The sequence below is a fragment of the Psychroflexus aurantiacus genome, assembly GCF_010820555.1.
GTDB lineage: Bacteria > Bacteroidota > Bacteroidia > Flavobacteriales > Flavobacteriaceae > Psychroflexus > Psychroflexus aurantiacus.
Genome location: NZ_JAAIKD010000004.1, coordinates 173,015 through 288,357 on the forward strand (window position 1 = coordinate 173,015; position 115,343 = coordinate 288,357).

Here is a 115,343-nt window from a genome sequence, read left to right on the forward strand (position 1 = left end):
AATATTACAGTGAAGGTTTATTTCTGGTCTTATCTCAACTTCAGCATTATCTGACGTCCTGGATACCTTTTTCGCTTGGGGATTTGTTTTATTCAGCGCTTGTCATACTTATGCTGGTATGGTTGTTCGGCTTAATTAAGAGCAGGTTTAGAAAATTAGGCACACGGTTTTTAGAAGCTTTGGCGTTTGTGTCTTTAATTTACTTTCTGTTTCATCTGTTCTGGGGCTTCAATTATTACCGCCTGCCTTTGCATCAGTCTTTAGGCATCTCCACAGAATATACCCATGAGGAGTTACTTGATTTCACCTGCGATTTGATTCAGAAAACCAATGTTTTACATGCTGAACTGGCCAAGAGTGACAGTGTGAAAGTTGACTATGAATTTAAGCAGGGTCAACTTCAGCAATGGGTTTTTGAAGCCTATACCAACTCAACCAACGAAGATCTGAAAATCCCGTTTCGAGTAGAAAATCTAAAAAAATCTATGTTTTCCCTGCCGCTTTCCTATGGAGGCTTTAGTGGCTATGTTAATCCGTTTACCAACGAAGGACAATATAACTATAAAATTCCCACGTATAAACTACCTACAACCATGGCACACGAAATTGGTCATCAGCTGGGATACTCCAAGGAAAATGAAGCTAATTTTATAGCCTCTGTCATCACTATGCAGGACGATAACAGATTTTTGCGATACTCGGGTTTAACTTTTGCTTTGAAGTATAGTCTCAATGATATGTATAAAAAAGATCCTCTTTTATCGGAAGCTCTTATCGCAGAACTCCGTCCTGGAGTTATGAAAAATTATAAAGAAGTTCAGGAATTTTGGCAAGCCTACACCGGTCCTGTAGAATTAGTTATGGAAACCGTCTACGGGAATTACCTCAAAGTCAATAACCAGCCACTGGGTATGAAAAGTTACGACTATGTCGTGGCTTTACTTGTCAATTATTATCAACAATAAAAGTATTAATCTCTAAATCAAATTTCAATGAAACAAAACATCTTTCTTTTATTTTGCTTATTGAGTGCTGGTCTTTTTGCTCAGGATTATTTTCCCGAGAACAAAGGAGTCAAGACTCGGACCAGCAATTACACCGCAGTTAAGTCTGCCATCATTCATGTCTCCCCCTCACAAACCATTGAAAACGCTACCTTGCTTTTCAGGGATGGGGAAATCGTTGAAGTTGGTAAAAATGTAAGTCTTCCCGAAAACACAGTAGTAGTAGATGCGAAAGGCAAACATGTCTATCCTTCTTTTGTGGAAGTCTATTCAGATTTTGGAATTAAGGAGATTGCCACTGCGCCAAGAGCATCTCAGCCACAGTATGACCCAAACAGAAAGGGCTATTACTGGAATGATCACATGAGGCCGGAGCAGTCTGCAAAGTCTCATTTTAAATTTGATGAGAAAAAAGCAGAGAGCATGCGTAAAGCAGGTTTTGGTGCGGTTAATACGCATATAGCCGACGGATTTATGAGAGGAAACGGCGCTTTATTTGCTCTGGCTGAAAGCGAAAATTTCAACCAAAATCTGTTGAAAGATAAGTCAGGATTTTACTACGAGTTTAGTAAAAGCAAGCAGTCTCGTCAGGCCTATCCCAGCTCGATTATGGGATATACAGCCTTGCTGAGACAGTTTTACCATGATGCTAAAGCTTATGAAAACGGCCTCATAGAAGAAAAAGATCTGGCTATTGAAGCTTATCTGGCCAAAAAGAACATGCCTCAATTATTTTCGGTAGACAATTATTTAGATGCCTTCAGAGCTGATAAAATTGGAGATCAGTTTGGTGTTCAGTATACCATCATCGGGTCTGGAGATGAGTATAAACGCATAGAAGACCTGAAGGAAATTAATGCCCATTTCATTTTACCGCTTAAGTTTCCTGAGGCTTACGATGTGGAAGATCCCTTCTTGAGAGAATATCTTACGCTTGGAGATATGAAACACTGGCAATATGCACCTTCCAATGCAAAAATTCTTGCAGAGAACGGCGTTGATATTTCGTTTACGTCTAAAGGACTAAAATCCCCGGATGAATTACTTAAGAATCTGAAGAAAGCGGTTGAACGCGGCCTGGATAAGCAGACTGCTCTTGCTGGTTTAACGACTCAGCCTGCCAAAGCCATAGGTGCTTCCGAACTTTTAGGAACCTTAGAAAAAGGTAAGATCGCCAACTTTATCATTACTTCAGAAGAACTTTTTGAAGAGGATTTCAAAATTTATGAAAACTGGGTTCAGGGACAACGTCACCGTCTGCAGCCTATGGATGTGATTGACATATCAGGGACATACGATTTGGTTTTGAATGATAAAACCTATGAATTAACCATCAAGAATAAATCGGGTAAATTTTCTGCTGAAGTCAAGCAGGATACCTTGAAGCTTGGAAGTAAACTCACGTATGAAGACGAATGGATGACCTTAGTCTTGAGTGATGCCGACAAATCCAAAGAAGAATATGCGCTTCTTACCTCAAAAATTCAGCCTTTCCAGGCAAATTTTGACGGTAAAGCCATCTTAGGGGATGGTAATACGACAAGATTTAGAGCCATTCAAAAACAAACTGAATCCACTTCAAAACAAGAAGAGGAGGACAATAAAGAAGAAGAAAAAGCTATGGAAATGCTTTCCATGACTTATCCCAATTCGTCGTATGGAAGAGCTTCTGCCCAGTCGCAACCAGAGCGTATATTGATTAAAAACGCAACGGTTATTACCGGGGAAGCGGAAGGGACTCTGGAAAATACCGATGTATTATTGAAAGACGGAAAGATAGCTAAGATTGGTAAAGACTTAAGTGATGGAAGAGCTGAGGTTATCGACGGAACCGGTAAGTTTTTAACCGCCGGTATCATAGACGAGCATTCTCACATAGCCGGAACATCGATCAACGAAGGCGGACACAATTCTTCTGCTGAAGTGACTATGGAAGATGCCGTAGATCCCGATGATATCAGTATTTACAGATCTTTGGCTGGTGGTGTAACCAGTATTCAGTTGCTTCATGGTTCTGCCAACCCTATTGGCGGACGCTCTGCAGTTTTAAAACTCAAGTGGGGAGAAAATGCTGAGGATTTAATTTATGACAACACCCCAAAGCACATCAAATTTGCTTTAGGAGAAAACGTTAAACAATCCAACTGGGGTGGAAACTCAAGATTTCCACAAACCCGAATGGGAGTGGAGCAGGTCTTTAGAGATTATTTTACACAGGCTAAAGCTTACGGTGAGAAAAAAGCTTCAGGAGAAGCCTATCGTCACGATGATGAAATGGAAACATTACTGGAAATATTAAATGGTGAGCGTTACATCAGCTGTCATTCCTATGTTCAAAGTGAAATCAACATGCTGATGAAAGTCGCCGAAGAATTTGATTTTACAGTCAATACCTTCACGCACATACTGGAAGGCTATAAGGTAGCAGATATTATGGCAGAACATGGCGCTGGTGGTTCAACCTTCAGTGACTGGTGGGCTTATAAGTACGAAGTTAATGACGCTATTCCTTTTAATGCAGCCATCATGCACAACCAGGGGGTAACCGTAGCCATTAACAGTGATGATGGTGAAATGATTAGACGTCTAAACCAGGAAGCAGCCAAATCCATGAAATATGGCGGAGTTCCAGCGGAAGACGCCTGGAAATTTGTAACCCTGAACCCTGCAAAACTGCTTCATATTGATGACAGAGTAGGAAGTATCAAAGAAGGGAAAGACGCCGATGTGGTGCTTTGGAACGGAGATCCGCTATCGATTTATGCTACACCCGAGAAAACCATTATTGAAGGGGTTGTTTACTTCGATATCGAGAAGGATTTAGCCATGAGAGAGCGAGTTCAGGAGGAAAGACAATTCTTAATCAATAAAATGATGAAAGTCAAAAACAAAGGCCTGAAAACCCAACCGATTAAGAAACAAGAAAAAGTTTTTCTTCACTGTGACAGTTTAGATGACATTAACCATATACACGAATAAGATGAATTATAAACACATACTGACAAGTTGCTTTATTGCGTTAGCCCTGGTATTTTCAAGTCAGGCGCAACAAACACCAGCACCTAAACAAACCCAGGCTATCTCAATAGTAGGGGGTACAGCGCATATTGGAAATACAGACGTGGTTGAGAACTCCGTTGTTGTTTTTGAGAATGGAAAGATTACCTACGTAGGGACCGATGTGTCTGAAGCCAAAGGCAAGCTTATAGATGCCAAGGGGAAACACGTATATCCAGGATTTATAGCACCAAATGCTACCTTAGGCCTGGTTGAAATCGATGCGGTTGCGGCCACAAATGATGAAGATGAACTGGGGAAGATGCTTCCGCACGTGAGAAGTTTGATAGCCTATAATGCCGAAAGTAAAATTGTAGAAAGCATGCGTCCAAACGGCGTTTTGATGGGACAGATCACTCCAAAAGGCGGACGTATTTCAGGAACCTCTTCTGTGGTTCAGTTTGATGCCTGGAACTGGGAAGATGCTGTAATCAAGGAAAATGATGCGATTCATATGAACTGGCCAAGGGGTTTCAGCCGAAGCGGAAACTGGTATGATGCCGACAGGGTATGGGAAAAGAATAAAGACTATACCGGAGAGATAGACGAAGTGGTGGCCTATTTTAATAACGCCAGGGCTTATGTTCCCGGATCTGCCGATAAAGATCTAGAATATGAAGCTATGGCCGGGTTATTTGATGCTTCCAAGGCTCTGTTTATTCATGTAGAAGGTGAAAAAGAAATCAGAGATGTCATCAGTTTTAAACAAAAAATGAAACTGGACAGAGTCACTATTGTAGGCGGATATCATGCCCACAAGGTAGCTCAAGATCTGGCAGCAAACGATATTTCAGTCCTTGTTCAGCGTACGCATCTGAATCCGAATTTTGAAGATGATGATTATGATTTGCCTTATAAACTGCCTAAATTATTGCATGATGCAGGCGTTTTGGTAGCCCTTGAGGGTAGCGGACGTATGGAGCGTATGAATTCCAGAAACCTGCCGTTTTATGCGGGAACTGCTGCAGCTTTTGGCGTTGACAAGGAAATGGCAGTGCAAATGATAACCCTCAATACTGCCAAAATTCTGGGTATGGAAGATCGGATTGGATCTTTGGAAGTTGGCAAAGACGCTACGCTTTTTGTAAGTGAAGGAGATGCGCTGGATATGAGAGGCAATATTCTGACGGATGTTTACATTCAGGGAAGAGATGTGAGCCTGGAAACTCACCAGACTGAATTGTATGAACGCTATTCAAATAAATACCAGGATTAATTGTATTTAAATGTTATGTTGAGCGCAGTCCAGACATTTGTTAAAGACCTTTCGACTGGGCTCAAGGTAGCGTAATTTATAGTTTTAACTTAAAGTCATAAAAAAAGCTGTTCTAAATGAGCAGCTTTTTTTATGCTTTAAATTCTCCTTCTCATCAAATATAGTATTTTCGTTTTATGGATACGAAAACCCTACAAACTCCTATAGAATATCTTAAAGGCGTCGGTCCGGGCCGGGCCGATTTGCTCAAAACGGAGTTGGGTATTCACAGGTTTCAGGATCTGCTTCAGTTCTTTCCTTTTCGCTATATCGACAAGTCTCGATTTTATAAAATTTCTGAGCTGCAGGATACGTCTGCTGAAGTTCAAATCATCGGTAAAATCACCAATGTGCGAACCCTGCCCATGAAACGCGGTAAACGCCTGGTAGCCGATTTTGAAGATGAAACAGGGTCTATGGAACTGGTTTGGTTTCGCGGCCATAAGTGGATTCTTGAAAACTTGAAAATCGACACGCCTTATGTGATTTTTGGTAAACTAAATCACTTTAAAGGGAGTTTTTCGATGCCACATCCTGAGATTGATGAGCTTGACAATTCTAAAATCAAATCTCAAATCCGGCTTCAGCCGGTCTATCCTTCCACCGAGAAGCTGAGTAAGCGGGGAATATCCAATCGAGTCATCAGCACCTTGATTTTTGGCTTGCTCGAACAGGCTAAAACCTTTCAGGAAACTTTACCCCATAATGTCTTATCCGATCTGAAAATGCTTTCCAAAACGGAAGCCATGCGCCATGTGCATTTCCCTCAGTCTGCAGAATTGCTATCCAAAGCACAATTTCGGCTGAAATTTGAAGAGTTCTATTACATCCAGCTGCAGTTGCTGAGAAAAAATGCGGTGCATAAAGCCAAAATCAAGGGATTTCCCTTTGAACAGGTTGGTGAGTATTTTAATACCTTTTATAAGTCGGTGCTGCCTTTTGAACTGACCAATGCTCAAAAGCGCGTGTTAAAAGAAATTCGAAAAGACCTGGGCAGCAACGCCCAAATGAACAGACTGCTGCAAGGCGATGTGGGGTCTGGAAAGACTATAGTGGCCCTGATGACCATGCTCATGGCCATTGATAACGGCTTCCAGGCTTGTCTGATGGCACCAACAGAAATTCTGGCAACTCAGCATTATGAAGGCTTATCAGAACTTTGTGAACCTATTGGGGTTGAAGTTGCATTGCTTACGGGTTCCACCAAAAAGAAAGACAGAACCATCCTGCACGAACGTCTTCGTAACGGGGACTTACACATTTTGATAGGCACGCATGCCCTGATTGAAGACACGGTTCAGTTTAAAAATCTGGGTCTGGCAGTGATCGATGAGCAGCATAGATTTGGAGTGGCTCAGCGGGCTAAACTCTGGAAGAAAAATTCATTGCCGCCACACGTCTTGGTGATGACCGCGACACCCATCCCCAGAACACTTGCCATGAGCCTGTACGGAGATCTGGATGTGTCTGTCATAGATGAATTACCTCCTGGTCGGAAAGCCATCAAAACCGTGCATCGCTATGACAGCAACCGATTGAAAGTGTTTAAATTCATCAAAGATGAAATCGATAAAGGGCGGCAGGTGTATATTGTGTATCCCTTGATTGAAGAATCGGCTAATTTTGATTATAAAGACTTGATGGATGGTTATGCCAGCATCGAACGGGAATTCCCAAAGCCGAAGTACCAGGTGTCTATTGTTCACGGCAAGATGAAGCCCGAAGATAAAGCTTACGAGATGGAGCGTTTCGTGAAAGGTAAAACCCAGATCATGGTGGCGACCACGGTGATTGAAGTGGGTGTGAATGTGCCCAATGCGAGTTTGATGATTATCGAAAGTGCCGAACGCTTTGGTTTGTCACAGCTTCACCAGTTACGTGGCCGGGTAGGACGAGGGGCGGAGCAAAGCTATTGTGTGCTCATCACCGGTAAGAAGTTAAGTTCTGATGGGAAAACCCGAATGGAAACCATGACGGCTACCAATGACGGCTTTCAGATTGCTGAGGTGGATTTGAAATTGCGTGGTCCCGGAAACCTGATGGGCACCCAGCAAAGCGGAATTCTGAACTTAAAAATAGCTGATTTGGTCAAGGATAATCAGATCTTAAAAACCGCCAGGAGTTATGCCCACCATGTCATCAAAGTTGACCTCAACTTCCAGATGGACGAGCACAAGATGATCAACCTGACTTACCGAGCGATGTTTAAAGACCAGACAATCTGGAATTATATTAGTTGATTTGATTTTCATTTAAAATCGAATAACGTACTTATAGAACCAAATTTTGGAAAATAATTATCATGCTGATCAAAATAGTTTAAAAATGCAGCGGCTCATAACTTAGTGGTAAATCAGCTGAATTCGTTTTATAATATTCTTGGTAAATTTTAATTTGTTCATGCCCGCCCCAGATAACAGGAACCAAGTGAATATTCCCGTCATTCTTCAAATTAGATTTTTTATCTGCTACTTTCCTTTCTAATCTGCCGTTAATGAATTTTTTATACTATTTACTTCATTTTCGATTTTTTTTGGATTTATTTGAATGTTTAGAACCTCAATTAGAACTCTCTTTTTTGGGTTTTGAATCATCATATCAAAGTCAACCGATTTACCATTTGGCAGAATTTTTTCAACTTCTGACAAAGAAAAATTGTTCGTTTTTTTAGTGTCTATAACACTGAAAGTTCTCCTAAATAATTTAAATATTTAGAATCGAAGGAAATGAGTAAATTTTCAATCGTTCTTAAGATTAACTTCTTTTCGTTTTTGTCTCATAGCAATTTTAATTGAAGAAATCATCCCTTCAAGCAGTAGGCTTAAGCTATTGAGTCGCTTTAAGAAATGTATTTCATAGCTTTAAATTATAATGTTTAAATTCAGCATAAAAAAGTCAACTCCAGAATATACCTGAAGTTTTAAACTAAATCTGTATTTTTAAGTCCTAGAATAAATAATGAACTCTATGAAACATTTAAAGTTTGGTTTGCTCTTATTTTTGCTGTGCGCGGTTTCCAGCGTGATGGCTCAATACGATGTGAAAGCCAATTACGACAAGCAGGAAGTAGCTATCGAAATGCGTGATGGCGTAAAATTGCATACGACCATTTATACGCCAAAGGATAAAACGAAAGCCTATCCGATATTGATGCAGCGAACGCCCTACAGTTCCAGACCTTACGGGGAAGATCAGTACAGACGCCAAATCGGTCCAAATAAATTCCTGATGGAACAGGGAAACATCATTGTGTATCAGGATGTGCGCGGACGCTGGATGAGTGGAGGAACTTACGATAATATGCGTGCCTATATTCCCAACAAAACAGGAAAGCAGAGCGATGAAGCCTCCGATACTTACGATACCATAGACTGGCTGGTGAACAACGTGGAAAACAACAACGGAAACGTAGGAACCTGGGGTATTTCGTATCCGGGTCATTATGCGGCCATGTCGGTGTTATCCGATCATCCCGCTTTGAAAGCAGCTTCGCCTCAGGCGCCGATTGGTGACTTTTATTTTGACGATTTTCACCATAACGGAGCTTACTTGCTGAGCTACTGGATTGCCACTTCTGTATTTGGTTACGACAAAGAAGGACCAGTCACCGAAGCCTGGTACTCGGTGCCGGATATTGGCACAAGAGATGCCTATCAATTCTTTTTGGATATAGGTCCGTTGAAAAACCTCGATAAATATTATGGTGAAGACAATGTGTTCTGGCAGCAACTGAAAGATCATCCGGACTATGATGAATTCTGGCAAAAGCGCGGACTGGTTCAGCACATGAAAAATGTAAAACCAGCGGTACTGACTGTCGGTGGTTTATTTGACGCGGAAGATCTTTACGGACCTTTTGAAATTTATAAGAGTCTGGAAAAGAACAGCGATAACTATAATGCTTTGGTGTTTGGACCGTGGAGTCATGGAGACTGGGCCAGACTGAAAAAGAGACAGGCGGTGGGAAATATTTTTTTTGGAGATAACTTATCCGAAAACTTCCAGCTGGATTATGAAACCGAATTCTTTAATCACTTTTTGAAGGGTGAAAAAGAATTTGATATTCCTGAAGCTTCGGTTTATGATACCGGCGCCATGGAATGGAACGCTTACGATATGTGGCCGCCGGAAAATGCGACCGCTACGGATTTCTACCTCGTGGATAATCAGAATCTGAGCATGGAACCAAAACCGGATTTTGAAAATAAATTTGTAAGTGACATTACCAAACCCGTGCCGTTTACGGAGGACATCAAGGTAACCTTTACCCCAAGAAAATTCATGACCGACGATCAGCGTTTTGCAGCCCGTCGTCCGGATGTGATGGTATATGAAACCGAAGTCCTTCAAGAAGACATGAAATTGTCTGGCGAGATTATGGCCGCTTTGGAAGTGGCGACCACGGGTACGGCAGCCGACTGGATTGTAAAAGTCATTGACGTATATCCAGCAGATGCCGAAGATTCTGAAGAAATGCAGGATCACCTGAGGATGAGTAATTACCATATGATGGTAAGAAGCGAAGTCTTCAGAGGTCGTTACAGAGAGAGTTTTTCTGATCCGAAGCCATTTGTGCCAGGTAAGAAAACCAGCGTTGACTTTGCTTTGCAGGACATCAATCATACCTTCAAAAAAGGCCATAAGTTACAGATACAGGTACAGAGTACCTTTTTTCCTTACATCGATAGAAATCCACAGAAGTATGTCGACAATATCTTTGAAGCGGATGAAGAGGACTTCGAAACGCATACGCATACCATTTATGGAGATTCCAAAATCGTGCTTCCTGTGGTGAAGTAAAATGCATTATTTAATTAACGGAAAACCCCAGAGCTAGCGCTTGGGGTTTTTTGGTTGAAGTCTGGTCTGATCTTCTAGTTTCTAATTTGAGTGGGATGAAAGCACCCCTAAAATCCCTTTAAGGGAATAATTTCGAGAATCTCCTCCCTTGCCTGTATTGAGTTTATAGAAGTAAGGAAGGTTAGGTGGGGGATCTATCAGTGATTTAATATCGGAGTTGTATAGGGCTAAAAGTTCTCTTTTTGGGGCTTACGCTTTCCGCTCTGAGGAGCGCAAAGCGTCGGGCTTTTCGTTGCAATGCTTCATCCCAAAATCTATAAAACTAAAAGTCACAACTGTCTTCAAAGGTCGCCAGCTGGACTTTAGTTTTATTAACTTTTGGTCTTGCAGGATTTTCACTTCAATCCCTAAGCCGTGAGCTATAGCTGAAAAACAAAAGACCTCGAGTTTGTGCTCGAGGTCTTTTTGGGTATTGAACTAAATACTGCTAATGGATTAGTAATTTTTGTGTTTGAGACTGTGCTTCATGAGTGTATCTAACAAAATACAGTCCAGTGTTGAGGTTATTGGTTTCAAAACGATAATTAGCATCAAAACCACCTTTATAGTCTTTAAGCAGTCTACCATTCATGTCAAATAACTGAACTTCATCTACTTTATTTGAAATAGAGAAGTAGTCCTTTGCAGGGTTTGGGTACACACTGTAATTAAGTGCTGATACCTCATTTGTGCTTAAGGTAGACACGGCATTGCCAAAGATTTTAAACTCACCTGCAGGTATATTAATCCCATCGGCTGTATTGGTTACAGTTATGGAAGCAGAGCCAGTTTCATCCATCAAATCATACCAGGTTCCTGTATAGGGGAAATCTGGAGTCACCGTTTGATCTACAACATCAAAATTGGCTAAAACAACTACGTCTCGAAGTTCATTTGTTGGTAAATTAGGATCAAAGACATAAATTTTAGGTGTTAAGGTACCCCCGGAATTGATGGTATAATCTCCTTCAAACACAGCCTCTTCGATTTTTAGCTGGTGCAGTCTTGCCCAGTCCTCGTAAACTTTTCTTCTTACGGGTTCATTTAACCAGTTATTCACCCACTGTGGTTGAGGCTTAGTGTCTAGTTTACAATCCCCGTCGGTTCCGCCAGGCAGATTGACACTGCCGTCACTACATGTAAAAATTGAATTTTCCATACCTAAATCGCCAAAATGCCATATCATTTTTGGACCAGGGATGGGTATGGTCACCGCTCCAAGTGCAGACATTCTTGAGATGGCAGTACTTAACTCTCTCACATTGTGGTTTGGGTTAGAGGCTTTCCCGTACTGCACATTTTTAAACATCAGGCGTTCTTCGTCATGGCTTTCTGCATAGCCCAGAAGTCTCGGGGCATCGAAGCCTCTGGATTTATGACCCATGCCTGAGATGTTGTTGTCAGAATTATAACCCATCGTGAGTTGATTGTATGGATTGGTCATTTTCCCCCATAGCATGATTCCTTTTCCTTCATCCAGTCTGTAATTTGCCCATTGCTGCTCCTCAGTACTCCCGCCAAGATGCTCAAAAATCACATAGTGGGTATCATCCAAAGACCAGGAATAATCGGCATAAGATTTCAGGACGTCAATTCGGTCCTGTTGATAGGCATTTGTACATGACTCATCGGATGCAGTACAGTTTTGCGTAAAGCCTTTGGTTAAATCCCATCGAAAGCCATCAATTTTAAATTCCTCCACCCAATGTTTTATAACTCTTTTGCTATATTCCTGAGTTAAAGCACTTTGATGATTAAAGTCGTTTCCAACATTATAACTATGTCTCGGGCTAGTATTAAAGTAAGGGTTTTCAGCAGTAGGTCCACCCCAGCCATCACCATCGGGATCATCCATCCACATTCTTACCAGTGGGTTTCTCCCAAAAGCGTGGTTTAAGACTAAATCGAGAATCACAGCGATATCATTTTGATGACATAAGTCTATAAATTCCTTCAACTTATCCTCAGTACCGTAAAATTTGTCCAAAGCCATATGGAAAGCTGTATTGTATCCCCAGCTTTCATTTCCTTCATATTCCATCACCGGCATTAGGTGAATGGCATTGATATTTAAATCTTTGAAATAATCGATTTTGTCTATCAAATCCTGATAATTTCTATCGGCATCAAAATCTCTAATCAAGACCTCATAAACGATCAAATCTTCTATTTTGGGTTTCTGAAAATCGGTGACCTGCCAGTTATACTCTGCCTGTCCGGTTTGCAGAACCGTAACTTCACGTTCCTGTCCGTTGGGATAAGCGGGTAAGTCTGGATAAGATAAAGCCGGTATACCCGGATCGTCAAATGGAGATAGAACCAGGGTCGAAAATGGGTCGGCAGTTTTGACTACTTCTGGAGAGCCTTGTACCGGAGTTTCATCAACCACCCAGTATTGGTAGGTCTCAATTTGTCCTGGAGTTAAACCTGTCAGGCTTATCCAAAACTTATTATCTCGGGTAGCGTCCACATTCATCAAATAATTGGAATCCGGGCTGTAATCGTTGAAACTACCAGCCACATAAACATAATCTTTATTTGGAGCATTGAGTACCAATATGGCTTCTGTATCGCTTATGTAATTAATACCTTCACTGTAATCTGCAGGCATGGGAGTAGACGTCACCCCTGGGTTCGTAAGTACAGAAAATTCTCTTATAAAGCTTACCCCATTTTTAGTTGCTTCCAGGGTATAGTTTTTATTTTCTGAAATATTCGTATCTGTAAAAGAATAGCTGCTTGTGGTTTGCTGGTTAATAATACTGCTATTTGCACTTAAAGTATAAGAAGCATCACCACCAGAATTAGAAGCACTTATTGAAAAATCACCTCCAGTGCTTATAACACTCAAATTTTCGGTAGGTGCATTTAATGTGAATTGAAAACTACCCACATTGGTTAAGTAATCCTGTGTTTTTTTATCTCCTGTTCCATTTTTTGCCTTAACAAGCATTCCTATTTCTACAATGTCGTTTGCATTGTAGAAGGTGGTAGGCGTCATCGTATACGAATAGGTGCCATCGCCATTGTCTGTCATTTTCTGGGATTCACTGGAGTTCGTCCAATCTCCGTTTGTCGGAGAATCAGATTGTGTTCCACTGGAATTTTTATACCATGCCCATAAATAGACATCGGTGACTCCCCATATACCGGGATCTACATCTGAAACGCTAATGGTGATCTCTTCATTTTGTTCAAACGTTGATGGCGTGATTGTAAAGTTTGCATTTTGAACTTGTGCAAAACTTATTATTGTAAAAAATAATGTCGCTAAAAGTAAAGTTCTTTTCATGTTTTTTGGATATAAAAAAGGCTATCCCAAAGAGATAGCCTTAAATTTAATGTTGTCATTTATTCTACTATTGCAATCAACATATAATTTCCAGTCAGGTCATTAAACCAAACTTCGTAAGTTCCAGCCGTAGTAGGGATATTAGGTCCATTTATACTTCCGTAACCTGAAAACTCAGTATTTCCACCCCAGTTTACTCCCCAGTCATCTTCTGCTCTAAATTTCACCTCTCCGTCGAAAAGTGCAATCTCAGAGATGTACCAAATGTGTGGATCGAAGGTAGATTGTGTCATATCTATATCCTGATTCCAGCCTTCGTCAGTTCCGGTAGTTCCAAAGCCTATAAGACCAACGGTGTTATAAGTTGCCGATCCTGCAGCATCAAAAGGAGCTATACTGTGCGTTTTGTTTTCGGTATCCACTTCCAGCGTGTAATAACCGTCACCATCAGCAATGGCGAATGCTCCAGGATCACCTCCTAAGTCTTCGCTGGTTTCAAGACTTCCGTCTTGCAGCCCCCATTGTGGTTGCCATGCACCTCTCTCTTCGAGTAATTTAAACTCTCCGTTTATAAATCTACCGGTATAAGTAAATACATTTTCATTATCCGGGTTCCTAACCATTGGGAAATTGTTGTTGTTATTGTCCCAGCCTGAGGCGACAGAACTACCCACTAGATATAAGTTAGGAAGAACTGGCAGTGGCTCTGGTCCGCCTGTAGAAATAATAGTCACCATAAGCGTGGTTACTTCTGAAGTAGTCTCAGGAGAGTTCTCTGCATTTTCAGTACCGATCTGAGCTCTTACGCGAAAGAAAAGCTCGCCGGTATCTGGATTTTCTGTCCCTGGATCATTATCAATTCCAGCGGCATCAGCTAAGCTTAATAGCTGTCCAACAGTTATGGCAGCCTGCTGATTTGTTGTTTCTGCCAAAACCACAGGTGTTGTAAATTCAAAATCAATTGAACCCTGTAGTTCATAAGTTACTGGGGTTGGCACTCCAAAATCAGGAGCTTCCCAGGTGAAACGTTCAGCATTGTTTTGAGCGATTAACGGACTCAATAAGTATTCACTTGAAAAATCGTTGGTAAACGAAATCTGTTCTGGTGGGGCTTGGGTAGTGAATTCGATTGTATCATCATCACTACAAGCATTAAATGCAACTATTGCAAAAAACACCATCATCAATTTTAAAATTTTATTTTTCATCATTTTTAGTATTTAATATTAATAACCAGGGTTTTGTGTTAAATTTTGATTTGTAGCCAAACTCGCAGAAGGAATAGGATACAAGGCTCTGAATTCATCTAATGATGTTCCTGTACTTGGACCACCTTTGAAAGACCAGATGTATTGGTTTCCAGTATACAATCCGAAACGAATAAGATCCTGTCTTCTATGGCTTTCCCAGTATAATTCCCGAGAACGTTCATCAATTATAAAGTCTAGGCTAAGCTGAGCAGAGCTTATATTCGCAGAGGTATTTCCAAAAGCTCTTTCTCTTAAAGCGTTTACGTAATCAACCGCCGTATTGAGATCGCCGCCGCCACCTCTCAAGTGAGCCTCCGCATACATCAGATAAGCATCTGCCAATCTGAACATTGGAAAATCCGTATCGGTAAAAAGCCTGTCAGACCCAAAACCTCCCGTTGAAGTTCTATTGGAGTACTTTGTTATGATGTAACCCGTATTGGGATCACTGATTTCAAGATTTATTGGACGATCTTCTGTGATCAGAGTATTTCTGGAATCGTTATCATACAATGGATTTAGAATGAATTGTTCTGCAAATTCTGGTCTAACTCTAAAAAGACCGCCAAATCCGCCAGGATTCACTCCCAAGCTTTCTCCGTTTTGCTCCTGAGCGCCTACCTGACCTTGAATTAGGATGGTTGTACCTCCAAAGTTTTGGGTAGTCTGACCATCATTTACAATTGGAAAAATGATTTCGTTTTGTGCTCCATTGGTATTGTTATCGGCCATGAAATTATAAAGGTAATTATCAACTAACTGATAGCTTGCATTGATAACATCCTGAGATCTGGACAAAGCCTCTGAGTATCTGGGAGTTCCTGTATACACTTCAGCATTCAGATAGATTTTTGCTAAAATCATATTGACAACGCCTTGATCAATTCTTGCGTATTCACCAGTATTTGCGGCGGGCAGATCATCAAAAGCTTCAAGGAGCAGGCCTTCAACCAAATCGAATAATTCAGTTCTGGACAATTCTTCACCCTGGATAAATCCAACCTCCATGGTTTCATCATAGTAAGGCGCCTTACCAAACATATCCATTAAATGATAATAGGACAGGGCTTTTAAAGCTTTGGCTTCAGCTCTGTAGGTTTGAATTTCCTCTGCAGAACCAATTCCTCTGGCCTGGAGTAGTTCATCTGTGGATTGTCTCAAAAATTCATTGGACAAGGCCACCGAAAACATGGCTCTGGAGTAAACTCCTCTTAGCAAAACATTCTCTGGCGAAGCTGAGTTTCTTTGAACGCCTCTAAGGCCTGGGTCATTTTCAAAAGTCCAAATAACTTCATCCGTAGATAAGTTTTGTAAGTTAAATAAACCTCTCATATATTGTCCGGTTCCCGCATCTAGACCACCAATATTTGATCCGCCCGGATCGGTAAGAGAGGACAGGGATAAGTTGGCATAAACACCAGCCAAAGCTTGTTTATAGGCTTCTGCTGAGGTATACACTTCGTCTGCCAAAATTATGTTTGGATCGTTTACACCAACATCCAGGTCAGATTCACATGAAGAAAACAGCAGTGTTCCTATAAATGTGAGTAGTATGTATTGTTTAAGTTTCATAATTTAATTTTTTAAAAATTATAATTCACACCAAGTAAGTAAGTTCTACCTCTAGGATATATTGTATTATCAATACCACCACTTCCTAGTTCCGGATCTATACCAGAATAGTCTGTGATAATAAATGCATTTTGTAATCCCATCCAGAACCTCAGGCTTGTACTGTCTTTATTGAAATTTTCTAGAGTATAACCCAGCGTAATGTTATCCATTCTTAAGAAAGAGGCATCCTCTAAATAGAAATCGGATAAAATAACATCCGGTGTTCTTGCAAATCTGGTTTCTAGAACTTGTACTGGTAAATTGTTCGGCGCAGCTAAATCTAAATTTCCAAGTTGAGCTCTGGAAGAATTCACATTATTGTAAATTTCTCCACCAATGCTTGCTCTCAAGTTAAAATTGAAGTCAAAATTTTTATAAGTCAGGTTAGACTGAAAGCCCATCAGCACATCTGCCTGTCCGTTTCCAGACACATAACGGTCTCTGTCGTCTATAGTACCATCTCCATTTATATCTGCATAGGCACCTTCAATAGGTTGTCCAGACTGATCGTACAATTGTGCATAGGTAAAAAACGAATTTGGCCATTCACCTTCTCTTTGCACCTGAATAGTATTCCCTGTTCCACCTGAAATGCCACCAACAAAAATATCCTGACCGAAGGCTAAACGCGTTATTTCTCTATCGAAAGCTGTGAAATTATAATTCACATTCCAATTTAAATCATCCTGTCTGATGACATTATAATCCAGGTTAACTTCAACACCCTTTGAAACGAATTCGCCTATGTTTTGAAATCCCTGGTTAGAAAAGTTAGCTCCATCCGGAACCGGTACAAAGGATAACAAGTCATCAGCAGTCCTCTCAAACACATCTACCGAACCGGAAATTCTATCATCAAAAAAGGCAAAATCCAGTCCTAAATTGATTTCTGTTAATATCTCCCAGCTAATATTTGGATTGGTATATAAAGGCTGTAGAGGGACAATAGGATTATTTCCAAACCTGTATTGCTGGTTAGATAAACCTCGTTGATATCGGCTTAAATAATCAGTTGTAGAGGAAATATCCTGTTGACCAAGCTGTCCCCAGCCTGCTCTTACTTTTAAGTTACTAATAACCTGACTGTCTTTTAAAAAATCTTCTTCACTTATTTGCCAGGCTCCAGAAACAGATGGAAAATATTCGATTCGGTTCTCTGGATTAAACTTTGATACACCATCGCGTCTGATAGACCCATTTATATAGTATTTCTCTTTAAAGCTTAAGTTGGCTCTACCGAAATATCCTATAAAGACAACATCATCCGCCACCGTTGTTCTGGGACCCTGGGCATTCGGATCTAAAATTTCACCAGTTGTGAAACTTTCAGATTCAAATTTTTGATAGGAATACCCAGCGGTTAATTTCACGCCAAAGTCTCCGTAATTATCGTCAAAAATGAAATAAGCATCTGCAGAGGTATTGGTTCTTTTTTGTGAATATCTGGATTCATTTCCGATAAACTCACCCTGCTCCGCATTTACACCCAAAGCACTTGTTCGAGGTCTGGAAAATGACCCCCCACTTTCAGTTCTGTCAATACCTAAATTGGTTACGAAACTTAAGGCTGGTAAAAAATGAAATTTATAATCTAAATTCAGGTTTCCAAAGAATCGATCGGCATTACTCACATTTTGGGTTTGCAATAATTCCGCTACAGGGTTTCTTGGCACGTTCGAGGATGCAGAGCCATCGTTATCTCTAAATTCAAAAAAACCACCATAAGGAGAACTAGGATCTCTAACAGGTTGTGTAGGATCAAATGCAATTGCACTTCCTTCTACTCCTGATGCGAATCTGTTGTCCACGTTACTGTAATTGGCATTTAAACCCACTTTCAAATGATCGTCAAAAAGTCTTGGATTTATGGACAATGAAGCCGTAGTTCTGTCAAACTTAGACGTTCTTCTTAAACCCTGCTGATCCGATCGGTTTAAGGATAAACGCGTTGGGATTTCTCCAAATAATGCACCACGTGCGCTAAAGTTGATGTCAGATGACTTTGCCTGTCTATAGATCTCATCCTGCCAGTTGGTATTAGCTTCTCCAAGTTCGTCCTGGCGATCTGGAAAGTTATCCTCTACCAGGCTTCTAAACTGTGAAGCATTTAGGACATCTATAGTGTTATCAATAGTCGTTAGGTTCTGCTGCACATCCAAAGTTACATTGAGTTCGCCTCTACCTTTTTTGGTATTGATGATAATAACTCCTCCGGCTGCTCTAATACCATAGATGGCAGATGCAGAAGCATCTTTTAATACCGAAAACGATTCAATATCATTCGGATTGATAGAAGATAAGACAGATCGTGTTCCAGCTGCAGTCTCATTGTTTAATGGTAAACCATCAAGTACAATTAAAGGAGCATTACTGGCATTGAAGGAAGAACCGCCACGAATTGTAATTTCAGAACCAGAACCAGGACCACCGCCTTTGGTTACTGACAGACCAGGTACACGACCTTGTATAAGACTTTCTGAAGTTACAATATTTCCCTTATTAAAATCTTTTTCGGTCACAGAGGCTACAGAACCAGAGATGGATTTTACGCTCTGATCACCATAACCAACAACCACAACTTCCTTAAGTGCTTCCGCATCTTCAACCATCGATACATCAATCCTTGTGTTATTTCCATTAAATACAATGTCCTGGGTTCTATAACCTATGTAAGAAAAAGATAAAGTTTCACCTTTTTCTAAATCGATTGAGTAGTTCCCGTCAAAATCGGTTGTTGTCCCTTTTGTAGTATTTTTAACTAAAATGTTAACACCGGGTATTGGCATACCGTTGTTATTCACAACAGTCCCGCTTACTGTGGACTGGGCAAAAATACTTATAGGTAAAAGCATTAGCAACAAACCTAAAAGTTTAATTGTTCGCATAGAGATTTTTTTTGTGTTAGTAATGAGTTATATTTTTACTTCCAGAGTTAAAATTATGTAAACTTATCTCAATAACCTTAGCTACACGTCAGCTACAACGTTTTCGTGTTGATAACTTTTTATTTTTTTCACTTTTTTAGGTCAATATTGAAGAATTGTTTATTTTGAAGCAATAATTTATCCTTATAATTGAAGATGAAACAAAAACCGACACTAAAAGTTATTGCCAAGGAGCTTGATGTCTCTGTATCTACTGTGTCCAAAGCCTTAAGGGATAGCAAGGAAATAGGAGAGGAAACCAAAAACAAAGTCAAGGCTTTCGCTAAGCTCTATAATTACAGACCCAATAATATTGCCTTAAGCCTTAAAAATAAGAAAACAAAAACTTTGGGAGTTATTATTCCGGAAATTGTTCATCACTTTTTCACCACCGTTATTTCGGGGATCGAGCATTATGCCAATGACAAAGGTTACAATGTTATTGTAGGACTTTCCAATGAATCCTTTAAAAAAGAAGTCATCAACCTTGAAATGCTGGCCAACGGGAGTATTGATGGATTCATCATTTCAGTAGCCAAGGAAACCCTTTCGGTCAAAGATTATCATCACCTGTCCGAAACCATAGATCAGGGGATACCTATAGTCATGTTCGACAGGGTCATCGATGAAATTGATTGCGATAAAGTCATTGTTGACGATGTAAAAACCTCAGAAAAAGCGGTTAGGAAATTGATAAGCAGTGGCTGTAAACAAATAGGTATTATCAGTACCAAAGATTACGTTAGCGTGGGCAGACTTAGGACTGAAGGCTATAAAAACGCCTTAGAATCTAAAGGCATTGAAGTTGACACAAATTTGATTTTAAAAATCGATGATAAATTTAATTCAGATGACAACCTGGAGTTTCTTGAACAGCAGATTCATGATTATTTTGAAAAGAATACGGTGGATGGTCTCTTTGCCGTGAACGAACTTTATGCCATTACGGCCATGAAAGTCGCCAGGCAGAAAGGCCTGAGCATTCCGAATGATCTTCAAATTATCGGATTTACAGACGGAGTGCTTTCAAAGCATGCCTATCCGCCACTCACTACGATAAGTCAGCATGGCTTTGAAATGGGCGAAGAAGCCGCCAAACTTCTTATTGAACGTTTGGAAAATACCAATGATGATGAAGAACCTTTTAAAACCACAATCGTGAAAACGGATATAATCGACAGGGAAACTACAAAATTGTAGAACTTAAAAATTTAAATATATTTGCAGAAAACAAGGCTATATTTTTACTTCCATTAGATAGGCTTTGTTTATTATAAGCTTATCGTTTTAATTTATAAATTAAACGATATGCAAAAAAGAAAATTAGGAATATTAGAAATTTGGAACCTCAGTTTCGGATTTCTAGGTATCCAAATGGGCTTTGCTTTACAAAATGCTAATGCAAGCCGAATTCTGCAAAATTTTGGAGCTGATGTACATCAACTTTCATGGTTTTGGATTATAGCACCACTTATGGGGCTTATAGTGCAGCCTATAGTTGGACATTACAGTGATAAGACCTGGACAAAGCTGGGCCGTAGACGTCCCTATTTTTTGATAGGCGCTCTTTTGGCTTCTGTGGGTTTGATTTTAATGCCTCAAGCCGATATATTTATTGCTTTTTTGCCTGCCCTATGGGTGGGAGCAGGAATGCTGATGATAATGGATGCCTCCTTCAATATTGCGATGGAGCCTTTCAGGGCCTTAGTAGCTGATAATCTCCCCTCAGAACAAAGAACATTAGGCTTCAGTATTCAAACTGTTATTATTGGCATTGGTGCTGTTATTGGTTCCTTTTTACCCTATATCTTAAGCAATTTTTTTGGAATTTCAAATAAAGCTCCAGAAGGGACTGTTCCAGATCATCTGGTCTACTCTTTTATTGTAGGGGCGATCATTCTTATAGGTTCCATACTGATAACGGTTTTTACGACAGAGGAGTATTCTCCAGAAGAGATGAGAGCTATAGAAGCTGAAAAATCAAAGAAAATAGACCAAATAGATATCGTAGAAAAGGAATCAAGACTAAAAGATATTTTTTCGGATTTTGCAAAAATGCCAGAAACCATGAAGCAGTTAAGCTGGGTTCAGTTTTTCTCATGGTTTGGCTTGTTTGGCATGTGGGTATTTACTACACCAGCCATAGCTCAACATTTTTACAATTTACCTCCGTCAGACTCTAGCAGCATTGCTTATAACGAAGCTGGAGACTGGGTAGGTGTACTCTTTGGTATTTACAACTTCGTGTCGGTTTTTGTTGCATTGTCCCTGCCTAAAATTGCGAAATACATCGGCAGAAAACGAACCCATGCTGCTGCATTAGGTATTGGAGGATTTGGCTTAGTTTCTATCTATTTCATGCCAAATCAAGATTGGCTAATCCTGTCCATGATTGGAATAGGAGTTGCATGGGCGAGCATATTGGCTATGCCGTATGCTATTTTGGCTGGAGCAATAAACCCGAAAAAAATGGGTGTTTATATGGGGATTTTTAATTTCTTCATCGTCATCCCTCAAATTATTAATGCCCTGATAGGAGGACCTCTGGTTAAATATGTGTATGGTGACCAGGCAATTTTCGCCCTTGTTACAGCAGGTGTAAGCTTGCTTTTAGCTGCAGTATTGGTTGTTAAAGTAAAAGATGAAGACGATAAAACTTTAGAAAATGATGAAATCACAATTTAAAAAGGCATTTATATTCGATCTCGATGGAGTCATCGTGGATACCGCAAAATTTCACTTTTTAGCCTGGAAAAACCTGGCTGAATCTTTAGAGGTCTCTTTTTCTGAAGAAGAAAATGAACAGCTTAAAGGGGTGTCAAGAATTAACTCGCTACAGAAAATTCTGGAATGGGGTAACAAAAGCATTTCTGAAGATAAATTCAATAGCCTGATGGCTCAAAAAAATGAAGAGTATTTGGCTTTTGTAGACCGGATGTCCCCAGAAGACATATTACCAGGTGTTTTGGAGACCTTAACGTATTTGAAAGAAAACAATTACCCCATTGCCCTCGGCTCTGCCAGTAAAAACGCCAGACACATTTTAACCAAAGTTGGGCTTACTTCTTATTTTGACCATATTGTTGATGGCAACGAGGTTTCGAAAGCCAAGCCCGACCCCGAAGTATTCCTAAAAGGTTGTGAGCTTCTGGGGGTTGAACCCGAGCAGGCTATTGTTTTTGAAGATTCTCAGGCGGGAATTAAGGCTGCAAATACAGCGCACATGCTTAGCGTAGGTATAGGAGACAAAGCCGTGCTTAGCGAAGCTGACTTTAATTTTGAAGGCTTTACAGAACTCACTGAAGACACCTTAAAGACTCTGACCAATTTCAAGAAATAAAAATATTTTAAAAAGACAATAATGAATCAAGATTATATCACACCCAACCCGTGGTCAATTATAGAAAAGGGCTTTGAAGCAGATCGCGTTCAATCTTCAGAAAGCTTATTCAGTATTGGAAATGGCTCAATGGGGCAACGTGCCAATTTTGAGGAAGCCTATACGGGTCCCAGTTTTCAGGGAAGCTATATTGGAGGAGTGTATTATCCGGACAAGACCCGAGTGGGCTGGTGGAAAAATGGTTATCCCGAGTATTTTGCCAAAGTGCTTAATGCGCCCAACTGGATTGGTATCAACGTGATCATCAATGACGAAATTTTAGACTTGTTTAGTTGTAAGAAGGTTGAAAACTTCAGGCGTGAGCTCAATATGAAAGAGGGCTGGCTCGGCAGAAGTTTTGAAGCGACCTTACAAAACGGCATTACTATAAAAGTGGATAGTAAGCGTTTTCTAAGCCTGGATCAGGAAGAACTGGGTGTCATTGATTACCATATCACCCCTGTAAACTCAGAGGCTAAGATCACCTTTATTCCGTATTTAGATTCAGGAATTACCAATCAGGACACCAACTGGGAGGATCAGTTTTGGAAGACGACCAATAAGCTGGTAAGCGATAAGCAGGGTTTTATTGAAAGCCATACCCTAAAAACGTGTTATCACGTCTGTACCTTCATGGAATCTCATTTATTTCTGAACGGAAATACATCAGAAACTAAAGGGAAGCCACTTCAGAAGGAGATGGAAGTTTCCATTTCGTTTGAAGAGCAGGTGGCCAAAGGGAATACGCTGAGCCTTCAGAAATATGCAGGCTATACCACTTCACTAAATCACGATAAATCCGAATTGATTTCAGCGGCTAAATCAGTCTTGGAAAAAGCGACTTCAGAAGGATTTGAAGGTCTTTTGAACACGCAAAAACAGGCCTGGAGCGAGATTTGGAAAATGAGTGACATCAGTATTGACGGGGATGTGAAAGCACAGCAAGGCATACGTTTCAATATTTTTCAGTTAAACCAGACCTATACAGGAACCGATCACCGCTTGAATATTGGTCCTAAAGGATTCACCGGAGAAAAATACGGGGGAAGTACCTACTGGGATACCGAAGCCTATTGCATTCCGTTTTATATGGCCACCAAAGACCAGCAGGTGGCGAGAAATCTGTTGAAGTACCGCTACAATCACCTGGAAAAAGCCATTGAAAATGCGGAAAAACTTGGGTTTACAAATGGCGCGGCCTTATATCCCATGGTCACCATGAATGGGGAGGAATCGCATAACGAGTGGGAAATCACTTTTGAAGAAATCCATAGAAACGGCGCTATTGCTTATGCTATTTTCAATTATCATCGCTATACAGGGGATTACTCCTATATCCCGGAGATGGGCCTTGAAGTGCTTATCGCTATCGCCAGGTTCTGGGAACAACGGGCGACCTTTTCAACTCAAAAAAACAACTATGTTATTCTCGGGGTCACTGGTCCGAATGAATACGAAAATAATGTCAACAATAACTTTTACACCAATTACATCGCCAAATGGTGTATAGACTATACTGTAGAAAACCTTAAAAAGGTTGAAAAAGACTATGCGGCCGATTATGAACGCATTCTTCAAAAAACAAAACTGACCACGACCGAGATTGAATCCATGCTCAAGGTGGCGGATAATATGTATTTTCCTTATTCTGAAGAGCATAGTGTCTACCTGCAGCAGGACGGGTTCTTGGATAAGGAAATGGTAAAAGTGGATGATTTGGATCAAAGAATACGTCCTATCAATCAACACTGGTCCTGGGACAGAATTTTGCGCTCACCTTATATCAAACAGGCGGATACCTTGCAGGGGTTCTACTTTTTTGAGCATCATTTCAAGAAAGAAGAGATCGAGAAGCATTTCGACTTTTACGAGCCGTTTACCGTTCATGAATCTTCCCTTTCTCCATGTGTACACAGTATTCAGGCCGCATTGCTGGATAGAATGGAGCAGGCCTATGCGTTTTACTTAAGAACCTCGCGTCTGGATCTTGACGATTACAACAAAGAGGTGAAGGAAGGCTGCCATATCACCAGTATGGCCGGGACCTGGATGAGTATTGTCGAAGGTTTTGGCGGAATGCGGGTAAAAAATGATCAATTGCATTTTGCTCCAAAAATCCCTAAGGAATGGACTTCCTATTCGTTTAAAGTTAACTTTAGGGATCATATTTTGAAAGTGGATGTCAGTCATGATAATACCAATTTCACTTTAGAAAAGGGAAATCCATTGGAAATTGTAGTCAACGGCGCTACAGTTGAAGTCAAATAAAAATAAAAGACATGAAAAATTTAATTGTTCTTATCGGGATACTACTATCCATAAGCGCTTATAGCCAAAAGTTGAGTTCACCAAACGCTGAACTTGAGCTGAACTTTGAACTCAAAAACGGAACACCTATCTATACCTTACACTACAAAGGCAAAGAAGTCATTGCTGAAAGTAAACTGGGCCTGGAATTGGTTAAGGATGACAAGTCACTGCTGGATGGATTTGAAGTCCAGGAGGTTTCTTATGTAGACTTCGATGACACCTGGAAGCCCGTCTGGGGCGAGCAGGCTGAAATAAGAAACCATTACAATGAAATGGCAGTAAGACTCATGCAGCCAGAAAAAGACAGGCATATTCTCCTGCGTTTTCGATTGTTTGATGAAGGTCTTGGATTCAGATATGAGTTCCCTCAGCAGGACAATCTGGTGTATTTCGTCATCAAGGAGGAACACACCGAATTTGCTATGACAGGAGACCACACTGCTTTTTGGATTCCCGGAGATTATGATTCTCAGGAGTACGATTATACCAGGTCAAAGCTTTCAGAAATAAATGAATTATTTGATGAAGCCTTAACCTATAATGCGTCTCAGGAGCAATTTTCAAAAACAGGGGTGCAGACGTCTTTAATGATGAAAACGGACGATGGAATATATATCAATTTGCATGAAGCGGCTTTGAAAGCCTATTCACTGATGAACCTGAATTTAGACGAATCCACTTTGACTTTTAAATCCTGGCTAACCCCGGATGCGATCGGCAACAAAGGCTATTTACAAACCCCGGCGGTGTCTCCCTGGAGAACCATCATGGTCACCGATGATGCTACAGAAATCCTGGCTTCCAGCATGAATTTAAACCTCAATGAACCCAACGCACTTGAAGATACATCCTGGATAAAACCCATCAAGTATATGGGTGTCTGGTGGGAAATGATCACTGGTAAAAGCAGCTGGAACTATACTGATGATCTTCCTTCTGTCAAGCTGGGCGAAACTGATTACTCTAAAACGACACCCAATAAAAAGCATGCAGCCAATACGGAACACGTTAAGAAGTATATTGATTTTGCCTCCAAACATGGTTTTGATGCCTTGCTTGTGGAAGGCTGGAACGAAGGCTGGGAAGACTGGTATGGACATTCCAAAGATTATGTGTTTGATTTTGTAACGCCGTATCCTGACTTCGATGTCAAGGAAATCCAGGAATATGCCGCTTCTAAGGATATTGAAATGATGATGCATCACGAAACCTCTGGCGCGATCAGAAACTATGAGCGTCACCTGGATACTGCTTACCAATTCATGAACGAGTATGGTTATACCTCTGTGAAAAGTGGATATGTAGGCGATATTATACCGCGCGGAGAGCATCATTACGGGCAATGGGCTATAAACCATTTTTTATATGCTGTAAAAAAAGCGGCCGATTATAACATCATGGTCAACGCTCACGAAGCGGTTAGACCGACAGGACTTCGAAGAACTTATCCCAATTTGATAGGAAATGAATCGGCTAGAGGTACTGAATTTCAGGCGTTTGGCGGATCAAAGCCCAACCACGTCACTATTTTGCCCTTCACACGATTAATTGGAGGCCCTATGGACTATACCCCCGGTATTTTTGAAATGGACATCAGTAAATTGAATCCGAACAATAATTCTCACGTCAATGCTACTATTGCCAACCAATTGGCTCTCTATGTCACTATGTATAGCCCCTTGCAGATGGCGGCCGATTTGCCTGAGAATTATAAGCGCTTTATGGATGCTTTTCAATTTATTAAAGACGTGGCTATAGATTGGGATGAAAGTCATTATTTGGAGGCTGAGCCTGGTGAGTACATCACTGTGGCGCGGAAAGCAAAACATTCACCAAATTGGTTTGTGGGTAATGTCAACGGTACCACTCCTAGAAAGACCAAGCTTAAGCTTGACTTTCTGGAAAAAGGAAAAACTTACGAAGCGACGATTTATGCAGATGCCAATGATGCGCATTACAAAACCAATCCGCAGGCTTACCGGATTTCTACCCAAAAAGTAACCAGCAAATCAACGTTGAGACTCGAGTCTGCACCTGGTGGTGGATTTGCCATTAGTATTATTGAAAAAATAAAATCAAATGATGAAAACTAAAACGCGATTATCCTTCATTCATATCCTTTGTAGTTTTTTTCTTCTGATTCTGTGTTCAGTTGATTTACATGCTCAGGACCTTAGGATTGAACCGCCCAACTGGTGGGTGGGCATGCAGATGGATGCCATTCAACTTATGGTTCATTCTGAGGATATTTCTGCCTATGAGCCCGGAATACAATACGAAGGCGTTGAAATTACTAAAGTACACCAGGCCGACAGCCCCAATTATTTATTTATAGACTTAGTTATTTCAAAAGAAGCCAGAGCCGGGACTTTCGAGATTACATTCAGTAAAAAAGGAGCTAAAACCAGAGGTTTCGATTTTTCATTACATTCCAGAGAAAAACCAGCCGAAGATTACATAGGTTTTAATCATAAAGATGTGGTGTATTTGATTACTCCGGATCGCTTTGCTAATGGGAACCCTAAAAACGATGTGGTAGAAACCCTGAGGGAGACAAAACTTAATCGGGATGATGATTATGCAAGACACGGTGGCGACATTCAGGGGATCATCGACCATTTGGATTACATCTCAGACATGGGGTTTACCAGCATATGGACAAGCCCTCTGCTGATCAATGACATGGTGTCTTCTTCTTACCATGGCTATGCCATCACAGATTTTTACAAAGTAGACCCCCGGTTTGGGAATTTGGAAGTATACAAAGAGCTTTCTCGTAAAGCTTCTGAGAAAGGAGTTGGACTCATTATGGATATGATCGCCAATCACTGTGGCAGCGGACACTGGTGGATGGAAGATTTACCCTTTTCAGACTGGCTTAATTACCAAGACCTGTATGAAGATGGCGAGAGGATTCCAAATTCAAATCATTTAAGAACGACCAATCAGGACCCTTATGCCTCAACTGTAGATACCAAAATCATGCATGAAGGCTGGTTTGTACCCACGATGCCCGATCTGAATCAGGAGAATCCCTATTTGGCTCAGTATATCATTCAAAACAGCATCTGGTGGGTGGAGACTTTGGGTTTACACGGTATTCGGCAGGACACTTATCCTTACCCAAATAAAGCCTTTATGTCGGACTGGGCCGGAGCAATTATGGAAGAATATCCTAATTTCAATATCGTAGGTGAGGAGTGGACGACAGACCAGCTTCTGGTGGGCTATTGGCAGCAGGGTCAAAACAACAGCGATGGATACCAATCCAATTTACGCTCTGTGATGGATTTTCCCATGCAGATGAAAATCGTACAGGCTCTCAATGAAGGTAACGAAGGCTGGGGGAATGGATTGATAAAAATTTATAAGGGCTTAGCCAATGATTTTTATTATCCAAGACCTAAAGATGTGATGATCTTTCCGGATAACCATGATATGGACAGAATCTTTACCCAGCTGAATGAAGATGTGCAAAAAACAAAAATGGCTCTTGGGCTCATCTTGAGCTTGCCCAGAACACCCCAGATTTACTATGGGACTGAGATTTTGATGGAAAATACTGAAAAACGCGGGGATCACGGCCTGATCCGGACCGATTTTCCCGGAGGCTGGGAAGGCGATGTCCAGAATGCGTTTACAGGAAAAAATCTACCGGATGCGCAGCAGGATTTTCAGGTATTTTTAAAGACCTTATTGAATTTCAGAAAGACTTCAGAGGCTATTCTTGAAGGTGAAATGATTCATTTTGCTCCTACGAATGGGGTTTATCCTGTGTTCAGAATTCATAAGAACGAAATTGTGGTGGTTTTTCTTAATACTAATGAGGAGTCCAAAACAATCGATTTATCCCGCTTTGATGAATTGAACCTGGAGGGAACTCAATTCAAATCCTTACTGAATAATGCAGAGCTTAGCTGGGAAAAAGAACTCCAGTTGAAGCCTGGATTTACCTTATACAGAACACATAAATAACTGAAAACTAAACAGTTATGAACCTTTTAACACTAGAAAAATAAAACTACCATGAGATACTTTAAATTTATAAACCTGTTTGTTGGCCTATCGCTTTTGTTTGCAGCCTGTAATCAAAAAACAGATGATAATAAAAACGAAACTAAAAAGTATGAGCCTGTTTCTAATGAAGTCCTGGGGTCTTCTGTGATTTACGAAGCAAACATTAGACAGTATTCTCCGGAAGGGACTTTTGATGCCTTTACCAAAGACATTCCCGAGCTTAAAAAGCTAGGGGTAAAGGTGATTTGGTTAATGCCGGTTTATCCCATTTCTATGAAAAACAGAAAGGCCACTCCGGATTTATCCATAGAAGATATCGAAGATCCGGAAGAAAAAGAAAAGTATCTTGGAAGTTATTACGCCATTTCAGACTATACAGCAATCAATCCGGAATTTGGAACTTCAGAAGATTTTGATGAGCTGGTTGAAACGGCGCATGATAATGGAATGTACGTAATTTTAGACTGGGTGGCCAACCATACGGGCTGGGACCACAAATGGATTGAGGAGCATCCCGAATATTACCATAAAGATAAAGCGGGCAATGTTACAGATCCAATAAACCCGGATACAGGAGAATCCTGGGGCTGGACGGATGTAGCTCATCTAAATTATGAAAATGATTCGCTATGGACTGCCATGAAAGAAGAGATGGTGTACTGGGTGAAGGAAAAAAACATTGATGGCTTTAGAGCCGATGTAGCCGGAAATGTGAAAACTGAATTCTGGAATTACGTTGTGCCTGTGCTGGAGAAGGTCAAACCAGTCTTTATGCTGGCAGAAAGTGAAGATAAAGATTTGTTTTATGAAGCTTTTGACATGGGATACAATTGGGAAGGTCATCATATTATAAATGAAATCGCTCAGGGTAATAAGGATGTCAAACACTGGGATGCTTATATGGCGAAAATCGATACCACCTATCAGAAGGATGACTACCTGATGAATTTTATCACCAATCATGATGAAAACTCCTGGAACGGAACCGTAAAGGAACGCCTGGGCGATGCTTCTGAAACCATGCTGGCTTTTACCTATGCTTTACCAGGAATGCCTTTAATCTACAGCGGTCAGGAATATGGCATGAATAAAAGACTTAAGTTTTTTGAAAAAGACAGCATCCCTAAAACCAAAGGTGAATTTTGGGAGGTGCATGTAAAATTAGGCGAACTGAAAAATAACAATGAGGCTTTGGATGGCGCCAAAAAAGCGGCTTCCTATCAGCGGCTTTCCACCACTAAAGATTTAGCTATTCTTGCTTTTGAACGTTCTAAACATGAAGACAGGTTAATTTTTATAGCCAATTTCACCAATAAAGCCCAGGAATTTCAAACTGATTTTTCAGGAAACTATAAGGACTATATGACTTCTGAACCCTTCGAATTAAAAACTGATCAAATTCTTAATTTCAAGCCCTGGGAATATAAAATTTTGCTGCCTAAGTAATTTTAGACCAGTTTTTATAAAGTTTTTATAATGTTTAGCTATCGAAATCGTTTTAGTCGATAACTAAATTAGTGATTAGCTTATATTTAAAATATATTTGATCTTAATGTACAGTTTCAATGAATAAGAAAATAAACAAAATTGCTGTTTTAACTTCTGGAGGAGATTCCCCAGGCATGAATGCCGCCATAAGGGCTGTCGTCAGAAATGCAGCATATACGGGTCTTACCTGTGATGGTGTGTATAGAGGTTTTCAAGGTTTAATTGAAAATGAATTTGTTGAACTTGGACCCCGTGATGTTAAAAATACCATCAACAGAGGTGGAACGTTTCTGAAATCTGCGAGATCCAAAGATTTCATGGATAAAGATGGTCGGTTAAAAGCCTATAAAAACCTGAAGGCAAGACATATAGACGCTTTGGTTGTGATAGGGGGTGATGGTACCTTTACAGGAGCCTCTGTGTTCAGCAAGGAATTTGATATGCCGATTATTGGTATTCCAGGGACCATCGACAATGACATTAATGGAACCGATTATACCATAGGATACGATACCGCTTTGAACACGGTGGTAGAAGCTATCGATAAGATAAGGGATACGGCGAGTTCTCACGATCGGTTATTTCTCATTGAAGTCATGGGAAGAGATGCCGGAGATATCGCCTTGAACAGCGGTATTGGAGCCGGTGCGGAAGAAATACTTATCCCCGAAGAAAATCTCGGGATAGACCGACTTATCGAATCTCTGGAAAAAAGCAGAAAAACAGGTAAATCTTCAAGTATTGTCGTCGTCTCTGAAGGTGATCAAATAGGTAAAAACATCACTAATGTAGCCGAATCTATTCAGGAAAATCTCCCGGATTACGAAGTGAAAGTTACTGTTCTTGGACACATACAGCGCGGAGGTTCTCCAAGCTGTTTTGACAGAGTTTTGGCAAGCCGCTTAGGGGTTGGTGCTGTAGATGCTTTACTCGAGGGGAAGTCCAATATCATGGTTGGTATAGAACATAAAAAAATTGTTCATGTCCCTTTTGAAACCGCAATAAATATTAAAAAAATATTGGATATAGATCTTATACGCGTTGCAGATATTGTATCCAGCTAATCACGAATCATTTAAAATTTAATAATTATGACAAAAATAGGTATTAACGGTTTTGGCCGTATTGGTAGAATTGCTTTTAGAATAGCAATGGACAATAAAGACGTAGAGATTGTAGGAATTAATGATTTACTGGATGTGGATCATTTGGCTTATATGCTTAAATACGATTCAGTTCACGGCAGGTTTCATAAATCTGTTGAAGTTAAAGACGGGAATTTAGTCGTTGACGGAAAGTCCATCAGAATTACTGCTGAAAGAGACCCAAAACAGTTGAAATGGGACGCTGTTGGCGCTGAAGTGGTGATGGAATGTACAGGTATTTTTAATGATAAAGCTTCTGCTTCTGCACATATTGAAGCTGGCGCCAAAAAGGTAGTGATTTCTGCTCCAACAAAAGACACGCCAATGTTTGTTATGGGTGTTAACCATAAGGATGCCACGGCTGAGGATACTGTAGTTTCCAATGCTTCCTGTACCACCAATTGTCTTGCCCCTATGGCTAAAGTCATAAATGACAACTTTGGAATTGTGGAAGGCTTAATGACAACGGTTCACGCAGCGACTTCTACACAGTATACCGTAGATTCTCCAGCTAAGAAAAATTACAGAATAGGCCGTAGTGCTTTGAATAATATTATTCCAACAAGTACGGGTGCTGCTGTAGCCGTAACCAAGGTAATCCCAGCTTTGAAAGGCAAGTTAACAGGTATGGCCTTTAGAGTGCCAACCGCAGATGTTTCTGTCGTGGATTTAACTGTGAGAACTGAGAAATCAGCCACTTACGAAGAGGTGAAAGCTGCCATGAAAAAAGCATCAGAAGGGGATTTGAAAGGCATATTGACTTATACAGAAGATGAAGTTGTCTCTCAGGACTTTGTCTCTCAATCGGGTATTTCCAATTTTGATGCCAATGCCGGTATAGCTTTGAATGATAATTTCTTCAAACTCATTGCCTGGTATGATAACGAGTGGGGCTTTTCAGCAAAAATGCTTGATCTTGCCGTTCATATTTCTAAGGTCTAGTTGATTATTTATCTCATAAAGCTTGAATAGGAAACTGTTCAAGCTTTTTTAATGTATAAGCTTATGATAATTATAGCAGATGGTGGTTCAACAAAATGCGATTGGATTCTATTAAACGATAAAGGTGAAATAGAATTGAAGACGAGAACTCAGGGTCTGAATCCTGCAGTTTTCAAACCAGAGACTTTAAAATCCCGGATTGAAGAAAACGAAGATCTCAGGAGCATAGTTTCCAAGGTGACCCGGGTTGACTTTTATGGAGCGGGATGCGGAACACCAACGCCTGTAAAAAACCTCGAATCCATATTACAGGGATTTTTTAAGGACGCTGAAATAAATGTCGATGAAGACATGGTGGCAGCTGCACTTGCCGCGACTACAGAACCAGGTATTGTTTGTATTTTGGGTACCGGATCCAATTCTTGTTTTTTTGATGGAAAAAATGTCCACATGGAAGTGGAATCCCTGGGCTATGTGCTCATGGATGAAGCCAGTGGAAATTACTTTGGTAAGCGGCTCATCAGAGATTATTACTATAAATTCATGGGCGATGATATGAGTCGTGAATTTGCCAAACGCTACGATTTAGATGCCGACACTATCAAAAGAAACGTGTATAAAGAAGACAATCCTAATACCTACCTGGCGTCTTTTGCAGAATTTATATTTACGTCTGAAGAGCGAAACGGGTATTTTTATAAATTGATTTATGAAGGCATAGAAAAGTTTATCGAACGTCGTGTGATGTGTTTTAAACAGGCTCAGAATGTCCCTATTCACTTTATTGGCTCTATCGCTTTCTTCTCTGAAGATATCATCAGAGACGTTGCTAAACGCTATCATCTTGATATTGGAAATATCATAAGGAGACCCATTGATGGTCTTATCGAACATTATAAAAAAAACGTCTTAAAAGTTAATTAAATGTCTTTACAAAGCCTATCCCCTGTAGATTTTAAATCCTGGAAGGAACTGGAATCCCTTTCTAAACATAAGTTTGAGCTAAGCGCTCTGTTTAATGCGAATCCAAAACGATTTCAGGAATTTTCAATCCGGAATGAAGATGTTTTAGTTGATTTTTCTAAAAACCTAATTGATGAAGAGGTCTTCAGGCAGCTGCTTAAGCTCGCCGAGGAAGCCAATTTGAAAAAGGCCATCAAAAGCTATTTTGAAGGTGATGAAATCAATGAAACGGAAGGCAGAGCCGTTTTGCATACTGCCTTAAGAACTTCTGAAAACAATTCAGCAAGAGTCGACGGTAAAGAGGTGTATGCCGATGTACAGTCTGTTCTGGCTAAAATGAAAACCTTTGCAGATCAGGTCAATTCTGGTGAGCGAACATCATATGCCGGGAAGAAGTTTACAGATGTAGTCAATATTGGTATCGGTGGATCGGATTTAGGACCGCAGATGATTGTAGATGCCTTAGCCTACTACCAGGAAGACATCAAACCGCATTTCATCTCCAATGTGGATGGAGATCACGTGTTGGAAACCTTAAAACACCTCAATCCGGAAACCACCTTGTTTCTGATTGTTTCCAAATCCTTTAGCACTCAGGAAACGCTGACCAATGCCAATACGGTAAGAGACTGGTTCCTGAAATCGGCAACCCAGGAGGATGTTAAAGATAATTTTGTGGCTGTTTCCACAAATATTTCTGCAGTAGAGGACTTCGGCATCGATACGGAAAATATCTTCCCCATGTACGACTGGGTTGGTGGCCGTTTTTCATTGTGGAGTGCCGCCGGACTTTCTATCGCGGTGAGTGTGGGTTCCCGGAACTTTCAGGATCTATTAGATGGAGCAGAGGACATGGACCGGCATTTCAAAACCTCGGATTTCAAAGATAATATCCCTGTGGTTTTGGCTTTACTGGGCATCTGGTATAACAACTTCCTGGGAGCAGAAAGCGAAGCCATTATTCCATATACCCAATACCTTCAGAAATTGGCTCCCTATCTCCAGCAGGCTTCCATGGAAAGCAATGGAAAAAGCGTGGACAGGGCTGGTAATAGAGTAAATTACCAAACAGGAACCATCGTCTGGGGCGAGCCAGGAACCAATTCTCAACATGCCTTTTTTCAACTGATTCACCAGGGAACCAAACTAATTCCTTCCGATTTTATAGGCTTTAAAAAATCCCTGCACGGCAATTCAACTCACCACGATATCTTGATGGCCAATTATTTTGCCCAGACTGAAGCCCTGATGAAAGGGAAGTCTAGCGACGAGGTTCATGCAGAACTGAAAAATCAGGGCTTAAGCCCTGAAGAGATTCAGAACTTACTGCCTTTTAAAGTGTTTGAAGGCAATAAGCCTACAACGTCGATTTTGATAGACCAGTTAACACCGAAATCCCTGGGTAAATTAGTATCCATGTATGAGCATAAAATCTTTGTACAGGGCGTGATTTGGAATATTTTCAGTTATGACCAGTGGGGAGTTGAACTCGGTAAGCAATTAGCGAAAAACACCCTAAGCGATATTCTTTCGGATAGGATTGAAAACCAGCATGATTCATCAACAACAGAATTGCTTTACTACTACAAATCTTAACAGTTTATAGTTGACATACATCAAAATCCGAAATGAAAATTTCGGATTTTGTGTTTATGAGCATTATTTAACACGATAATTTTTAAAAACTTTAGTTTTAGTGAAAATATATTGGAAAAAAACATAATTTTAAGCTTCTAATATCTTGAAATCATGCTAGTTAAGGTTTTTGGAAGTTCTGTGTTTGGGGTAGATGCTGAAATTATTACCATTGAAATCAATATGGAAAAGGGGATCGGGTATCACCTGGTAGGTTTGCCCGATAACGCTATTCGCGAGAGCAGTTTCAGAATACAGGCTGCCTTAAAAAACAACGGCTTCAAATTTCCAGGCAAGAAAATCATCGTCAATATGGCTCCGGCTGATATGCGTAAAGAGGGTTCTGCCTATGACTTAAGCTTGGCCCTGGGTATCCTTTCTGCATCCAATCAGATAAAAAGCGAAGACATCGACAGGTATATCATTATGGGAGAATTGTCTTTGGATGGTAGCCTGCAACCCATTAAAGGTGCTTTGCCAATAGCTATAAAAGCCAGGCAAGAGGGATTTAAAGGATTTATTTTACCAAAACAGAATGCCAACGAAGCTGCCATTGTAGATGACTTGGATGTTTTTGGCATAGAAAGCATCAGTGAAGTCATCAATTTCTTCGACAAAGGAGAGGCCTTAGAATCAACCCGGGTCAATACGCGAGAATTATTTTATGATAATTTAGCCCATCCCGAATATGATTTTGCAGATGTCAAAGGACAGGAATCCATTAAACGCTGTATGGAAATTGCTGCGGCAGGCGGACATAACATCATTATGGTGGGCCCGCCGGGTTCGGGTAAAACCATGTTAGCCAAGAGGCTTCCCGGTATTTTACCACCTATGAGTCTGCACGAAGCCTTAGAAACGACCAAAATTCATTCGGTGGTGGGCAGAGTCAGGGAAAATGTAGGGCTTATGGCCGAACGGCCTTTTAGAAGCCCTCACCATACGATTTCGGATGTAATAAAATATAATGTGAAGGTTTAATAAATTTGTTTTTCATTCTTTATTTAAAAAATAATCATTATAAAACTATTGCTTATATATTTTGCAATTAAATTTTTATAGCTTAGCGTTATTTTTTAAATATAAAATTAACCAAACAAATTAAAATGGAATTACTTAATCAATTGAAAGGATTAGCTGACAAAGTTGAACAGCTTAAGGAACGTATACAAACTGAAGAGTCTACTAAACACGCATTTATTTTACCATTTATAAATATTCTAGGTTATGATTCATTTAATCCTACAGAAGTAGTACCTGAATTTACTGCTGACTTAGGTTTGAAAAAAGGTGAGAAAGTAGATTATGCAATTTTTCAAAATGAAAATCCAATTTTGATTATAGAGTGTAAGCATTGGAATCAGGATTTAAATGTTCATAATTCTCAACTCTTTAGATATTTTCATGTCACTAAAACAAGATTTGCATTACTCACTAATGGTATTATTTATAGATTCTATACTGATTTAGACGAGAGTAATAAAATGGATGAAAAACCTTTTTTAGAATTCAACATTCTTAATTTAAAAGATAATATAGTAAAGGAAATTGAGAAGTTTCATAAATCAAGGTTTGATGTTTCAAAGATTGTTAATAATGCTAGCACTTTGAAATATACTAGTGAAATTAAATCATTAATAGATAATGAAATTGAAACCCCCTCAACCGAATTCGTGAAACTTTTTGCAAGTAGAGTATATAGCGGTAGAATGACATCTAATGTGTTAGATGAGTTTACTGATATAGTTAATAAAGCTTTTACACAAATAATTAGTGAAAAAGTAAATAATCGATTGAATTCTGCATTAAATAAGGAAGAAGAAAAACAAAAATCAGAAGAATTACCTGAAGAGGAACCGAGCAAAATAGATACTACAGAAGAGGAGTTAGATGGTTATCGAATCATTATAGCTATACTAAGAAGAAAACTTTCAATCGATAGGATAGTACATAGAGATACTCAGTCTTATTTTGGTGTGTTATTAGATGATAATAATAGAAAACCAATTTGTAGACTACACCTCAATGGTGGTAAAAAATATCTTGGATTGTTTGATGAGAATAAAAAAGAAACTAAAGTGCCTATTGATACTATAGATGATATATACAATTATGAAAAAGAAATTTTAAAAACTGTAGATTATTATGAGTCTTAAAAAACCCACAATAATAATACTTACTAACCCATAAAAAATGAGTGACGTAATTAACTACATTGAAAATAATTATCAGTGGATTTTTTCGGGTGCTGGAATAGCTTTTATATCATTTTTATTCATGTTCTTTTTTAATAAAAAAAAATCAGTGACAAATAATCATATGAGTGGTGATAGCAGTTCAGATGATTATTTTTCAAATATAGATGCACATGAGGAGATGGTAAAAATTTCAGATTGCCCACCCTATCAAAAAGAACAGTTTAGAGAAAATTACAAAGGTTTGAGAGTTAAGTGGGAAGTAAATTATTTTTCTGCTTACAAGAAAGGTGATAATAAATTACGAGTTTCATCAAAATATAAAAATAATTACCCTTGGATAAATTTCACAGTAGACTTAAATGAAAATCCTATTTTTAAAGTAGCTAATAAAGGAACTAAATTTATTGTAATTGGTAAAATAATAAAAACTAACGGAGGTGAATTTTACTTAGACACTGAAAAAGTTATCGAAGTAGATATTACTCCTTCAAAATAACATCTAGTACTTAATAACTAATCAATCTAAAATATCATGGAGTACAAAAACATATTTGAAAGACCAGAATTCAAAAAAAGATTAGAAACTGTTAGGGACAAAATTGAAATCTATTTAAGTGAACATGGCTTTCAAATAGAAGATGTAAGTTTGAATGAGTTAATTCAATGGAATGAAACTAAAGGTGGTGATTCAGTCCAAATTTACCCACATGAGAAATGTCCATCAGAAATCAAAAATATTGTACAAGGCTTTATAAATGATGAATTTAATTCAAGAAATAAAATAAATTGATAACCAACTAAAAACTAATATGAAAATTCTTCTACATATTTTGACACCTATAGGTGCATTTATAATTAATCTACTGTTGGGGTTAATAATTCCAATTATTACATTACCATTAACGTGGTTGCTAAGTAAAATTTATAATAATCCTTCTATGTATATATTTAGACCAGATATGTTCATACAAGGAATCTTAAGAGGGATTTTAGCTGTTTATATAACATCTTATCTTTTGTCCTTATTCAATACTGAAATTGGCTTTTGGTGGATTTTTTTAACCTTTGTTTTTCTGTCTTTTCTTAGTATTAATGCTTGGGATAATACCAAACCAAAAGAATATGAGTTCAGTCTTAATGTATCTCCAATTTTTGGATTTATAATAGGTTTATTTATTATTTAATTAGTATCAAAAAGAAAGAGATTTTATCGTTTGGAGTGATAGTACTTATTGGTACTATCGTTTTTATTTCAAACTATCTATTAGATTTCCTTGGTGAATTTTTTTGGGGATTACAGTATAAGTATTGGATGCTAATTATTTATGGTATTCTTCTAATAGTATTTCAAATTATTGTAGAAATATTTCCTAATAAGATATTTGACTATATTAATCTTGTTCTGTTATCACCATTAGCCCTCCTCTTTACTATTGTCATGGTTTCTAAACCATTTTTAGCTTTATTGATTCATCTTATCTATTATTTATTTATACCTACAATAATCCCCTTTGGCTTTTATTTTGCTAATGAGTATTATTCATTTATCCCAATAAACACTGAGACTTATGTTTACTTAATTATCACCTTCTCTGTAATCATAGCGACATCTTTAAATAATCAAATAAAATACATAGTATACTTAGCTTCACCGATTAAAATATTAAAGTCAGATGACTCTGAAAAATTTAGGTTTAAAGAACTCACTGACTATTTATTATCAAAAACTAATATTAGATTTATCATCTACCTATCTTACTTTATTTACCTAATTACATTCAATATTTTCAATCTTCAAAATATAACTATATATGAAACTGAAGTCATAGACAGAGCAGTTCTTCAGTCCTTTATTACTTTTGTTGCGTTTGATAGTGTACTTAGAAATCTCAAACCATTGGATTTCAAATCATCTGAAATGCTAAAGAGAATAGTTAGGAGTATTACTGGTAAAGATTTGAATGTTTAAATATCCAATTTACCCACTATTTCACCCTGTTTATTATAAATGACTCCATTCCTACTATCCCTATAGCTTTTTATTCTACCATCCCTATAAGTAAGTGGTCTAAAAAACACTTAGATACTGTTATATAAGCTATTTTTCCTTATGCCTTCCTATTAGTGGTCGTTTGTACCCTTCACATTATTCACTTCTGTATTATGTCAAAGGAAAAGAAGCGAACACCTTTAGCCCAGACAGGTAAGCGATGTCAACTTGCCCCAAGTGTTATAGAGACCTTAAGGATTACGGGGGCTATAAAAATAAAATGAATCATCAGGGTGTTAGTATGACAGACATTTGGACAGATATACCTCCTGTTCGACATTCAAAATATAAAGGTAGGAAGGATGCAAATGAACTTTCAATAAAACTTCTTGACAGGGTGATTGAAATGTCCTCTGTGAAAGGTGATGTGATTTTTGACCCTTTTGGTGGTTCTGGTACAACTTATATAGTTGCCGAATTAAAGGATAGGAAATGGGAAGGTATAGAACTGGGTCCAACAGATGATATCATCACTAGGTTTGACAATCTTAGCTTTGAAAAAAATAATCTCCAGCGTTATCGTGATAAGTACAACAGCCTTTTCTCTTCAAAGGTGAAGGTCAAACGAATTCAAAACAATTTGTGGACTGCTGAGTCGGTTCGGGATAAGTAATGATTATAATATTGTAACCCTCACTTTATAGTGGGGGTTTTTGCATTTATATGAAAACAGAATGGAATGTAGATTAGATTTTTACCAAAAGAAAAATGAATTTTTTCCATAAAACTATTTACTTATTACAAAATTATGTGAATACTTGAGTCATGATAAATAATTCCTGGTATTAACCAATTACTGAATATTTATTATAAATAACAAAGCCGAATTAGAGGAATTAGAGTTAATTCCTAAAGCATTTGGTACGCATAGAAACAAAAAATTATGGAAAAGAAAGAGTATCTAAGGGTTAGTGAAATAGCAAAAATTAAGGGGATGACATCCAGAAATGTTAGAAAAATAATTACAGAGTTATCTGAGTTTAAAAATGAAGATTTATTAAGAAAAAATAAGGCTGGACAATGGGAAGTTCATCATTTGTTAGAGCCAAAATTTAAAAGAAAGAGAAATTACAAACAGAAATATTTTGCCCTTAGTTTCAAAACTTATAAAGAATATAAACCAAAAGAAATTTCAAAAATTCTAGAGCATGTGTTTCGAGAAATTGATGACCCAAGCTTGGAAATACACTACACAATTGAGAAGCGAAAAGCTAACGGTCAACCACATGTACATGGGTACGTCAAAATTTCCAATAAAAAAAGGGAGCTGTTTAAAACTCTTAAACTATTGTTTGCTAATATGAGTTATCATGAATCTCAAATTTTTGATTTAAATGGTTGGAAAAAATATATAACTAAGGAAGGCTGTACTATAATTTCACTAATAAAATAGAAAGATGGATAAACAGTATAATTTAGAACAATTAAAAATGGACTATAGATTTAAAAATCCAGTAGTTGGTAAAAATTACGAACTTTATAAGAGCTATTTCTCCAATCTTGATAAAGATTTGTATTTAAAGCTTGAAAAGAATGGAATGTTAGGAAGGTTGTTTCGTGGCGAGAATATAAAACTATATAGACAAGATATTTTTATTCCTTTTTCTATTTGGAGAAATAGTATTTTTAAAAAAACTAATCATTATTGTCCTTGTGTCTATAGGTCTAAAAATCCTTATTGGACAGATATAATACCCCCAACAGAAACTATTTAACTTAAATATGATGTAACTATTATCAGATGTTGAGGTTTATGATTTGATGCTTATGAAGCGTATTTTTAAATGAAAATACGGCACTTAACCCATTAGTGGAATTTTATAAAACCTCATCAAATTATTTTCTAGACTCAGATTCTATTAAAGCTCTTATAAAAGCAGAAACACTATTGTATTTGCTTTTTTTGCTCAATTCGTTTAATTCTTTTTTTAGGGTTGAAGTTATCCTTAAAATAACCACTTCATTCTTGCTGTGTTTGGATGGGAGTTTGCTCATGGTATTGTTTTGTATATAAATATCTAAAAGTAGAGCAAACCTCATCCAAATAGTTATGAGACCAATTCATTTTCCTCACCTGCCTCCAAATCTTCCAATGCACAGCTAAGTTCTGTACATTTTTCATTTACTTCCTCCAATTTATCAATTAAACTTTCCAACTCCTTTGGAATCTCTTCAAGATAATCTCTACCTAGTTCTGATAGTTTACCTTCTTTTTGTAAAAGAAAATTATAGGTGTATTCAATTTCTTCTATTAATTCAGTTTTTTCATTTTATCCATGTTTGAAAGTATTTAGTTGAACATTCGATATTATTAGTAAAAATTAAGACCCTTTTTTGTATCATAACCTCACCTTATATGCTGTATATGCATCTGCAAAAGTGTCGTTTTTGATATCATTTCAAAGGTTGCGTACGGAGGTGTGTCTCTTTACTCTATACTTTTTTAAGTTTTAACAGAAAGTATAACCACGTATACTCCCTTATTTTAAAGATAAAAAAACTATGTATATACAATAGGTCGGTTGTGTCTAAAAATTTTTGAAAAATTTTCCAGGTAAATAATTAGGGTCGATTGGAGTAAAGTTTATTTGATAAGGGCATAGTCTAAAATAAACACAATTTCCTAAAATCGGTTTTTGTAAAAACCACATTTTTCTGAGGAAGTATTTTGTACTAAATAAATAGAATATTTTATAAATAGTGTGGTGTTTAAGACCTCAGCCACTTTACGATATGAATCAAGATTATCAATATTAAACTTAATATTGATAGAACCAAGTCTACCCCGCTCATAATGCTTTTTAAAGGCGAAGCTATATCACCAACAATATGTTTATTAGAAGCATTCCTGAACGCTTTAGTCCAGTGTTCTGCTTCCATATCATAACGAGTAAGTGTAGTTGACGAATAGTCGTTTGGTCTCCATTTAAATCCCTGTCTTTCTCCTTGATTTAGCATATGATTGAATGTTTTTAATTATTAAAATATTGAATGATAAAGATAAGATATTAAACTACTAATTAGTGTTTAAAATACTGATAACCAGGATTATAATTTTATTACTCCCTTGATAATTAAAATGTCAGAAAAGTACATAAGCTGACATTTTCAGTGTTTACTGGTGTTATAGAGAAATATTTTTAATAAATGTCAAATAAATGTGTATATTTGCACTAACTTGACATATTTATTATCAAATAGAAACATTATGAAAGGAAGTACTTACATCAAATTTGAGGAAGCTAGACTAAAAGCAATGCAATTAATAAGAACAGGGGATAAGCCCTCATTTGGATTATTAATAATAACAGGTATATCAACTGGGTTGAGGTATTCAGACCTAATAGAGTTAACCTATGGTGAACTCAGGGGTGATTCATTTACTATTACAGAGAAGAAAACAGGTAAAGAGAGAAAGATAATAGTGAGTGACCACATAAAGGTAGCTATGGAATACTTTAAGGATGATTTCAAATACCCTGATAACTATAAAGCTTTCAGGTCTCAGAAGGGTTCTGTGTATAGTAATAAGTCAGTTAATAGGTTATTACAGGAGTATTTCAAAGGAGATAGAATAAGTAGTCACAGCCTCAGGAAGTCATTTGGAAGGAGAGTGTATAATGCTAATGGTCAGAGTGAAGCTGCATTAATGAAGTTATCAGAGATATTTGCACACAGGGATATAGCAACTACCAGAAAGTACTTGGGGTTAAGGCAGGAGGAGTTAGATGCTGTGTATCTCAACCTATAACCATTAAATAGGAAACCCCTTAGAATCTATCTAAGGGGTTTCCTGTTTAATGTAGGTTCTCTATTCTTTATATATTAATTTATCTTTAAATTGTTCTTTAAATATTTTGATAGTTTTACTTGGTGTGGTTTCGTTTAAATCATCTAATTCAATCATCTCAATCACCTCTGTATTATCCCTTTTAGAATCGTATGTACTTTTAGGATTAATTACTATGTCATATGGAAAATCAGAGTAAAAATCAATTTTATAGGTATTATTACTATGACCATATTTTTTAATCACTTCCTTATCTATTTTAAAGGCTTCCTTGATTGATTCTTCTAGTTGTTCTTCTTTAATTGTTCTAACTTCACTCATAGATTTGTTATTTTTTTGTTAATATTTAGGATATTACAAAGATACAATTAATAAAATGTTATCTTATGCGTTTTAACAAAACTTAATGAAACTATTTTAAGCCCTTCGAAGGGCTTTTATTATTGAATGTGGTAAAGTGTATATATTTTATATTAAAGTCTCTTAGGGTTAAAGTATACACCCTTGGGAAAGAAGTATCAGTTCTTTATAACAGTATAAAATAAAACCCCTGTTAAATTAATAACAGGGGGGATAAATAGAACTTATGACATAAGTCTATTTTTTATGTCACTTATGTATGCGTTTGAATGAATTCCATCATACTTTTTTAGTGCATCCTTATTATCCCTATAATGTTCTCTATAAGCTAATGAGGTATTAACTATAGATTTATAAGCCATTAATTTAGGTTGATAATTACTCACTCTATCTAACATCTTATTTTTAAATGTGATATTATCATATTCACCCCTAACATCTATCTCATCTTTAGGTTTACCATACTTTGGATAGAAATAATCTACAAGTTCATTAACTATTGGTGTGACCTTTCTAATCATACCAAAACTTGTATTTATCACATATAGTGAAGTATCTAATGAATAAGACTTGAACTGTATTTTAACCTCATATAGGTTATTATCTGATGATTCTATATAAATCCTTTGTATGTATTTCTGTAATAACTTCTGCTTAATTTCAAAGGGACTATCTTTTTTAAGGGTTGAAAGTTCCTTCTTCATGTTTTTTAGTTTACCCTCAGATTTTAATAAGTATTCCAACTCATCTTTTTTATTGGTTATCATCACCTCTAATGATTCTAACTTAGTATTTAGGCTATCTAAACTACTCTGCATATCTTTCTGACTTACTATACCATCTAAAGTCATTTGAATAGCTTTATTCTTTTTATTGGTGATTGAATTAATCTCTTTGCTTAATTTGTCTAACTGTTTTTTAGTCTCATTTATCCTCTCTTTATCCGTTCCTCCTTTGATATTCAAGTCTAATATATTTATGAGGTTTGATGAGGTTAATACTTCCCAGATGAAATCATCAAACTTGGGGCGATTTATAGCCTTGTTACCACAGTTCTCATGTTTGTACCTCTTAGATGAACACATATAGAAATTATCACCAGAGGATTTATTAACCCTTCCATAGTAATTCCTTCCACATCTACCACATTCAATAAGACCATTGAGTAGATACTTATATTCGGTATTCTTCCCTGAATTATACTTATTGAATTTCTTATTTACACTATACCATAATCTATCATCAATTATGGCAGGTGCAGTGTATTTCTTAGTTTCTGGTTTATTCTTTTTATTGTGGGTTATGATTCTTTCACCTCTGTATATTGGATTGGTTAGAATCCTTCTTACAGTGCTTTCAGCCCAGTCTATATCCTCCTTTTTCTTTGTTGTTTTCTTACCTGTGTATTTGTTTATTATGGTCAGTTCACCACCTAATTTATTATATTTAGTAAGTTCACCTTGTTTATTAAGGTGTTCAGCTATTTTAAATGGTGTTATACCTTTGTTTGAGAGTTCATAAATTTCAATGACTATCTTAGATTCCTCTTCATCTATTACTATATGGTTATTACTGTCTGTTGTATAACCATATGTAGAACGTCCATGAACTTTACCTGTATTGAAATTTCTTTTTAAAACTGTTTTTATCTTACTCTTTGTGACCTTTGCATAATGTGCATCCATAGCACTCTTCATAGTGTACATCATGGACTGGTTAGGGTCATTCAAATCTATCTCTGCACCATTATCAAATAAAAGGGTTTTAGTATCCCTCATAACCTCTGCAAGGGTCTCAAATGCACCCACATCACGTGCTAATCTATCTGTATTCCAGATGAAAACACCATGCAATTTATCAGCCTTAATATCAGCTATCATTTTTTGAAACTGGGGTCTAGTTTTAATAGTACCACTGATTATACCATCATCATAAATCTTGGCTTTATAGCCATTATTATCACAGAATTCTTCCCCTAAAAGCTTCTGTTCTTTTAGAGAACTGTTCTTTTTACTCTTATCTTCACGTGATTTCCTGATGTATACTGCTATGGTTTTCATTGTATTATGTTTAAGTTCAACCACAAATATAGGATAATTTAGTAATCCATCACATTTATAACTACTACTGATGTGGCTCTGGTCGGGGGCGGAGCCTACCCGCAACCCGGTGAAATTTCTTTGGCTCATAACGGCATCTTGTTTTTGGATGAACTGCCGGAGTTTAAGCGAACGGTTTTAGAAGTCATGCGACAACCCCTGGAGGATCGAGAGGTTACGATTTCCAGGGCAAAATTTACGGTGACCTATCCCTCCAGTTTTATGCTTGTGGCCAGTATGAATCCAAGCCCTGGAGGCTATTTTAACGATCCGGATGCGCCGGTCACTTCCTCTCCGGCGGAGATTCAGCGCTATTTAGGAAAAATCAGTGGTCCTCTGCTGGACAGAATTGATATTCATATTGAAGTGACGCCGGTTCCGTTTGATGAACTTAGTGAGGAGCGGAAATGTGAAACCAGCGTCGAAATCAGAGAACGTGTTACCAAAGCCAGAGCATTTCAAACGGAAAGGTTTAAAGCTTTTGAAAATGTGCATTACAATGCTCAGATGAACGTAAAGCATATCAAAGAATTTTGTCAACTGGAAGAGTCTTCCAAAACCCTCTTGAAAACCGCGATGGAACGCCTGAATCTGTCGGCCAGAGCTTACGACAGAATTCTAAAAGTTTCCAGGACTATAGCTGATCTCGAGGCCTCTCCACACATTACAGGCACCCATATTTCTGAAGCCATTCAGTATCGGAGTCTGGACCGCGATGGGTGGCTGGGTTGATTTTGCTAAAGATTAAGCCTGCATAGTTTCTAAAGTTCTCAGCTTTCCCTATATTTCGATATGAATAAAACCATAGATATCAATTGTGATCTTGGAGAAGGAGGGGAGTTTGATGCGGATCTGATGCCTCTTATTTCTTCCTGCAATATTGCCTGTGGCGGTCATTTTGGTGATGATGAAAGCGTAGTGCAGGCGGTCAGGCTGGCTAAACTGCACCAGGTGCATGTTGGGGCTCATCCGTCCTATCCGGATACTGAAAATTTTGGTCGGCATTCGCTTGAACTTCCTGCTGAAGACTTGAAACGGCATTTACACCGGCAAATTGACAGGGTAGAGAAAGCCTGCAAGGCTGAAAACCTTCCGCTGCATCATATCAAACCTCACGGCGCTTTATACAATGATATGCGTAAGCAGCAGACTATAGCAGATTTGATTCTGGAGGTGGTTACCGAAAGAGAAAAGGAATTGTTTTTATTTACACCGCCTTTTATAAACTTTACTTCTGAGCTTCCAAAGACCATATCACTCTGGATTGAAGGTTTTGCAGACCGGGCCTATCAAAATGATCTGAGCCTGGTTTCCAGGAAAGAAAAGGGCGCAGTGTTACATGATCCGCTTTTGATTTCTGAAAGCGTTTTAAGCATGATTCATAATCAGCAAGTTTTGACGTTGTCCGGTGAAAAAATCAAGCAAACATTCGATACGATTTGTGTGCATAGTGACACGCCAAATGCCCTTAAAATTTTACGGCTTTTGAGGTCGAAACTGGTGGAGAGTGGAATCAAAATTGGATCTAAAAATGAAGGATAAAATACGTGTTTTTCAGTTCAACGAAACTTCAATTCTGATTGAATTTGATTCAGAAATCAATGAAAACCTTTTGCAGATCATCCTAACTCTTAAAGAAAATATAGTTCGTAAAAACGCTCAACATATACTTCAGGTAATTACTTCATACAATTCATTGTTAGTCATTTACAAATCAACTATAAATAATTTCTATACTCTTAAAAATCAGTTTTTGGAGCTCATTTCTAAGGTAAAGCTCAACCAAAAACTCGACCTGGAAGTCCGGAAAATACCGGTGTGTTATGAGGAGGATTTCGGCTGGGATCTGCAGTCCTTATCAGAAGAATTAGAGCTTTCAAAATCTGAAATTATCCGGAGACACACCAAGCCGGTTTACACGGTTTATTTCATCGGATTTCTTCCGGGTTTTCCGTACCTGGGAGGTCTGGATCAAAGGCTTTATCACCGAAGAAAATCACAACCTCGAACACAAATACCGGCAGGTTCAGTTGGGATTGCCGATAAGCAAACCGGAATTTATCCATCAGATTCTCCGGGAGGCTGGCAAATAATCGGGAGAAGCCCTGTTACCTTATTCGATCCTGATCACAAAACGCAAATGTGCTATTTGAAAGCCGGGGACAAGATTCAATTTGAAGCCATTTCCAAAGAAAAATTTGAGTATATTCAATCCAGGTCCAAAAACTTCAATTTTTAATATGAGCTTACTAATAAAACATCCCGGCTTGTTTTCAACGGTACAGGACCAGGGACGTAGTGAGGGCATGCCTCAGGGAATCCCGGTTTCCGGGGCCATGGACCTGCACCTGTACAGGTATGCAAATCAGGTTTTAAACAATACAGAGGATTGTGCCTGTATTGAGTTTTACCAGCAGGGTCTCAAGCTAGAATTTGAAGCGCCGACCTTCATTTGTGTCGCCGCTCTGGATGCTGTGATTACCTTAAATGCCGCTCAGGCTGTTGTCAATAGTGTTTTACAGGTGAGTAGCGGAGATGTATTAACAATCAAAGAACTGACAAGAGGTAGCTGGGGTTATGTAGCGGTTAAAGAGGGATTTTTATCTCAAAGTTTACTGGGGAGCCGAAGTTTTTTTAAAGCCTTAACCAGGCACCAAATACAAAAAAATGATCAGCTTGATTTTTCTGTATTTGAAGGAACGACCGGAGGGGATGTTCTGGCATTGGACACAGACTACTATGCTAAAACCATACTGGAGGTTTACAAGGGGCCGGAATTTCATAAGCTAAGCGAAACCCTGCAATACCAGCTAAAAACCGCTAAATTCTCGCTTTCAACATCCCAAAATCGAATGGCTTACCAGCTGCAGGAGCGGTTGGAGAATGAACTGGACGAAATTGTAACAGGGCCTGTCTTGCCAGGAACCATTCAATATACACCTGAGGGTAAGATGATTGTTTTGATGAGGGATGCCCAGGTAACCGGCGGTTATCCTCGTATTCTTCAGTTATCTGAAAGAGGTATTAATCAGCTTTCTCAGATGCGCACCAAGACCAAATTCACATTCGGGCTTACCGAAATAGGTTCATAAACGACTTAAAGGAATCCACATGGGTATAAGGCGGATATTTAATGGGAATGTCCAGCCAAGTTTTGCGGTTTACGATGGATTTCTTTCTGGTAAAGGTTTCAAAAGAAGCTTTGCCGTGATAATTTCCAAGTCCGCTAGCACCTACACCACCAAAGGGGAGCTTGTCGTTTACAAAATGAACAATGGTATCGTTTATAACCCCACCACCAAAATCAAAGTTTTCGTTGACGCGTTTGATAAAGTCCTTTCTTTCACTGAACACATAGAGGGACAAGGGCTTATCGAAAGTGGTGATTGTGGTTTCCAGTTCATCGAAGGATGAGTAAGAATAGAGTGGTAAAATGGGACCGAAAATTTCTTCTTCCATAAGGGAAGATGAAAAATCTGGAGACTCCACGAGCGTTGGTGCCAGGAAATTGGTTTCAGGATCGCTGTCACCGCCATAAATGATGTCCTGATCTTTTAACAGGCCTGTCAGTCTTTCAAAATGATCCTCATGAATAAGTCTTGCATAGTCTGTAAAATTGCCATCCGCATAAAATGTTTTTAAAGTGAAGATCAATTTTTCCTGAAATTCAGCCTTTATGGAAGCATCAACAAGCAAATAGTCCGGGGCGATGCAGGTTTGCCCTGCATTCAGAAACTTACCCCAGCAAATACGCTTGGCTGCCACATCGAGATTGGCCGAAGCATCGACAATACAGGGATTTTTTCCGCCCAGCTCCAGTGTATGTGGTGTCATGTGCTCAGCGATTTGCTGAGAAACTATACGTCCTACAGTGACACTTCCCGTAAAGAAAACATAATCCCATTGCTGTTCGAGCAATAGTTTAGCCGTTTCAACCGCCCCCTGAATGACTTTGGCCTGCTGAGCTTCAAATACCTCGCTGATGATTTTTTCTAAAATATCGGCTGTGTAAGGCGCGTGTTCTGAGGGTTTAAGCACAACGGTGTTTCCGGAGGCGATGGCTCCAATCACAGGCGTAATCGCTAACTGGAAAGGATAATTCCAGGGTGCTATCACTAGGACTTTACCCCAGGGCACGTGGTAAATCTTGTCTGAAGAAGGAAAGTTAAGCCAGGCTGAAGAAACCGATTTAGGCTTAGACCAGTGCTTGAGTTTTTTAATAAACAGGTTGAGTTCTTTATAAGCTACAAAAAGCTCTGAAGTCAGGACTTCAAATTCTGGTTTTTGAAAATCCTTGTATACTGCCTTTACAATCTCTTTTTCATGGGCCTTTATGCTGGATTTCAGCTTCTTCAAAATAGAAATGCGTTCTTTGACTGAAGTTTTGGAACTGGATTTGAAAAATTGTTGCTGTGATTGTAGTAAATCTTTGATGTCGCCTTCCTGCATGTTTTTGTTTTTTTAAATTTGAATTTTAATGAAATAAAATTCAGTGGTAATCAGTTATTAATACCCTAAAGATACCGTTATTTGTAGTGATTAATTGAAATAAAATGGAAATAAACCAAAAGTCTTTTATCTTTTTTTTATTCGGAATTCTAATGTTTTCTCAGGGCTTTGCGCAGCGCGATACCATTAGTACTGATAAACTTATCATCATTAAACAATATTCACCGACGGTGAATGATGCCTTTAAAATAAAACAAAAACCAAGTGTAAAAGATACCATTAAGCAAAAACGAAAAGCGGTTTCTTATTCATTTGTCGATGTCCCCGTGGCATCAACCTTTACTCCCGCCAAGGGTACGGCCTCTGGTGTAAGAATGGCTCCTCCACAGAAAAAATACGAAAATTATGCCAGGTTTGGTGCGGGAAATTACTCCACTATTCTTGCTGACTTTTATAGTAATTTCAATCTTAATCCCGATCGTAATATCGATGTTCAATTTTCTCATTTGTCATCACAGGGGGGCATAGAAGATGTGGTTTTGGATGATGATTTTTCAAATACCTTACTCGGTTTAAACCTGACTTCTAAAGACCGTGATTTCGACTGGAATTCAGGAATCGAATTAAACCACAGAGAGGTGAATTATTATGGAGTTTCCGATGATTTAGTGTCTCAGATACCCGAACAGGAGTTTAGTTCAATCGATCCCAAACAAACCTATACAAAGCTTGCAGCGCTTGGAGGAATTCAGTTTCATGATAGCTTTCTCAAAGAAGGCGAAGTCCTCATTCAGAATTTCACCGATGATTACAGCAGTTCTGAGCAGCTTTTGGCACTGAGTTCCCGGGTTGAAATTCCTTTAGGCTATGAGATTTTATCTTTGAATGGAGACTTTAGGTTTTTAAACGGAACTTTTCAAACTGCATTTTACGATACAAACGAGATCAATTATCAGCAGTTTCAGGCGGGTTTAAACCCTTTTGTTGATTTGACTTTTGACAACCTGAATCTAAAGCTAGGAGCCAGGGCGGTCTTTTTCAATGATTTTGAGGCAGGTTCAAGCGAGGTTTTCTTTTATCCGGATGTGGAAGCTGAGATTTTCCTGAATCAGGAAAGTCTCAAAATCAACCTGGGGGTAAAAGGGGGCTTAACACAAAACACTTATGAAAATTTCAGTTCAGAAAATCCCTTTGTGTCTCCAACCTTACTGATCAGACCAAGTGACCAGCAGTATAAGGCCTTCGCCGGCTTCTCTGCAAAGCTTCTAAGCGATTTATCGCTTTCTGCTGAAGCCAGTTATTCCAGTACAAAGGATTATGCCTTATTTAAAGCTAACCCAAATCTTGATAATTCGTCTGCATCCAGAAGAAATTTTGATTACGGGAATTCTTTTGATGTAGTTTACAGCGATTTGGAAATAGCCAGTATATCGGCTGATTTGGCGTTTCAGGCGGATAGTGATTTCACGTTAGGTCTGTATGGCCGCTACTCCAATTTTTCAACTGAAGCAGACGAGGAGGCATGGAATTTACCGGAACTGGAACTAAAAGCCTATGCCAATTATGACTTTACAAAAAACTGGAATTTTTCTGCCTCGCTATTCTATATAGGTGAACGGAAAGATGCGTTTGAGAACGTTTTGATTGCGTCAAATGGTTTACCGATTTCGAGTGGACAGACCACTGTTTCCATCGACGGCTTTTTAGACCTTAATGCGTCGGTAGAATATCGAATTATTCCAAGACTTTCCGCATTTGTAAATGCCCGTAACCTTTTGAACAATGCATATAACCGCTGGCAGAACTATGAAGTTCAAGGCCTGCAAGTCACAGGAGGGATGATTTATCAGTTTGACTGGTAAACCTTATCTTAATTTTCTTAACGAAAAGGAAACATTGAACAATTTTATTTAAGTAGATTTGTGATTTCTAACTTCTGAAACACCATAATTAAATGGCCGATAAATTCAAGCGTCACGATCGAGATCGCCCTTATTTAAATGTTCTCGATTTTCTCTCAGAGGAAAAGACATTTTTGACCATAGTTGTCGTTGGTCTTATTATCGCAGCTACATCTACAACAAACGCCAATCTCGCCATGTGGGTTGGCTTCTTTTTTGCTGCGTATGCCGCTGTCGCCAACGACAGTATTCAATCCTTAGGTACATTTATCGAAAGTAATAAAGCCAAAAAATGGTGGATATTATGGCTCTTTATCGGAGGTATATTTTTGATAACTGTTGCCTTTAGTTACATCTATTTTGACGGCGATGTCACATACCAGAGACTGACCAATCCGGATGGATCAACAGATTATCCCCACCCCGATAAATTCACCTTTTTCCAGGTCATAGCTCCACTGGTCTTACTGATACTGACCAGGTTGAAAATGCCTGTTTCTACAACTTTTCTTCTGCTTAGTGTTTTTAGTGCCAACACCTCAGGGATAACCTCGGTTATTCTTAAAAGCTGGTCCGGTTACCTCCTGGCTTTTGTGGTATCCTTTTTCATTTGGTATTTGTCTTACAATACCATCAGAAAATACTTTAAGAGCCGAAAACACAGTAACTACTGGGTACCTCTGCAGTGGGCCGTGAGTGGTGCGCTCTGGGCAACCTGGGTGATGCAGGACGGTGCCAATATTGCCGTGTACCTGCCGAGAGAGCAAAACCTGCTTCAGTTTTCAATATTTGCCCTGACCATTTTCTTCGGCTTAGGCCTGTTGTTTTATCTCAGAGGAGATAAAATTCAAGGTGTTGTGAGTGAGAAAACCAGGGTTTCGGATATTCGTGCTGCAACACTTATCGATTTATCCTACGTCATTTTACTGATTTATAAACTTTTTATTTCAACGGTTCCCATGAGTACCACCTGGGTGTTTTTAGGAATTATCGGAGGGCGTGAAATTGCCATAAGTATATCCCGAAAGAAAAGAGGAAACAAACACAAAAAAAGAGCGACGCGTATGATTGCAAAAGATTTTCTGTATGCCATGATAGGTCTTTTGGTTTCCATAGTTCTTGCTGCCAGTGGTAATGCTGCCATCCGCAAAGAAATTTTCCAATCCTTTACAAATTTATTCACATGAAATATCTAGTTGTTGTTCCTGTTTTAATTTTGAATTTTATTTTTCTGAGTTGTAATCCGCAGGAACAGGTGGATTTATTGGTCACCAATGCGAAGGCTTATACTGTAGATGAAGACTTTTCCATTGCGGAAGCTTTTGCTGTGACCGACGGAAAGATCATTGAAGTGGGAACCACTGCAGAACTGATGAGTAAATACTCAGCAGCTGAAGTTATCAATGCTGAAGGTAAAACCATTTTACCGGGTCTTATCGATGCTCACGCCCATCTTTATAATTTGGGCTTAAAATTGGCCAGAGTAGACCTTGATGCGACTGTAAGCTATGAAGATGTTATTAACCGAATTCAGGTCTTTCAAAAGAAATATCCGGAAACTAAATATATCATAGGGAGAGGCTGGGATCAAAACGACTGGGATATCCAGGAATTCCCTACAAAAGACACCCTGGATTTATTATTTCCAGATATCCCTGTCGCCTTAACCCGGATTGACGGTCATGCGATGATTGTGAATCAGGCGGCTCTAGATAAGGCAGGAATTGATGAATCGACTGAAATCTTTGGCGGAGAAATTCAGAAAAAAGAGGGAAAACTCACTGGAATCCTGATCGATAACCCCATGTCAGTGATTAAAGCCACTTTTCCGGAAGTGGATAAGGAGGCTCAGACCCGTGCTTTAAAATCTGCTGAAGACATAGCCATTTCACTTGGTTTGACAAGCCTTGTCGATGCGGGATTAAATGCTGATGTCATTCATCTGATTAATGACTTACATGAGCAGAATGAGCTCAAACTGCGGATTTATGCGATGTTGAGTAATACAGAAGAAAATATAAGCGAATTTTTGGACTCAGGTATTTTAAAAACCGATCGTTTGAATGTAAGGTCTATTAAGGTCTATGCGGATGGTGCCCTGGGGTCCAGAGGTGCCGTTTTGAAAGAACCCTATTCAGATTTGGATCATCATTTTGGAAGTATGATTATAGATCTTGACGATTTTCAAAAGCTTGCTAAACGCATCCATGGTTCTGAATTTCAAATGAATACACACGCCATAGGAGACTCTGCAAACTATGTAGTCTTAAAAACCTATGAGGAGTTGTTGAAGAAGGATTCGGATAAACGCTGGCGTGTTGAACATGCTCAGGTCATGGACGAATCTGATTTTAAATATTTCGATGGAGAGAACATAATACCATCTGTACAGCCAACGCATGCCACAAGCGATATGTACTGGGCTGAGGACCGGTTGGGAGCAGAGAGAATAGGAGGTGCTTATGCTTATAAAACTTTACTGGAGTATGCAGGCAAAGTAGCCTTGGGAACAGATTTTCCTATTGAAAACGTGAATCCATTTCTGACGTTTTATGCCGCCGTTGCAAGGAAAGACCTTAAGGGCTATCCTGAAGGTGGTTTTAATGCGGATGAAAAACTAAGCCGGGAACAAACCTTAAAAGGCATGACCATCTGGGCTGCCTATGCCAATTTTGAAGAAAACGAAAAAGGCAGCCTGGAGGCAGGTAAATTTGCAGATTTCATTATCGTCGATAAAAACCCCATGGAGATTGAAGAAAGCGAAATTCCAGATATAAAAGTGCTTTCTACTTTTATTGATGGAGAACAGGTTTTTGAACTTAACTAAGCCCTAGTTTGGCCAGGAAACTATAGTGTTCATCTTCGTAGATGAGCTCGCACTGAAAGCCTTCTTTCTGTGCTTCAGTTTTCAGCAAAGCAAAATCAAGGTATAGCCAGGGAAATGAATCCGATACCTGCTTTTTATAGCTGGTTTTGAACTTCATTTCACCATAATAAGCATCCTCTTCCAAAATCTCGTCTTCGTAAAGAAAAATCAGGTCTGAAGAATCCAGTAATACTTGACTATCAGGCTTCATCAGCGCTTTTAATTTCTGAAAGAAAACAGGTAAATTCTTTAGCGTTTGCGCAATGCCAATGCCATTCATCAAGAGTAGAATCGTATCAAATTTTTGCTGATTAAGCTCAAAGAAATCCATTTGCAGAGCTTCTTCGAGTCCTCTTTTTCGACAGGTCTGAATGCATTTTTCAGAAATATCGATGGGCAAAATCTCGTGGCCTTTAGCTTTCAGTTCTAAACTATGACTTCCCGCACAGCATCCCACATCCAAAACCCTTCCCCGGCATAAATCAAGAGCCAGTTGCTCCAGTTCAGGCATGTCTTTATAGGTTCTGAACAGATAGTCAACAGGGATTTCATCGTCGTAAAAATCTGCATGGTGAACGCTGATGGGCGTTCGATCTTTTTTAAAAAAGTAGTTTTCCACGGCAAGACCAAATATATCTTTGGAAGATGGCTTAAGATTCAAATTGTAGATTTTATATTTGTAAAATGGATGAATTTCTGAACGGCTTACCCAGTCTCGCCAAAGATAAACATAAAACACACAAGGATTTTTTCAAACGTTTAAAAAAGCGCCCTCCAAAGCACCTGGATCAGACCATGCAAAGTCTGCATGATGAAACCTTTGAGGAAGTGGATTGCTTAACTTGTGCCAATTGCTGTAAAACAACCGGACCCCTGTTTACCAATAAAGATATTGAGCGTTTATCTAAACATTTCAGAATGAAAGCCTCAGCATTCATCTCTACTTACCTCAGGATTGATGAAGATAAGGATTATGTGCTGCAGAGTGTGCCCTGTCCGTTTTTGGGTTCAGATAATTACTGTTCAGTTTATCAGGTAAGACCCAAAGCCTGTGCGGAGTTCCCGCATACCAACCGAAAAAAGTTTCAGCAGATTTCCAACCTTACTTTAAAAAATGTTGAAATTTGTCCGGCAGCTTTTAAAGTAGTCGAAAAAATGATGGAACGCCTTAAGTTGTGATCAGTTCCAGTGCTTTGTCTTCCACGTAAGCTTCCATGATCTTAAAGAAGTTCAGAATGTCTTCTTCCTGGTTATTGCTGTTTATGGCCACCAGTCTCACAAAGGTTTGTCCCTGAAATTCACCATAACCCACCATCAGCTTTCCGTCCTCGTACAACGAATTGCACAAATCCTTAGGGTCTATTTTTTTGTAATTGAAGCAAACGGAGATGGAGTCCTCGTAGGAATACAGCTCGTAGTCCGGATGGTTTTGAATATAATCCCGAGCGGTTTCTGCCAGCTTAAATTGCTGGTCAACCATTCTTTCCAGACCAGTGGTTCCAATAGATTTCCACAAGGTCCAGAATTTGAGGGCATCATTTCTTCTGCCGCACTGCAGGGAGGTTTTGCCTAAATTGTAGTCATCATCATCGGTTTGATAGAGATAATCGGCTTCACAGGCAAAACTATGCTTAAGATTGTGCTTTTCTTTGGTTATCAAGATGGAACAGCTCAGCGGTACATTCAGCATCTTATGGGCATTGAAGCAAAAGGAATCTGCTTTTTCCACACCCTCTATGAGATGCTTATAGGTATCGCTAAACATCACCGCACCGCAATAGGCCCCATCCACATGAAGCCACAGGTCTTTGTATTTCTTAGTGACCTCTTGTATGGCGTTGATATCATCAAATGCACCCAGCACGGTTGTTCCGGCTGTCGCATTGACGAAAAAGGGATTCAGTCCCGCTTTGATATCTTTTTCAAGTTGTTCCTCAAGCGCTTCAGGAAGCATTTTTCCGTAAGCATCGGTTTCAATTTGTCGTATTTGTTCAATTCCAATACCGCCAAACATCGCGTTTTTTGTAATTGAATAGTGGGAAGCTTCTGAAGTATAAATCAGCATTTTTTCTGAAACTCCTTCAAATTTTATATCTCGGTTGTAGGCATCTCTTGCCATTAACATGGCCATAAAATTACTCATGGATCCCCCCGGAGGAAAGGTGCCATCGGCATTTTTGCCAAAATTGAGCAGTTCACAAACCTTATTGATGATGACTTTCTCAATACCAACCTGGGGTCCGCCAACCTTGTAGGTATACATACTGGTATTGAGCATAACCGCCAGTAACTCGCCTAAAGTTCCTTTGGGGTTTCTTCCGCCAAATAACTGATTGAAGAATAACTTGGTAGAGGTTCTGGGTGTGCTTAAGACCACGTCTTCCAGCAGGTTTTCAAGAGGTTCCCGGTCCAGACCCTGGCTATCGAGTTCAAGGTTTAAAGTATCCAGAAGCCTGTCTGCCTCTATGGGCTTTACGACGCCCTCTTGTTTCTCGTGATGTAAAAGTTTTTGTGAAAGTTTCTGAAATAGTTCAAGCTCTGCTTGCATAAGCCTTATTTGAAATTTATATTTACTATCTATCAAATAGATTTGTATTTTGATAAAAATAATTAAAAAGCATGGACTCTTCAGAAAACATCACATCTTTAAGCAAACTTTTAGAAGTTTTAGAAACTTCTGAAGGTCAGGACTACTATACTCTTGCAAAACGATTAGCAATTCCACACCAGGAATTGCTTCCCTATGCATTCTGGTCTGAGGATACCTACACCAGAAATTGTGTGCTTAGAACCGAGGATTATGAGCTTTTACTCTTATGCTGGGAAGAAGGCCAGGAGACTGCGATACATTGCCATAACGGTGAAGAGTGCTGGGTTTACCTGGCTAAAGGTAAATTACGAGAGAAGCGCTACATCGAAAAAAACGGTGAATTAGAATTAACCGCTGATGTTAAGATGACAGAAGACCGGCTTTCTTACATGAGTGATGATCTGGGCTATCATTCCCTGCATAACCTGAACGAAGGCCGGTCTATGAGCCTGCATCTTTATGTGGGGCCTATTGACGAATGTTCGATTTATAAGGAAGAAAAGGATAAATTTGTCTTTAAGGAACTGGAATACCATTCTGAGAATAAAAAAATATGTTCAAACTAAATATATACACATGAACTGGAAAACGGTTAAAGACTATACAGATATTACTTACAAAAAGAGCAATGGGGTTGCCAGAATTGCGTTCAACAGGCCTGAAGTCAGAAATGCCTTTCGCCCTAAAACGGTCAGCGAACTTTTTGAAGCTTTCCTGGATGCCAGGGAAGACCCCAGTATAGGCGTGGTTTTATTTTCAGGAGAAGGTCCTTCTCCAAAAGATGGAAAATATGCGTTCTGTAGCGGAGGAGATCAGAATGCCAGAGGGCATCAGGGGTATGTCGATGAGGACGGCACGCCCAGATTGAACATACTTGAAGTTCAAAGACTGATTCGATTTATGCCTAAAGTAGTGATTGCCGTCATTCCCGGCTGGGCTGTAGGAGGAGGACATTCTTTGCACGTGGTTTGTGACCTTAGCCTTGCCAGTCAGGAACACGCTGTATTCAAACAGACCGATGCCGATGTGACCAGTTTCGACGGGGGCTACGGTTCTGCTTATTTAGCAAAAATGGTAGGGCAAAAGAAAGCAAGGGAAATCTTCTTTTTGGGAAGAAACTATTCTGCACAGGAGGCTTTTGATATGGGAATGGTCAATGCCGTTATACCTCATGATGAACTGGAATCTACAGCCTATGACTGGGCTCAGGAAATTTTGGAAAAATCTCCGACCTCAATCAAAATGCTCAAATTCGCCTTTAATGCCACAGATGATGGTATGGTGGGTCAGCAGGTTTTTGCAGGCGAAGCTACCCGTCTGGCGTATATGACAGAAGAAGCCAAAGAAGGAAGAAATGCCTTTTTGGAAAAAAGAAAACCAAACTTTAAAAATATCAAATGGATTTCTTAAATTAGGATGTTCATAACTGATAATCACTAATTTTAAAGCCATGCCAATTCTAACCGAACAAGAGCTTCAGGAGATTGAGAACCAAAAAAATGAAGCAATAGCAAGACTGAAAGAAAAAGAACAGGAACTTCTTAAGGTTTATAAGGAAAAAAGAAACCTGAAAGGCGAGCGAAGAGGCCTGGTCTTTTCCACACTGCTTTTTGGCTTGTTATTTTTGGCAATGATTTATGCGGTTATGTTTCAACCTGCGCTTTTTGGGCTTAAGGAAGGGAATCCCATAGCAGAAGACGAAGTGGTTGTAAAAGAATCTACGCTGAACGACTATCAGGCTAAAATTTCAGAACTGGAAGCCCAGGCTTCTCAGGCTGCTTCCACCGAAAAATTAGAGGAGTTTTATGCCGTTCAGCTGGGTGCATTTAAAACATTCAATGTCAATCTTTCATCAGGTCAGTATAACTTGCTCAACAAGGCAGAGTATAAGGATTTTGATTTGTATACCATGGGAGTTTTTGAAACCAAAGCTGAAGCAGAAGAGCTTAGAAAAGTTTTAAGCCGACTTAATTTTAAAGATGCATTTGTTGGTTTATACAGAAATGGCGAACGCGTAAAAGCTTTTTATTGATATGAATTTTGAAAACTTAGGCATTCATACCTCAGACCTGCCTGATTTTAAATCCGTTGATTTAGAAGCTGTAGAAAAAAGGTATAAAAAGCTTCTGTGGCTGAATGAGTCAGTCGTTTTTCTAGTCTTATTTGCAATTCCGGTAGTGGGGTTGTTTTTTGATCGAATCCCCATGTGGATTCCTGTCACTGCCTTAATAGTTTTAGGTGTTATTTTTATTCTGAGGACTATCGAGATCGAAAAAGGTTTTCCTGTCAGAAAATTTGGAGTGAGGCAACATGACATGATTTACCAGTCCGGATTTTTTCACTTTACTGAAACCGTAGTTCCCTACAACAGAATACAGCATGTTGAAATAAAACAAGGTCCGCTTTCAAGATTATTTTCCCTGTATACCTTAAGACTGTATACCGCAGGGGCCTCTTCCGGCGACCTGATTATTGACGGACTTGACCAATCAACTGCTCAAAAACTGAAGGCTAAGGTTCTGGACAAAACAACGGTAGTGGATGGCAAAAATTGATTTTTCAAAACCACGGTTACAGTCCTTTAATGGTATTTTCCTCATATTTATAACCGATCTCGCCAAAAGGATAAAGCAAAACATCTACATTTTAGCCATCCCTTTTCTTCAAAATAATTTGTTTAAAGATTACGGCACTTATATTTATATCGGTCTGGCTTTGCTGGTTATTCTTCAGTTTGTGTTTTCTTACTTATCCTATAAGAAGTTTAAATTTTCAATTCAGGAAGATGCCTTTCATCTGGACAGCGGGGTGATTAAACTGAGTCACATTGAAATTCCTTTTGAAAGAATTCAGAACATCAATCTTCAGCAGAATGTGCTTCAGCAACTCCTGAATGTCGTTGGCTTTGAAATTGAAACGGCAGGCGAGGGCACTGCAGAAATCAAAATAAAGGCGCTGGATAAAGAGTTTGCCACCTCGCTTAAAACAAAGCTGATTGAAGAAAAAAACAAACTCACCGATGAAGACGTGAGTCTTGCTGAAGACGAGGAGTCCGACGAAATCAAGGACCAGACCGACACTGAAGAAGAAGATCTTTTATTTGCATTGAATTTCAAAACCCTGATTAAAGTTGGAATCAGCTCAAATTTATTCAAAGGCGTAGGATTGTTGCTTGCTTTTCTAGCGTATTTGTACAATTTCATCATGGATTTTCTTACGGCAGTCTTTGATCTAAACCTGGAAGAAGATTTTAAAAACAGAATCCCCGAAACCCTTTCATTTCTATCTGCTATCCTTATAGCTGTCATTATTTTAGGCTTTTTGATAACCGTCCTGTCCACCGTTTTAAAGTATTATAACCTAAAAATCTTTAAAAATCAGCAAAACTTCGAAGTTGAATACGGGCTTTTTAAGCGGGTAAATAAAGTCATTAAGAAAACCAAAACTCAGATTTTTGAAATCAGGACCAATCCCATTAAGAAGTTGTTTAAAATTCGAAGTGTATTCGTGAGTCAGGCCGCCTCAAAACAACTAACTGAAAAACAAAAAATTGGATTGGTTGGTTTGTCAAAAGAAAACCTCAGGGTTTTATTTAAGTCTTTATTCCAGCTCGAACTGAATGACTTGGTCTATGAATTGTCCCGGTCTCAGGGAAGACTGTTCTTCAGGTATTTTTACAAGAATCTGATTCTGATGGTCATACTCACGGCAGTGGCTTATTTTTTCTACCTGAATTGGCTAAGCATTACGGGTTTAGTTATCGTATTCCTAGGATTAACAGGGATAGCTTACTTAAAGGTCAAAAAAAGCAGTATTGGGGTTAACGCTGACTTGATTTCCATTCGCAAAGGATCTATCGATACCCGATTTGATATCATCGAAATTCATAAGCTGCATTCGGTTAGACTAAGCCGAAACATTTTCCAGCAGTATAATGGGCATGCTGACCTGGTAGTGGAGACCGCTGCGGGAACGGTGAATGTGGAATATCTAAAATACGATGAAGCTGTAGAGCTGTTGAATTACCTGCTCTACAAAATTGAATCTACCACCGATAAAAGCTGGATTTAAGTGGAACGTGTTAGTTTAAGCTAATTTCGTTTTCCAATGCCAAATAGTGTTCGACTTTTTGATTGGCATTTAAAATGGGAAAGATTTTAATTTCGCAGATATATTCTCTACCGTCTTTTCGGTAATTTACCATGGATTCCTCACAATATGCGTTTTTTGAAAGGTGTTCTCTGATGTTCTGCAAAGCCTTTTGAGAGGTTTTCTCTCCCTGTAAAAATTTAGGGCTTTTATTCTTAACAAAATTGAGACTGTATCCGGTCATATCTTTAAAACCTTCATTCACCCAAATTATTTTCTGGTTCTTATCTGTAATGACCAAAGCCTTATACTCATTTTTAAAGAGGGTTTCTTCAATCTGGAAATCCCAATTGTACTTGGAATGGAATTTATCTAGAAATTTGAATTCCTGTTTTTTTCTCAAAGATTTTAAGAAATTATATATGTATACGGAGTATATATCCCAGGATAATAATGGTCCTCGTTTCATAACTTGATTTTAAGTGATTGGTAATCAATCTGCAAAATTAATTTTTATTGTGCTTTCCTCGGCTTATATAATAGTTATAGTAAACATAAAAAACAGCTATGTATTCGTAGAGGTAAGGGGTGGTTTGCTGATGAGTGTAAGCGAGACAGGACTGTATATCCTGAGTGCGTTTTCTGCTGGAAATACAAAACCATGGCTATCGCCATTTTGGTCTTTATAGTTTACGCTGCGTATACAAAAGCTATGCTTTTGAAACTTGTGTAAAACAAAAAAACCACATTCCTTAGAATGTGGTTTTGTGCTTGTCGTGATCGCGACAGGATTCCCTAAAAATTATTTCTTTTTATCTTTACATTAGCAAAAGTTAAGCTAAAACCCTTTATATTAAGGCTTTTTAAGGTGTTTGTTAAATTAACTCAACTAAAAGTTTACTTGCGAATTATTTAAAATATACCTTTGGGCTACACGTGGGCTACACGTAAAATTCAAATTTTAAGTATTTTAATTTATTTCTATGGCATCAGTTTCTTATAAAATTCGTGAACGAAAAGATGGTTCAGCAAGTATTTATTTACACTTCAATTATGGAAAGAAAAAAGTGGTTAGATACAAAATGAAGATTTCTATCAGCAATATTAAAAACTGGAATAAATCTAATCAAAGGATTAAGGTTAATAATGATGACCGAGAAGCTGTCAATAAGAATAAAGATTTAGATGAATTTAAACAATACGCTGAAGAACTAATTTACCAATACGAGCAAAACGAAATTGAATTGGACTCAGAACGCATAAAATTTGATTTGAGTTTATTTGGGAAAGTTTCAAAACGCAAGAAGGATAAAGATAAATCGACTAGTTTTTTGAAATTCTATAAATGGTACGTAAAATATTATTTAATTCATGTCAAGCCTGGCATGTCTCAATCTTATTCTAAAGAGTCAATGAAGCCTATCAAAACGACAATTGCTAAAATTGAACAGTATGAATCTATTTATGGGCCTTTGGAGTTTGATGATATTGATTTACTTTTTCATGAGCAGTTTATCAATATGCTTTTGGATGACGGGTACTCACCAAATTACATTGGTAACCATATCAAAAACATAAAAACAATTATGAATAATGCTTTTGAGAGAAAGTATCATAAAAGCTTAGATTATAAGACTCGATCTTTTACTCAGCCCAAAGGAGAAAGTGATCACATCTATTTAACACATGAGGAGATCGAAAAAATCAAAAATGTAGATTTATCTAAACAACGTAATTCTGATTTTTTAAATCGAGTAAGAAATTTGTTTTTAATAAGCTGCTATTCAGGTTTGAGGGTTTCAGATTTATTAAATCTAACAGCAGATAATATTAAAACTAGAAAAAATGATAGTGGAGATGAGGAAGAATATTTTGAGTTAAAAATGATTAAAACTCAATCTAGAATAGTGATACCTATAGGTTCAAAAATTTCGAATGTATTGTCTAAATATGATAATCGAATTCCACCTAAAGTATCAAGTCAAAAAATAAATAAAAAAATAAAGGACATAGCAGAACTTGCCGAAGTAAACGATATCGTTAAAATAAAAAGTAAAAAGGGGAGGGAAGAAGTTATAGAAAGAAAACCTAAGCATGATTTGATCACTATACATACTGGACGAAGAAGTTTCTGTACAAATGCTTACCTAGATAATGTTCCTGTATTGGCAATCATGCAAGCAACAGGTCATAAATCAGAAAAAACCTTCCTTAAATATATTAAAGCGTCGTCAAAAGATCATCTGAATCAGTTGTCTAAGACTGGAATTTTTTAGTCAGTTATACTTAAATGAATTAACGGTTTTCTCGTGTACTAATTTTAGGCTTTTCAGAAGCCTAATGATAACTGATGTAAACTTATATACTATATTTCAATGGCTATCAATGGCTTTCAATGATAAATCAATTGCTTTTGAATGAACCGTTTCTAAATCAATGTTAGAGGGTTTATTTTTGGTTGTATTATGGTTGATGATTAATGTATTTGCTTTAATTATCAATTTATTAGAATTTAAATTAGTATTCTTTATAAATAAATCAACGACTAAAAAATGAATTTTAATTATGTCTAGGGCTTTACAAATTTCTGCTAATCAAATTAGGCGGGGGTGACATTATATCAAATATTAATTAAGGCGACCTTGCAACCTAAATTTTACTAAAAGGACATATCATGTCTTTTTAATAAATTTTTTTTTTGAAAAAAAAGCTATGTGAATACTAAGATTACCTTTTTTAAAAGATTAATTTTTTTGTCAGAATATCTTAAATATCTCATGCTTAATAGTATACATAATCCTTATTAGATATTCTGATAATATAATTTGATTGGACTGGCTTTTTAATACTATTTTTCTAAATATATAAAAAAGTTAAGTATTATTTTTTTATTTAAATTAGACAAAATCTTGTTGAAATGCTTAAAAAAATTACTCTAGTAGGTGAACAGAAAAATGTATTATTCTTACCAGCTACTAATCCTATTCAAATAAAAGGAGTTGCAGGAAGTGGAAAAACTACTGTAGCACTTTATCGAGCTAAACATCTTCTGGAAACTCAAGCTAATCTTTTCAAGGAAACTAAAATTGTGATTTTTACATATAATAAAACACTTGCTGCATATATAAAAGCCATTAAACCTTACATCAATGGAGGATATCAGAAAGATTCTAACGAAATTAAACCTAAAACAGCAGATGGATTAAACGTTGATATAATTAACTTCCATAGCTGGGCTTATCACTTTGCTGGAATAAAATATAATCAAACAATAATGCATTGGACGCAAATAAAATTTATTGATGACATTATTAGTAAAATGACTTCTGATAAATCAAATATTTTAAGCAAAAAAGCAGAGTTTTTTCAGGAAGAAATTTCTTGGGTTAAAGGGAAGCTTTTCAAAAACAAACAAGAATATCTCGAAGCAGCGAGAAAAGGAAGAGGGACTTCTGATCGTGTAACAAAAACTGATAAAGAAGTGATTTGGGAAGTTTATGAAAAATATAATCAAGTACTAAAAAATAAAGGACAAATTGATTTTGATGATTATGCTATTTTGGCCTTAAATAAAATAAAAAATGATCCGAATTTTATTCCTCCATTTAGTCATATAATAATTGACGAAGCACAAGACCTGAATAAAGCTCAAATCCTTACAATTTCAAGCTTAGTTGATAAAGAAACAAACAGTTTGTCGATTATAGCTGATGCAGCTCAGAGAATTTATAAGAGTGGATTTAACTGGAAGGAAGTTGGGTTGGAAGTAAGAGGGAGAAGGACCATAGCATTTAAAAAGAATTATAGAAATACAATTCAAATAGCTGAAGCTGCTATGTCTTTACTTAATCATGAAGAAGATAATGAAGATTTCACAGAATTGGAATATTCAGTAAGAGAAGGTGAGAAACCAAAGGTGGGATATTTTTCAAATTTTAATGAACAACTCAATTGTCTTAAAGAAAGGATTTCATTACTCAGGAATAACGATAAAAGTAAGAGTACAGTTGTACTTCATAGGTCAACAAATGGTGTAAAGCAGATAAAACACTTTTTGGATACAAATGGTTTTTCAACTGAATTAGTCAAATCTAATACACCAATTAATTACGATAGTGAAAGTATTAAAGTCTGCACAATGTCGTCAATTAAAGGCCTTGAGTTTAATAATGTTTTTATTCTTGATATAAATGATGATGTTATTCCTTTTCCTAAAGGGTTTATCGAAGCAGATGATGAATACCATATTTCTACAGAACGTAGATTACTTTATACTTGTATGACAAGAGCAAGAAATAATTTATTCCTATTTTCAAGTGATAGAGTAAATCCGTCAAGATATTTAGTTGAAATTGATTCTAGTTTATTAAATAATATCAGTCAAAATTGATGACCATATATTTAAGAGTTAAAAAATGAATTTAAAGTCTAACTATAAAGATTTTCAAAATGAAATAAGCAAAAGAGGAATAGAGTATTTGGTTCATTTTACACCTACAAGGAACTTATTCAGTATTCTAGATAATAATAAACTAATGAGTAGAGCCAAGCTAGAGAATCTGGACATTAAGCAATTCGATATTTTAGATTATGTGCAATTTACAGATGGTGTAAGATATGATGATAAAAGGTTTATTAATTTATCTCTTTCAAGTGTCAATACGTTTTTGTTTTCACGTTTTAGACAAAAAACTAAGGATGATTTCACTATTACTTGGTGTGTTTTAAAGATAGACCCAAAACATATTTTTGAAGAAGATACTCTTTTCTCAGTAACTAACGCAGCATCAAATGCTTCAAAAAATCAATATAGGATTACAGGAGATTTAGATAAATTTAAGATGCTTTTTAATGAACAACTTAGAATAAACTCATTTAATAGTGTTCGAACAATTTCGAGAGATTCAATACTTCCAAAATACCCTACAGATGTTCAAGCAGAAATATTAGTAAAAAATGAAATACCTTCAGATAGTATAATGTCTGTCTGTTTTGAATCAAAAGAAGAATTAGCTGAAGCTAAAGCTGCAATGTATTCTTTTGATACTAGTAAATTTTTAATTGATGAAGAGATATTTTCACCAGATCGTTCAAAATGAGAGCAGATACAAAATATAAAGGAAGCATAAAACTCGCAGCCATAGGAGATGCTTTAGGCTGGATGACTGAGTTTGAAAAAAACAAAATGTCATTAAAGAAAAAGTTTGGAACTGATTATATCAATTCATTTCATGATTGGGAAAAGAATGTTGGAGGAAGATTTTATGGATATGTAGATAAACTTAATTCAGGTTCATATTCTGATGACACTCAATTATTACTTTCTGTAGCTCGCTCAATTAAAAGAGATGGTTTTGTAGACCAAGAATATTTTGCAAAAAAAGAGTTGCCTGAATGGTTGCTTTATTCAAGAGGTGCGGGCAGAACCATTAAAAATGCAGCAAGAAAAATTGAAAGAAAATCCGCAAATTGGAACAATAATTTTTTTAAGTTCAAGGTAGGGAAGGCAACTGTCGATTATAGAGAAAGTGGAGCAAATGGCGCAGCAATGAGAGTTTTGCCAATCGCTTTAGCCAATTTTGGTGAACAAGACAAAATTCAAGAAGAGATATTTGGAAATAGTATAATAACTCACGGACATCCAAGAGCAATATTAGGAGCTATGTTGTATGGGTACTCTATTGATACTATACTTAGATTCAGTCCAGAAAACTTTAATTACACAAATTTTCTAACCGAATTAGGAAAAGATATTCATCAAAAATTTAATACTGACTTTTTAGAAAAATCAAGATTTAAAAATTGGGAAAGTGAATGGAATAGAAATTCAAAAGAACCATTTAGAAACCTTTTCAAATCCATAGTAAATGAAACACAAGACTATTTACGTGTTGTTTATAAATTAATAAATAATAATGCAACGGACTTTGAAGTGTTAACAAAACTAGGTTGTTATAAAAATGAGACAAAAGGTTCAGGCACTTCTACAGTAATTGCAGGTATCTATTTGACATGTAAATATTTTAATGAACCATTAAAGGGAATAGAGCAAGCTGTAAACTCTATTGGTACAGATACAGATAGTATAGCAGCATTTACTGGCGGTTTAATTGGTGGATTACATGGTCAATCAATTATTCCTACTAAATGGAAAAGCGTTCAAGACATTGATTACCTAGATGCAATTTCAATTCGCTTACTTGAAATTTCTGAAAGTAGAGCTGATTTTAAAAATCCAGGAACAGTAAAAAAAGATAAGTATAAATCAATTTCAGAGATTGAAAGTGATAGACTTCAAAATGACGAAAAGGTTTATCTTGAAACCTTGGGACTAGGAACAGTTAAAGAAATTGAAAGACAAAAAACTTTGACAAAAGGAAAATACAGTCTGATTTTAGATGTTCAGTTTGAAATTGGGCAGTTTTGCCGATTTTCGAAATTATTAAGTATAGAGAAAGAAGGTAAAACCGACTTATTTACTGAAAGTATAGAAAATGATGTGAATTTATTAAATGAAATTAATCTGGATTACGATTCAAAAGAACGAATCGAAAAGTTTATGGAATCATTGAATGACAAGGAAAGAAAAGAATTTAAAGAAATTATAATGCTAATTGAAAAAAAAGCTAAACGCTAAAAGTCATACACATTTGGAATTCTCACCAGCCAAGCCTAAAGTCAAAAATTGCAAAAGAGTATGTTTTGCTATCACACATTTTCAACATGACACAAGCCTTTCTGTATAACTAAGTATAAGCTTACCCAAACTGAACTATTTAAAATCTGACTAAAAATACTAAGCTATATAAATGTCATTTTATTACGAGTTATTCCATTTGGTTAATGAATAATAACGAGATATAATCTTAATTCTTAAAATCACTAAAAGAGCAAATTCTTTATATGGAAACTTCTAGAAAAGCTATGAATGAATTTCTCCGACTGGGAGTAGATAGGCTATATAACATAGCGATGATAGAGTGGTGGTTGCTTAAGCATAGTGACCTATATAAGAAATTGGCTATAGATCATAGATTTATAGTAGATGAAAGATTTAGTAGCACGTATTTAAGAACTGAAGTTGATAAGTATCCAAATAATGTTCGCTTTTTAGAAGTGTATGACTGCTTAGACAAAATATCAAAATATCAGAGGCGTGAGAGCTTTTTTAAAAATGAGCTAGAGATCTACTATAAAATACAGCATAATTTAACTGAGTTGAATTTGTGGATGAAAAAGCATTTCAAAATGTGGGATAAATCTTATGTTTTATTTGTAGTAGAAAATCTTTATTATGGGGAATTAGGATTGAACGAAAATCATATAAAACAAACCATTCACTTGCCAGAAACAAAATTTTATAAATTCTTCATTGATAAATCTGATTTTGAAAATACGATTGAATTTTTGTTCATTTTCGAAGATCATTTTTATTTTAATAATTTGATTGAGAACAAATTTGTAGAAGGAAAACAAGATGATATCTATACAAACAATTAAAGCGTAAAAAAAATCATCAGATTAAATGCAGTAGTCCTGCAACAATATTGCAACGACATTGCAATGGTGTTGAAACATATTGATATTTAACGTTGCAAAAGCTACAACGGTGTTGCAACGGCATTGCAACAGCTCTGCAACGGCTCTTCAACATAATTCAACGGTTCCTTGAAAAGATTCCAACGGTTCCGCAACAACATTGCAACTAAATAGCAACTGTGTTGCAACGGTTCTTCAATAGCTAAGTAATACGATTGCAAAAATTTCAAATTCACTGTTGCGAAATCTGCAACGGCATTGCAACAAACCTGCAACAAGATTGCAACGGTGTTGCAACAATTTTTAATTTACAGTTGCAAAATTATCAATGGCTCAATTAACGGTCCTTATGTATAGCCGCTGTTAAGGCTTAATAGCACTAAAGACTCGCCTAGATTTCGTTTATGTATTCTTCCTACTAAAAATGCAAGCACGTTTTGAATAATTACTTTTGAAAGTTGTATGTTTATGATTGAACCAAAATCCTATTATGAAAAAGATACTAACACTAACACTTATATTTTTTTATTTGTTTTCTAACGGACAAAACTTAAATGGTTACAAATATGTGTATGTTGAAACCCTAAAATACAAAAGAGATAACACTAACAGGGTCCTAACTGATTATTTTGAAATATCCGAAAATGTAAAAGAAAGTTTTAAAAAAATGGATTTCATTGTTTTAAATGATTTATCAGATGTACCAAATGAATTAAAAAATAATTTAGGCCTTTTATTAACTTGTTCTATATCACATACAAATGTTGTGTTTGATGATGAAACTATAAATCTTACTCTAATTAACAACAACAAAGATATAGTGGGTAAATATACTGGGGTAGGGAAAAATTTCAATAGAGCTATAAAAAAAGTATTTTATGAAATCAGTAAATCTAGATATGAATTTGATCAAAATAAAACACCAGATATTCAGGTCTCATCAACAGAAAAAGAATTAAAAGAATATTTTGATAAGGCTAACTTAGAACCTCTTGAAGGGATTTATAAATCTTATGAATCGAGATTAATTGGTCACCTTATTTTAGCAATTAAAAAATATGAAAAAGGCTATAAAGCCATACTTATTGAGTCTGAAAATAAAAATTGGTTAGCTGGTGAAATCAAAGCAACTTTAAAACCTACTTCAATTAAAAATCTATATTTAACTAAGTGGTATACAGATTATAAATTACTAGATGAAACGTTTACAAAAATTGAAAATGGAGGTTTTTTATCTGTAGAACTTCGTAATAGCAAAAATGGTCAAAAAGAAATATCCAAATTTGTAAAGACTTATCCTTTTTTAGAAAATAAACCTGAAAATTTGGATGTATCCATAAAATCTACGGGGAGTGGTTTTTTTATCTCAAAGGATGGTTTAATTGCAACCAATGCTCATATTGTACAAAATGCAAATGAAATTAATATTATAATAAATAATAATTCAGAGAAATTTAATTACAAAGCAAAGGTGGTACTGTTAGATAACCAAAATGATGTGGCACTCTTAAAAATTGATGATTCAAGTTTTTTCACTTTAGATAACATTCCATATTCTCTAATTGAAAAAGCTGAAATTGGCGAAAAAGTTTACACAATAGGTTATCCACTCAATAATTTTATGGGTGAAAACTACAAGGTTACTGATGGCATTATAAGTTCTTTAACTGGTATTGCTGATGATGTTAGGTACTATCAAACTACTGTACCTCTTCAGCCAGGTAACAGCGGTGGGCCATTATTTAATAGTTCAGGGAATATAATTGGTATTACTTCATCGCGTCTTAATGGTAAAGCTATTGGAATAGAAGTTGAAAATGTTAATTATGCAATAAAGATATCCTATCTATTGAATTTATATAAAATGCTTCCTGATTCAAAAAAACTTGACACAACATTGACATCTTCAAACGAAAAACTTCAAGATCAAGTCAAAATATTAAAGGATTTTATTTGTTTAATAAAAGTGAATTAGAAATTAAATATTACTAAAAAGTTTAATTAAAAACTTTGCAACACCCCTTATAATCGCTTTGCTAAAAACATCAACGGGATTTAATATTCGTTGCAAAACTAGCAACGGTTCTTGCAACAGGACTACAACAAGATTGCAAATATTCTGCAATGGTATTGCAACGGTGTTGCAACGGTTATGCAACAGCATCCAACAGTTCTGCAACGAAACAGCAACGGTATTTCAACAACTTTTTAATTACCGTTGCAAAACTAGCAACGGCTTAAGCAACGGTTCTCATCAATAACCGTATGTTTTCCATTGATGCCGTTGATTAGTCAATTTTTACTCATTTATTCTTACCCCAGGAGTCAATATTTTATTGGTTGTTCTTATATTCGAAAAACTTTTATCCTAAACTATCCTAAACGGATGATCTCAGAAACTATACTGGAAAATATCCAACGGCTTTTAATGTTGCCGTTGCTCCAACCGTTGATAGCGTAAACGAATTAAGGTCAGAATTAGAAGAGGAACATTTTGTTAAGCGCTTTAGAGCTTTGATGCGTGTCGTTAATGCCTTAAGAACCTTTTCAGACTTCGATTTTGAAGATTTGGAATTGGATGAACAGTCCTTTGAAGATTACAAAAGTAAGTATCTGGATATTTATGAGAAAACTAAGCAACATACTGAAGCAGATAAAGCATCTATACTGAACGATGTTGATTTTGAAATTGAGTTGATGCACAAGGATGAAATCAATGTGGCTTATATTTTAAATCTGTTAGATCAAATCAATAATATTGAGGATACAGATGAACAACAGAAGAAGCGTCAGCAGATTTCAGATATTCTCTCTGGAGACATCGATTTAAGAAGTAAAAAGGAACTTATTGAAAAATTCATTGATCAACAATTAGTAGGTCAGAAGCTAGGCAGCGTCCAGGAAGCTTTTGATGCTTAGTGGAGCGAAGAGCAACGCAAGGCTTTTCTCCAGATTTGTGAAGAAGAAAATCTTAATGAAGCTCAAGTTGAAAAAATCATTGAAGAAAAGCTTTTTGCAGATGAAGTCCCCGCCTTGCGAGAGAAAGTGCGCAAATCCATGAAGGAGAAACAATCCATTTTAATTCGCAAAAAAAGCATACCGCGTATTATTGATAAAATCAATGATTTCATTAATACTTTTATAGAAGGCATGGCGGCTTAAAATGCAATTCAAATATGAATGAAGTACTACTTATAAATAAGCATGTAGAGAACGTGCTGGAAGATCAACCGAGTAGACAGGAGGTGATTGATTACCTATATAACATTAAGAGATTATAAATCTAATAAAGGCTGATTAATAGAATTATATGGAATTAAAAGAAAAGCTTGTAAAAAAATTTCAATCTGCTTACAATCACTTTCATGGTAAGAATGGGGTCTATACAGAAATAGCTTATATAGATTTACCTGAAAAAAGTTTAAGGCGTATGGCTGAACCTGATAATCATTATTCATTGTTCTTGTCTAATGAATTTAGGAAACACGTTATATTAACAAAAAATATTGTTTCTGATTTAGGTAATCAGCTTACCGCCTGCTTTACTGAAGATGAAAAATTAAGTTTATTAAGGTCGGAGTATAAAGAATGTGCTAAGGAGATTTCAAAAAATCCCTTGTATAGACCAGAGTTAGAAATAATAAACCAAATAAATTTCAACCAAGAACCTTTTTTACTTCTATCAACTTTTAAAAGCTTATTCTATACAGCTGATATTACAACGTGTAGAGATTATTTTTTAAAAGATAAACCAAAAGGAGAAGTAAAGCCATCACAAATGTCAAACGCCAGTGTTATGTTATGTGATTTTGAGTACTATCATGAAAAAAATCTTAAAATATTTGATGCCTTCCTTAAACAAAATCTTAGAGTAAAATTTGTTAGTTCTTTATTAGAATTTGAAAATGTAAAACCATACTTATTATACTTTAATAATTATTTTGGTTATCAAGTCATCAAACAATTTAAAAGAATCTACGGCAAAGAAAAATATGGGCCTTCTGAATTAAAACGTCTTAGAGAATTAATAGAAAAAGAGTATCATAAAAATGAACCTTTGGGAAGAAAAAAAACAACTGACTCAGATTATTTAAAAGTAATGAATGATATTCTAGATTCTAATGTTTCATCCTTAAATGGAATAACTGCAGCTAAAAAACCAAATATTAAATCAGTTTTTAAAAAATGCATTAAAATCTGTAAATCAGATATTTAGACATAAGTTTCAAGTATTATTAAAGTATTTCTCAGGTACGGAACTGCTTTATTTCCTTAATAAAACCTCATTATCCCAATACATTTGATTCATGTTAATCATTAAAAACCGTAAACATGAATCAAACAAAAATGCAGCTCTATGAGCTATCGCCAGAAGAATTTAAAGCTGAAATTATCAACGAATTTAATTTAGGACTTGATAATCTTTACGAGAAGCTTAAAGTCCAGGAAGAAATTAAATGGATTAGCCGCCAGGAAGCCGCTGAAAAACTTGGAGTGTCTTTTGTGACTCTCAATAAGTGGAACCATAAAGGTATTCTACATGCTTATAAGATAGGAGGGAAGGTCTTGTATAAACATACCGATGTACAAGACAAGTTATCCAATCATTAGTTATTCACCTCTTATTTAATCAGTATAATGAAAAATTCAAAAATAGATATAGATTTATTAGCTCAAGAAGAGCAAAAGTTATTATCAAAGCCAAAAATAAATGCTCAAATCTTGGAGAAAATTTTGGACAATATTAAAAAGATAAATTTTTTGGCAGAGGCAGGTGTTACGGAAACAAAAGATATTAAACAATATGAGTATAAGGTTATAGTTGTTAATTCAATTCTCAAAACTTCAAGAAGTTTAAATCTTGACTTTAGAAATTTTCAGGATAAGCTTTATGTATTCAACAGAAGCTACTGGTCTGCCTTAGGCAATGATGAGCTAATGATTTTCTTAACTGAATGTGCTAAAAAAACTGGTATTAAAAAAACAAAATCTCAGTACTTCAAATTTTCTGAGGATCTTTTGAAGCAATTTAAGGCTAGTACCATTTCAGTTTCTAATCCAGATATGTTGAAAAACGTAATTAATTTGAGAAATGGAACTTTAGAAATAAATAAAAATGAAGTTAGATTAAGACCTTTTCATAAAGAGGATTTTTTGACATACCAACTAGATTTTGCTTTTGAACCTGAAGCGACCTCACCATTGTTCCAGAAATTTTTGGATGAAGTTTTACCAGATTACACTCTGCAACAAATTATCAGTGAATACCTTGGAAGTATTTTCATAAATTCAAGCGATATAAAATTTGAGAAGGCTTTATTTTTATATGGAGGAGGATCCAATGGGAAAAGTGTCATCTTTGAAGTCATACAAGCTTTGTTAGGTTCTAATAACTTCTCAAGTTATCCACTTCACGATTTGACCACAAATCCTAATACAAGAGCTAAAATCAAAGACAAGCTTCTAAATTTTTCAAGCGAAGCAGGAGAAATAGGCTCATTTGATATTTTCAAAAAATTGGTATCAAGGGAACCGGTAGATTCTAAATTACTTTATAAAGACGTATATGAAATAATTAATTATGCAAAACTGATGTTCAACTGTAATGATTTGCCAAAACAAAACGAATATACGCATGGCTATTACAGACGTTTTTTAATTATACCATTTGAAAAGACAATTGCAGAAAAAGATCAGGATAAAAAACTGTCTCAAAAAATCATTACTAGTGAATTATCAGGAGTTTTGAATTGGATTATTGATGGGATGATGAGATTATATGAACACAAGAAATTTACATATAGTGAAAATTCTAAAAGAGCATCTGAAGAATTTGAATTAGATAGTGATTCAGTAAGAATGTTTATACAAGAATGGCAATACGAAAAGTCAACTGACCTCATGAGCCTTATAGATCTTTTTTCAGATTTTAAAAATTATTGTCAATCCAATGGGTATAAGATTTGCTCAAAGATTACATTGTCTAAAAGATTGAAAGGACTTGGTTTTGAAAATAAACGCCAATCATCAGGTATGTTTTTTTATCTCCATAAAAAATAAAAGTTTAATAACAAACTACATTATCTACATTATTTAGGTCGACCGTGTAGACCATGTAGTTAAAAACAAAACTTTTTAAAAATGAATTATAAATTAACATTAGAGCCATACAAAGGCAAAAGTTCAAGACACACTTGCCCAAGTTGTCATAAGAAACATCAATTTTCAAGATACATCAACACTCAAACAGACACTTATGTGGCTGAAGAAATAGGAAAGTGTAATAGAGAAGCTAAATGTGGTTATCACTTAACACCATCAAAATTTTATGAGCAAAATCCAAAATCTCACACTCAAAATATTCCAACTAATCATCCTGTCAAGAAAATAAAAGTTAAGCCTAACAGCAGAATAGAGAAAATTACAACTATTCCCAGCAAATATGTTGATTTAAGTCGTTCTATGGCTAATGAAACACCCTTTTACAAGTATTTCTGCGATGTTCTATCCAAAGATATGTTAGATCATGCCTACGAGCTTTATAAGGTCGGTAGATATCATGATAAGAACTGGATGAACTGTGTTTTATTCTGGCAAATAGATATAAAAGGAAATGTGAGGACGGGTAAAATATTTAAATACAACGCTTCCACAGGTAAAAGGATAGCTCAAAACTGGTTTCACTCAATTCACTATAAAGATAAGTTTCAGCTTAAACAAGTGCCCTTTGGATTACATTTAATAAAAGAATATCCAACTAATAAGATTGCCATCGTAGAAAGCGAAAAAACAGCTATTCTCATGTCAATTGCCTTCCCCAATTTTATTTGGCTTGCTGTTGGAGGTTGTCAAAACTTAAACCACTCTATGTTATCAGAAATTGAGAACCGTGATGTGGTTTTAATTCCAGATGCAGGAAAATATGAATTATGGAAATCTAAAATAGAAAAACTGCCAAGCTCAAATTTCTATGAGGTCTCAGATTTATTCCACAACCACGCTACAGATTTTGAAAAGAAAGAAGATTATGATATTGCAGATTATTACCTCCAAGAGATTAAATCTGCTCGTTTACATGGGTTAATGTGAACATTAACTAAAACACGTGAGCTACACGTGAGGCTACACATTTAGAAATAAAAAATCCTAAACAGCTTAATATTAGCGGATTAGGATTCATATAAGTGATCGCGACAGGATTCGAACCTGTGACCGTCTGCTTAGAAGGCAGATGCTCTATCCAACTGAGCTACGCGACCTGTTTTTGCGAGTGCAAAGATAGAAATAATCTTCTTTTACGCAACTAATACTTTAATTTTATTCAATAAAAAAGCCCCACAAAACGTGAGGCTTAAAAATTCTTAAGATTGAATTATTTGGCATTTTTCATTCCGTCTTCAATCATTCCGAAGAACTGATCAAGTTTAGGAAGAATAACTATTCTGGTTCTTCTGTTTTTAGCTCTGCCGTCAGCTGTTTCGTTGCTCGCTACAGGAATATACTCTCCTCGTCCCGCTGCAGTCATTCTGGTAGGGTCTACGTTGTATTCCTCCTGTAAAATTCTTACCACAGAAGTAGCGCGTTTCGTACTCAAGTCCCAGTTATCTTCAAGGTTTGTTCTTGAGATAGGCTGAGTATCAGTGTGGCCTTCAACCATAAAGTCAAAGTCTTTCTTGTCATTGACCACTTTAGCTACTTTAGCAAGTACAGCTCTGGCTTCCTGAGTCACTTTGTATTGTCCGCTACCAAATAATAATTTATCTGAGATCGATACAAAAACAACGCCTTTCTCAACGCTGATTTGGATATCCTCATCGTTGATGTCATTTAAAGCGCCTTTCAAACTGGTCACTAAAGCAAGAGTTACACTATCTTTTTTGTTGATAGCATCGTTCATGGTTTTAATCTGAAGATCTTTTTCTTTCATACTTTCCAAAGAACGCTCTAAATTCTCAGCGCCTTTTTTGGTAATCGTGACAATTTCTCCCTGGGTATTTAATAAGGCAGAATTTGTATTTTGTAAGGTTTTGATTTGACTTTCATAGGAAGCTCTCAGCGATCTTTTTTCATCTTCACAAACCGAAATTTTCATTTCAGCAGTTTTAAGCTGGTCCTGAGTGTTTTGGTATTTACTTTCCATTTCTGCGTATTTCTTATTAGAAACGCAGGACGTCATCAAAATACCTGTAATCGCAATTGCAAATAATTTTTTCATGTTTTGTTTTAATTTTGAGTTATACAAATCTAAACTCTGTCAGTTAAAAAATAGTATACTTAACAATTATTTATTGCTGAATTTTAACTGATCAAACCTAGTTATTTTTAAAACAAAACTAGACCATACAATACTTTTGACCATAAATTTTTGTTTCTTTTTTTTAAGAAGCCTCCTTTTATTTAACATCTCAGGAATGTGACTGTAAAAACTGACATGTGCCTTAAGAATGATAAAACAGTGTGATATTTTTCCTTTACCCAAAAATCTAAGAGCAGCCAAGCCATCCATTACCATTCTCAGGAAAATAATCGGAATCGGATTTTTTTCTGAATTTTTTAAAAGTGTACTTAAAGAATTTCTGAAATTTAAAAAGGTTTTTCGTGGACTTGAACTTGATAAGGTCCCGCCGCCCTGATGAAAAACTTCACTTTTTGAAGAACACCAAATCGAGTAGCCGGAATTTTTTAGCCTCCAGCACAAGTCGATTTCTTCCTGATGGGCAAAATAGCTTTCATCAAAGCCTTTAGCTTCTCTAAAGCAATCTTTTCTAACAGCGAAACAAGCTCCGCTTGCCCAAAAGATTTCCATATCGGTATCGTACTGCCCCCTATCGTTTTCGAGATGATCAAAAATCCGTCCTCTGCAAAAGGGGTAGCCTAAAGCATCGATAAAGCCTCCGGCTGCTCCGGCATAGTCAAACTTCTCCGGATGTTGAATGGACTTTATCTTAGGTTGTACGGCTGCTATCCGGTCTGAAGTTTCAAATAAGGAAAGCAGTCCTTCCAGCCAGGCATGAGTGACTTCAACATCATTATTCAGCAGCACATAGATGTCTTCTTCTACATACTTAAGTGCTTCATTATAGCCACCGGCATATCCCAGATTGGATTCATTCTTTAAAATGACAACCTCCGGGAATGTTTCAGCGATGAAATCTAAGGAATCGTCGGTTGAAGCATTATCGGCTACATAGACTTTAGCATTTACGGAATGTGCCAACACCGATGGAAGGTAGGTTTCCAGCAATTTTTTTCCATTCCAGTTCAAAATAACTACGGCTGCTTTCATCGGTTTAATGTGAAGGTAAATGTTCTAAAAAGAGGTAGGTTTCGTGTTCATAATCCATTGTACAAAAGTAATGATTCATTCCGTTGGTAATCATGAGATAATCTGCTTTTAAGGCCAGATTATACCTCGCTATTTGATCGAAGGTCTCCTGAGTTATGGGAATGTTAGGTGCTTTACATTCCACAATGAGTTCAATTTCACCAGTGGGTTTGTAAGCAACGATATCATAGCGTTTTGTGATGCCATTCAAATAAAGTTGTCGTTCTTCACTTAAAAGGGATAACGAATATTTTTTTTCTGAAATGAGAAACTGCACGCAATGTTGCCTGACCCATTCTTCAGGAGTTAAGACCAGGTATTTTTTCCTCAGCATTGAAAATATAGCCGGCTTATTTTCTTTACTTTTGAATTTAAATGAATATTCCGGAAAATTCAGTTTTTGCATATTTCAAAGAAACAAAATTGAATCAAATTGAAGCTAATCTTATATGAAGGATTTTAAATCGATACTTTCAGACCTAGATCGACGTCAATTTTCACCTATCTATTGTTTAGTAGGGGAGAAAGAGACTTTTTTTGTGGATCTTATTGCCGAAAAAATTGAGCAGAGCGTTTTGTCTGAAGATGAAAAAGCTTTTAATCAAAGCATTCTGTATGGAAAGGATGTCACTATCGAAGATGTGATTGGACAGGCCAAGCAATATCCCATGATGGCAGAGCATAGAGTGATCATTGTAAGAGAAGCTCAGGCTTTGCTGAAAGACATGGACAGTTTGTTATCCTATATCGAACAACCTCAGCAGAACACGGTGTTGGTATTTTGTGTGAAGCATAAAAAAATGGATGGCCGAAACAGTGTGACTAAGCTTTTAAAGAAAAAAGACTTTTATTTTGAAACCAAGCCACTTTATGAGAATCAGGTCTCGCCATGGATTTCTGAAACCTTATCGGCTTCGGGCTATTCCATAGCGCCAAAAGCATCGGAAATGCTTGTCGAATTCCTGGGGAATAATTTATCACTGATTTATAAAGAGCTCGAAAAGCTTAGGTATGTGGTCCCCAAAGGAACAAGGATAACCCCTGAGCTCATCGAAGAAAATATCGGAATAAGCAAGGATTTCAATAGTTTTGAATTGAATAAAGCGATTGGAATTAAAGATGAAGTTAAAGCCCAGCAAATCGCATTCTATTTTGCTCAAAACCCAAAACACCATCCCTTGCCCTTAACAGTAGCCACACTTAATTCCTTTTTCAATAAACTCTTGCGTTACCATGCGCTTAAGGATAAATCCCAACAGGCGGCCAGCAGAGCTTTAGGGGTAAGTCCGTTTTTTGTAAAGGATTATAGTTTTGCTGCTCAGAAATACTCTATGAAACAGGCGAGTCAGGCGATTGCTTTGATTCGTGAAGTCGATATGAAAAGCAAAGGGGTGAATTCCAATCAGATTCCCCATGGAGATTTGCTGAAAGAACTCCTGGTTAATCTCATGCGCTAGGCATTCTGAGCGTTTAGCTTATCGATTTCCTTGGCCACGTCATCGGCTTCTTTCAATTTGGCATCCGATTTTTGTCTGTTGCTTTTGGAGAGGTCGAAGGCTTCTTTTTGAAGTTTTTTATACTGTTCCTGTAGCTTTTCTAATTCCGTTTTCTTTTTAAATAATCCGAACATAAGTTTTTATTCGAATATAGAGGTCATACACGATACCAGTTGAATTTCGGCTTAGAATTAACGAAAGATTATTGGGGTTTTAGGCCTTACCTGATCAAAGAGATGTTTCCGGTATATACTTTGCCGTTTAGTCTGATACGGTACCAGTAATCGTCTGAGGGTAAATCTCTGCCATTAAAAGTCCCGTCCCATTCGAAAGGGGCTTTGTTACCCTTGGCAATGAGTTTCCCGAACCTGTCGAAGATATTAATTTCGAATTCATCGTAATAAATATCTCCTCCTATCTTAAAAGTATCGTTTCTTAGGTCGGCATTCGGTGTAAAAAACTCAGGTATATCGATAAATAAAAAATCTTCAGTCACCAGACCACAGCCAGAGTTTTCACGAACATAAACGGTGTATAAACCACCCTCTAGATTATCGAAGACAGGTTGATTCTGATAACTGAATCCGTTTAAGGAATAGCTGAAATCCCCTTCTGAAACGGTTTCGATAACCAGGGAATTGTCAACTTTGGAAATTTCTGAAATCTGAGGTGCTGAAATGCTTTCAATCACAAATGCTTTGGAAACTACGCAGTTGTCTGCGGTGATCAGATCGAGCCTGTAAATTCCAGCAGAATCCACTTCTATGGAACTGCCGGTTTCTCCGGTGCTCCATACATAGTCGACATTTTCAATAGTTTCACTTAGCGTGATCTGGTCGCCCTCGCATATTTCAAGCGTTTCATCCCTAAGTTCCGGAGTTTCATAAACAGCATATTCTATAGCCACACGGTCGGGATTGGTACAGTTTCCCTCTACTGTAGTGGCTTCAGCATAAAAAATTCCGTTGCTTTCGGGCGTAAATGCAAAGGTATCTTCTGCCAGAAGATTGCCGGCATTTTCGCTGTCATACCAATTCACACGTATGCCGGGATCGGTTTGCACGGCGATGCTTTGTGACTCCCCTTCACAAATAAAAACATCTCCAAGGCTTACAGGATCAATAAAATCTATTTTTTCAACCTCAAAAGTTGTAGAAATACTATTGCAGGAGGTGTTATTGACATTAATCGGATCTTCAGCGACCAGTGTTCGAAAAAATCGAGTTTCATTCAGTTCTGAAATAATCAACTGATTATCGGTTTCGCCAGCTAAACTCGTCCAGTTTTCACCATCAGGGCTACTTTGCCATTGGTAGCTATGCGTATCATACACGCTAAAATCGGGATTGGCCTGTAAAGTCAAATCATTCACAGTCTCCCCTTCACAAATCTGTAGATTAGTAATACCGTTTTCATTTACAATCTCCGTAAAATCACCACAGGATCTAAAAACGATATCGTCTATAGCCAAGTCATTTCCACAGCCGCCTGCGCCATTGTTCAGCATTTTTAAAATCACCGAATCTTGTCCTGGTTCAGACGTGAAGGTTAGCGCATACTGATCCCATGCTGGAGCGCTCGAACCGTTTATGTCTCCGGTATCGCCTTCAGCTAGAATTGTAGTATCGGTTTCATCCCAGATCTGAAATCTGACATTTACCGGGATCCCGTTACCTTCGCAACCTGAAGCTGGTAAGATATTGATAAGCCAGGCGGAAAACTCATAGGAGTTATTCTCACACAAACCACTGATGGTGGTCCTGAAAAATTCTCCAGGTGTATAACTAGCATTGACGACGAGTGCTTTTCCATTCAGGTCATTTGGTGTATGATCCTGGGGCAAATCCCATCCAAATGAAGAAGTACTATTAGTGATGGTGTAATTACCATCCCCAGGATTATTAGCGTTAATAAAATTGTATGAAGTGGTGCCTGCAGGCAATGCCGGTCCGTTTTCCGTCCCCTCGCCAAAATCTTCCTCAAAAATGGGATCACCGGAGTTTCCCTGGCAAAATCCCAGGCCATTCTGTGCTGATGAACCAAAACTTGCTAAAGCAAATACTACTCCTGCTATTAATTTTTTCTTCAAAATGACATCGATAAATTAAAGCTGTAAAACTACGATTTAGGAAAATAAGAAAGACCTATTCTTTTTATGAATAGGTCTTAAATCTAATATACTTTAGAAGTGAAGGCTTATAATTTTAGGACTACCCCATAATATTATATCCCCCGTCCACATGTCTTATTTCACCGGTAATTCTGCCGTTGGGTCTTAACAGGTGCAAGACTTCATATGCTAAATCTTCAGGCAGGGCGTTGCCCAGCGGACTTTTGCGATGAGCATGTTCCACATCCTTTTGGTTTAGCGTAGCATTTCCGGCTTTACTCCCCATATACGGCGAAAAACGAATACAATTCACCCGCGTTCCGTTCTTTCTGCCCATTTCATCTGCCAATTCAACGGTTATGCGTTCCAGAGCAGCTTTTGCGATGCTTATGTTTCTGTAAGGGTGAAAGGTAACTTTAGATGCGGCTATATAGCTTATAGAACAAATAGAAGCGTCGGCGTTCAGCAGGTTATTTTTGAAAAGATGACTCGTGAGACTGATCAGGGAAAAGGCAGAGACTTCCATCGTATCGCAAAATTCCTTAAACGTAACATCCAGCAATGGCTTTACCACTTTGTTTCTGATGGTTTTGTCCATAGCTATGGCATGTAAAAACCCGTCAATTTTTATTTTTTTGGTTTTCAGTTGTTTGCAAAACTCATCAATGCTGGCATCCACAGAGACATCCAATATTTCGGTAGGGGTGTCTTTTCCCAATTCCTGATGCACACTGTCCTGAAAGTCTTTGAAATTCTGATTCAGAAAAGACTTGGCTTTGTCTGATAAGTCCTCGTGAAACTTACTCACACCAAGTCCCGTACAAATGACCTGACCACCGTTTTCTTTAATCGTTTTGGCCACATACATGGCCAGTGAGTGCTCATCCGCAATTCCTGTGATGAGATATGTTTTTCCTTTTAGCATGTTTCAAGTTTTAATTACCATTTATAAAGTGCAGTTCCCCAGGTCCATCCGGCACCAACAGCAGCAAAGAGAAGTAAATCACCGTCCTTAAATTTGCCTGCCTTATGGACTTCGTCTAAGACCAAAGGAATCGTTGCTCCTGAGGTATTGGCATACCGGTCCATATTGGTCATTACCTTTTCAAAAGGCATGTTTATTTGTTTAGCAATGCTTTTTAAAATTCCGATACTGGGTTGATGAGGAATCATAAAACTCACTTCATCAATCGACGTCTTGTTTTTTTCTAAAAGTTCGCTTATGGATTCAGGGACGACCTTAGTCGCCGTATCAAATACTTCCTTCCCGTTCATCTGGAAATAATGCATGCGCTTTTCTATAGTTTCTTTGGAAACAGGTGTTTCGGAGCCCCCGCCAGGAACGGTGAAATGTTCTTTGCCACGCCCGTCTGAATGTAGATTGAAGTCTACAAAACCTTTGTCTTCCTCTGTTTTACTTAAGATTAAAGCTCCGGCGCCATCTCCAAAAAATACAGAATCCCTGCGTTCCCAGTCAATGATATTCGAGAAGGTGTCGGCTCCAATGACTAACACATTGTTATACACCCCATTTTTTACAAATTGATAGCCCACCGAAATGGTGAATAATGCACCTGAACAAACCGCAGCGACATCAAAGGCTACAGCATTGAAGGCTTTCATTTTTTCCTGTACAAAACACGCACAGGAAGGTGCCTGCCGATCCGGAGTGGTGGTTGCCACGATGATAAGATCGATATCTTCCACCTTTAGATTAGCATTTTCTACAGCATCCAGACCAGCTTTATAAGCCAAATCACTTGTGGCCTCATCTTCTACGATTCGGCGCTCTTTAATCCCCAGTTTATTAAAAATCCACTCATCTGAGGAACCTACTTTTTCAAAAAAAGAATTTGGAACTACTTTTGGAGGCACATAGGCTCCGGTACCACTTATATACACATTAGGCATAGACAATAATTTATGCGTTAAGTGGCGAAATTTAAGTTTTTAATTCACTTTTCAGAATAAAACTGCTAAAAGACTTGTAATTTTAACATTTTAGACCTGAAATCATTAAGAGGTGAACAGGTCCGAGGAAAGATACCGGTCTCCGCGATCGCAGATAATACTGACGACGACCCCATGTTCCAGGCTTTCACAAAGTTTAACAGCGGCAGCCGTCGCTCCACCAGAACTCATCCCCGAGAAGATGCCCTCTTTTTCGGCAAGGTACCTCGCCATTTTCCTGGCTTCCTCCTCATTGACTTCATAAATATGGTCTACACGGCTTGAATCATAGATTTTAGGTAAATAGTCTTCCGGCCATTTGCGTATGCCTGGAATTTTGGTTCCTTCTGCCGGGTGAACTCCCACTAGTTGTATGGCGCTGTTTTGTTCTTTTAGAAATCTGGAGGTTCCCATAATGGTTCCTGTAGTTCCCATAGAAGAGACAAAGTGAGTTACTTTTTGGTCTGTATCTCTCCACACTTCCGGACCGGTCGTATTGTAATGCGCCTTCCAGTTGTCTTCATTTGCAAATTGATCGAACATATAATAGTTGCCGGTTTTTACTTTTTCCTCTGCATAATCCCGAGAATACATGATGCCTTTATCGCCATCGGTTAGAGTGACTTTTGCTCCGTAAGCCTTCATCGTTTGTACGCGTTCCTGAGTTGCATTTTCAGGCATCACCAGTTCTATATCCAGACCAAAAATACCGGCTACCATGGCCAGGGCGATGCCTGTATTTCCGCTGGTAGGCTCAATCAATTTTGTATTTTGATCGATGTCTCCACGTTCCATGGCGGATTTTATCATATTGTAAGCTGCACGGTCTTTGACACTTCCCCCCGGATTTTGTCCTTCCAGTTTGAGAAACAGTTTGACATTGGGATTTTTGACCAGGGTTTTTGCTTCTACAAGGGGTGTATTTCCGATTAAGTTTAATATGCTTCTACTCATGATTTTTGTTTTGATTGATTTTCACCATAGGTTTATGGGTCACAAAAGAATTGCTGGGCACAGATTTGGTTAACCAGACATTTCCACCAATGATTGAACCTTCTCCAATGACGGTTTCACCTCCAAGAATTGTTGCATTGGCATAAATGGTGACATTGCTTTTTATGGTTGGATGTCTTTTCTTGTATTTCAGGGTCTTTTCCACCAGTAAAGCGCCAAGGGTGACTCCCTGATAAATTTTTACGCAATCCTCGATCTCACAGGTTTCTCCAATGACAACTCCTGTGGCATGATCGATAAAAAATGGATTCCCGATCTTAGCCCCGGGGTTGATGTCGGTACCAGTCGACGTATGTGCACATTCCGACATTAAGCGCGGCACGATAGGCAAGCCAAACTCCAGCAAGGCATGACTTAATCTATAAATGGCGATGGCATAAAACCCGGGATAAGCCAGGTAAACTTCGTCTATAGAATGGGCTGCTGGATCATTTTCTTTGATAAAACAGGCGTCTTTATTCAATTTCTGAAGAATATCGGGCAGTTTTTTCATGAAATCGGTCCAGATTTCCCGACAGGGGTCTTCCTCTTTGAAGCATACCAGATCGGCTAGAACTTTGAATTGTAATTCCAGTTCATCCATCCCGCTAGTAACATCGGTTTCCTTATCAAACAGAGTTAAAAAAAGCTGTTCTGTAAATTTTACCGTTTTGCTTTTAATTTGATAGACATTGGAAACTTTAGCTTTCTCAGCTTCTATTTTCCGAATGATATCTTGTTTCAGTGTTATGGACATAGTGTTAATTTAAACAACCTCGTATTAAATTTTCAAAATTGCTTTAAAAACGTGAAAGTAAGAGTTCAAAGGCTAAGAACAATTTTCATTCCTCAATTTTAATTTTACTTTACAATTTAAGAATCAGAAACCTACTGTTTTAAATTGATATTTGCAGAAAAGAGCAGGATGCCTAAGATTTTGATAGTTGGAGCAGGTTTAAGTGGTTTATCAACGGCCTATGCGCTGAGGAACTCCAATGTGTCTGTTGAAATGTTAGAAGCCAGACCGAGATCAGGTGGCAGGATCCTGACTAAAAATCTAAATTCCAAACACTTAGAATTGGGGGCTACCTGGTTTGGACCACAGCATACCAGCCTTCTCAAGCTCGTCCGTGAATTAGACATCCCTTATAAAACACAGGACAATGGGAGGGAGGCCATTTATGATTTCCGTCCTAAAGGAAACCTTGAGCGGTTTCAAATTCCGGGTCAGGCAGGTTCCTCCACCTATAAATTTGAAACCGGTTCATCTTCACTTATAGAGGCGTTGAAACAGCAAAGTTCAGTTCCGATTCATTACAATGAAGTTGTGAAATCAGTAAAGTTTGATCAGGGTTTCGAAATCCGGACCGTAGACAGGGAGTTTAAGGCGGATTATCTGGTGATGAGCATCCCGCCACAGTTGATTACAGATAGTATCCGCTTTGAACCCGGTTTATCAGAATTTTCAAACGCTTTATTATCAAAAACACATACCTGGATGTCAGATTCCATCAAGTTTTCGGTTGCCTTTGATTCAGCTTTTTGGAAAAAAGATGGGTTCATAGGCACCCTGATGAGTCCTCAGCAAATCATACAGGAAATGTACGATCACAGTGATGTGAGTAAAGCGCAACATGCGCTCGTGGGCTTTTTAAATTCGAACTATTCCAAACTTAAGGAAGCTGAGAGAAAACAAAGGGTCTTAAAGCAGCTGGCTACAGTATTTTTAAGTGATGACGTCCAAACTCAGGCCTACGCCGATATAAATTGGAGGGAAGAAAAATTTACCATTCATGAAAAAGCGGTCCTGCTCGTTCCACACCAAAACAATGGAAACCCCGGGCTAAGAGAAGGTTTTTTTAATAATCGCCTGTTTTTTTCAGCGTCCGAAACTGCAGCGCAGACTCCAGGATACATGGATGGAGCTGTTCATCGGGGACTGGAAGTCGGGGAATGGCTTCTGAAAAACTTAACCTGAAACCTTTGAGTTGATTTCTGAAATCTTATTGATCAGGAATAAATAGTCTTCCCGATTGGCCACAAAATCCAAATCTGAAATATCGATAATTTTGACATCGATTTTATTTTGAGAATTGAAAAAGTTCAGATAACCGTCATGGATGTTTTTAAGATACTCAGGAGATATGTTCTGCTCGTAATCCCTGCCTCGTTTTTTGATATTACGGAGTAAGCGGTCTACATTCTGATAAAGATAAACGTATACGTCAGGCTTGGGGACTTCGCTATACATGATGGCAAATATTTTTTTGTACAGGGCGTATTCATCTTCCTGAAGCGTGACTTTCGAGAAAATCAGAGATTTGTTGGGGTTATAATCTGATATGGCAAAGTCTGAAAATAAATCCAGCTGTGAGATATCATCCATCAGCTGCTGATGACGATCTGCCAGAAAAGACATTTCAAGCGGAAACGCAAATCGGCTTTGGTCTTCGTAAAATTTAGGCAAAAACGGATTGTCCTTAAACCGCTCCAGAATCAGCTTGCCGTTGAAATCTTCGGCTATCATTTCAACCAGACTTGTTTTTCCTGAGCCAATGTTTCCTTCAATGGTGAGGTAATTTACCTGCCTGAATTCTGCGGTTCTGGGTTGAAGCTGCTCTGTAATCGCCTCGATAGGCGAATCGTCCGGACTCGCTGACACCAGGTTTGAAATGCTTTGATTTAGTGTAGGGTGGACCAGGCTGGGAACTAAATCTGCTAAGGGGTAGAGGACAAAATTTCTCTCAGACAGTTTAGGATGTGGAATGCTGAGCGACTTTGTATTTACCACCTCCTCTCCGTAAAGTAGAATATCGAGATCTATGGTTCTGGCCTGATAGCCTTCGGTGTTTAATCGTGTTCTTCCCAGCTGGAGTTCAATAGCCAGGAGTTTTTCTAAAGTGATTTTAGCAGAACATCGGGTCTTTACTTCTATCACGGCATTCAAAAAATCCTCCCCCTCAAACCCCCAGGCTGGCGTCTTATAAACTTTTGATACCTGAGTGACATCACCTACCGTTCTGTATATTTCATGGATTGCCTCTTTAAGCAAAGTCAGTTTATCGCCTTGATTGCTACCTAGGGCAATATATGTTGTGGTGATTGTATTCAATCTTTTTAGAAAATTTTATTAAATATTGATTTAGAATCTACTGTCAGACTTAGCGTTTCTTTAGATTTGTTGCTAAATTTTGCCACAAAGGTAAATATCAAATGCAAATATAATTGACAGCAGTACAAAAACTTTCTTCAGACCGCATCTATCTTATTCTAGCGGCTTTGTTTATTACGTCTTTGGTGGTTTCCAACCTTATTTTTCAGAAATTTTTTTACTGGGATTTCTTCGGTTTATACACCTTTGAAATATCTGTCGGCGTTTTACCTTATCCCATAACCTTTTTAATCACAGATTCCATAAGTGAGATTTATGGAAAGAAGAAAGCCAATCAGGTAGTGACTTTGGGTATTTTTGCATCCGTATTCTCACTGCTTATCGTATTGATATCAGATGCTGTACCTTCTACCAGCTGGTCTCCAATTGGTGATGAAATATTCAGTAATGTGTTTGGGGCCACGACAATCGCCGTTGGCGCGTCCATGATGGCCTATTTGCTGGCTCAGTATGTCGACATCTATATCTTCCACTTCTGGAAAAAATTGACCAACGGCAAGCACCTGTGGTTAAGGAATAACTTCTCTACGTTTTTATCTCAGTTTGTGGACACCTTTGCGGTGGTTTTTTTACTCAGTATTTTCGGGGAACTGAAATGGGAACTCTTCTGGGGTTTACTTTTAAGCGGATTCCTTTTTAAAGTGCTTATTGCCATTTTGGACACGCCTTTCCTCTATCTAATCGTTTACCTCCTGCGTAAAAAGTTTCAATTGAAACCAAACGAAGAATTGCCGGAATCCTAAGATCTTCAGGTTGAACAATTCTAAATTTTAATTCTTTTTTGGGTATAAAGGAAAAGCCTTTATGTAATTTTAGGTCAAATTTTATTTATGAAAAAGGCTCTTAAAATTATAGGAATTATTGCGTTGGTACTCATTATTGCATTATTTCTTACTCCCATTTTATTTCAGGGAAGCATAGAAAAAATGGTAAAAAAGGCAGCTAATGATAATGTAAACGCTCAGGTAGAATGGTCTTCTTTAGATCTGAGCTTATTCAGAAATTTTCCTGATGCAAGCCTTAGCCTTGAAAATCTAAGTCTGATCAATAAAGCTCCTTTTGAAGGAGATACATTACTCTATGCAAAAGAATTCAATCTCGCAATGGGTGTCATGCAGCTTTTTAAAGATGAGGGCTTAAACATTGACGAAATTTATTTAAACGAAGCGGTGGTCAATATAAAAGTGGATTCTCTAGGAAACACCAACTATGACATTGCAAAAACTCCTGAAACAGCAGATTCCAGTAACAAAGAGGTCAAAGAACCATTCCAACTTAATCTGAATCATTACGAAATCAATTCTTCCAGAATAAATTATCTTGATGAAAGCGGTAATCTTTTTTTAAAATTACGTGATTTCAATCATACGGGAGATGGCGATTTTGCCGCTTCAGTGTTTACTCTGGAAACACATACAGATTCTAAAATTTCGTTTGATTATGAGGGAACCAACTACTTAAAAAACAATTCAATCGCCCTGGATGCGGATTTGAAAATGGATTTGGAAACTATGAAGTTCTCCTTCTTAGACAATGAAGCGGTTGTCAATCAACTCCCTTTAGAATTTGAAGGTTATGTGCAGGTGTTTGAAGACTATAATGAGATTGACCTTCAGTTTTCTACACCCTCTTCAGATTTCAAAAATTTTCTTGCTTTAATTCCAGAAACTTATGCAGCCAATCTGGATGGTGTGATAACTACAGGAGACTTTCAACTGGAAGGTTTGATAAAGGGTAGAGTTGATGAGCAGTATATTCCAAAGTTAGATATTTCAGCCTCAAGCTCTAATGCCTCTTTTCAATATCCGAATTTGCCTAAAAAAGTGGAAGACATTTCACTTAACCTCGTCATTAAAAATGAAACCGGACTTGTGGAAGATACTTACATCAATTTTAACGATGTCAAGTTCAGAATTGACCAGGATCGTTTTGCAGGAAGTGGTTCTGTGAAGAACCTAACAACCAACATGCTGATAGATCTAAAAGCCGATGGAAGGTTAAACCTAGCTAATATTTCCAAGGCTTACCCAGTTGACTTAGAACAAGAATTAAGTGGTTTTCTGGATGCAGATTTAACCGCCAATTTTGATATGAATTCTCTGGAGCGTCAAGCTTATGAAAACGTAAGCGCTCAAGGGTCAATGCGTCTGTCGAAGTTCGATTATACATCACCTGAACTTGCAAAACCATTGCATATCGAAGTTGCAACGGTAGATTTTACAAGTGATGCGGCCCAGCTTAATAATTTTGAAATGACTGCCGGTTCTTCTGATGTACAGATGACAGGCGATTTGAAAAACATACTGGGTTTTGCCTTTTCAGATCAGCCGCTTAGAGGAACTTTTAAAGCGACATCAACTCAATTTGACATTTCAGACTTCAGGGTTGAAAGTCAAACCACTTCAACCTCTAAAACTTCAACATCCAAAACAGCCTCTGACACCACAACGGAAGCCATTCAAATTCCAAAGTTTTTAGATATTGTATTGAATTTTAAAGCTGAAAATGTAAAGTATGACAACTTAACATTAAACAATGCAAAAGGAAGTCTGGCTTTGAAAGAAGAAAATGCCATACTTAAAGATATCAGTGCGGATATCTTTGGTGGAAATATACAACTGGACGGAAAGGTTTCTACAGCCAATACTCCAAATTTCGATATGAACTTAAGCCTTAACACCTTTAAAATACTGGAGGCTTTTCAGCAGATGAAACTGATCAAAGGGCTGGCACCCATAGCGCAGGCACTGGAAGGAATTGCTTCTACAACTATAAACTTACAGGGCAATCTTACCAAGGATTTAATGCCGGTTTATGCCTCTCTTACAGGAAGTGCATGGGCAAAAATAATCAATGCTCAGGTAGAGCAAAATAAAATGCCTCTGTTTTCACAGCTTAATAGTCAATTCAACTTTTTAAATTTTGACAAGTTGAAAGTGAATGACTTAATCACTCAGTTTAACTTTAAAAATGGAGCAATAAATATTGAGGACTTTAATTTTAAGGTAGAAGACATCAAGGTTAATGTTTCGGGAAGTCATAGCTTTGAAAATTCAATGGATTATAAATTGAGTTTTAATGTCCCTGCAAGATATTTTGGAGATGAAGTAGGACGTAAGCTGGCACAGTTAAGCAGTGCGGATTTAAGTGCTATGAGTGTCAATCTTCCGGTAGGGATATCGGGTAGTTTTTCCAATCCGCAAATTCAAGTCAACACTGAACGTGCAATACAAAGCCTGACCAATCAAATTGTAGAAGCACAAAAAGAAAAACTAAAAAATACTGTAAAAGATAAGATTGGCGGGCAAATCGATAAATTACTGGGAGGCGACAAAGCGGTCGACTCTACTCAGACAGATACTACCCAAACCAAAGAAGGTGCCATAAAGGATATACTCGGAGGTATATTCAAGAAAAAGAATTAAAAGATAACTTAATCACTACCTTAATATCATAAGTCTAAACATTCTATGAGAGGTCAAGAATATCATGTTTATCCGGAATCTATCGCAGATGAAATAGAGCTGGCTTTGGGTTTTTTTCCGCAGTTGAGTGAGGTTAAGATTACCTTTAAGTTCAAGGCTGACATCAAGAAATCGACTATGCAGGCTCAGCCCAGATTCAAGAGTTTGCTCAAACCACGGTCCGATCGAGAATATTATATTTTTATAAGCGAGAAATTTAAGATATCGGGACAGGAGTTTAAAACCATCAATGTTCCCTCGGAAGTCATGACGGGTTGGATAGGCCATGAGCTAGGTCACATTCTGGATTATGAAAATCGAAGTGTTCTAAATTTGATTTGGTTTGGAATCCGGTATTTATATATGGAAAAACACATCATTGAAGCTGAACGCGCTGCAGATACCTTTGCCGTGAATCAAGGTATGGAGGACTATATTTTAAAAACCAAAAACTTCATACTCGACCACGCCGATATTGATAAAAATTATAAAAAACGGATTCAGCGGTATTACTTATCACCTGAAGAAATCATGCAGATTGTCCAGGAGCGCTAATCAGTGCTCCTGAACAAATTTTTCCCAGTCTTCGAATTTCTCTTCGTTCATCACCCGTTCCATCTTTACCTGTCCGCCCTTCTTTTTATTTCGGGCGTTCCAGTCGTAAAACACTTTAGGTTTGATGAGCTCGACTTTAACGCCTTTTAAGGCTTTGGTTCTGGCAACTTTATAATTTTTATTGGCAGCCTGCAAAGCTTCATCCAAAGCTTCTGCCACTTTAGAAGAATCTAAGCTCGTGTCTGAAGTCCCTAAATACCAATAGTGATAAAATTCATCATCTTCTCCGCGCTTAGCACAGATGGTGTATTCTGAAATATCGATATCAAATTGATCTTCCAGGGTTTTCATAGCAGCATCCATCTTATTGACCGATAACTGGGAGCCCACTGTATTTAAAAAGAATTTGGTGCGTCCGGTGATTTTGATTTCAGCCTTGGCAATGTCGATAAACTGAATGGTGTCTCCAATGCTGTAACGCCAGGCACCACTTACGGTGCTCACGAGAAGAACATAATCCTGATCGAGTTCCACGTCTTCAAGGCTGATACTTGGTGAGTTTGCTTTTAAAGACCCATCCGGATTGATATAGTCTGGCTGAAACGGAACGAATTCAAAAAAGATTCCATTATCGGTAAGCAGCTGCATGGCATCGGTTTCTGGTCGGGTTTGCAGGGCTATAAAGCCCTCTGAAGCTAAATAAGTATCTACCACTTCAACGGGTTTACCCGTCAAGCGTTTAAAGCTTTTTTCGTAAGGTCCAAAGGCCACACCCCCGGAGGTGTAGACTTTAAGGTTGGGCCAGATCTCATGTATGTGATCGACTTTATGGTAGTCGATGACTTTTTCCATCATCAGTTCCATCCAGGAAGGAATGCCGCTTAAAGCGCCAATATCCCAGCTTTTAGCATGTTCAGCTATCTTTTGGACGCGTTCATCCCAGTCATCAATCTTAGAAATTTCTTCGCCAGGCTTATAAAACCCGCGAAACCAAAACGGAATTCGACTCGCGCTTATCCCGCTGATTTCTCCTTCAACGTGTTCGTTGTTTTTTTCAAGATTAGTAGAGCTTCCCAGCATCATGATTTCTTTTTCAAAGAAATCGGCCGGCAAATCAAAGTTTTCCATCGCCAAAACCTGTTTGATACCGGCATTTTTAATGGCCTCAATCATATCATCGGTGACGGGAATTCGCTTGCTGGTTTTACCTGTGGTGCCCGAACTTAACGCAAAGTAATCCGGATGTCCTGGCCAGGTGACATTATCTTTTCCTTCGTGAAGCTTGTACCACCAGTCGTTATGGATTTTATCATAATCGAAATAGGGGATGGTAGATTTGAATGCTTTATAGGGGTGGCTTGAATCTAAAATTTTTGAAAATTTATAATGCTTTCCAAACTCAGTTAGCTTTGCTTTATCCAGTAAAAACTTAAGTGTTTCCTTTTGATTTTTGATATGGTCTGTCTCAGAAGAAATGGAATTTCTGAGGTTGATAACGCCTTTGATGATGTTTCCTATGATAGCCATGACTGGATAAGTTTTTACGCTAAACTAAAACAATACCTTTTTTTTATTCTGAATTTAGTATTAAATTAAAATTAATCTGTACAGAGCATCTATTGTTGATATAGACATCTCTAAGACCTCAAAGTCCCGAAGTTTTTGAGACTGTGAGGTTTAACTCCCGTTATTTTGATTTTAAAAGTTGACTAATATTTAAAGGTCTTAAAAACTATCATTCAGGATCTCTAAAATCTGAATGGCAGCCTCACTGATTTTACTGCCGGGACCAAAAACAGCCACAGCACCTGCATCGAAAAGAAATTTATAGTCTGCTGAAGGAATGACTCCACCAACAATAACCATAATGTCTTCTCTGCCGAGTTTTTTAAGTTCAGCAATGACTTCGGGCACAAGTGTCTTATGACCCGCAGCCAGGGAAGATACACCAAGGATATGCACATCGTTTTCCACAGCCTGTCTTGCCGCTTCCTGAGGCGTTTGGAATAAAGGACCAATATCGACGTCAAAGCCTACATCGGCATAGCCTGTTGCTACCACTTTGGCGCCCCTGTCGTGACCATCCTGTCCCATTTTGGCAATCATGATTCTTGGTCGGCGACCTTCTTTTTCGGCAAACTCATCGGCTAAGGCCTGCGCTTTACTAAAGGATTCGTCTGTTTTCATCTCTTTGCTATAAACACCACTAAAGGATTGTATTTTGGCCTGATGTCTCCCGTAAACGTCTTCAAGAGCATCGCTAATTTCGCCCAAAGTGGCTCTTGCTCTGGCCGCTATAACAGCAGCCTCCAAAAGATTACCGTTTTCTTCTCTGGCGATTCGGGTGAGTTCGTTCAGGCTGTGTTTAACTTTTTCATTATCGCGCTCCGCTTTAATTTTGGAAAGCTTTTCAAGTTGCTGTCTTCTCACGGTTTGATTATCCACCTCCAGGGTGACGATGGGATCTTCCTGCTTCAATCTGTAAGCATTGATCCCTATGATTTTATCGGTTCCGCTATCGATTCTGGCCTGCTTTTTGGCAGCGGCCTGTTCTATTCTCAGTTTGGGAATTCCAGCTTCAATAGCCTTGGTCATGCCCCCAAGTTCCTCCACTTCTTCAATGTGTTTCCAGGCCTGTTTAGCAATGTCATGAGTCAGCTTTTCTACATAATAACTACCAGCCCAGGGATCAACAGTACTTGTGATTCCCGTTTCTTCCTGCAGGTAAATTTGTGTATTCCTTGCAATACGTGCAGAAAAGTCAGTCGGGAGTGCTATGGCTTCGTCCAGGGCATTGGTATGTAAGCTTTGCGTCCCGCCAAAAGCGGCGGCTGTGGCTTCAATACAGGTTCTTGCCACATTATTGAAGGGATCCTGTTCGGTAAGTGTCCATCCACTGGTTTGTGAATGTGTTCTTAAGGCTAAAGATTTAGGATTTTTAGGTTGAAAGCGTTTGACCAGTTTGGCCCAGAGCATTCTCGCTGCTCTCATTTTGGCAATTTCCATGAAATGATTCATCCCTACGCCCCAAAAAAAGGAAAGTCGTGGCGCAAAGGTATCGATGTCCATGCCGGCATCCAGTCCTTTCTTGATGTATTCCAGTCCGTCAGCCAGGGTATAAGCCAGTTCAATATCTGCCGTAGCTCCGGCCTCCTGCATGTGATAGCCGGAGATACTGATGCTGTTGAATTTAGGCATATTCTGAGATGTAAATTCAAAAATATCAGAAATGATTTTCATGGAGGGCGTAGGAGGATAGATGTACGTATTTCTTACCATAAACTCCTTCAAAATGTCATTTTGAATCGTTCCCGAAAGCTGTTCCTGCTTTACGCCAGTTTCTTCAGCAGCGGCGATATAAAAGGCCATGATTGGCAAAACCGCACCATTCATGGTCATGGAAACCGACATTTTATCCAAAGGAATCTGGTCGAATAAAACCTTCATGTCTTCGATGGTATCGATTGCTACGCCAGCTTTACCGACATCCCCAACCACGCGTTCGTGGTCACTATCGTAACCTCTGTGGGTTGGCAAATCGAATGCTACCGAAAGCCCTTTTTGTCCGGCGGCAAGATTTCGTCTATAGAAAGCATTACTTTCCTCTGCAGTAGAGAAGCCAGCGTACTGGCGTATGGTCCATGGCCTTATAACGTACATCGTCGAGTAGGGCCCGCGCAGGTAAGGAGCCATTCCTGCTACAAAATCCCGATGTTCGATCTTCTCTAAATCGTCTTTCGCATAAGTCGATTTTAATTTGATCTGTTCTGCAGTTTTAAATTTAGTGACCTCTTCCTGCTGCTTGCGGGAAGCCGACTTTAAACTGATCTGCTGTATATCTTTTCTTTCCATACTACGCATTCGATTTTGAAGATGGATTTGTTTTTTCTTTCTCCAGCCTTTCTTTTTCATGGGGTTCAGCCAGTCGTTTCTCAAGAATAGGTTCAATCAGTGTTTTTCGCTGATGCTGCTTGAGAAATGGGAAAAGCTCTAAATCCTGTGACATTCGGTCTTCCAGATTTTTATACTTGTTCAAACCCACTAAGGTGAAATCCCCGGAATTGACTTTGGATTGTTCCTTCTCAGCGCTTTCTTTTATTTTCTTCTGAATTTTACCTTCAAATAGCTGCTGAATGAAACCCTGACCAGCTTCAATCGTTTTAAAAATAGCTAAAGCTTTTTCTGCCAGTTCCCTGGTCAGACTCTCAATGTAATAGGTGCCGTCTACAGGATTTAAGACCTTATCAAAATAGCTTTCCTGTTTCAGTATCAGCAACTGATTTCTGGAAATCCGTTCGCCAAACTCGTTGCGTTTATGAAAAATTTCATCGTAAGCGAGGTTATTCACCCAATTGGCGCCTCCCAAAATCCCGCTCATACACGCAGTGGTCGTGCGCAGCATATTCATATTATAATCGTAGATGCTGTGGTTACGCTTGCTGGGCTCAGCGATGATATGGAGTTCAATGTCAATGTCATATTCGCCGGCTAGACTTTGGGCCAAAAGGCGTAGGGCTTTCAGTTTTGCGATTTCAAAGAAATAATTGGATCCCAGACTCATGATCAGATTGACAGTCAGGCCGGTCAATTTTGAATCGTCTCGGTTTAAAACATTTAGATATTCATTAAGATGAGCCAAAGCATAGGCTAGCTGTTGAATGATGAGTCCACCGGAATTTTGATACAGCCTGGCATCGATGTTAATCTGATTTTTAAAACCTGAAAGTGTTGTGGTTTTTAAAAAAACTTCAAAGTCTTCTTTTTGATTTTTAAACCAATTTCCACTGGAAGCCAGCTGGTGAACCGGATCAAAACCCAGCCAGGCTTTTTTATCGTGATGTCTAAGACAGGTGCTTAATTTTTCAAAAAACGCATAATCCTGAAATAAGAACTCGACAAAAAGCGGGGTCTTATCCTCTTTTAAAGCTTCAAAAAACTTTAATTTTTTATCATCCGCTTCAGGAATGATGATCCATAGGCTTTCTGCACCGCGTTCTATAACATCTTTAGCATTTTGAATAGTGATCTCAACATTTTCCAGATAAAGCTTTTCAGTGACATACCAGGCTGGAGAGTCAGGTAGCGAAAAATCGTAATCGTGATGATCTGCATGGTAAAAAGGCTTGATGTCAATCCCTTCGTCGGTAGAATTGACAAGGGTTTTATTGTAATCAGCTCCTTTTAAATCAGCTTGTATCTTTTGCTTCCAGGCTTTCGCCGAAACCGGATCAAAGGCTTCAAATAATGTCTTACTCATCTTTATCGGTGTTTAAGCTGTCTTCGTATTCAATGATATAAATGTCTTCATGGGGTCGTTTCATGAAATAGGTTTCTCTGGCGAATCGCTCTATCTCAATGCTGTCTTCTAGCTCCTTCAGAATTTGCCTGTCCTTTTTGATTTCGTTTTGATAATAGAGTTTGTTGGCTTCTACTTCGTCGATTTCCTGGTTGAGTTCTCTGTGAATCAACCAGGAATTGCTGTCCAGAAACAGCATCCAGATAAGAAAGACCGTGAGCAGTAACACGTATTTGTTGCTCATAAATTTGAACCAAGGCTTTTTCTTAAGGTCTTTATATTTCATAGCTGTAAGTTACTAAAATTAGAGGAGTCTTTCCTTAATTATAGTTTGAACAATATCAATCGCTACCGTATTGAACCTGTTATTCGGAATAATGATATCTGCATACTCCTTGGTGGGTTCTATAAACTGCTGATGCATAGGTTTCAGGGTGGTTTTGTAGCGATTTAAAACTTCGTCCAGGTCTCTTCCCCGTTCCGATATGTCTCGCTTAAGCCGCCTCATCAAACGCTCGTCACTGTCGGCATGTACGAATATCTTGATGTCGAACATTTCTCTGATATCCGGATGCGTAAATATCAAAATGCCTTCTACAATCATCACTTTTTTGGGTTTGGTGGTAATGGTTTCCCGGGTTCTGTTGTGTTCTTTGAAGGAATATACAGGCTGCTCGATAGATTCACCTGTTCTCAAAATTTTTAAATGCTCCACCAACAGGTCAAAGTCTATGGATTTAGGATGGTCAAAGTTGATTTGCTTCCGCTCTTCCATAGGCAAATGCGACAAATCCTTGTAGTAAGAATCCTGATAGATCACATCGACTTCATCGTGTTGTAATTCATTAATAATTTGGTTCACCACAGTAGTTTTACCACTTCCAGTTCCCCCAGCAATGCCAATAATGAGCATAATAATTATGTATAAAAAATTAATTGTTTTGTTTCCTGAGCCAGTTTTTGAAACTTTGAAAATTTTGAGGATTGATGCCATGCCCTACGGGATATTCTTCATAGGTCAGGTCAATATCCAGTTTTTTTAGAAAGGGCTTATTATTTCTAGCCCATTCCACAGGAATAACCTGGTCTGCGCTACCATGAGAATTATAAATCTTCAGATGGCTAAAATCATTGGATTCATAGCCTGCTTTTAGCATACTGGGATCCACATATCCCGAAAGGCCTATGATATTTTTCACCAGATGAGGATAGGAGAGGCCTAAAGCAAAACTCAAAATGGTTCCCTGACTAAAACCAAGCAAGGTAATGTCATCAGGGTCAATAGGATAGGCTTCAAGGGCTTCTTCAATAAAGGTCTTGACCAGGTCTCTGGATTTGATTGCCTGCTCCACATCACTGAATTTTCCCTGTTGCGCATCAAAATTAATCGCGTACCAGGCATTGCCCATCGGTTGGAGCGCATAAGGCGCTTTCAGGGAAATAATCATATAGTCTTCGGGCAATTCACTGGCAAACGAAAACAAATCGTTTTCGTCGCTTCCGTAACCGTGAAGCATGAGTAGAAGTGGCGCATTTCCTGATAAGCTTGAAGGTCTTATCAGGTGCGTCAGAGATAAATCTTTAGTTGTCATTAAGTCAGTTTTTTAAAAATGGTTTGACACAGGTTTCCAATCAGGGGAACTTTATTTTCTTTACCGGAAACAGCGCCAATAAAGCCGTAAATCCAAAGGATAAAATAAGCCAGATAAAAAGCAGAGCCAATCATCATATTTTGAAGTTCGCTCAGGCTATCATACAATCCGTTGATGATTACACCAAAAAAGATGATGAGCAAGTTGATACCCAGCGCCTGTCTGATGTGAAAACTTGCAAACTCATGCTTGTTTTCATCGCTGTTCAGGAACAAGGCCAGAATGCTTCCGAAAATGGTAAAATAGGCTACTATGGCTGCGGTTTTTCCGCTTCTTTCCTGTTTAATTTTCATAGAACGAGTCGTTATAAATACTTCCAAATACCTTTCCTTTCAGACTTTCGCCGAGAAATATACTGTTTTTGGTTTTTGAAAAAATATGCTGTTTCTGAAATGTATATTCTGAATCCGGGTCAAACAAGCTTAAATCCGCCCGCTGCTTAAGGTCAATTTTAGAGGTTTGTAATCCGAAATTCGTTTTGGGTTTGGTTAATAATTCTGAAGCCTTTTCGGCACCAAATAAGGTGTTGACCACTGAAAATGCAGATTCCAGGCCAATGCTGCCGTAACTCGCATTTTCAAATTCAAGTGCTTTGTGCTCTTCATCCATGGGTTCGTGATCGCAGGTTAGCATATCTATAACCCCATCTTTCACTGCATTCTTTAAAGCTTCAGTGTCTTTCTGAGTACGCAGCGGAGGAAGGATTTTGTACTTGCTGTCAAAGCTTTCCAGCATATCACTGGTAAAGAATACATGAGGTAAAGCCACGCTGCAAGTGACCTGCAGACCTTTGGCTTTGGCCTTTTTTATCAGTTCTACGGAGGCTTTGGTTGAGAGATTGGGAATATGCAATTTGCCACCTGTATATTCCAAAATGTAAAGATCTCTGGCGATTTGCAGTTCTTCTGCAAGATTTGGTATGCCTTTGAGACCGATATAGGTAGTGAACTCATCTTCATTGACCTGAGCCCTGCCTGCTATGTATTTGTCCTGTGGATAAGAAAAAAGCAGTCCCTCAAAACTCTTCATATACTGTAAGGCAATTTTGAACAGGTTGGCATCCGCCACAGGGGTCTTGAAATCGTAAAACCCTACCGCACCGGCCATTTGCATGTCATAAAGTTCTGCAAGATTCTTACCGTCAAAGCCTTTGGTTAAGGCTCCAAGCGGTTTGATGTCTATAAGCTGAGGATCGATTTGCTGCTGTAAAAACTTAACCGCTGAATTCGTGTCGGTGACGGGATTGAGGTTAGGGTTCAGCAAAAAACTCGTAAAACCAGATTTTCTAGCCGTTATGACACCGTTGGCAAGGGTTTCTCGCTCTTCAAAGCCAGGCTCACCAAAAGAGACAGAGCTGTCAAAAAAACCGCAGGATACATGCAGGTTTTTAAAACTCAGGATCTGATCGGCATTAAGAAGGCTGTCTTCAATTTTAGTAATCACTCCATCCTCAACCAAAATGTCTTTGGTTTGTAAATGGTAAGAACTCTCTGGATCTAGAATTTTGGCAGATTTTAAAAGGAAAGAAGACATAGGCGCTAATTTAAAAATCTTAGTATTAAGAGTTCCATTACAAAGAAACCCATTGCAAAAATAAGCATCCAAACCCAAAGCTCAAGGATTTTCCTGTCTTCTGTAAAAGAATTAAAGGCTTCTTGAATAGAAGAAAAGCTGTTGGCTTCCAGGTTGCTTGTCGTTAAGGGCGTGAGCTGACTTTCGCTGCGATCCTGATTGAAACTTAAGTGTAGTAAAACCGAATCTCCCTGAACAAGCTGATAGTGTCCAGGTGTTTCAGGTTGATACCGGGTATCGATCTGTATGGAATTTCCAAGTCGGGTTTGTTGAGGAATGACCTGCTGGTTTTCATTTTTAAGTTTTAAAACTTCATCTTTTCCCAGATCGGCTTTAATCCTGATGAGATTTTTTTCTCCCAGAATAGAGTAGAGTTGGGCACTGGGACTGCTTTGCATAGCCATATTATAAAATAAAGGAACGATGAGTGGAGAGTTGGTGAAATTCGAAATTTCTGCGTTTAATGGAGACGCAAAGCTATACACCCTATTCCTTTCTGCTAAAAAGGACTGCCCGTTACTAAACTCCAGAATAGGAGTGAAGGCAGTGTTAATAGTGAACACCTTTGAGGTGGATGGATAGTCAAAATTTTTGATTTTCTCCGAAAAGACATTTTCAAACACGGGATGTTCATAATTGATACGGGTTATTTCTCGTTTAGCAGTCACAGAGTTCTGATAAATGCTTGGCAGATCTACAAGATCTTTATAGGTCCCAGAGATATTGGATTCATCAGGAATCATCACCAGACTGCCACCAGCGTCTAGAAAGGCTCTCAGTTGACTGCCAAGAATGGGATTCACCTCTGTGATTTCATCAAGGATGACAAGATTGGCTTCTGATAGTTTTGAGTAATCAAAATTAGCTATCGAATATGCATCGAAATCAAACAAATCCGTTTGATAAATGGAAGCCAGAAAAGAATTACCGATTTTTGATCCTGTATTTAAGGCCAGGACTTTGATTTTCTTTTCCCCGGTTAAGCTAAAAAAAAGGTTGTTATCGTAGGATAAACCATCGGTTTCGATTTCCAGTTTCCCTGTTTTAAATTCTCTGTTGGATAAATCAAAGTTTACAAGTGCTGACGCAGACTTTCCAAAACTGGCTTTTGTTTTGGCTATGAGTTTACCTTCATCAAAAAGCGAGACTGTAACATCCTTTTCAGTTTCGGCCTGAGATTTAATTTCTGCCTGCAGGATTTTACGAGTGTTGCTGGCTTTTAACCGGGCAGAAGCAATAGTAAAATTTTCCAGGGAAGAAGCTTGCTGACGGATAAAATTGAGAGAAAAATCGCCGGAAGGCTTCAGGTTAACTTCCTCCTTGAAGTTAAGTGCATCTGAGATGATAAATAAATTTTTATAAGACTTCTGCTTTTGAAACAGAGACCCTGCCTGAAGCAGCAGGTTTTCAAAACTCAGGTGGACGGGGGTAAAATCAATAGAAAAGAAATCGGCTTTTATATCGCTTTTGGTGACATGGTTCCAGGTCTGGTCATTTGTAAATAGCGAAAATCTCTGATCTTCGCCGAGTTGATTCCAAAGGCTTTGTTTCGATTCTTCGAGTAAAGAGGAATTTTTACCCGGTAATTCCATGGAATATGAGTTGTCCAGGTAAATGACTATTTCGTGGTCTTCCAGAGCCTTTTCTGTAGTTGGAATAACCGGTTTAGCAAAGGCCAAAACTAAAAAAACCAGACCTAAAAGTCTGGTGGTAAGGATTAGCCATTTCTTTAATTTAGCGCTTTTTCTGGCTTGCAGCTTTATGCGTTTTAACAGCGCTACATTACTGAATTTGGTGGTTTTATATTTTCTAAGTCGGAATAAATGGACTAAAATAGGAATGATAAGTAAAAAGAGAAAGTAAAGAACATCTGGCTTTTCAAAAATCATAAATCAATTTAATTTTTTGGTGCGTTCTATGGTAAACTCGAAGGTCGTTCCCTGTCCTTCTTCAGAACTTACTGAAATTTTACCACCCAGATTATGAATCATCTTTTTGACAGTAGATAATCCAATGCCATTTCCCTTATTCCCTTTTCTATCATTTACGGCTAATGTAGAAAAGAGATTGAAAATTTCCTTCTGTTTGTCTTCCGGAATGCCTATACCATTGTCTTTTACGTAAAATCTATAAAAATGAGGCTCTTTTTGAAAGTCAATATCAATTTCGATTTTAGGCTTGTCGTTATATTTCAGGCTATTGCCTATCAAATTGAGAAGGATTTGCTCCAGGGCCACTCTATTGGTGTAAATCTCGATGCTTTCTTCCGGGAATCTGATGTCACAATCATCGCCGATATCCATCATTTCCACGATATCCTCAACTAGGCTGTGTACATCAAATTTTTCTAAGGATTCATCATTGCTGGTGATGGAATCACTCTCATAATGCGTGAGAATATTGGATATATAATCACTTAACTGAAAGGAAGACTTCTTGAGGTTATTCAAATATTCCAGGCCCGATTCGTCCAGTTTGTCTTTGTATTTTGCCTTTAAGACATCAATGGTGACAATCATATTGGCCAGAGGCATTTTCATATCATGAGAGACAACCCCTGCAAAATTTCTAAGTTGAGCGTTTTTTTCCTTCAGCTGTTTTTGAGTTTTCTTTAAACCCCTGTTGATAAAGTGAAGTTCAAACAATTTGATAACCTGATTGGCTAAAAAGAGCAGACCTTCTTTTTGTTTTTGGGATAAGGTCCGCGGCTGATGGTCAATGACACAGAGCGTACCTAAGGCGTATCCATCTTTGTTTCTCAGGGGAACGCCTGCATAAAAAATGACTTGGTCTTCACCTTCAACCAGTGGGTTATGCGTAAACCTTTCATCTAAGCGAGCATCGGACACCTCCATGATTTCATCTTCAGCTTGTATCGCTAAATTACAAAAGGAGTAATCTTTATCGGTTTCACAGTGATCGATACCGATTTTAGACTTAAACCACTGTCTGTTTTCATCCAAAAGAGAAATCAAAGCAATAGGAGTATCGCAGATGGATGCTACTAATTTTGTGATCTGGTCATATTCTTTTTCGGGTAAACTGTCTAAAATATTAAGTGATTTTAGTGCAGCTAACCTTTGGGATTCAGTATTTGGGTCGATCTTCATTATAAGATTTGTAGGATAATTTTATCTCAATATCGAACTGCAATATACAAAAATTAAGATTTAAGACCATGTGTTAAAAACTTTCAAAAGCACCAAGGCCAAACAATGCAAAGTCATACTTCACAGGATCTTTAGAATCCAGCAGACGCAGATTATCATCCAGTTCTTTTACAGCCTTGGCATCATTTTGAGATCTCTTAAGAAGTCCGAGTTCTCTTGCAATTCTTCCTGAATGTACATCCAGGGGACAGGATAACACTGCAGGTGATATACGCTTCCAAATTCCAAAATCCACACCATTCGGGTCTTTCCTCACCATCCAGCGCAAAAACATATTGATGCGTTTTGCTGCTGAATTTTTTTCTGGATCGCTGACGTGCTTTTCGGTTCTCTTTTCATGATCGAGTTGAAAAAAAATGGATTTAAACTCATGTATGGCAGGCTGTAGGGAATGTTCCACCTGGTACTTATGAAATACAGCCTCTAAGCCCTCATGCTGGGTGTAAATGAATTTTAAGGCCCTGATGAAATATCTCAAATCGTCTGCGTTGAAAGTTCTGTGGACAAAACCTGTACAGCTTTCAAGATCGCGTTCAGTGTGATTCATAATAAAATCATAGGGCTCAAATTGTAGAATTTTACATAGCTTTTCTCCATTATTGAGGATGCTTTTTCGGTTTCCCCAGGCAATACTCGCTATTAAAAATCCCACAATTTCGATGTCTTCTTTCTTTTGAAATTTATGAGGAATAGAAATAGGATCTGTGGCGATGAATTTAAACTGGTTATAAAGTTCAACTTTTTCGTCTAAAAAAGGTTTTAAATCTTGAATTTTAGACAAATTGACCATCTTTCATTTCTAATTTTCGATCGGCCATGTCGGCCAGTTCTTCATTGTGAGTCACAATGACAAAAGTTTGATCAAACTCATCTCTCAGTTTTAAAAACAAATTGTGCAGTTTATCTGCTGAGGCAGAGTCCAGATTACCCGAAGGCTCATCTGCAAAGATGACTTTAGGTTGATTAATCAATGCCCTTGCTACAGCTACGCGCTGTTGCTCACCACCACTCAGCTCATTGGGTTTGTGTTTTGCTCTGTGGCCCAGGTCCAGAAAACCGAGTAATTCTTTAGCCCGCTTTTCAGCCTCACGTCTTGAGGTATTATGAATGAAAGCAGGAATACAAATATTTTCCAAAGCGGTAAACTCCGGTAGTAACTGATGAAACTGAAATATAAAGCCGATATTTTCATTTCGGAATCTAGCCAGCGCTTTCTTTTTGAGGCCATTTATTTTTTGCCCATCAAGTTCTATAAGCGAATTGTCGTTTTTATCGGGTTGTTCTAAGGTCCCTAATATTTGAAGCAAGGTGGTTTTACCAACCCCGGAGGGGCCTACAATGGAAATTATTTCTTTTTGTTTAATTTCTAAATCAATGTTATTTAAAACTTTCAGCTCCCCGTAATGTTTGCTGATGTGTCTGGCCTTTATCATGAATCAAAATTGAAATTCAAAAGTCAGAATAAAATCTGAATTAAAAAAAAGTCATCAGCTACTAATATTTCCTTAAATGAAAATATATTGTTTAATATGTACGTAAATTTGTTCAACAAAATATAATTTATGTCAGATCAAAATTTAAAGTTAGCCACTTTTGCAAACGGATGTTTTTGGTGCACGGAAGCGGTTTTTCAAAGACTTGAAGGCGTCGAAGAGGTTAAGTCAGGTTTTACGGGAGGTCATATTAAAAATCCGCCTTATAGAGAAGTAGTCATGGGAAGAACAGGCCATGCAGAAGCAATTCAGGTAAGTTTCAATCCGGAAGTAGTGGATTATAAGACGCTTTTATATGTATTCTTTTCTACCCACGACCCTACAACCTTGAACCGACAGGGGTATGATGTGGGTGAACAGTATAGAAGTGAAATCTTTTATCATTCGGAATCACAGCATCAGCAAGCCCTCTCTGTTATTCAGGAACTCGAGTCTGAAGGCGTTTTTGAAGATAAAATCGTGACTAAACTTTCACAGGCTTCAAAATTTTATACCGCAGAAGAGGAGCACCAGAATTTTTACAACACCTTTACTGAAAACAGGTATTGTCAATTAATCATTGAACCAAAATTAGCCACCTTAAGAAAAAAGTTTAGTCATCAACTTAAATCCTAACTCATGTCCTACAAAACTTACGAAGAATACGCGCAGCCTTTTGTCGACGAAATAAAAACCAGTTATTTGTCCATTCTTGAAAACATAGGCGAAGATCCCTCAAGAAACGGCATATTAAAAACACCTGAACGTGCAGCGAAAGCCATGCAGTTTTTGACTCAGGGTTATGAAATGGATCCTCAGAAAATTTTGTTGGGGGCTATGTTTGACGAGGATTATGATGATATGGTGCTGATCAAAGACATCGAACTCTACTCCCTCTGCGAACACCACATGTTACCATTTTTTGGCAAGGTGCATATCGCCTACATTCCCAATGGAAAGATTGTAGGTCTGAGCAAAATTCCCAGAGTGGTAGATGTTTTTGCAAGGCGTTTACAGGTTCAGGAGCGCCTCACCCATGACATTTTAGAATGTATCAATGATACTCTTCAGCCCAAAGGTGTGGCGATAGTTATTGAGGCTCAGCACATGTGTATGATGATGCGGGGCGTTCAGAAACAAAATTCTGCAACAACGACCTCTGGTTTTAGAGGGGCCTTCAAAAATCAGGAAACGCGAAATGAGTTTCTTAAATTGATAGGCTAGGGCTTATAAAGAATAAATAACCATTGAGCAGATTCAAAATGGAATCTGCTTTTTTTTAGTACCATTTTCTGGTAAATAATTTAAAAATGGTAGATAAATCCAGTGAAACTATAAATCGAATGCGCTGATCGTAGTTATCCTGACCTATTTCCCAGCCCTTACTGGAATAAATCGGCAGGTAAAGTTCAAAATAATCTTCAACAAAACTCAGCCGTATACCTGAGTCGTACACAAATTGTGGATTGGAGTAGCTGTTTTTGAAAAAACCGGCATCTCCGTAAACGAATATCCAGTTCCAGAGGGTTGTGCTTACATTGGTAGAGGCAATCCAGTTATCGGCAAACCTTTGATCAAACTGAGACTTAAAACCACCTTCAGCCATGATAAATTGCTGGCTAAAGAGTCCGCTTTCTTCACTTCGTCCGTAATAGTTATAATCAAATAAATAATCGGTTGGTCTGTCTAGCGCGAAGCTGAAAAAATTGGAATCCTGTTCATCATTATATAAGAACAGACCTCCGTAAAAGCGCAGATTGATTTGTCGATTGTTGTTATAAAGTTTTCGAAAGCCGAAGGTTGTAGAAATCTTGCTAAATTTTTGAGCGATCTGATAATCTACAGTAGATGTAAAAGACTTGTCCAGACTTTTATCAGTAAAATTGTATCGGATATTGAAAATATTATAATTGGGCTCTTCCGTTTCTACCAATTCATTGATATCCTGATCCACATTGACTGTTCTCACAAAAAGATTATGCCTGGCATTATCCCTCAAATCCTGCGGCCTGTAAGTCATTCCAACATAGCCGGAATAGCGTCTGTAAAATAAGTCTTCATTATACGAAAACCTTGAACCCGTCAATCCATATCGCACCTGAAACAGGTCTTCTCCTTTTAAAAAATGTGTATAATCTATGGACGCTCCTCCAACCACGGCATTGCTTTTTAGTCCATATTTTGGGTTTATCTTAAAACTGAGTTGTTTTGGGAGAACTGAGGTGTTGTACAATTTAGGTCCTAAGGCAAGTCCGTCATAAAGGTTATACGTAAATTCAGGAGTTATAAATAACTGATTATAGGCCGGGTCTTCAATGTCTTCCAGGAGTCTAAATTGAAAGGGTTTATTCAGAAGTTTTCCACGACTTTTAAAATTGTTTCTGATATTTATTTCAGGAATAACCTGCTCGTAATTCAGTGCGATTTGATCGCTTCCCAAGTCCTCCAAATAAATCAGTGTATCTTTTTTAAATGGCTCTACCCAATTTTTCGATAGTATCTTATCGCCCTTCAGTTGATATACCGGAACCGGCATTGCATTTCTGGTTTTATTGATGAGTTTAATCTCAAGTGAATCGGCTATTTTTCTGAGTCTTTTGATTTTAAAGTCGATATCCTTTGAAGAGCCTAGATAATTGTTATAAAACCAGGAAATATCTTTATCGGTTAAAACAGATAAAATATCGAAATAATCCTGCGGACTGGAAAAATCCGAATTGTATTTGTTAAAGTAAATTTTCAGGCTTTCATCAACAATATCCTTTCCGAGGTAATCTTCCAAATACTTAAAGCCTAAACCGCCTTTGTAAGGGTTGGAGAGCTTCTGATTAAACTTAAGCAGGCTGTCTTGGGGAAAATCGACGGGTTGACCTAAATTTTGTCGAATGGTAGTCTGATGTATAAAGTTATACCTGTCATTGAACATCAAATCGGAAGCATGAAACCATTTGATACCGATAAAGTCTGAAAAGGAGCCGAGTAAGTGAACATCCGGGTAATAGGTTTCAACATAATCTATCATCACTTTAACCAGTATGGCGTCCAGAAACCACTGGTTTTTTCTGGTATGGGTAAGTAAGGATCGCCTTAGGTATTGGTCCGTAAGCGTTTTAAGCACTTTGATATCATATTGGAACCCATCTGGAAAAGGCCTTATAAAACTTGGCAACTGATTGAGTCCGTAGACAGGAGAGGTATTATAATCTTCTTCAGTAATCATCATGGTTTCAAAATCAAAATCTCCAAAACGATTTTCCAAAAAATAAACGATCCTATCAAGAATGAGCGCTTCTATCTCGGGTCTTAATTCACTGTCTTTTAAGTTAGTAATTAGAGTGACGTGATCGGTTTTAACAGCCTCAAAATCGTCAATCTGTTTGACATATAATTTAGTCCCTGCCAAATTTTTTCCTGTAAGCTTCAGTTTTTTGTACCCGGTAAGGGAACTTTCCGATTTGGAGTGTTCAAAACTGGATTTTACCCTGTAGGAATTTGGAAATTCAAAGGTCAAGTCATAATCCAGTCTCTGAAGCGGATAATCGTTGAGATCCTTATGGCTGTATAATATCCATTCTTCCTGTAAAATGGCAGGAGATATGAGCCACTGGTTTAAAATCAGCTCCCTTTGATTCCAGCCAAAACCTGTGAAATTAGAGTCCGGGACATACAGGCTATAATTTAAATCAATATCGACAGACTGACCTGGGGGTAAGGCTTTTTCCAGTTCAATTTCAATAAGATCGGGTTGTCCTTCCACACGTTTCCAGCTGGAGTTAGAAAATGGAGTAGATAAAGCGTGTATTTGAGTGCCTCCTCTTTCATCATCTGAGGCGAAGTGAAACCTGCGCACATATTCCTGCGCATACCGCTTGGCCAGTGGACTTTCCTTATCGGAAAAGGCATTGTTCCAATCGTATAGATATATCGAATTCAGGGGCTTATCACTTGTATTCTCAAAAGTGATTTTTTGAGTGATGTTCAACGTCTTTAAGTCATCAGAAGTCAATATATCAGCCGAAATCTTATTTTGAGAAAAACCCAAAAAAGAAATCAAAAGCAGGGCTAAGTAAAGTGATTTTTGAATCAACGGCTTATATAAAATTTAAGTGTATGTGGTATTTGACCAACTTTTATGTAATACATTCCAATGGATAACGCAGAAACATCTAATGCTATTTCCAAACTGGAAACGTCAAAAGAGGAAACTTCTTGTCCAAGTGGATTGAAAATGCTGACTTTTTCTGAAATGTATTCAGGGGAAAACCTTAAATCCAGGCGATCATTAACAAGGTTTCCACCGGTGAGTCGTACAGGTTGTTCTGCAGTAAATCCAGCCGTGGACAATAAATCTTCTTTTACATTCAGACTCATCACCACCGGCAGGTGATCACTCATGGCATAAAGCCATTCTCTTAATTCCTGGGTATAGGTGCCGCCACAATCTACACTGTTGATATTGTCATTAAAACAGTTTCCATTGTTACCCCAGGCTTTATAAGAATCCTGGATATAACTCATGCTGTTTATATCTGTGCTTATAGCATCCGAAATCAACATGATATCAAACCTGTCATCTAAACCTCCTCCGGCACCATAATCTTCAAAATCAGAATTGCTTAAGCGGGTACTTTGGGTGTGGATGCCGGCAAAATCAGTATTATTGTTCCAATCTCCTGAAGAACTTATAGGGTCCTGCATATCCAGTTTAGTCGTCCCATTCAACAAGGTCTGGTAAGCCGGCTCTGATGACGAATACATATTAAAATCTCCGGCAAGAAGGATGTTTGTATTGGAAGGAAAGCTTCCGATATAGTCGATAAACTGCTGGGCTTCATATAAGCGTTCATTTTCATTTATTTCGCCACCCGAAGCCTTAAAATGGGCTACAAAAACTTCAAATGCTATTTTGGAACTTGTATTGAGTTCAAAGCTGTAATGGTTTATGTTTCTGTAGTTGGTTTCTATCTGAAAGGTTGAAATCAACTTGAATATATCGGCATTGTAATAAAGTGTCTGATTAATATAGGCTCCGGGATTGGCTAAAAAAGGAGCCTGTACAATATTTTCAGTTGTATAGTGGAATGAGTAATCCAATATATTTTGAGCGTCTGCTTCGGATTCGACCTCACTTACCATAAACAAATCTGGCTCGTAAGTGGCTAAAATTGAATTTAAGATATCTACGCGTTCTCTTGGTGGAGCACTGGAAAAATTAAGGACATTGTAAAACATGGTTTTGATTTCTGTTTGTCCAAAACTCAGTTGTGAGTATAGACAAATCAGAAAAAGCAGTACAGTTTTATTCATAATTTAAAAGTTTGGGCTTAAGTCGTATTGATTATAAAATTTATCCAGGATTTCAATGACCTCGTCTTCAGTATCTACCAATTCTATGAGGTCGAGATCTTCTACACTTACCGTTCTGACTTTTTCAGCTAAGGTTGACTTGATCCAGTCCAGCAAGCCTTCCCAAAATTCTGTACCGACTAAAATAATAGGGAACTTGTCAATTTTCCCGGTCTGTATAAGCGTTATCGCTTCAAAGAGCTCGTCTAAGGTTCCAAAGCCTCCGGGCATCACCACAAAGCCCTGAGAATACTTCACAAACATGACTTTTCTGACAAAAAAATAATCGAAGTCAAGATTTTTGTTGGAATCGATGTAAGGATTATTATGCTGTTCAAAAGGCAAGTCGATATTGAGTCCAACAGAGGTGCCGCCACCCAGATTGGCTCCTTTATTCCCTGCTTCCATAATACCAGGACCGCCACCTGTAATGATCCCGTAGCCCTGATCTACAATTTTATTGGCAACTTTCACGGCGAGTTCGTAATATTTTTCGCCAGGTTTTGTTCTTGCAGAACCAAAAATAGTCACACAAGGTCCAATCTCGCTAAGGCGTTCATAACCATAAACAAACTCACTCATGATTTTAAACAGGGCCCAGCTATCGTTAGCTTTTATTTCGTTCCAGTTTTTCGGATGTTTCTCTACCATGATTTTTTTAGTTGTTACAATTCTTTCTTTAAATATTGAGCTGTATAGCTTTTTTTGTCTTTTATGATTTGCTCAGGTGTACCCTTAGCTACCAATTGCCCCCCTTTTTTTCCGCCTTCATATCCAATATCAAAAATATAGTCTGCAAGCTTTATCACATCCATATTATGTTCGATAACCAAAACCGTGTTTCCTTTATCCACTAATTTTTGCAAAACTTCCATCAGGACGCGAATATCTTCAAAATGAAGTCCTGTAGTGGGCTCATCCAAAATATAAAATGTATTGCCTGTACTTATTTTAGACAATTCTGTGGCGAGTTTAATCCGCTGTGCTTCTCCACCCGATAGAGTAGTGCTCTGTTGTCCTAAAGTGATGTATCCCAATCCAACATCCTGAATAGTCTTCACCTTTCTGTAAATTTTCGGAATTGGCTCAAAAAAAGCGGTGGCTTCATTTATGGTCATTTCGAGCACATCACTGATGGACTTTCCTTTAAACCGTATTTCCAGGGTTTCGCGGTTGAAACGTTTACCCATACAGGTTTCACATTCGACATACACATCAGGTAAAAAGTTCATTTCTATCACTTTTACACCAGCTCCGCCACAGGTTTCACAACGTCCTCCTTTCACATTAAAACTGAATCTTCCGGGTTTATAACCGCGGATAAGGGCTTCAGGTGTTTTGGCAAATAAATTTCGTATTTCCCCAAAAACACCGGTATAAGTGGCAGGATTGGACCGAGGTGTCCTTCCAATAGGCGACTGATTAATGTCTATGACTTTATCTAAATGCTTGAGACCCCTCACTGTTTTGTGGGGAAGCGCTTCCATTTTTCCATTAAAAAAATGATTGTTGAGAACAGGATAAAGCGTATCGTTGATGAGGGTAGATTTACCACTTCCCGAAACTCCGGTAACCACAACGAGTTTGCCTAGAGGTATCTTGATGGATACATCTTTTAGATTATTTCCTGTGGCATTCATCAAATGCAGATGCTTGCCATTTCCTTTTCTTCGGTTTTCAGGAAGTTCAATTTTACGTTTTCCTGAAAGGTAGTCTGCCGTTAGGGTATTGTGTTTCAAGATGCTTTCCGGATCCCCTTCGCTTATAATTCTGCCGCCGTTTTTTCCGGCATGAGGACCGATGTCTATCACATGGTCTGCTCTTTCTATCATGTCTTTATCATGCTCCACAACGATAATGGAATTCCCCACATCTCTTAAAGCCACTAAGGAATTGATCAGTTTTTCATTATCGCGCTGATGAAGGCCTATACTGGGTTCATCGAGAATGTACAAGACGCCTACGAGCTGAGAACCGATTTGTGTAGCCAGCCGAATTCGCTGAGCTTCTCCACCTGAAAGGGTTTTGGAACCCCGATTTAGGTTCAGATAATTAAGACCGACATCTTCCAGAAAAGAAAGTCTGGTTTTAATCTCCTTGATGATTTCCTCTGCGATTTTCTGTTCGCTTTTCCCCAGCCTTTTTAGTAAATCTTTAAAGAAATAGACCAGTTCATCCACATCCATATGAACTATGTCCGCGATGTTTTTGTCGTCGATTTTATAATAGAGTGATTCTTTTTTAAGTCTGCTTCCGCTGCAGGTCTCGCAGGGCTTTTTATCCATGTACTTTTTGGCCCAGCGTTTGAGCGCTGCCGAAGATTCTTTTTGATGAAATGTATTTTCTATGAATTTGGCGACACCTTCAAAATTATAGCTAAGCGATTTACTCACTTTAGACGTTTCGCTATACTTCTCAAACCTGGCACTACCCCCATGAAGAATAACCTCCAGCGCTTCTTTTGGAATAGTTTCAATTGGATCGGTTAAGTCAAATTCAAAATGTTCGGCAATAGCTCGAAGTTGTTTGAACACCCAGTTGTTTTTCTTTTCCTTGCCGTGAGGTTCAATGCCACCCGCTTTGATGGATAAGCTGGGGTCTGGAATAATCCGATCAAGGTTAATTTCGTAAACCTCTCCAAGGCCGTTGCATTTTGGACAGGCCCCCTTAGGTGAGTTGAAGGAGAAGTTATTTGGCTCTGGGTTGGGGTAGGAGATGCCTGTGGTAGGACACATCAAATTTCGGCTAAAGAACTTAGGGTCCTCTTTATCGTGTTCCAGAATCATCATCACATTATTACCCTGCTTCATGGCAATGGCAATGCTTTCACTGAGACGTTTGTCGGTTTGGATGCCCTCATCGATTTTAAGACGATCAACAACGATTTCAATATCGTGGATTTTATAACGATCCACCTTCATTCCTTTTTCAATGTCTGTTATTTCACCGTCAATCCTTACCTTTAGAAAGCCCTGCTTGGCGATTTGTTCGAAAAGTTCCCGGTAATGCCCTTTTCTGGAACGGATAATGGGTGCCAGAATATTAACCTTTTTACCTTTAAAATCTTCAATGATTTTATTCTGAATCTGTTCATCGGTAAAACTGACCATTTTCTCACCGGTTTTGTAACTGTAGGCAGTTCCGACTCTGGCGAACAAGAGCCTCAGGAAATCGTAAATCTCTGTAATTGTCCCCACGGTACTTCGGGGGCTTTTGGAGGTTGTTTTTTGTTCAATGGCAATGACCGGAGAAAGACCATCAATTTTATCCACATCTGGTCGTTCCAGTCCCCCTAAAAATTGTCGGGCATAGGCAGAGAAGGTTTCGATATAACGACGCTGGCCTTCGGCATAAATGGTATCAAAAGCAAGAGACGATTTTCCTGAACCTGATAAACCAGTAATGACCACTAGTTTATTTCTGGGAATCTTAACGTCTATATCTTTTAGATTATGAACTCTGGCTCCAAGGACTTCAATAAATTCTTCTTTTTTTCTCATAGTAATTTCAACGCGCGAATTTAAGTAATCTAAATGATATTTTGAGGTTTAATACCATTTGCTTATCAATTGTTGAAAGCTATGTTTTAAAATGAAATTTAGGGTTTAGAGGAGGACTTAAATACTGATTCCTGCCGGAAGCAAATCTTTGTATTTGAGCCTGTTTTTTCTAAAAAATTTAGCGATTTCAGGGGAAGTAGGCATTACTTTGAAGCGCGTATCCTTAAAACTGTCCAATATTTTAGTTATGAACTGGTTTTGAGTTTCGGAATCTATAAACTGCTCTGGAATAGTAAGTTTGGTAAGAAAAATCTTTCTGTCGTGTTCAGAAAATTCAACGGCCAGAAGCTCTCCGTCAATTTTGGTTTCGTATTGTCTTTGAAACTCGTTTTTGGTTACCTCAAAGTTTTTTTCCATGTGTCAAAGATTTGTAAATTTTGGTCTTGATATTAATTTACAAAACGCACTGATTTGTGAATTAATTTATAAGGCTGTAAAGGTAAACAATAAATTTATAACCTATTTTTGCATTTGAGTTAAATGAAAACTAAAGCATAAGTGATCAAGGTATACATGATGCCAGGTATGGCAGCGAATCCAACTGTGTTCGAAAGGATAGAATTGCCGAAAGAAGAATTCAAGATAATCTGGTTATCCTGGATAATTCCTGAGAAAGAAGAGTCGCTTTCCGCTTATGCTGAACGGATGGCTGAGCAAATTACAAAGGACGAATCTGTTGTTCTTATCGGCGTGTCTTTTGGAGGGGTTTTGGTACAGGAAATGAGCAAATATCTGGATGTTAAAAGGCTCATCATTATTTCCAGTGTTAAAACCAAACATGAACTGCCGAAACGCATGAAATTTGCCAGAGCGACCGGGATTTATAAAGTGTTACCTACAGGTTTACTAAATTATATTACGCATATAGAAAAACTGCCTTTGGGTGACCTGATCAGAAAGCGTTTAAAACTTTACCAGCAGTACTTATCCGTAAATGATAAAGATTATCTGAACTGGGCCATTCAGGAAATGGTCTGCTGGAATCAGGATCAGGCTATTGAGGATATTATACATATCCATGGCGATGAGGATTTAGTATTTCCTATTAAAAATATTGAAAATAGCATTGTTATTCCAAAGGGAACACATATTATGATACTTGTAAAATACAAATGGTTTAATAAACATTTGCCAGAACTCATACAGAAAGGAAAAATTGCTTCTT

At 38.0% G+C, this 115,343-nt stretch carries 94 protein-coding genes, 1 tRNA gene and 3 pseudogenes (2 of these 98 running past the window's edge); 58 read left to right on the forward strand and 40 right to left on the reverse strand.

The genetic code is table 11. The features are described from left to right. From G3567_RS08300 to recG, 4 genes are all read left to right on the forward strand, one after another. Positions 1–965, forward strand: the 3' portion of a protein-coding gene (locus G3567_RS08300; RefSeq protein WP_164004869.1) for a DUF3810 domain-containing protein. 94 nt of this gene lie to the left of the window's left edge; the window shows 965 of its 1,059 coding nt (coding positions 95–1,059); its start codon lies off the left edge, out of view; the stop codon is at positions 963–965. Between the two features lie 27 nt (positions 966–992). After that, a complete protein-coding gene (locus tag G3567_RS08305) occupies positions 993–3,983 on the forward strand; it encodes an amidohydrolase family protein (RefSeq protein ID WP_164004870.1) in 2,991 nt (996 codons plus the stop codon). A 1-nt stretch (position 3,984) separates the two neighbouring features. Continuing rightward, entirely contained in the window at positions 3,985–5,277 is a 1,293-nt protein-coding gene (locus G3567_RS08310; protein ID WP_164004871.1) for an amidohydrolase family protein, read from the forward strand. Positions 5,278–5,453: 176 nt separating this feature from the next. Further along, complete coding sequence (gene recG, locus G3567_RS08315) at positions 5,454–7,556, forward strand: ATP-dependent DNA helicase RecG (protein WP_164004872.1); 2,103 nt, start codon at positions 5,454–5,456, stop codon at positions 7,554–7,556. A 240-nt stretch (positions 7,557–7,796) separates the two neighbouring features. Here the strand turns inward: recG and G3567_RS08320 are convergent, their stop codons facing one another. Then, complete coding sequence (locus tag G3567_RS08320; RefSeq protein ID WP_164004873.1) at positions 7,797–7,964, reverse strand: hypothetical protein; 168 nt, start codon at positions 7,962–7,964, stop codon at positions 7,797–7,799. A gap of 319 nt (positions 7,965–8,283) precedes the next feature. On the opposite strand from G3567_RS08320, the gene G3567_RS08325 reads away from it, so the two are divergent. Continuing rightward, complete coding sequence (locus G3567_RS08325) at positions 8,284–10,116, forward strand: CocE/NonD family hydrolase (protein WP_164004874.1); 1,833 nt, start codon at positions 8,284–8,286, stop codon at positions 10,114–10,116. A 487-nt stretch (positions 10,117–10,603) separates the two neighbouring features. Here the strand turns inward: G3567_RS08325 and G3567_RS08330 are convergent, their stop codons facing one another. Genes G3567_RS08330 through G3567_RS08345 form a run of 4 tightly spaced genes read right to left on the reverse strand, consistent with a single transcriptional unit; the run spans position 10,604 to position 19,196 of the window. Next, positions 10,604–13,447, reverse strand: a complete 2,844-nt coding sequence (locus G3567_RS08330) for an alpha-amylase family glycosyl hydrolase (RefSeq protein ID WP_164004875.1) — start codon at positions 13,445–13,447, stop codon at positions 10,604–10,606. 59 nt (positions 13,448–13,506) lie between these two features. After that, on the reverse strand, positions 13,507–14,658 hold the full coding sequence (locus G3567_RS08335; protein WP_235923528.1) for a SusF/SusE family outer membrane protein: 1,152 nt from the start codon (positions 14,656–14,658) through the stop codon (positions 13,507–13,509). Between the two features lie 15 nt (positions 14,659–14,673). Next, a complete protein-coding gene (locus G3567_RS08340; RefSeq protein WP_164004876.1) occupies positions 14,674–16,269 on the reverse strand; it encodes a RagB/SusD family nutrient uptake outer membrane protein in 1,596 nt (531 codons plus the stop codon). 11 nt (positions 16,270–16,280) lie between these two features. Continuing rightward, positions 16,281–19,196 (reverse strand): SusC/RagA family TonB-linked outer membrane protein, encoded by a 2,916-nt coding sequence (locus G3567_RS08345; RefSeq protein WP_164004877.1) that lies wholly within the window; start codon positions 19,194–19,196, stop codon positions 16,281–16,283. 195 nt (positions 19,197–19,391) lie between these two features. On the opposite strand from G3567_RS08345, the gene G3567_RS08350 reads away from it, so the two are divergent. From G3567_RS08350 to G3567_RS08445, 20 genes and pseudogenes are all read left to right on the forward strand, one after another. Beyond that, positions 19,392–20,435, forward strand: a complete 1,044-nt coding sequence (locus G3567_RS08350; protein ID WP_164004878.1) for a LacI family DNA-binding transcriptional regulator — start codon at positions 19,392–19,394, stop codon at positions 20,433–20,435. Between the two features lie 108 nt (positions 20,436–20,543). Next, complete coding sequence (locus G3567_RS08355) at positions 20,544–21,920, forward strand: MFS transporter (RefSeq protein ID WP_164004879.1); 1,377 nt, start codon at positions 20,544–20,546, stop codon at positions 21,918–21,920. Beyond that, a complete protein-coding gene (pgmB, locus tag G3567_RS08360) occupies positions 21,901–22,575 on the forward strand; it encodes a beta-phosphoglucomutase (protein WP_394351407.1) in 675 nt (224 codons plus the stop codon). The genes G3567_RS08355 and pgmB overlap by 20 nt, the downstream gene beginning before the upstream one ends. Before the next feature lie 21 nt (positions 22,576–22,596). After that, positions 22,597–24,882: a glycoside hydrolase family 65 protein gene (locus G3567_RS08365; RefSeq protein ID WP_164004880.1), complete on the forward strand. Its 2,286-nt coding sequence runs from the start codon at positions 22,597–22,599 to the stop codon at positions 24,880–24,882. Positions 24,883–24,893: 11 nt separating this feature from the next. Next, positions 24,894–27,017, forward strand: a complete 2,124-nt coding sequence (locus G3567_RS08370; protein ID WP_164004881.1) for a glycoside hydrolase family 97 protein — start codon at positions 24,894–24,896, stop codon at positions 27,015–27,017. Beyond that, positions 27,007–28,899 carry a glycoside hydrolase family 13 protein gene (locus tag G3567_RS08375; RefSeq protein WP_164005094.1) on the forward strand — a complete coding sequence of 631 codons (1,893 nt, stop codon included), beginning with the start codon at positions 27,007–27,009 and terminating at the stop codon, positions 28,897–28,899. The genes G3567_RS08370 and G3567_RS08375 overlap by 11 nt, the downstream gene beginning before the upstream one ends. A 51-nt stretch (positions 28,900–28,950) precedes the next feature. Beyond that, the gene (locus G3567_RS08380; protein ID WP_164004882.1) at positions 28,951–30,387 is read left to right on the forward strand and encodes an alpha-amylase family glycosyl hydrolase; all 1,437 of its coding nucleotides are present in this window, start codon (positions 28,951–28,953) and stop codon (positions 30,385–30,387) included. A 119-nt stretch (positions 30,388–30,506) separates the two neighbouring features. Then, positions 30,507–31,493 (forward strand): 6-phosphofructokinase, encoded by a 987-nt coding sequence (gene pfkA, locus G3567_RS08385; protein ID WP_164004883.1) that lies wholly within the window; start codon positions 30,507–30,509, stop codon positions 31,491–31,493. A gap of 27 nt (positions 31,494–31,520) precedes the next feature. Beyond that, positions 31,521–32,516 carry a type I glyceraldehyde-3-phosphate dehydrogenase gene (gene gap / locus G3567_RS08390; RefSeq protein ID WP_164004884.1) on the forward strand — a complete coding sequence of 332 codons (996 nt, stop codon included), beginning with the start codon at positions 31,521–31,523 and terminating at the stop codon, positions 32,514–32,516. A gap of 63 nt (positions 32,517–32,579) precedes the next feature. Then, entirely contained in the window at positions 32,580–33,440 is an 861-nt protein-coding gene (locus G3567_RS08395) for an N-acetylglucosamine kinase (protein ID WP_164004885.1), read from the forward strand. Beyond that, positions 33,441–35,075, forward strand: coding sequence for a glucose-6-phosphate isomerase (pgi, locus tag G3567_RS08400; RefSeq protein WP_164004886.1), 1,635 nt, complete (start codon positions 33,441–33,443; stop codon positions 35,073–35,075). Between the two features lie 153 nt (positions 35,076–35,228). Continuing rightward, a pseudogene (locus tag G3567_RS08405) lies at positions 35,229–36,071 on the forward strand (YifB family Mg chelatase-like AAA ATPase); the annotation flags it as partial. 149 nt (positions 36,072–36,220) lie between these two features. Further along, complete coding sequence (locus G3567_RS08410; RefSeq protein ID WP_164004887.1) at positions 36,221–37,270, forward strand: type I restriction endonuclease; 1,050 nt, start codon at positions 36,221–36,223, stop codon at positions 37,268–37,270. A gap of 37 nt (positions 37,271–37,307) precedes the next feature. Further along, complete coding sequence (locus G3567_RS08415; protein ID WP_164004888.1) at positions 37,308–37,808, forward strand: hypothetical protein; 501 nt, start codon at positions 37,308–37,310, stop codon at positions 37,806–37,808. Positions 37,809–37,844: 36 nt separating this feature from the next. Then, positions 37,845–38,102, forward strand: coding sequence for a hypothetical protein (locus G3567_RS08420; RefSeq protein ID WP_164004889.1), 258 nt, complete (start codon positions 37,845–37,847; stop codon positions 38,100–38,102). A gap of 19 nt (positions 38,103–38,121) precedes the next feature. Beyond that, the gene (locus G3567_RS08425; RefSeq protein WP_164004890.1) at positions 38,122–38,496 is read left to right on the forward strand and encodes a hypothetical protein; all 375 of its coding nucleotides are present in this window, start codon (positions 38,122–38,124) and stop codon (positions 38,494–38,496) included. A 35-nt stretch (positions 38,497–38,531) separates the two neighbouring features. Beyond that, positions 38,532–39,281 (forward strand): hypothetical protein, encoded by a 750-nt coding sequence (locus G3567_RS08430; RefSeq protein WP_164004891.1) that lies wholly within the window; start codon positions 38,532–38,534, stop codon positions 39,279–39,281. Between the two features lie 301 nt (positions 39,282–39,582). Beyond that, on the forward strand, positions 39,583–39,975 hold the full coding sequence (locus G3567_RS08435; protein ID WP_205521205.1) for a DNA methyltransferase: 393 nt from the start codon (positions 39,583–39,585) through the stop codon (positions 39,973–39,975). A 270-nt stretch (positions 39,976–40,245) separates the two neighbouring features. After that, the gene (locus tag G3567_RS08440; RefSeq protein ID WP_164004892.1) at positions 40,246–40,755 is read left to right on the forward strand and encodes a hypothetical protein; all 510 of its coding nucleotides are present in this window, start codon (positions 40,246–40,248) and stop codon (positions 40,753–40,755) included. A gap of 4 nt (positions 40,756–40,759) precedes the next feature. After that, positions 40,760–41,077 carry a hypothetical protein gene (locus G3567_RS08445; RefSeq protein WP_164004893.1) on the forward strand — a complete coding sequence of 106 codons (318 nt, stop codon included), beginning with the start codon at positions 40,760–40,762 and terminating at the stop codon, positions 41,075–41,077. Positions 41,078–41,198: 121 nt separating this feature from the next. Here the strand turns inward: G3567_RS08445 and G3567_RS08450 are convergent, their stop codons facing one another. Further along, entirely contained in the window at positions 41,199–41,357 is a 159-nt protein-coding gene (locus G3567_RS08450) for a ribbon-helix-helix protein, CopG family (protein ID WP_164004894.1), read from the reverse strand. A 1,213-nt stretch (positions 41,358–42,570) separates the two neighbouring features. Between G3567_RS08450 and G3567_RS08455 the strand changes: the two genes are divergently transcribed. Beyond that, positions 42,571–43,113 (forward strand): tyrosine-type recombinase/integrase, encoded by a 543-nt coding sequence (locus G3567_RS08455; RefSeq protein ID WP_164004895.1) that lies wholly within the window; start codon positions 42,571–42,573, stop codon positions 43,111–43,113. A 60-nt stretch (positions 43,114–43,173) separates the two neighbouring features. Here the strand turns inward: G3567_RS08455 and G3567_RS08460 are convergent, their stop codons facing one another. Together G3567_RS08460 and G3567_RS08465 are read right to left on the reverse strand one after the other, a co-directional pair. Next, positions 43,174–43,473: a hypothetical protein gene (locus G3567_RS08460; protein WP_164004896.1), complete on the reverse strand. Its 300-nt coding sequence runs from the start codon at positions 43,471–43,473 to the stop codon at positions 43,174–43,176. A gap of 263 nt (positions 43,474–43,736) precedes the next feature. Beyond that, positions 43,737–45,572: a recombinase family protein gene (locus G3567_RS08465; protein ID WP_164004897.1), complete on the reverse strand. Its 1,836-nt coding sequence runs from the start codon at positions 45,570–45,572 to the stop codon at positions 43,737–43,739. A 60-nt stretch (positions 45,573–45,632) separates the two neighbouring features. On the opposite strand from G3567_RS08465, the pseudogene G3567_RS08470 reads away from it, so the two are divergent. From G3567_RS08470 to G3567_RS08485, 4 genes and pseudogenes are all read left to right on the forward strand, one after another. After that, positions 45,633–46,343: pseudogene (locus G3567_RS08470) on the forward strand (YifB family Mg chelatase-like AAA ATPase); the annotation flags it as partial. Positions 46,344–46,403: 60 nt separating this feature from the next. Next, on the forward strand, positions 46,404–47,153 hold the full coding sequence (gene pxpA / locus G3567_RS08475) for a 5-oxoprolinase subunit PxpA (RefSeq protein WP_164004898.1): 750 nt from the start codon (positions 46,404–46,406) through the stop codon (positions 47,151–47,153). After that, on the forward strand, positions 47,143–47,850 hold the full coding sequence (gene pxpB / locus G3567_RS08480) for a 5-oxoprolinase subunit PxpB (RefSeq protein WP_164004899.1): 708 nt from the start codon (positions 47,143–47,145) through the stop codon (positions 47,848–47,850). The genes pxpA and pxpB overlap by 11 nt, the downstream gene beginning before the upstream one ends. 1 nt (position 47,851) lies before the next feature. Continuing rightward, entirely contained in the window at positions 47,852–48,703 is an 852-nt protein-coding gene (locus G3567_RS08485) for a 5-oxoprolinase subunit C family protein (RefSeq protein WP_164004900.1), read from the forward strand. On the opposite strand, the gene G3567_RS08490 is transcribed toward G3567_RS08485, so the two are convergent. Beyond that, a complete protein-coding gene (locus G3567_RS08490) occupies positions 48,684–50,060 on the reverse strand; it encodes an aldehyde dehydrogenase (RefSeq protein ID WP_164004901.1) in 1,377 nt (458 codons plus the stop codon). The genes G3567_RS08485 and G3567_RS08490 overlap by 20 nt on opposite strands. Positions 50,061–50,164: 104 nt before the next feature. On the opposite strand from G3567_RS08490, the gene G3567_RS08495 reads away from it, so the two are divergent. The 3 genes from G3567_RS08495 to G3567_RS08505 all read left to right on the forward strand — a co-directional run bounded on the left by G3567_RS08495 (position 50,165) and on the right by G3567_RS08505 (position 54,788). Next, the gene (locus tag G3567_RS08495; RefSeq protein WP_164004902.1) at positions 50,165–51,922 is read left to right on the forward strand and encodes a TonB-dependent receptor; all 1,758 of its coding nucleotides are present in this window, start codon (positions 50,165–50,167) and stop codon (positions 51,920–51,922) included. A gap of 92 nt (positions 51,923–52,014) precedes the next feature. Further along, a complete protein-coding gene (locus G3567_RS08500; RefSeq protein ID WP_164004903.1) occupies positions 52,015–53,148 on the forward strand; it encodes a hypothetical protein in 1,134 nt (377 codons plus the stop codon). Further along, positions 53,145–54,788, forward strand: coding sequence for an amidohydrolase (locus tag G3567_RS08505; protein WP_164004904.1), 1,644 nt, complete (start codon positions 53,145–53,147; stop codon positions 54,786–54,788). The genes G3567_RS08500 and G3567_RS08505 overlap by 4 nt, the downstream gene beginning before the upstream one ends. On the opposite strand, the gene G3567_RS08510 is transcribed toward G3567_RS08505, so the two are convergent. Then, entirely contained in the window at positions 54,781–55,488 is a 708-nt protein-coding gene (locus tag G3567_RS08510) for a class I SAM-dependent methyltransferase (RefSeq protein ID WP_164004905.1), read from the reverse strand. The genes G3567_RS08505 and G3567_RS08510 overlap by 8 nt on opposite strands. Positions 55,489–55,511: 23 nt before the next feature. Between G3567_RS08510 and G3567_RS08515 the strand changes: the two genes are divergently transcribed. Continuing rightward, entirely contained in the window at positions 55,512–56,006 is a 495-nt protein-coding gene (locus G3567_RS08515) for a YkgJ family cysteine cluster protein (RefSeq protein WP_164004906.1), read from the forward strand. Here G3567_RS08515 and G3567_RS08520 read toward each other — a convergent pair. Beyond that, a complete protein-coding gene (locus tag G3567_RS08520) occupies positions 55,996–57,375 on the reverse strand; it encodes a pyridoxal phosphate-dependent decarboxylase family protein (protein ID WP_164004907.1) in 1,380 nt (459 codons plus the stop codon). The genes G3567_RS08515 and G3567_RS08520 overlap by 11 nt on opposite strands. A 71-nt stretch (positions 57,376–57,446) precedes the next feature. Between G3567_RS08520 and G3567_RS08525 the strand changes: the two genes are divergently transcribed. From G3567_RS08525 to G3567_RS08545, 5 genes are read left to right on the forward strand one after another with little or no spacing between them, the layout of a single operon-like run. Continuing rightward, entirely contained in the window at positions 57,447–57,983 is a 537-nt protein-coding gene (locus tag G3567_RS08525) for a cysteine dioxygenase (RefSeq protein ID WP_164004908.1), read from the forward strand. 10 nt (positions 57,984–57,993) lie between these two features. After that, positions 57,994–58,827, forward strand: coding sequence for a 1,4-dihydroxy-2-naphthoyl-CoA synthase (locus G3567_RS08530; protein ID WP_235923529.1), 834 nt, complete (start codon positions 57,994–57,996; stop codon positions 58,825–58,827). Positions 58,828–58,867: 40 nt separating this feature from the next. Beyond that, positions 58,868–59,449: an SPOR domain-containing protein gene (locus G3567_RS08535; protein WP_164004909.1), complete on the forward strand. Its 582-nt coding sequence runs from the start codon at positions 58,868–58,870 to the stop codon at positions 59,447–59,449. Between the two features lies 1 nt (position 59,450). Then, positions 59,451–59,972, forward strand: coding sequence for a PH domain-containing protein (locus G3567_RS08540; protein ID WP_164004910.1), 522 nt, complete (start codon positions 59,451–59,453; stop codon positions 59,970–59,972). Further along, entirely contained in the window at positions 59,959–61,488 is a 1,530-nt protein-coding gene (locus tag G3567_RS08545; protein WP_164004911.1) for a PH domain-containing protein, read from the forward strand. The genes G3567_RS08540 and G3567_RS08545 overlap by 14 nt, the downstream gene beginning before the upstream one ends. Before the next feature lie 10 nt (positions 61,489–61,498). On the opposite strand, the gene G3567_RS08550 is transcribed toward G3567_RS08545, so the two are convergent. Next, positions 61,499–61,975: a PAS domain-containing protein gene (locus G3567_RS08550; protein ID WP_164004912.1), complete on the reverse strand. Its 477-nt coding sequence runs from the start codon at positions 61,973–61,975 to the stop codon at positions 61,499–61,501. A gap of 514 nt (positions 61,976–62,489) precedes the next feature. On the opposite strand from G3567_RS08550, the gene G3567_RS08555 reads away from it, so the two are divergent. The 11 genes and pseudogenes from G3567_RS08555 to G3567_RS08605 all read left to right on the forward strand — a co-directional run bounded on the left by G3567_RS08555 (position 62,490) and on the right by G3567_RS08605 (position 76,134). Next, a complete protein-coding gene (locus G3567_RS08555; RefSeq protein WP_164004913.1) occupies positions 62,490–63,782 on the forward strand; it encodes a site-specific integrase in 1,293 nt (430 codons plus the stop codon). 641 nt (positions 63,783–64,423) lie between these two features. Next, on the forward strand, positions 64,424–65,896 hold the full coding sequence (locus tag G3567_RS08560; protein WP_164004914.1) for a UvrD-helicase domain-containing protein: 1,473 nt from the start codon (positions 64,424–64,426) through the stop codon (positions 65,894–65,896). 25 nt (positions 65,897–65,921) lie between these two features. Continuing rightward, entirely contained in the window at positions 65,922–66,605 is a 684-nt protein-coding gene (locus tag G3567_RS08565; RefSeq protein WP_164004915.1) for a DarT ssDNA thymidine ADP-ribosyltransferase family protein, read from the forward strand. Further along, the gene (locus G3567_RS08570) at positions 66,602–68,143 is read left to right on the forward strand and encodes an ADP-ribosylglycohydrolase family protein (protein ID WP_164004916.1); all 1,542 of its coding nucleotides are present in this window, start codon (positions 66,602–66,604) and stop codon (positions 68,141–68,143) included. The genes G3567_RS08565 and G3567_RS08570 overlap by 4 nt, the downstream gene beginning before the upstream one ends. Before the next feature lie 266 nt (positions 68,144–68,409). Next, positions 68,410–69,006, forward strand: a complete 597-nt coding sequence (locus tag G3567_RS08575; RefSeq protein WP_164004917.1) for a hypothetical protein — start codon at positions 68,410–68,412, stop codon at positions 69,004–69,006. Positions 69,007–69,535: 529 nt separating this feature from the next. Further along, entirely contained in the window at positions 69,536–71,020 is a 1,485-nt protein-coding gene (locus G3567_RS08580; protein WP_164004918.1) for a S1C family serine protease, read from the forward strand. Positions 71,021–71,493: 473 nt separating this feature from the next. Then, a pseudogene (locus G3567_RS08585) lies at positions 71,494–72,207 on the forward strand (type I restriction endonuclease subunit R, EcoR124 family); the annotation flags it as partial. A 148-nt stretch (positions 72,208–72,355) separates the two neighbouring features. After that, positions 72,356–73,261, forward strand: coding sequence for a hypothetical protein (locus tag G3567_RS08590; protein WP_164004919.1), 906 nt, complete (start codon positions 72,356–72,358; stop codon positions 73,259–73,261). Positions 73,262–73,377: 116 nt separating this feature from the next. Further along, the gene (locus G3567_RS08595; RefSeq protein ID WP_164004920.1) at positions 73,378–73,656 is read left to right on the forward strand and encodes a helix-turn-helix domain-containing protein; all 279 of its coding nucleotides are present in this window, start codon (positions 73,378–73,380) and stop codon (positions 73,654–73,656) included. 27 nt (positions 73,657–73,683) lie between these two features. Beyond that, the gene (locus G3567_RS08600; protein ID WP_164004921.1) at positions 73,684–75,105 is read left to right on the forward strand and encodes a DNA primase family protein; all 1,422 of its coding nucleotides are present in this window, start codon (positions 73,684–73,686) and stop codon (positions 75,103–75,105) included. A gap of 81 nt (positions 75,106–75,186) precedes the next feature. Then, on the forward strand, positions 75,187–76,134 hold the full coding sequence (locus G3567_RS08605) for a DUF6371 domain-containing protein (RefSeq protein ID WP_164004922.1): 948 nt from the start codon (positions 75,187–75,189) through the stop codon (positions 76,132–76,134). Positions 76,135–76,230: 96 nt separating this feature from the next. Here the strand turns inward: G3567_RS08605 and G3567_RS08610 are convergent. The 4 genes from G3567_RS08610 to G3567_RS08625 all read right to left on the reverse strand — a co-directional run bounded on the left by G3567_RS08610 (position 76,231) and on the right by G3567_RS08625 (position 78,776). Then, positions 76,231–76,304, reverse strand: a tRNA-Arg gene (locus G3567_RS08610). Positions 76,305–76,417: 113 nt separating this feature from the next. Further along, entirely contained in the window at positions 76,418–77,260 is an 843-nt protein-coding gene (locus G3567_RS08615) for an OmpA/MotB family protein (protein WP_164004923.1), read from the reverse strand. Positions 77,261–77,326: 66 nt separating this feature from the next. After that, complete coding sequence (locus G3567_RS08620; protein WP_164004924.1) at positions 77,327–78,331, reverse strand: glycosyltransferase family 2 protein; 1,005 nt, start codon at positions 78,329–78,331, stop codon at positions 77,327–77,329. 4 nt (positions 78,332–78,335) lie between these two features. Further along, entirely contained in the window at positions 78,336–78,776 is a 441-nt protein-coding gene (locus G3567_RS08625; RefSeq protein WP_164004925.1) for a type I restriction enzyme HsdR N-terminal domain-containing protein, read from the reverse strand. A gap of 43 nt (positions 78,777–78,819) precedes the next feature. Here G3567_RS08625 and holA point away from each other — a divergent pair, with 43 nt between their 5' ends. Next, positions 78,820–79,827: a DNA polymerase III subunit delta gene (gene holA, locus G3567_RS08630; protein WP_164004926.1), complete on the forward strand. Its 1,008-nt coding sequence runs from the start codon at positions 78,820–78,822 to the stop codon at positions 79,825–79,827. Here the strand turns inward: holA and G3567_RS08635 are convergent. From G3567_RS08635 to G3567_RS08660, 6 genes are all read right to left on the reverse strand, one after another. Then, positions 79,824–80,000 (reverse strand): Lacal_2735 family protein, encoded by a 177-nt coding sequence (locus G3567_RS08635; RefSeq protein ID WP_164004927.1) that lies wholly within the window; start codon positions 79,998–80,000, stop codon positions 79,824–79,826. The genes holA and G3567_RS08635 overlap by 4 nt on opposite strands. Positions 80,001–80,086: 86 nt before the next feature. Continuing rightward, positions 80,087–81,955, reverse strand: a complete 1,869-nt coding sequence (locus G3567_RS08640) for a T9SS type B sorting domain-containing protein (RefSeq protein ID WP_164004928.1) — start codon at positions 81,953–81,955, stop codon at positions 80,087–80,089. A 121-nt stretch (positions 81,956–82,076) separates the two neighbouring features. After that, positions 82,077–82,901, reverse strand: coding sequence for an SDR family oxidoreductase (locus G3567_RS08645; protein ID WP_164004929.1), 825 nt, complete (start codon positions 82,899–82,901; stop codon positions 82,077–82,079). Between the two features lie 14 nt (positions 82,902–82,915). Next, the gene (locus G3567_RS08650) at positions 82,916–83,887 is read right to left on the reverse strand and encodes a 3-oxoacyl-ACP synthase III family protein (protein ID WP_164004930.1); all 972 of its coding nucleotides are present in this window, start codon (positions 83,885–83,887) and stop codon (positions 82,916–82,918) included. A 105-nt stretch (positions 83,888–83,992) separates the two neighbouring features. Then, entirely contained in the window at positions 83,993–84,880 is an 888-nt protein-coding gene (cysM, locus tag G3567_RS08655) for a cysteine synthase CysM (RefSeq protein ID WP_164004931.1), read from the reverse strand. Then, a complete protein-coding gene (locus G3567_RS08660) occupies positions 84,873–85,676 on the reverse strand; it encodes a serine O-acetyltransferase (protein WP_164004932.1) in 804 nt (267 codons plus the stop codon). The genes cysM and G3567_RS08660 overlap by 8 nt, the downstream gene beginning before the upstream one ends. Before the next feature lie 168 nt (positions 85,677–85,844). Here G3567_RS08660 and G3567_RS08665 point away from each other — a divergent pair, with 168 nt between their 5' ends. Then, complete coding sequence (locus G3567_RS08665; protein ID WP_164004933.1) at positions 85,845–86,897, forward strand: flavin monoamine oxidase family protein; 1,053 nt, start codon at positions 85,845–85,847, stop codon at positions 86,895–86,897. On the opposite strand, the gene folK is transcribed toward G3567_RS08665, so the two are convergent. After that, a complete protein-coding gene (gene folK, locus G3567_RS08670) occupies positions 86,889–88,031 on the reverse strand; it encodes a 2-amino-4-hydroxy-6-hydroxymethyldihydropteridine diphosphokinase (protein ID WP_164004934.1) in 1,143 nt (380 codons plus the stop codon). The genes G3567_RS08665 and folK overlap by 9 nt on opposite strands. Before the next feature lie 113 nt (positions 88,032–88,144). On the opposite strand from folK, the gene G3567_RS08675 reads away from it, so the two are divergent. From G3567_RS08675 to G3567_RS08685, 3 genes are all read left to right on the forward strand, one after another. Then, positions 88,145–88,834, forward strand: a complete 690-nt coding sequence (locus tag G3567_RS08675) for a queuosine precursor transporter (RefSeq protein ID WP_164004935.1) — start codon at positions 88,145–88,147, stop codon at positions 88,832–88,834. 87 nt (positions 88,835–88,921) lie between these two features. After that, positions 88,922–91,516, forward strand: a complete 2,595-nt coding sequence (locus G3567_RS08680; RefSeq protein WP_164004936.1) for an AsmA-like C-terminal region-containing protein — start codon at positions 88,922–88,924, stop codon at positions 91,514–91,516. Between the two features lie 45 nt (positions 91,517–91,561). Beyond that, positions 91,562–92,110: a hypothetical protein gene (locus tag G3567_RS08685; RefSeq protein ID WP_164004937.1), complete on the forward strand. Its 549-nt coding sequence runs from the start codon at positions 91,562–91,564 to the stop codon at positions 92,108–92,110. On the opposite strand, the gene G3567_RS08690 is transcribed toward G3567_RS08685, so the two are convergent. From G3567_RS08690 to G3567_RS08745, 12 genes are all read right to left on the reverse strand, one after another. Then, positions 92,111–93,637, reverse strand: coding sequence for a GH3 family domain-containing protein (locus G3567_RS08690; RefSeq protein WP_164004938.1), 1,527 nt, complete (start codon positions 93,635–93,637; stop codon positions 92,111–92,113). Between the two features lie 198 nt (positions 93,638–93,835). Further along, positions 93,836–95,962, reverse strand: a complete 2,127-nt coding sequence (gene scpA / locus G3567_RS08695; RefSeq protein ID WP_164004939.1) for a methylmalonyl-CoA mutase — start codon at positions 95,960–95,962, stop codon at positions 93,836–93,838. A gap of 1 nt (position 95,963) precedes the next feature. Beyond that, positions 95,964–97,367: a methylmalonyl-CoA mutase subunit beta gene (locus tag G3567_RS08700; RefSeq protein WP_164004940.1), complete on the reverse strand. Its 1,404-nt coding sequence runs from the start codon at positions 97,365–97,367 to the stop codon at positions 95,964–95,966. Then, positions 97,360–97,692, reverse strand: coding sequence for an FtsB family cell division protein (locus G3567_RS08705; RefSeq protein WP_164004941.1), 333 nt, complete (start codon positions 97,690–97,692; stop codon positions 97,360–97,362). Before G3567_RS08705 ends, G3567_RS08700 begins: the two co-directional genes overlap by 8 nt. 18 nt (positions 97,693–97,710) lie before the next feature. Then, positions 97,711–98,319: a uridine kinase gene (gene udk / locus G3567_RS08710; protein ID WP_164004942.1), complete on the reverse strand. Its 609-nt coding sequence runs from the start codon at positions 98,317–98,319 to the stop codon at positions 97,711–97,713. 19 nt (positions 98,320–98,338) lie between these two features. Beyond that, on the reverse strand, positions 98,339–98,998 hold the full coding sequence (locus G3567_RS08715; protein WP_164004943.1) for an alpha/beta hydrolase: 660 nt from the start codon (positions 98,996–98,998) through the stop codon (positions 98,339–98,341). Continuing rightward, a complete protein-coding gene (locus G3567_RS08720; RefSeq protein ID WP_164004944.1) occupies positions 98,998–99,351 on the reverse strand; it encodes a hypothetical protein in 354 nt (117 codons plus the stop codon). The genes G3567_RS08715 and G3567_RS08720 overlap by 1 nt, the downstream gene beginning before the upstream one ends. Continuing rightward, the gene (locus tag G3567_RS08725) at positions 99,341–100,591 is read right to left on the reverse strand and encodes a dihydroorotase (RefSeq protein WP_164004945.1); all 1,251 of its coding nucleotides are present in this window, start codon (positions 100,589–100,591) and stop codon (positions 99,341–99,343) included. Before G3567_RS08725 ends, G3567_RS08720 begins: the two co-directional genes overlap by 11 nt. A gap of 5 nt (positions 100,592–100,596) precedes the next feature. Beyond that, entirely contained in the window at positions 100,597–102,519 is a 1,923-nt protein-coding gene (locus G3567_RS08730; RefSeq protein WP_164004946.1) for a BatA domain-containing protein, read from the reverse strand. Between the two features lie 3 nt (positions 102,520–102,522). After that, a complete protein-coding gene (locus tag G3567_RS08735; protein WP_164004947.1) occupies positions 102,523–103,740 on the reverse strand; it encodes a sensor histidine kinase in 1,218 nt (405 codons plus the stop codon). Between the two features lie 73 nt (positions 103,741–103,813). Beyond that, positions 103,814–104,590, reverse strand: coding sequence for a TIGR02757 family protein (locus G3567_RS08740; RefSeq protein WP_164004948.1), 777 nt, complete (start codon positions 104,588–104,590; stop codon positions 103,814–103,816). Next, positions 104,574–105,233 carry an ABC transporter ATP-binding protein gene (locus G3567_RS08745; protein WP_164004949.1) on the reverse strand — a complete coding sequence of 220 codons (660 nt, stop codon included), beginning with the start codon at positions 105,231–105,233 and terminating at the stop codon, positions 104,574–104,576. The genes G3567_RS08740 and G3567_RS08745 overlap by 17 nt, the downstream gene beginning before the upstream one ends. Positions 105,234–105,362: 129 nt before the next feature. Between G3567_RS08745 and msrA the strand changes: the two genes are divergently transcribed. Both msrA and folE read left to right on the forward strand, forming a co-directional pair. Continuing rightward, on the forward strand, positions 105,363–105,908 hold the full coding sequence (gene msrA, locus G3567_RS08750) for a peptide-methionine (S)-S-oxide reductase MsrA (RefSeq protein WP_164004950.1): 546 nt from the start codon (positions 105,363–105,365) through the stop codon (positions 105,906–105,908). A gap of 3 nt (positions 105,909–105,911) precedes the next feature. Then, positions 105,912–106,496 (forward strand): GTP cyclohydrolase I FolE, encoded by a 585-nt coding sequence (folE, locus tag G3567_RS08755; RefSeq protein ID WP_164004951.1) that lies wholly within the window; start codon positions 105,912–105,914, stop codon positions 106,494–106,496. Positions 106,497–106,551: 55 nt separating this feature from the next. On the opposite strand, the gene G3567_RS08760 is transcribed toward folE, so the two are convergent. The 5 genes from G3567_RS08760 to G3567_RS08780 all read right to left on the reverse strand — a co-directional run bounded on the left by G3567_RS08760 (position 106,552) and on the right by G3567_RS08780 (position 114,535). Beyond that, on the reverse strand, positions 106,552–109,359 hold the full coding sequence (locus tag G3567_RS08760) for a gluzincin family metallopeptidase (protein ID WP_164004952.1): 2,808 nt from the start codon (positions 109,357–109,359) through the stop codon (positions 106,552–106,554). Further along, positions 109,356–110,579, reverse strand: coding sequence for a hypothetical protein (locus G3567_RS08765; RefSeq protein WP_164004953.1), 1,224 nt, complete (start codon positions 110,577–110,579; stop codon positions 109,356–109,358). The genes G3567_RS08760 and G3567_RS08765 overlap by 4 nt, the downstream gene beginning before the upstream one ends. Before the next feature lie 3 nt (positions 110,580–110,582). After that, a complete protein-coding gene (locus G3567_RS08770; protein ID WP_164004954.1) occupies positions 110,583–111,269 on the reverse strand; it encodes an LOG family protein in 687 nt (228 codons plus the stop codon). A 14-nt stretch (positions 111,270–111,283) separates the two neighbouring features. Then, positions 111,284–114,118 carry an excinuclease ABC subunit UvrA gene (uvrA, locus tag G3567_RS08775; protein ID WP_164004955.1) on the reverse strand — a complete coding sequence of 945 codons (2,835 nt, stop codon included), beginning with the start codon at positions 114,116–114,118 and terminating at the stop codon, positions 111,284–111,286. Positions 114,119–114,235: 117 nt separating this feature from the next. Beyond that, a complete protein-coding gene (locus G3567_RS08780) occupies positions 114,236–114,535 on the reverse strand; it encodes a GNAT family N-acetyltransferase (protein WP_164004956.1) in 300 nt (99 codons plus the stop codon). A gap of 159 nt (positions 114,536–114,694) precedes the next feature. Here G3567_RS08780 and G3567_RS08785 point away from each other — a divergent pair, with 159 nt between their 5' ends. After that, positions 114,695–115,343, forward strand: the 5' portion of a protein-coding gene (locus G3567_RS08785; protein WP_205521210.1) for an alpha/beta hydrolase family protein. The gene runs 2 nt beyond the window's last position; the window shows 649 of its 651 coding nt (coding positions 1–649); its start codon is at positions 114,695–114,697; its stop codon straddles the right edge of the window (only 1 of its three bases is visible, at position 115,343).

Excerpts from the sequence above, each read along its gene's own strand:
- G3567_RS08520 (WP_164004907.1), bottom strand. The coding sequence starts at position 57,375 with ATGCAAGCAGAGCTTGAACTATTTCAGAAACTTTCACAAAAACTTTTA.
- recG (WP_164004872.1), top strand. The coding sequence starts at position 5,454 with ATGGATACGAAAACCCTACAAACTCCTATAGAATATCTTAAAGGCGTC.
- G3567_RS08560 (WP_164004914.1), top strand. The coding sequence starts at position 64,424 with ATGCTTAAAAAAATTACTCTAGTAGGTGAACAGAAAAATGTATTATTC.
- G3567_RS08505 (WP_164004904.1), top strand. The coding sequence starts at position 53,145 with ATGAAATATCTAGTTGTTGTTCCTGTTTTAATTTTGAATTTTATTTTT.
- folE (WP_164004951.1), top strand. The coding sequence starts at position 105,912 with ATGTCCTACAAAACTTACGAAGAATACGCGCAGCCTTTTGTCGACGAA.
- msrA (WP_164004950.1), top strand. The coding sequence starts at position 105,363 with ATGTCAGATCAAAATTTAAAGTTAGCCACTTTTGCAAACGGATGTTTT.
- G3567_RS08540 (WP_164004910.1), top strand. The coding sequence starts at position 59,451 with ATGAATTTTGAAAACTTAGGCATTCATACCTCAGACCTGCCTGATTTT.
- G3567_RS08650 (WP_164004930.1), bottom strand. The coding sequence starts at position 83,887 with ATGCCTAATGTGTATATAAGTGGTACCGGAGCCTATGTGCCTCCAAAA.
- G3567_RS08515 (WP_164004906.1), top strand. The coding sequence starts at position 55,512 with ATGGATGAATTTCTGAACGGCTTACCCAGTCTCGCCAAAGATAAACAT.
- G3567_RS08395 (WP_164004885.1), top strand. The coding sequence starts at position 32,580 with ATGATAATTATAGCAGATGGTGGTTCAACAAAATGCGATTGGATTCTA.
- G3567_RS08455 (WP_164004895.1), top strand. The coding sequence starts at position 42,571 with ATGAAAGGAAGTACTTACATCAAATTTGAGGAAGCTAGACTAAAAGCA.
- G3567_RS08555 (WP_164004913.1), top strand. The coding sequence starts at position 62,490 with ATGGCATCAGTTTCTTATAAAATTCGTGAACGAAAAGATGGTTCAGCA.
- cysM (WP_164004931.1), bottom strand. The coding sequence starts at position 84,880 with ATGAGTAGAAGCATATTAAACTTAATCGGAAATACACCCCTTGTAGAA.
- G3567_RS08495 (WP_164004902.1), top strand. The coding sequence starts at position 50,165 with ATGGAAATAAACCAAAAGTCTTTTATCTTTTTTTTATTCGGAATTCTA.
- G3567_RS08570 (WP_164004916.1), top strand. The coding sequence starts at position 66,602 with ATGAGAGCAGATACAAAATATAAAGGAAGCATAAAACTCGCAGCCATA.
- scpA (WP_164004939.1), bottom strand. The coding sequence starts at position 95,962 with ATGGAAAGAAAAGATATACAGCAGATCAGTTTAAAGTCGGCTTCCCGC.
- G3567_RS08305 (WP_164004870.1), top strand. The coding sequence starts at position 993 with ATGAAACAAAACATCTTTCTTTTATTTTGCTTATTGAGTGCTGGTCTT.
- G3567_RS08680 (WP_164004936.1), top strand. The coding sequence starts at position 88,922 with ATGAAAAAGGCTCTTAAAATTATAGGAATTATTGCGTTGGTACTCATT.
- G3567_RS08375 (WP_164005094.1), top strand. The coding sequence starts at position 27,007 with ATGAAAACTAAAACGCGATTATCCTTCATTCATATCCTTTGTAGTTTT.
- G3567_RS08340 (WP_164004876.1), bottom strand. The coding sequence starts at position 16,269 with ATGAAACTTAAACAATACATACTACTCACATTTATAGGAACACTGCTG.
- pgi (WP_164004886.1), top strand. The coding sequence starts at position 33,441 with ATGTCTTTACAAAGCCTATCCCCTGTAGATTTTAAATCCTGGAAGGAA.
- G3567_RS08380 (WP_164004882.1), top strand. The coding sequence starts at position 28,951 with ATGAGATACTTTAAATTTATAAACCTGTTTGTTGGCCTATCGCTTTTG.
- G3567_RS08450 (WP_164004894.1), bottom strand. The coding sequence starts at position 41,357 with ATGAGCAAACTCCCATCCAAACACAGCAAGAATGAAGTGGTTATTTTA.
- G3567_RS08725 (WP_164004945.1), bottom strand. The coding sequence starts at position 100,591 with ATGTCTTCTTTCCTTTTAAAATCTGCCAAAATTCTAGATCCAGAGAGT.
- G3567_RS08490 (WP_164004901.1), bottom strand. The coding sequence starts at position 50,060 with ATGCAGGAAGGCGACATCAAAGATTTACTACAATCACAGCAACAATTT.
- G3567_RS08500 (WP_164004903.1), top strand. The coding sequence starts at position 52,015 with ATGGCCGATAAATTCAAGCGTCACGATCGAGATCGCCCTTATTTAAAT.
- G3567_RS08720 (WP_164004944.1), bottom strand. The coding sequence starts at position 99,351 with ATGAAAATTAAACAGGAAAGAAGCGGAAAAACCGCAGCCATAGTAGCC.
- udk (WP_164004942.1), bottom strand. The coding sequence starts at position 98,319 with ATGCTCATTATTGGCATTGCTGGGGGAACTGGAAGTGGTAAAACTACT.
- G3567_RS08595 (WP_164004920.1), top strand. The coding sequence starts at position 73,378 with ATGAATCAAACAAAAATGCAGCTCTATGAGCTATCGCCAGAAGAATTT.
- G3567_RS08590 (WP_164004919.1), top strand. The coding sequence starts at position 72,356 with ATGGAATTAAAAGAAAAGCTTGTAAAAAAATTTCAATCTGCTTACAAT.
- G3567_RS08740 (WP_164004948.1), bottom strand. The coding sequence starts at position 104,590 with ATGGTCAATTTGTCTAAAATTCAAGATTTAAAACCTTTTTTAGACGAA.
- G3567_RS08535 (WP_164004909.1), top strand. The coding sequence starts at position 58,868 with ATGCCAATTCTAACCGAACAAGAGCTTCAGGAGATTGAGAACCAAAAA.
- G3567_RS08625 (WP_164004925.1), bottom strand. The coding sequence starts at position 78,776 with ATGCAAAAACTGAATTTTCCGGAATATTCATTTAAATTCAAAAGTAAA.
- G3567_RS08690 (WP_164004938.1), bottom strand. The coding sequence starts at position 93,637 with ATGGCTATCATAGGAAACATCATCAAAGGCGTTATCAACCTCAGAAAT.
- G3567_RS08545 (WP_164004911.1), top strand. The coding sequence starts at position 59,959 with ATGGCAAAAATTGATTTTTCAAAACCACGGTTACAGTCCTTTAATGGT.
- G3567_RS08645 (WP_164004929.1), bottom strand. The coding sequence starts at position 82,901 with ATGCTAAAAGGAAAAACATATCTCATCACAGGAATTGCGGATGAGCAC.
- G3567_RS08735 (WP_164004947.1), bottom strand. The coding sequence starts at position 103,740 with ATGAAGATCGACCCAAATACTGAATCCCAAAGGTTAGCTGCACTAAAA.
- G3567_RS08370 (WP_164004881.1), top strand. The coding sequence starts at position 24,894 with ATGAAAAATTTAATTGTTCTTATCGGGATACTACTATCCATAAGCGCT.
- G3567_RS08525 (WP_164004908.1), top strand. The coding sequence starts at position 57,447 with ATGGACTCTTCAGAAAACATCACATCTTTAAGCAAACTTTTAGAAGTT.
- G3567_RS08460 (WP_164004896.1), bottom strand. The coding sequence starts at position 43,473 with ATGAGTGAAGTTAGAACAATTAAAGAAGAACAACTAGAAGAATCAATC.
- G3567_RS08415 (WP_164004888.1), top strand. The coding sequence starts at position 37,308 with ATGAGTGACGTAATTAACTACATTGAAAATAATTATCAGTGGATTTTT.
- G3567_RS08660 (WP_164004932.1), bottom strand. The coding sequence starts at position 85,676 with ATGTCCATAACACTGAAACAAGATATCATTCGGAAAATAGAAGCTGAG.
- G3567_RS08605 (WP_164004922.1), top strand. The coding sequence starts at position 75,187 with ATGAATTATAAATTAACATTAGAGCCATACAAAGGCAAAAGTTCAAGA.
- G3567_RS08600 (WP_164004921.1), top strand. The coding sequence starts at position 73,684 with ATGAAAAATTCAAAAATAGATATAGATTTATTAGCTCAAGAAGAGCAA.
- pxpA (WP_164004898.1), top strand. The coding sequence starts at position 46,404 with ATGAATAAAACCATAGATATCAATTGTGATCTTGGAGAAGGAGGGGAG.
- G3567_RS08770 (WP_164004954.1), bottom strand. The coding sequence starts at position 111,269 with ATGGTAGAGAAACATCCGAAAAACTGGAACGAAATAAAAGCTAACGAT.
- G3567_RS08345 (WP_164004877.1), bottom strand. The coding sequence starts at position 19,196 with ATGCGAACAATTAAACTTTTAGGTTTGTTGCTAATGCTTTTACCTATA.
- G3567_RS08635 (WP_164004927.1), bottom strand. The coding sequence starts at position 80,000 with ATGTTCGGATTATTTAAAAAGAAAACGGAATTAGAAAAGCTACAGGAA.
- G3567_RS08580 (WP_164004918.1), top strand. The coding sequence starts at position 69,536 with ATGAAAAAGATACTAACACTAACACTTATATTTTTTTATTTGTTTTCT.
- pxpB (WP_164004899.1), top strand. The coding sequence starts at position 47,143 with ATGAAGGATAAAATACGTGTTTTTCAGTTCAACGAAACTTCAATTCTG.
- G3567_RS08350 (WP_164004878.1), top strand. The coding sequence starts at position 19,392 with ATGAAACAAAAACCGACACTAAAAGTTATTGCCAAGGAGCTTGATGTC.
- G3567_RS08485 (WP_164004900.1), top strand. The coding sequence starts at position 47,852 with ATGAGCTTACTAATAAAACATCCCGGCTTGTTTTCAACGGTACAGGAC.
- pfkA (WP_164004883.1), top strand. The coding sequence starts at position 30,507 with ATGAATAAGAAAATAAACAAAATTGCTGTTTTAACTTCTGGAGGAGAT.
- G3567_RS08465 (WP_164004897.1), bottom strand. The coding sequence starts at position 45,572 with ATGAAAACCATAGCAGTATACATCAGGAAATCACGTGAAGATAAGAGT.
- G3567_RS08445 (WP_164004893.1), top strand. The coding sequence starts at position 40,760 with ATGGATAAACAGTATAATTTAGAACAATTAAAAATGGACTATAGATTT.
- G3567_RS08420 (WP_164004889.1), top strand. The coding sequence starts at position 37,845 with ATGGAGTACAAAAACATATTTGAAAGACCAGAATTCAAAAAAAGATTA.
- G3567_RS08700 (WP_164004940.1), bottom strand. The coding sequence starts at position 97,367 with ATGAGTAAGACATTATTTGAAGCCTTTGATCCGGTTTCGGCGAAAGCC.
- G3567_RS08620 (WP_164004924.1), bottom strand. The coding sequence starts at position 78,331 with ATGAAAGCAGCCGTAGTTATTTTGAACTGGAATGGAAAAAAATTGCTG.
- holA (WP_164004926.1), top strand. The coding sequence starts at position 78,820 with ATGAAGGATTTTAAATCGATACTTTCAGACCTAGATCGACGTCAATTT.
- G3567_RS08355 (WP_164004879.1), top strand. The coding sequence starts at position 20,544 with ATGCAAAAAAGAAAATTAGGAATATTAGAAATTTGGAACCTCAGTTTC.
- G3567_RS08550 (WP_164004912.1), bottom strand. The coding sequence starts at position 61,975 with ATGAAACGAGGACCATTATTATCCTGGGATATATACTCCGTATACATA.
- G3567_RS08765 (WP_164004953.1), bottom strand. The coding sequence starts at position 110,579 with ATGAATAAAACTGTACTGCTTTTTCTGATTTGTCTATACTCACAACTG.
- G3567_RS08310 (WP_164004871.1), top strand. The coding sequence starts at position 3,985 with ATGAATTATAAACACATACTGACAAGTTGCTTTATTGCGTTAGCCCTG.
- G3567_RS08335 (WP_235923528.1), bottom strand. The coding sequence starts at position 14,658 with ATGATGAAAAATAAAATTTTAAAATTGATGATGGTGTTTTTTGCAATA.
- G3567_RS08715 (WP_164004943.1), bottom strand. The coding sequence starts at position 98,998 with ATGACAACTAAAGATTTATCTCTGACGCACCTGATAAGACCTTCAAGC.
- G3567_RS08435 (WP_205521205.1), top strand. The coding sequence starts at position 39,583 with ATGAATCATCAGGGTGTTAGTATGACAGACATTTGGACAGATATACCT.
- uvrA (WP_164004955.1), bottom strand. The coding sequence starts at position 114,118 with ATGAGAAAAAAAGAAGAATTTATTGAAGTCCTTGGAGCCAGAGTTCAT.
- G3567_RS08425 (WP_164004890.1), top strand. The coding sequence starts at position 38,122 with ATGAAAATTCTTCTACATATTTTGACACCTATAGGTGCATTTATAATT.
- G3567_RS08615 (WP_164004923.1), bottom strand. The coding sequence starts at position 77,260 with ATGAAAAAATTATTTGCAATTGCGATTACAGGTATTTTGATGACGTCC.
- G3567_RS08325 (WP_164004874.1), top strand. The coding sequence starts at position 8,284 with ATGAAACATTTAAAGTTTGGTTTGCTCTTATTTTTGCTGTGCGCGGTT.
- G3567_RS08665 (WP_164004933.1), top strand. The coding sequence starts at position 85,845 with ATGCCTAAGATTTTGATAGTTGGAGCAGGTTTAAGTGGTTTATCAACG.
- pgmB (WP_394351407.1), top strand. The coding sequence starts at position 21,901 with ATGATGAAATCACAATTTAAAAAGGCATTTATATTCGATCTCGATGGA.
- gap (WP_164004884.1), top strand. The coding sequence starts at position 31,521 with ATGACAAAAATAGGTATTAACGGTTTTGGCCGTATTGGTAGAATTGCT.
- G3567_RS08705 (WP_164004941.1), bottom strand. The coding sequence starts at position 97,692 with ATGAAATATAAAGACCTTAAGAAAAAGCCTTGGTTCAAATTTATGAGC.
- G3567_RS08530 (WP_235923529.1), top strand. The coding sequence starts at position 57,994 with ATGAACTGGAAAACGGTTAAAGACTATACAGATATTACTTACAAAAAG.
- G3567_RS08330 (WP_164004875.1), bottom strand. The coding sequence starts at position 13,447 with ATGAAAAGAACTTTACTTTTAGCGACATTATTTTTTACAATAATAAGT.
- G3567_RS08745 (WP_164004949.1), bottom strand. The coding sequence starts at position 105,233 with ATGATAAAGGCCAGACACATCAGCAAACATTACGGGGAGCTGAAAGTT.
- G3567_RS08565 (WP_164004915.1), top strand. The coding sequence starts at position 65,922 with ATGAATTTAAAGTCTAACTATAAAGATTTTCAAAATGAAATAAGCAAA.
- G3567_RS08780 (WP_164004956.1), bottom strand. The coding sequence starts at position 114,535 with ATGGAAAAAAACTTTGAGGTAACCAAAAACGAGTTTCAAAGACAATAC.
- G3567_RS08410 (WP_164004887.1), top strand. The coding sequence starts at position 36,221 with ATGGAATTACTTAATCAATTGAAAGGATTAGCTGACAAAGTTGAACAG.
- G3567_RS08365 (WP_164004880.1), top strand. The coding sequence starts at position 22,597 with ATGAATCAAGATTATATCACACCCAACCCGTGGTCAATTATAGAAAAG.
- G3567_RS08575 (WP_164004917.1), top strand. The coding sequence starts at position 68,410 with ATGGAAACTTCTAGAAAAGCTATGAATGAATTTCTCCGACTGGGAGTA.
- G3567_RS08730 (WP_164004946.1), bottom strand. The coding sequence starts at position 102,519 with ATGATTTTTGAAAAGCCAGATGTTCTTTACTTTCTCTTTTTACTTATC.
- G3567_RS08685 (WP_164004937.1), top strand. The coding sequence starts at position 91,562 with ATGAGAGGTCAAGAATATCATGTTTATCCGGAATCTATCGCAGATGAA.
- G3567_RS08440 (WP_164004892.1), top strand. The coding sequence starts at position 40,246 with ATGGAAAAGAAAGAGTATCTAAGGGTTAGTGAAATAGCAAAAATTAAG.